At 38.1% G+C, this 115,343-nt stretch carries 99 protein-coding genes, 1 tRNA gene and 1 pseudogene (2 of these 101 running past the window's edge); 57 read left to right on the top strand and 44 right to left on the bottom strand.

Going from position 1 to position 115,343, the window contains the following annotated elements:
* On the top strand, nt 1-770 hold the 3' portion of the coding sequence (locus ACJVDH_RS13380; protein ID WP_443943910.1) for an HAD-IIA family hydrolase. Its footprint begins 7 nt before the window's first position; the window shows 770 of its 777 coding nt (coding positions 8-777); its start codon lies off the left edge, out of view; its stop codon occupies nt 768-770.
* Between the two features lie 49 nt (nt 771-819).
* Here the strand turns inward: ACJVDH_RS13380 and ACJVDH_RS13385 are convergent, their stop codons facing one another.
* Genes ACJVDH_RS13385 through ACJVDH_RS13405 form a run of 5 tightly spaced genes read right to left on the bottom strand, consistent with a single transcriptional unit; the run spans nt 820 to nt 8,008 of the window.
* Nucleotides 820-1,824: a metallophosphoesterase gene (locus tag ACJVDH_RS13385; protein WP_443943911.1), complete on the bottom strand. Its 1,005-nt coding sequence runs from the start codon at nt 1,822-1,824 to the stop codon at nt 820-822.
* Between the two features lie 3 nt (nt 1,825-1,827).
* On the bottom strand, nt 1,828-3,348 hold the full coding sequence (locus tag ACJVDH_RS13390; RefSeq protein WP_443943912.1) for a RagB/SusD family nutrient uptake outer membrane protein: 1,521 nt from the start codon (nt 3,346-3,348) through the stop codon (nt 1,828-1,830).
* An 18-nt stretch (nt 3,349-3,366) separates the two neighbouring features.
* Nucleotides 3,367-6,360 (bottom strand): SusC/RagA family TonB-linked outer membrane protein, encoded by a 2,994-nt coding sequence (locus ACJVDH_RS13395; protein WP_443943913.1) that lies wholly within the window; start codon nt 6,358-6,360, stop codon nt 3,367-3,369.
* A 24-nt stretch (nt 6,361-6,384) separates the two neighbouring features.
* Nucleotides 6,385-7,419: a FecR family protein gene (locus ACJVDH_RS13400; RefSeq protein ID WP_443943914.1), complete on the bottom strand. Its 1,035-nt coding sequence runs from the start codon at nt 7,417-7,419 to the stop codon at nt 6,385-6,387.
* 58 nt (nt 7,420-7,477) lie between these two features.
* A complete protein-coding gene (locus tag ACJVDH_RS13405; protein ID WP_443943915.1) occupies nt 7,478-8,008 on the bottom strand; it encodes an RNA polymerase sigma factor in 531 nt (176 codons plus the stop codon).
* Between the two features lie 522 nt (nt 8,009-8,530).
* Here ACJVDH_RS13405 and ACJVDH_RS13410 point away from each other — a divergent pair.
* On the top strand, nt 8,531-8,878 hold the full coding sequence (locus ACJVDH_RS13410; RefSeq protein WP_443943916.1) for a hypothetical protein: 348 nt from the start codon (nt 8,531-8,533) through the stop codon (nt 8,876-8,878).
* Nucleotides 8,879-9,016: 138 nt separating this feature from the next.
* Entirely contained in the window at nt 9,017-9,850 is an 834-nt protein-coding gene (locus ACJVDH_RS13415) for an alpha/beta fold hydrolase (protein ID WP_443943917.1), read from the top strand.
* A gap of 13 nt (nt 9,851-9,863) precedes the next feature.
* On the opposite strand, the gene ACJVDH_RS13420 is transcribed toward ACJVDH_RS13415, so the two are convergent.
* Nucleotides 9,864-10,262 (bottom strand): response regulator, encoded by a 399-nt coding sequence (locus ACJVDH_RS13420; RefSeq protein ID WP_443943918.1) that lies wholly within the window; start codon nt 10,260-10,262, stop codon nt 9,864-9,866.
* 417 nt (nt 10,263-10,679) lie between these two features.
* On the opposite strand from ACJVDH_RS13420, the gene ACJVDH_RS13425 reads away from it, so the two are divergent.
* The 4 genes from ACJVDH_RS13425 to ACJVDH_RS13440 all read left to right on the top strand — a co-directional run bounded on the left by ACJVDH_RS13425 (nt 10,680) and on the right by ACJVDH_RS13440 (nt 14,815).
* Nucleotides 10,680-11,306 carry an insulinase family protein gene (locus ACJVDH_RS13425; RefSeq protein ID WP_443943919.1) on the top strand — a complete coding sequence of 209 codons (627 nt, stop codon included), beginning with the start codon at nt 10,680-10,682 and terminating at the stop codon, nt 11,304-11,306.
* A 159-nt stretch (nt 11,307-11,465) separates the two neighbouring features.
* The gene (locus tag ACJVDH_RS13430; protein WP_443943920.1) at nt 11,466-11,939 is read left to right on the top strand and encodes a TspO/MBR family protein; all 474 of its coding nucleotides are present in this window, start codon (nt 11,466-11,468) and stop codon (nt 11,937-11,939) included.
* A 51-nt stretch (nt 11,940-11,990) separates the two neighbouring features.
* Nucleotides 11,991-14,288, top strand: coding sequence for a patatin-like phospholipase family protein (locus ACJVDH_RS13435; RefSeq protein ID WP_443943921.1), 2,298 nt, complete (start codon nt 11,991-11,993; stop codon nt 14,286-14,288).
* Complete coding sequence (locus tag ACJVDH_RS13440; protein ID WP_443943922.1) at nt 14,285-14,815, top strand: hypothetical protein; 531 nt, start codon at nt 14,285-14,287, stop codon at nt 14,813-14,815. Before ACJVDH_RS13435 ends, ACJVDH_RS13440 begins: the two co-directional genes overlap by 4 nt.
* Before the next feature lie 33 nt (nt 14,816-14,848).
* Here the strand turns inward: ACJVDH_RS13440 and tamL are convergent, their stop codons facing one another.
* Nucleotides 14,849-17,278 (bottom strand): translocation and assembly module lipoprotein TamL, encoded by a 2,430-nt coding sequence (gene tamL / locus ACJVDH_RS13445; protein ID WP_443943923.1) that lies wholly within the window; start codon nt 17,276-17,278, stop codon nt 14,849-14,851.
* Between tamL and ACJVDH_RS13450 the strand changes: the two genes are divergently transcribed.
* From ACJVDH_RS13450 to ACJVDH_RS13465, 4 genes are all read left to right on the top strand, one after another.
* A complete protein-coding gene (locus ACJVDH_RS13450) occupies nt 17,269-18,015 on the top strand; it encodes a TrmH family RNA methyltransferase (RefSeq protein ID WP_443943924.1) in 747 nt (248 codons plus the stop codon). The two genes, tamL and ACJVDH_RS13450, sit on opposite strands and share 10 nt — an antisense overlap.
* A 68-nt stretch (nt 18,016-18,083) precedes the next feature.
* Nucleotides 18,084-18,157 (top strand) — tRNA-Cys (locus ACJVDH_RS13455).
* 33 nt (nt 18,158-18,190) lie between these two features.
* Entirely contained in the window at nt 18,191-18,361 is a 171-nt protein-coding gene (locus ACJVDH_RS13460; RefSeq protein WP_443943925.1) for a spore protein, read from the top strand.
* Between the two features lie 291 nt (nt 18,362-18,652).
* Nucleotides 18,653-19,969: a serine hydrolase domain-containing protein gene (locus ACJVDH_RS13465; protein ID WP_443943926.1), complete on the top strand. Its 1,317-nt coding sequence runs from the start codon at nt 18,653-18,655 to the stop codon at nt 19,967-19,969.
* On the opposite strand, the gene ACJVDH_RS13470 is transcribed toward ACJVDH_RS13465, so the two are convergent.
* From ACJVDH_RS13470 to ACJVDH_RS13485, 4 genes are all read right to left on the bottom strand, one after another.
* Nucleotides 19,966-21,003 carry a quinone-dependent dihydroorotate dehydrogenase gene (locus ACJVDH_RS13470; RefSeq protein WP_443943927.1) on the bottom strand — a complete coding sequence of 346 codons (1,038 nt, stop codon included), beginning with the start codon at nt 21,001-21,003 and terminating at the stop codon, nt 19,966-19,968. The genes ACJVDH_RS13465 and ACJVDH_RS13470 overlap by 4 nt on opposite strands.
* 123 nt (nt 21,004-21,126) lie before the next feature.
* Nucleotides 21,127-21,777 carry an NAD(P)-dependent oxidoreductase gene (locus tag ACJVDH_RS13475; protein ID WP_443943928.1) on the bottom strand — a complete coding sequence of 217 codons (651 nt, stop codon included), beginning with the start codon at nt 21,775-21,777 and terminating at the stop codon, nt 21,127-21,129.
* Between the two features lie 42 nt (nt 21,778-21,819).
* The gene (locus tag ACJVDH_RS13480; RefSeq protein ID WP_443943929.1) at nt 21,820-22,704 is read right to left on the bottom strand and encodes an MBL fold metallo-hydrolase; all 885 of its coding nucleotides are present in this window, start codon (nt 22,702-22,704) and stop codon (nt 21,820-21,822) included.
* Between the two features lie 51 nt (nt 22,705-22,755).
* On the bottom strand, nt 22,756-23,166 hold the full coding sequence (locus ACJVDH_RS13485; RefSeq protein WP_443943930.1) for an Rrf2 family transcriptional regulator: 411 nt from the start codon (nt 23,164-23,166) through the stop codon (nt 22,756-22,758).
* A gap of 888 nt (nt 23,167-24,054) precedes the next feature.
* Here ACJVDH_RS13485 and ACJVDH_RS13490 point away from each other — a divergent pair.
* Nucleotides 24,055-25,962, top strand: coding sequence for an ABC-F family ATP-binding cassette domain-containing protein (locus ACJVDH_RS13490; protein ID WP_443943931.1), 1,908 nt, complete (start codon nt 24,055-24,057; stop codon nt 25,960-25,962).
* 1,633 nt (nt 25,963-27,595) lie between these two features.
* Nucleotides 27,596-28,867, top strand: coding sequence for a type IX secretion system plug protein (locus tag ACJVDH_RS13495; protein ID WP_443943932.1), 1,272 nt, complete (start codon nt 27,596-27,598; stop codon nt 28,865-28,867).
* On the opposite strand, the gene amyA is transcribed toward ACJVDH_RS13495, so the two are convergent.
* A complete protein-coding gene (gene amyA, locus ACJVDH_RS13500) occupies nt 28,868-30,352 on the bottom strand; it encodes an alpha-amylase (RefSeq protein ID WP_443943933.1) in 1,485 nt (494 codons plus the stop codon).
* A gap of 168 nt (nt 30,353-30,520) precedes the next feature.
* Between amyA and ACJVDH_RS13505 the strand changes: the two genes are divergently transcribed.
* Together ACJVDH_RS13505 and ACJVDH_RS13510 are read left to right on the top strand one after the other, a co-directional pair.
* Nucleotides 30,521-31,042, top strand: a complete 522-nt coding sequence (locus ACJVDH_RS13505) for an acyl-CoA thioesterase (protein WP_443943934.1) — start codon at nt 30,521-30,523, stop codon at nt 31,040-31,042.
* 68 nt (nt 31,043-31,110) lie between these two features.
* Nucleotides 31,111-32,298, top strand: a complete 1,188-nt coding sequence (locus tag ACJVDH_RS13510) for a sodium:proton antiporter (RefSeq protein ID WP_443943935.1) — start codon at nt 31,111-31,113, stop codon at nt 32,296-32,298.
* On the opposite strand, the gene ACJVDH_RS13515 is transcribed toward ACJVDH_RS13510, so the two are convergent.
* A complete protein-coding gene (locus ACJVDH_RS13515) occupies nt 32,279-32,845 on the bottom strand; it encodes a hypothetical protein (protein ID WP_443943936.1) in 567 nt (188 codons plus the stop codon). The two genes, ACJVDH_RS13510 and ACJVDH_RS13515, sit on opposite strands and share 20 nt — an antisense overlap.
* Before the next feature lie 442 nt (nt 32,846-33,287).
* Nucleotides 33,288-33,692 carry an EVE domain-containing protein gene (locus tag ACJVDH_RS13520; protein ID WP_443943937.1) on the bottom strand — a complete coding sequence of 135 codons (405 nt, stop codon included), beginning with the start codon at nt 33,690-33,692 and terminating at the stop codon, nt 33,288-33,290.
* Between the two features lie 289 nt (nt 33,693-33,981).
* Here ACJVDH_RS13520 and ACJVDH_RS13525 point away from each other — a divergent pair, with 289 nt between their 5' ends.
* The 3 genes from ACJVDH_RS13525 (at nt 33,982) to ACJVDH_RS13535 (ending at nt 36,353) form a co-directional block, all read left to right on the top strand.
* Entirely contained in the window at nt 33,982-35,082 is a 1,101-nt protein-coding gene (locus ACJVDH_RS13525) for a nuclease-related domain-containing protein (RefSeq protein WP_443943938.1), read from the top strand.
* A gap of 139 nt (nt 35,083-35,221) precedes the next feature.
* Complete coding sequence (locus ACJVDH_RS13530) at nt 35,222-35,593, top strand: ribonuclease E inhibitor RraB (protein WP_443943939.1); 372 nt, start codon at nt 35,222-35,224, stop codon at nt 35,591-35,593.
* 13 nt (nt 35,594-35,606) lie between these two features.
* A complete protein-coding gene (locus tag ACJVDH_RS13535) occupies nt 35,607-36,353 on the top strand; it encodes a metallophosphoesterase (RefSeq protein WP_443943940.1) in 747 nt (248 codons plus the stop codon).
* A 411-nt stretch (nt 36,354-36,764) separates the two neighbouring features.
* On the opposite strand, the gene ACJVDH_RS13540 is transcribed toward ACJVDH_RS13535, so the two are convergent.
* Together ACJVDH_RS13540 and holA are read right to left on the bottom strand one after the other, a co-directional pair.
* Nucleotides 36,765-39,329, bottom strand: a complete 2,565-nt coding sequence (locus ACJVDH_RS13540) for a zinc-dependent metalloprotease (protein ID WP_443943941.1) — start codon at nt 39,327-39,329, stop codon at nt 36,765-36,767.
* Between the two features lie 174 nt (nt 39,330-39,503).
* Complete coding sequence (gene holA / locus ACJVDH_RS13545; RefSeq protein ID WP_443943942.1) at nt 39,504-40,523, bottom strand: DNA polymerase III subunit delta; 1,020 nt, start codon at nt 40,521-40,523, stop codon at nt 39,504-39,506.
* Between the two features lie 109 nt (nt 40,524-40,632).
* Between holA and ACJVDH_RS13550 the strand changes: the two genes are divergently transcribed.
* The gene (locus ACJVDH_RS13550; RefSeq protein ID WP_443943943.1) at nt 40,633-41,091 is read left to right on the top strand and encodes a type I restriction enzyme HsdR N-terminal domain-containing protein; all 459 of its coding nucleotides are present in this window, start codon (nt 40,633-40,635) and stop codon (nt 41,089-41,091) included.
* 322 nt (nt 41,092-41,413) lie between these two features.
* On the opposite strand, the gene ACJVDH_RS13555 is transcribed toward ACJVDH_RS13550, so the two are convergent.
* The 4 genes from ACJVDH_RS13555 to ACJVDH_RS13570 all read right to left on the bottom strand — a co-directional run bounded on the left by ACJVDH_RS13555 (nt 41,414) and on the right by ACJVDH_RS13570 (nt 48,926).
* A complete protein-coding gene (locus ACJVDH_RS13555; RefSeq protein ID WP_443943944.1) occupies nt 41,414-42,610 on the bottom strand; it encodes a Gfo/Idh/MocA family protein in 1,197 nt (398 codons plus the stop codon).
* The gene (locus ACJVDH_RS13560) at nt 42,610-43,974 is read right to left on the bottom strand and encodes a 3-keto-disaccharide hydrolase (protein WP_443943945.1); all 1,365 of its coding nucleotides are present in this window, start codon (nt 43,972-43,974) and stop codon (nt 42,610-42,612) included. Before ACJVDH_RS13560 ends, ACJVDH_RS13555 begins: the two co-directional genes overlap by 1 nt.
* A 120-nt stretch (nt 43,975-44,094) precedes the next feature.
* Nucleotides 44,095-45,450 (bottom strand): Gfo/Idh/MocA family protein, encoded by a 1,356-nt coding sequence (locus ACJVDH_RS13565; protein WP_443943946.1) that lies wholly within the window; start codon nt 45,448-45,450, stop codon nt 44,095-44,097.
* Between the two features lie 755 nt (nt 45,451-46,205).
* Entirely contained in the window at nt 46,206-48,926 is a 2,721-nt protein-coding gene (locus ACJVDH_RS13570; protein WP_443943947.1) for a valine--tRNA ligase, read from the bottom strand.
* Between the two features lie 300 nt (nt 48,927-49,226).
* On the opposite strand from ACJVDH_RS13570, the pseudogene ACJVDH_RS13575 reads away from it, so the two are divergent.
* Nucleotides 49,227-49,376 (top strand): annotated as a pseudogene (locus tag ACJVDH_RS13575) (DUF6434 domain-containing protein); the annotation flags it as partial.
* Here the strand turns inward: ACJVDH_RS13575 and ACJVDH_RS13580 are convergent.
* A complete protein-coding gene (locus ACJVDH_RS13580) occupies nt 49,358-49,996 on the bottom strand; it encodes a Uma2 family endonuclease (RefSeq protein WP_443943948.1) in 639 nt (212 codons plus the stop codon). The pseudogene ACJVDH_RS13575 and the gene ACJVDH_RS13580 sit on opposite strands and share 19 nt — an antisense overlap.
* A 1,365-nt stretch (nt 49,997-51,361) precedes the next feature.
* Nucleotides 51,362-53,347 (bottom strand): heavy metal translocating P-type ATPase, encoded by a 1,986-nt coding sequence (locus tag ACJVDH_RS13585; RefSeq protein ID WP_443943949.1) that lies wholly within the window; start codon nt 53,345-53,347, stop codon nt 51,362-51,364.
* 289 nt (nt 53,348-53,636) lie between these two features.
* Between ACJVDH_RS13585 and ACJVDH_RS13590 the strand changes: the two genes are divergently transcribed.
* The 3 genes from ACJVDH_RS13590 to ACJVDH_RS13600 all read left to right on the top strand — a co-directional run bounded on the left by ACJVDH_RS13590 (nt 53,637) and on the right by ACJVDH_RS13600 (nt 57,011).
* Entirely contained in the window at nt 53,637-55,673 is a 2,037-nt protein-coding gene (locus ACJVDH_RS13590) for a M13 family metallopeptidase (RefSeq protein WP_443943950.1), read from the top strand.
* Between the two features lie 111 nt (nt 55,674-55,784).
* Nucleotides 55,785-56,546, top strand: a complete 762-nt coding sequence (locus tag ACJVDH_RS13595; RefSeq protein ID WP_443943951.1) for a DUF2625 domain-containing protein — start codon at nt 55,785-55,787, stop codon at nt 56,544-56,546.
* Nucleotides 56,547-56,549: 3 nt separating this feature from the next.
* Nucleotides 56,550-57,011 (top strand): DinB family protein, encoded by a 462-nt coding sequence (locus tag ACJVDH_RS13600; protein WP_443943952.1) that lies wholly within the window; start codon nt 56,550-56,552, stop codon nt 57,009-57,011.
* On the opposite strand, the gene ACJVDH_RS13605 is transcribed toward ACJVDH_RS13600, so the two are convergent.
* Nucleotides 57,008-57,346, bottom strand: a complete 339-nt coding sequence (locus ACJVDH_RS13605; RefSeq protein ID WP_443943953.1) for an MmcQ/YjbR family DNA-binding protein — start codon at nt 57,344-57,346, stop codon at nt 57,008-57,010. The genes ACJVDH_RS13600 and ACJVDH_RS13605 overlap by 4 nt on opposite strands.
* A gap of 128 nt (nt 57,347-57,474) precedes the next feature.
* Between ACJVDH_RS13605 and mnmD the strand changes: the two genes are divergently transcribed.
* From mnmD to ACJVDH_RS13670, 13 genes are all read left to right on the top strand, one after another.
* Nucleotides 57,475-58,137, top strand: a complete 663-nt coding sequence (gene mnmD / locus ACJVDH_RS13610) for a tRNA (5-methylaminomethyl-2-thiouridine)(34)-methyltransferase MnmD (protein ID WP_443943954.1) — start codon at nt 57,475-57,477, stop codon at nt 58,135-58,137.
* Between the two features lie 65 nt (nt 58,138-58,202).
* A complete protein-coding gene (locus tag ACJVDH_RS13615; protein WP_443943955.1) occupies nt 58,203-59,846 on the top strand; it encodes a glycine--tRNA ligase in 1,644 nt (547 codons plus the stop codon).
* A 110-nt stretch (nt 59,847-59,956) separates the two neighbouring features.
* Entirely contained in the window at nt 59,957-60,652 is a 696-nt protein-coding gene (locus ACJVDH_RS13620; protein WP_443943956.1) for a 2'-5' RNA ligase family protein, read from the top strand.
* Nucleotides 60,653-60,863: 211 nt separating this feature from the next.
* The gene (locus tag ACJVDH_RS13625) at nt 60,864-61,340 is read left to right on the top strand and encodes a DUF6252 family protein (RefSeq protein ID WP_443943957.1); all 477 of its coding nucleotides are present in this window, start codon (nt 60,864-60,866) and stop codon (nt 61,338-61,340) included.
* A 109-nt stretch (nt 61,341-61,449) separates the two neighbouring features.
* Nucleotides 61,450-61,857 (top strand): helix-turn-helix domain-containing protein, encoded by a 408-nt coding sequence (locus ACJVDH_RS13630; RefSeq protein WP_443943958.1) that lies wholly within the window; start codon nt 61,450-61,452, stop codon nt 61,855-61,857.
* 88 nt (nt 61,858-61,945) lie between these two features.
* A complete protein-coding gene (locus ACJVDH_RS13635) occupies nt 61,946-62,710 on the top strand; it encodes an SDR family NAD(P)-dependent oxidoreductase (protein ID WP_443943959.1) in 765 nt (254 codons plus the stop codon).
* Nucleotides 62,711-62,827: 117 nt separating this feature from the next.
* Nucleotides 62,828-63,517: a CAP domain-containing protein gene (locus ACJVDH_RS13640; protein WP_443943960.1), complete on the top strand. Its 690-nt coding sequence runs from the start codon at nt 62,828-62,830 to the stop codon at nt 63,515-63,517.
* A gap of 112 nt (nt 63,518-63,629) precedes the next feature.
* Nucleotides 63,630-65,135 (top strand): catalase, encoded by a 1,506-nt coding sequence (locus tag ACJVDH_RS13645; RefSeq protein ID WP_443943961.1) that lies wholly within the window; start codon nt 63,630-63,632, stop codon nt 65,133-65,135.
* A gap of 114 nt (nt 65,136-65,249) precedes the next feature.
* Nucleotides 65,250-65,753: a GtrA family protein gene (locus tag ACJVDH_RS13650; protein ID WP_443943962.1), complete on the top strand. Its 504-nt coding sequence runs from the start codon at nt 65,250-65,252 to the stop codon at nt 65,751-65,753.
* A gap of 132 nt (nt 65,754-65,885) precedes the next feature.
* Entirely contained in the window at nt 65,886-67,664 is a 1,779-nt protein-coding gene (locus tag ACJVDH_RS13655; protein ID WP_443943963.1) for an aromatic amino acid hydroxylase, read from the top strand.
* Nucleotides 67,665-67,816: 152 nt separating this feature from the next.
* Nucleotides 67,817-68,518 carry an SDR family oxidoreductase gene (locus tag ACJVDH_RS13660; protein ID WP_443943964.1) on the top strand — a complete coding sequence of 234 codons (702 nt, stop codon included), beginning with the start codon at nt 67,817-67,819 and terminating at the stop codon, nt 68,516-68,518.
* Between the two features lie 75 nt (nt 68,519-68,593).
* Nucleotides 68,594-68,953 carry a DUF4870 domain-containing protein gene (locus ACJVDH_RS13665; RefSeq protein ID WP_443943965.1) on the top strand — a complete coding sequence of 120 codons (360 nt, stop codon included), beginning with the start codon at nt 68,594-68,596 and terminating at the stop codon, nt 68,951-68,953.
* Nucleotides 68,954-69,246: 293 nt separating this feature from the next.
* Nucleotides 69,247-69,792, top strand: coding sequence for a C40 family peptidase (locus ACJVDH_RS13670; protein WP_443943966.1), 546 nt, complete (start codon nt 69,247-69,249; stop codon nt 69,790-69,792).
* Nucleotides 69,793-69,794: 2 nt separating this feature from the next.
* Here ACJVDH_RS13670 and ACJVDH_RS13675 read toward each other — a convergent pair whose 3' ends face one another.
* The 3 genes from ACJVDH_RS13675 to ACJVDH_RS13685 are packed head-to-tail and all read right to left on the bottom strand — an operon-like array spanning nt 69,795 to nt 72,352.
* A complete protein-coding gene (locus ACJVDH_RS13675; RefSeq protein WP_443943967.1) occupies nt 69,795-70,400 on the bottom strand; it encodes a YdeI/OmpD-associated family protein in 606 nt (201 codons plus the stop codon).
* 31 nt (nt 70,401-70,431) lie between these two features.
* Nucleotides 70,432-71,319, bottom strand: coding sequence for a flavin reductase family protein (locus ACJVDH_RS13680; RefSeq protein ID WP_443943968.1), 888 nt, complete (start codon nt 71,317-71,319; stop codon nt 70,432-70,434).
* Between the two features lie 37 nt (nt 71,320-71,356).
* Nucleotides 71,357-72,352, bottom strand: a complete 996-nt coding sequence (locus ACJVDH_RS13685; RefSeq protein WP_443943969.1) for a fumarylacetoacetate hydrolase family protein — start codon at nt 72,350-72,352, stop codon at nt 71,357-71,359.
* A 307-nt stretch (nt 72,353-72,659) separates the two neighbouring features.
* Between ACJVDH_RS13685 and ACJVDH_RS13690 the strand changes: the two genes are divergently transcribed.
* Both ACJVDH_RS13690 and hppD read left to right on the top strand, forming a co-directional pair.
* Nucleotides 72,660-73,826, top strand: coding sequence for a homogentisate 1,2-dioxygenase (locus ACJVDH_RS13690; RefSeq protein ID WP_443943970.1), 1,167 nt, complete (start codon nt 72,660-72,662; stop codon nt 73,824-73,826).
* A gap of 74 nt (nt 73,827-73,900) precedes the next feature.
* Nucleotides 73,901-75,031: a 4-hydroxyphenylpyruvate dioxygenase gene (gene hppD, locus ACJVDH_RS13695; protein WP_443943971.1), complete on the top strand. Its 1,131-nt coding sequence runs from the start codon at nt 73,901-73,903 to the stop codon at nt 75,029-75,031.
* Between the two features lie 58 nt (nt 75,032-75,089).
* Here hppD and ACJVDH_RS13700 read toward each other — a convergent pair whose 3' ends face one another.
* The 4 genes from ACJVDH_RS13700 to ACJVDH_RS13715 form a co-directional block, all read right to left on the bottom strand.
* On the bottom strand, nt 75,090-76,826 hold the full coding sequence (locus tag ACJVDH_RS13700; RefSeq protein ID WP_443943972.1) for a thiamine pyrophosphate-dependent enzyme: 1,737 nt from the start codon (nt 76,824-76,826) through the stop codon (nt 75,090-75,092).
* Between the two features lie 404 nt (nt 76,827-77,230).
* Complete coding sequence (locus ACJVDH_RS13705) at nt 77,231-77,752, bottom strand: DsbA family protein (RefSeq protein ID WP_443943973.1); 522 nt, start codon at nt 77,750-77,752, stop codon at nt 77,231-77,233.
* Nucleotide 77,753: 1 nt separating this feature from the next.
* Nucleotides 77,754-78,215: a redoxin domain-containing protein gene (locus ACJVDH_RS13710; protein WP_443943974.1), complete on the bottom strand. Its 462-nt coding sequence runs from the start codon at nt 78,213-78,215 to the stop codon at nt 77,754-77,756.
* 90 nt (nt 78,216-78,305) lie between these two features.
* Nucleotides 78,306-79,223: a DUF58 domain-containing protein gene (locus ACJVDH_RS13715; RefSeq protein ID WP_443943975.1), complete on the bottom strand. Its 918-nt coding sequence runs from the start codon at nt 79,221-79,223 to the stop codon at nt 78,306-78,308.
* A gap of 60 nt (nt 79,224-79,283) precedes the next feature.
* Here ACJVDH_RS13715 and ACJVDH_RS13720 point away from each other — a divergent pair, with 60 nt between their 5' ends.
* Complete coding sequence (locus tag ACJVDH_RS13720) at nt 79,284-80,219, top strand: DUF3078 domain-containing protein (RefSeq protein ID WP_443943976.1); 936 nt, start codon at nt 79,284-79,286, stop codon at nt 80,217-80,219.
* A 124-nt stretch (nt 80,220-80,343) separates the two neighbouring features.
* Nucleotides 80,344-80,847 carry a hypothetical protein gene (locus ACJVDH_RS13725; protein WP_443943977.1) on the top strand — a complete coding sequence of 168 codons (504 nt, stop codon included), beginning with the start codon at nt 80,344-80,346 and terminating at the stop codon, nt 80,845-80,847.
* 63 nt (nt 80,848-80,910) lie between these two features.
* On the opposite strand, the gene ACJVDH_RS13730 is transcribed toward ACJVDH_RS13725, so the two are convergent.
* The 3 genes from ACJVDH_RS13730 to dnaE form a co-directional block, all read right to left on the bottom strand.
* A complete protein-coding gene (locus ACJVDH_RS13730) occupies nt 80,911-82,116 on the bottom strand; it encodes a PQQ-dependent sugar dehydrogenase (protein ID WP_443943978.1) in 1,206 nt (401 codons plus the stop codon).
* A gap of 126 nt (nt 82,117-82,242) precedes the next feature.
* Nucleotides 82,243-82,563 (bottom strand): thioredoxin, encoded by a 321-nt coding sequence (gene trxA, locus ACJVDH_RS13735; protein ID WP_443943979.1) that lies wholly within the window; start codon nt 82,561-82,563, stop codon nt 82,243-82,245.
* 154 nt (nt 82,564-82,717) lie between these two features.
* Nucleotides 82,718-87,151, bottom strand: a complete 4,434-nt coding sequence (gene dnaE / locus ACJVDH_RS13740) for a DNA polymerase III subunit alpha (RefSeq protein WP_443943980.1) — start codon at nt 87,149-87,151, stop codon at nt 82,718-82,720.
* A gap of 172 nt (nt 87,152-87,323) precedes the next feature.
* Between dnaE and ACJVDH_RS13745 the strand changes: the two genes are divergently transcribed.
* Nucleotides 87,324-87,482 carry a hypothetical protein gene (locus ACJVDH_RS13745; protein ID WP_443943981.1) on the top strand — a complete coding sequence of 53 codons (159 nt, stop codon included), beginning with the start codon at nt 87,324-87,326 and terminating at the stop codon, nt 87,480-87,482.
* A 411-nt stretch (nt 87,483-87,893) separates the two neighbouring features.
* Here ACJVDH_RS13745 and ACJVDH_RS13750 read toward each other — a convergent pair whose 3' ends face one another.
* Nucleotides 87,894-88,346: a lipocalin family protein gene (locus ACJVDH_RS13750; protein ID WP_443943982.1), complete on the bottom strand. Its 453-nt coding sequence runs from the start codon at nt 88,344-88,346 to the stop codon at nt 87,894-87,896.
* Between the two features lie 36 nt (nt 88,347-88,382).
* Nucleotides 88,383-90,992 (bottom strand): DUF5686 family protein, encoded by a 2,610-nt coding sequence (locus ACJVDH_RS13755; protein WP_443943983.1) that lies wholly within the window; start codon nt 90,990-90,992, stop codon nt 88,383-88,385.
* A 191-nt stretch (nt 90,993-91,183) separates the two neighbouring features.
* On the opposite strand from ACJVDH_RS13755, the gene ACJVDH_RS13760 reads away from it, so the two are divergent.
* From ACJVDH_RS13760 to ACJVDH_RS13805, 10 genes are all read left to right on the top strand, one after another.
* Nucleotides 91,184-91,633 carry an aspartyl protease family protein gene (locus ACJVDH_RS13760; protein WP_443943984.1) on the top strand — a complete coding sequence of 150 codons (450 nt, stop codon included), beginning with the start codon at nt 91,184-91,186 and terminating at the stop codon, nt 91,631-91,633.
* A 44-nt stretch (nt 91,634-91,677) separates the two neighbouring features.
* Nucleotides 91,678-92,118 (top strand): hypothetical protein, encoded by a 441-nt coding sequence (locus ACJVDH_RS13765; protein WP_443943985.1) that lies wholly within the window; start codon nt 91,678-91,680, stop codon nt 92,116-92,118.
* The gene (locus ACJVDH_RS13770) at nt 92,102-92,497 is read left to right on the top strand and encodes a group III truncated hemoglobin (protein ID WP_443943986.1); all 396 of its coding nucleotides are present in this window, start codon (nt 92,102-92,104) and stop codon (nt 92,495-92,497) included. The genes ACJVDH_RS13765 and ACJVDH_RS13770 overlap by 17 nt, the downstream gene beginning before the upstream one ends.
* A 56-nt stretch (nt 92,498-92,553) precedes the next feature.
* Nucleotides 92,554-93,090 (top strand): SRPBCC family protein, encoded by a 537-nt coding sequence (locus tag ACJVDH_RS13775; protein WP_443943987.1) that lies wholly within the window; start codon nt 92,554-92,556, stop codon nt 93,088-93,090.
* A 138-nt stretch (nt 93,091-93,228) separates the two neighbouring features.
* Nucleotides 93,229-93,906 carry a response regulator transcription factor gene (locus ACJVDH_RS13780; RefSeq protein WP_443943988.1) on the top strand — a complete coding sequence of 226 codons (678 nt, stop codon included), beginning with the start codon at nt 93,229-93,231 and terminating at the stop codon, nt 93,904-93,906.
* Nucleotides 93,906-95,255: a sensor histidine kinase gene (locus ACJVDH_RS13785; protein ID WP_443943989.1), complete on the top strand. Its 1,350-nt coding sequence runs from the start codon at nt 93,906-93,908 to the stop codon at nt 95,253-95,255. Before ACJVDH_RS13780 ends, ACJVDH_RS13785 begins: the two co-directional genes overlap by 1 nt.
* Nucleotides 95,256-95,560: 305 nt before the next feature.
* On the top strand, nt 95,561-96,058 hold the full coding sequence (locus ACJVDH_RS13790; protein WP_443943990.1) for a hypothetical protein: 498 nt from the start codon (nt 95,561-95,563) through the stop codon (nt 96,056-96,058).
* Between the two features lie 22 nt (nt 96,059-96,080).
* Entirely contained in the window at nt 96,081-97,007 is a 927-nt protein-coding gene (locus ACJVDH_RS13795) for a bestrophin family protein (protein ID WP_443943991.1), read from the top strand.
* A 253-nt stretch (nt 97,008-97,260) separates the two neighbouring features.
* Nucleotides 97,261-98,103 (top strand): helix-turn-helix domain-containing protein, encoded by an 843-nt coding sequence (locus ACJVDH_RS13800; protein ID WP_443947626.1) that lies wholly within the window; start codon nt 97,261-97,263, stop codon nt 98,101-98,103.
* Nucleotides 98,104-98,189: 86 nt separating this feature from the next.
* Complete coding sequence (locus ACJVDH_RS13805) at nt 98,190-99,077, top strand: hypothetical protein (RefSeq protein WP_443943992.1); 888 nt, start codon at nt 98,190-98,192, stop codon at nt 99,075-99,077.
* Nucleotides 99,078-99,170: 93 nt separating this feature from the next.
* Here ACJVDH_RS13805 and gyrB read toward each other — a convergent pair whose 3' ends face one another.
* Nucleotides 99,171-101,129 (bottom strand): DNA topoisomerase (ATP-hydrolyzing) subunit B, encoded by a 1,959-nt coding sequence (gene gyrB, locus ACJVDH_RS13810; protein WP_443943993.1) that lies wholly within the window; start codon nt 101,127-101,129, stop codon nt 99,171-99,173.
* A gap of 329 nt (nt 101,130-101,458) precedes the next feature.
* On the opposite strand from gyrB, the gene ACJVDH_RS13815 reads away from it, so the two are divergent.
* Both ACJVDH_RS13815 and ACJVDH_RS13820 read left to right on the top strand, forming a co-directional pair.
* A complete protein-coding gene (locus ACJVDH_RS13815; RefSeq protein WP_443943994.1) occupies nt 101,459-102,055 on the top strand; it encodes an OmpH family outer membrane protein in 597 nt (198 codons plus the stop codon).
* Between the two features lie 64 nt (nt 102,056-102,119).
* The gene (locus tag ACJVDH_RS13820) at nt 102,120-102,596 is read left to right on the top strand and encodes a nucleoside deaminase (RefSeq protein WP_443943995.1); all 477 of its coding nucleotides are present in this window, start codon (nt 102,120-102,122) and stop codon (nt 102,594-102,596) included.
* Between the two features lie 146 nt (nt 102,597-102,742).
* Here ACJVDH_RS13820 and ACJVDH_RS13825 read toward each other — a convergent pair whose 3' ends face one another.
* Both ACJVDH_RS13825 and ACJVDH_RS13830 read right to left on the bottom strand, forming a co-directional pair.
* Nucleotides 102,743-102,973 carry a hypothetical protein gene (locus ACJVDH_RS13825; protein ID WP_443943996.1) on the bottom strand — a complete coding sequence of 77 codons (231 nt, stop codon included), beginning with the start codon at nt 102,971-102,973 and terminating at the stop codon, nt 102,743-102,745.
* Entirely contained in the window at nt 102,970-103,323 is a 354-nt protein-coding gene (locus ACJVDH_RS13830) for a hypothetical protein (protein ID WP_443943997.1), read from the bottom strand. Before ACJVDH_RS13830 ends, ACJVDH_RS13825 begins: the two co-directional genes overlap by 4 nt.
* A gap of 111 nt (nt 103,324-103,434) precedes the next feature.
* On the opposite strand from ACJVDH_RS13830, the gene ACJVDH_RS13835 reads away from it, so the two are divergent.
* Nucleotides 103,435-104,184, top strand: a complete 750-nt coding sequence (locus ACJVDH_RS13835; RefSeq protein WP_443943998.1) for an EcsC family protein — start codon at nt 103,435-103,437, stop codon at nt 104,182-104,184.
* Between the two features lie 217 nt (nt 104,185-104,401).
* Here the strand turns inward: ACJVDH_RS13835 and ACJVDH_RS13840 are convergent, their stop codons facing one another.
* The 5 genes from ACJVDH_RS13840 to ACJVDH_RS13860 form a co-directional block, all read right to left on the bottom strand.
* Nucleotides 104,402-106,174 (bottom strand): serine hydrolase domain-containing protein, encoded by a 1,773-nt coding sequence (locus ACJVDH_RS13840; RefSeq protein ID WP_443943999.1) that lies wholly within the window; start codon nt 106,172-106,174, stop codon nt 104,402-104,404.
* Nucleotides 106,175-106,223: 49 nt separating this feature from the next.
* Complete coding sequence (locus tag ACJVDH_RS13845) at nt 106,224-107,543, bottom strand: RagB/SusD family nutrient uptake outer membrane protein (RefSeq protein WP_443944000.1); 1,320 nt, start codon at nt 107,541-107,543, stop codon at nt 106,224-106,226.
* A gap of 20 nt (nt 107,544-107,563) precedes the next feature.
* Nucleotides 107,564-110,542 (bottom strand): SusC/RagA family TonB-linked outer membrane protein, encoded by a 2,979-nt coding sequence (locus ACJVDH_RS13850; protein WP_443944001.1) that lies wholly within the window; start codon nt 110,540-110,542, stop codon nt 107,564-107,566.
* 37 nt (nt 110,543-110,579) lie between these two features.
* A complete protein-coding gene (locus tag ACJVDH_RS13855; protein ID WP_443944002.1) occupies nt 110,580-111,773 on the bottom strand; it encodes an anhydro-N-acetylmuramic acid kinase in 1,194 nt (397 codons plus the stop codon).
* Between the two features lie 214 nt (nt 111,774-111,987).
* Nucleotides 111,988-112,398 (bottom strand): RNA-binding S4 domain-containing protein, encoded by a 411-nt coding sequence (locus tag ACJVDH_RS13860; RefSeq protein ID WP_443944003.1) that lies wholly within the window; start codon nt 112,396-112,398, stop codon nt 111,988-111,990.
* A gap of 156 nt (nt 112,399-112,554) precedes the next feature.
* On the opposite strand from ACJVDH_RS13860, the gene ACJVDH_RS13865 reads away from it, so the two are divergent.
* Both ACJVDH_RS13865 and ACJVDH_RS13870 read left to right on the top strand, forming a co-directional pair.
* Entirely contained in the window at nt 112,555-113,373 is an 819-nt protein-coding gene (locus ACJVDH_RS13865; protein ID WP_443944004.1) for a 2,3,4,5-tetrahydropyridine-2,6-dicarboxylate N-succinyltransferase, read from the top strand.
* Nucleotides 113,374-113,388: 15 nt separating this feature from the next.
* Nucleotides 113,389-114,588, top strand: a complete 1,200-nt coding sequence (locus ACJVDH_RS13870; RefSeq protein WP_443944005.1) for a glycosyltransferase family 4 protein — start codon at nt 113,389-113,391, stop codon at nt 114,586-114,588.
* A gap of 7 nt (nt 114,589-114,595) precedes the next feature.
* On the opposite strand, the gene ACJVDH_RS13875 is transcribed toward ACJVDH_RS13870, so the two are convergent.
* Complete coding sequence (locus tag ACJVDH_RS13875; protein WP_443944006.1) at nt 114,596-115,138, bottom strand: DUF4136 domain-containing protein; 543 nt, start codon at nt 115,136-115,138, stop codon at nt 114,596-114,598.
* Nucleotides 115,139-115,334: 196 nt separating this feature from the next.
* Here ACJVDH_RS13875 and ACJVDH_RS13880 point away from each other — a divergent pair, with 196 nt between their 5' ends.
* Nucleotides 115,335-115,343, top strand: the 5' portion of a protein-coding gene (locus tag ACJVDH_RS13880) for an L-threonylcarbamoyladenylate synthase (RefSeq protein ID WP_443944007.1). 558 nt of this gene lie beyond the right edge of the window; the window shows 9 of its 567 coding nt (coding positions 1-9); it begins with the start codon at nt 115,335-115,337; its stop codon lies beyond the right edge, outside the window.

Raw genomic sequence — 115,343 nt, forward strand, 5'->3', positions numbered from 1 at the left:
AAGGATTGTTAATTGATATGGATGGCGTGATTTACAGCGGCGAAGCCCTGATTTTTGGCGCGGATAAATTTATAAAACATCTTTTAGATGAAGGTATTCCCTTTACTTTTATGACCAATAACAGCCAAAGAACTGCACTTGAGGTGATCCGGAAACTGAAAGGTTTGGGCATTAATGTTGCCGAAAGCCACGTTTACACCAGCGCAATGGCTACTGGAAAATTCCTTTCAGATCAAAGTCCGCAGGGAACCGCTTATGTTCTTGGCGAAGGCGGATTGATCAGCAGTTTACATGAACATGGAATTACATTGGTCAATACAGATCCTGAGTTTGTGGTACTTGGCGAAGGCCGGAATTTTACGTTAGAAATGGTTCAGCGTGCGGTGGATATGATTCTTGCAGGTGCAAAATTTATCACTACAAACCGTGATCCTTCACCTAAAAAACCCGGATGGAATAATCTCGGCATTGCCGCAACCACTGCAATGATTGAAGAAGCAACCGGACGTAAAGCTTTCGTAACCGGAAAACCAAGTCCGGTGATGATGCGCTCTGCGCGAAAGTTTCTTGGTTTAGAAACCAGCGAAACAACTGTAATTGGTGATACCATGGAAACCGATATTCAAGGCGGGGTACAAATGGGTTATAAAACCATTTTGGTACTATCGGGCATTGCCACAAAAGACACTTTAGGGCATTATGCATTTAAACCCGATATGATTGCCAGCTCTGTAGACGAAATTAAATTTCCGCTTACCTGGTGGAGCTAACAAAAAAACCGTTGCTCGATACAAATTGAGCAACGGTTTTAAATGTGAATTAAGCTTTTTTAAGTGTTGTTTCATAGATTACTTTGCCTGTGTAATCGATAATTTTACTATTCAGCCGATTTGCATCAATAGAAAAATACATGAAACCATATTCTGCCGCTTCAAATTTACTGTAAGGTATGCCGGCGGTTACGGGCGTAACTTCAGAACCTCCGCCAGAAATAAATTGTTGCGTATGGCCGGGCATTAATAAATGTTGCATAGAATGATCGTGGCCGGATAAATAAACATCTACTTTGTTTCTTTCAAAAATATCAGACAAAGCTTTGCGAATGGCAAGCGTATCATAGTTTTTAATTCTCGGCCCAACGGTATACATCGGATGATGACCAACAACCATTTTCCAGCGTACATCAGAGCCTGCGTTTTTTAAGGTTTCATCAATCCATTGCAATTGCTTTTCGGGGTGCTGATCTTTTACAAATGGCGCATATTGTTCGCTGGCATGAAATTCTGGAATTAGCGGACAGGTATCGATAAAAAGCATCAATACTTTTCCTTCTCCTTTAATATTAATTTCTTTGGAGTAATAGCGCGAAGGCATTTTCCATCTCCTGCTGATTTTGCTGTAGCGTACCTGTGCATCCGGATCTGAAATATAATCATGATTGCCTAAAATCGGGTACCAATCCCATTGCAGAGAGAAATCTGTATACACGTTTTCGAAAGAATAATGCCACAACGGATCATGTTCGCTGGTTACGCCTTTCGGATAAAAATTATCGCCCAACGAAAGAATAAAATCATTCGGATTTTCTGTAGTCCATTTTCCCATTTGTTTGGCCACGTGCAGCTGATGGTCTGCTCCATTACGGCCCCAATCGCCAATGGCAACGAAATGAATCGGGTAATCGTCCTTCAGTCCACTGCGTACAGAAAGATCGTCGCTTTCCAAATGCGTTTCTGCACCTTCGGCTAAAGATTGCAATGGAGCAAGCATACTTGCTCCAATTGCTGTAAAAGCCGTATTTTTAACAAAATCTCTTCTCTTCATTATTTAGTAGCTTGGATTTTGTTTCAGATTTTTGTTGAGTACCAGTTCTGTTGCCGGTATCGGAAAAATATCTTTACTGGCGCCTTCGTTTCCGTTTTTAAAACCCCATTTTCCCTGGTATTTTCCAAAACGAATTAAATCGTTTCTTCTCCAACCTTCCCAAGCCAGTTCCCGGCCACGTTCTGCCAAAATTTCGTCTAAAGTAATACTGGTTACTTGTGGTGCTTTGGCACGTGTACGGATCAGATTGACCAAACGTACAGCTTCGGCGGTAGAACCACCGGTGCGCAATAAAGCTTCAGCTTTGCTTAAATACACGTCTGCAAGTCTAAAAATTGGCATATCATTGTTTTGGAAACGTGTACTGCTATTGGTATTTGGATCTGGATAAAACTTGATGGAACGGATTCCGCGGGAGATGCCGTTTACTTCTGGTCCAACATCCATTGTTTCTGTATTGGTTAGCACAATTTCAGGTGTAAAATCCAATTGCGCAGTTCCGTTTAGAATAGGCGTTGTACCATTTGCTAAAAATTGTTTACCCACAAGCCAGTTGGTATTGCGCACATCACCATTTAAATTAAACGTGTCGTAGAATTCTTTCAATGTACATTGTGCATTACTCGGACTAAATGGCAAATTGTATTTTGCGCGTAAGGTACTGTGCAAAGTAAAGCGTGTCATTGCATTTCCGCCAGAATAATTGGCGTCATAAATCGCTGCAAAAATGGTTTCAGAGTTTGCGCCATTGTTTACAGCAAACAAACTATTGTAATCGCTTACTAAAGCCATTGATGAACCAGTGATAATTTTATCTGCATAAATGATTGATTCTGCATACATCGGCTTGCCAATATAATGTTCGGCATTTAAATACATTTTTTGAAGAAGTGCATAGGCCATCCATTTTGTAGGGCGACCGTAATAGGCATCTGTAACAGTTGCAGGTGCAGAAAGCGCATCAACAGAAGCCAAAATCTCTTTCTCGATGTAACTGAAAACTTCTGCTGGTGTAGATTGTTTAGGGCTTTCTGCTGTACCGAATGTCGTAATCGGAACATTCCCAAACATATCCATTGCATAGAAATAATACAACGCACGCATAGTGCGGATTTCATTAATGAATTGTGTTTTGGTTGGACTATCTGCCGATTTCTCCAGTAAATTTAACACTCGATTACAATCGCTAACGCCTGCGTAACACCACTCCCACGCGCTTTGAATAATTGGATGATCTGCAGCCCAATTGTGTTTGTGCAAGGTTTGATATCTTCCTTGATCATAGTATCCACCATTTCTGGCGGTAATAATAGCTTCTTCGCTCGTCAACTCATACATTCTCCAGATATCTACACCAAATTTGGCATTAAATTTTTGGTAAACTGTTCCGGTAGCGGCTACAAAAGCATCTGGCGTAACCGGAAAATTATCACTGGTTAACTGAGATTCTACAGGTACATCGAGTTTTGTGCAGCTTCCTAAAGTTAGGGCAGCCAATGCGGCAACTGTTATATATTTTTTCATCTTAATTGGCTTTAAGGTTTATAGCGTAAAGTTTAGCCCGAAAATTGCCGAGCGTGTTTTTGGATAAAAATTGCGGTAATCAATACCTGGTGTTTGTCCAGCCATATTGATTTCTGGATCTACACCTTTGTATTTCGTGATGATGAACAGATTGTTTCCGGCAGCATAAATGCGCAGGTTTTTATTGCCTTTCAGTTTAAAAGTGTAACCTAAAGTTGCATTATCCAGGCGCAGATATGAACCGCTTTCCAGATAACGATCAGATACAAACTGAGCTTTATCATCATTAATTGATTCTGTTAAAGTAACCTTGGCAATATTAGTTTGAAGGGCATAAATTGGCGCATTCATATCGGCAAGTGTAGCATTCAGGATTTTGTTTCCATATACACCGCGGATGAAGAAATTAAAATCAAATTGTTTGTATCTGAAGGTGTTGTTCCAACCGTACAAAAGTTTCGGCTGTGCCGATCCGGTTACATCAAAATTTTCAAAACCTGTATTTGCGGTAGATGCATTTCCGTTTTTATCGTAAAACATAGATTTTCCGGCAGCATCTTTTCCGGCATATTTAAGCGTATAAAATGTTCCTAAAGGCAAACCTTCTCTGATAATCTGATAACCCAAAGCACCAGACTGGCCTCTTCCGCCTACGTTTGCAGTATAAAACTCGCTGGCCTGAAAAAGATCGTTAGATATTGAAATGATTTCGTTTTTATTGTGCGATAAATTGATCGCTGTATTCCAGCTAAAATCTTTTGATTTTATTGGCGTGGTGTTTAAAGTGAACTCGATACCTTTGTTAGACATTGCACCTACGTTTGCAGTAAGTACGTTGAAAGGATATTGCGTTGTAGATACAGAATATGGTGCAATCAGATCAGTCGTTTTTTTGTTGTACACATCGATTGATCCGGATACTTTGTTCTTAAACAAACTGAAATCTAAACCAAGATTTGTTGTAGCTGTACGCTCCCACTTTAAATTCGGATTGTCATTCTGTGTTGGGCCGATTGCCGTAAGCCATTTCCCATTAGAATAGAAGTATGATCCGGCTTGTGCGCCATAAACCAATCTGGCTGTATAGGCATCAAAACCTACTGAGTTACCAGAAACGCCATAACCTGCGCGCAGCTTCAATTGATCTACAAAAGATACATTTTCCATAAAATCTTCGCGATCGATATTCCATCCGGCAGAAACCGACGGAAACATTCCCCATCTGTTATTTACGCCAAAGGCGGATGATCCATCGCGGCGCAAAGTAGCCTGAAGAATATATTTGCCTTTGAAATCATAAATCGCTCTGCCATAAAACGAGATTAAACGTAAAGTAGAAATGTAGTTTGTCCCATAATTTACAACAGTAGTGCCATTGCCATTGCTCAAACCAATGTTGTTCCATAAAAGATCATCAGATACGAAATTCTGCCCCGATGTTTGGAACCCATCACCATTCCGGTTCTCTTGCCATGAATATCCAGCAAGTAATTTCATTGAATGATCGCCAAAGGTTTTATCGTAATTAAAATATCCTTCAAAAACCTTTTGGGTGTTTTTAACTGACGAACGTTCTGCATAACCGTTAAAACCTTGTTTAAGCATAGAATATCTGTTGTTGTACAGATTTTCATTAATCTGCTCATTTTGCATAGACACCATAGCATTAAAATCCAGGCCATTTAAAATGTTTACTTTAGCACCTCCATTTACAAGATAAACATTGGTTTTACCCTGAAAAGTGTTGTTTTGCAACAAAGCTACCGGATTGTAGTAACCACCAGTTCCGGTTGTACGGGTCGGATCTTCATAAAAAGTTCCATCAGCATTTTGTACCCCAACGGTTGGCAAATAAGTAAACATGTTGTTGTACACCTGACTGGCAATTCTATCGTTGGTGGTATTACTATTGGTCAGGTTTAAATTTAATTTCAGGCGATTGTTTAACAAACGTTGCTCCATATTGGCACGTGCAATAAAGCGCTCCATACCAGAAGTTTTAATGATCCCCTGGTTGTTAAAATAATTGACACTTGCACCATAAGATGAGTTTTCTCCACCGCCATTAAAACTCAAATTATGATTGTGTGAAATACCTGTACGGGTAACTTCATCCAACCAATTTGTACTGGCACCGTTGTCGCTTATTTTATCTAAAGTTTTTCCATTGGCGGATAAATAACCGCGCAATTCATCTGCTGAGGCCATTTCTATAGAATTTGAAATCGTTTCTGATGCGGCATAAGCACTGTAAGAAAGTCGACCGTCTCCTTTTCCGGCATTTCTGGTATTGACCATAATTACACCATTTGCAGCGCGTGAACCGTAAATTGCTGTAGACGATGCATCTTTAAGTACTTCCATGCTAATGATATCATCTGGTGCAACCAGGTCTATAGAAGCGCCAGGTACACCGTCAATTACATAAAAAGGTTCTTGTGCACCTTCTCTAAAGCTAGAAGGACCGCGCAAAATTACCGCAGGTTTATCTGTCGGATCACCACTTCTGGTGATATTTAAACCTGCAACTTTACCTTGCAACAACTGCCCTGGCGAGCTTACTACACCGCGGTTAAAATCTTCCGGACGTACAGAACTCACGCTTCCTGTAATTTCATTTCTTCTGCTTTTGCCATAACCAATTACAACTTCTTGCAATGCATTAGATTGCTCTTTCAGCTTGATGTTTAGGGCAATTTCTTGTCCGCTGCGCAGAGTATAACCAGACAAAGTATCGGTTTCATAACCAATTGAACTGAAAATAAAGCGATACGGGCCACCGGTTGCGATGGTTTTAAAATTGAACAATCCGTTTGAAGAGGTTGTAGTTACGGTATATTTTTTTGTGCCTTCGTGCTCGGCCTTTACCGTAACACCAGGTAATGGCTGCCCGGATTGGTCTTGCACCAATCCCTTCACAGGAGATTCCTGGGCAAAAGCAGGTGCTGCCAAAAGTACTGCACCGAAGCACAGCATACGTTTTAGCGCTCTTAATGTTGTAGAATACATCATAATTTGTGTGGAATGATATGGGTTTTATTTGTTTGATTTTTGAATAATGAATAGTTCTGGAGTCTCTTTATGGAAGGTTAGATTGTTGATCAGGCAGATTACCTGAAGCACTTGCTCTACTGTTTCCTTCTCTATATTAACCGTACCTGTATAGCTAATCTGATCGATATCGGCATCGCGTACGTGTACCTGTACATGGTAGTTTTCTTTCAACAATTCCATCACTTTGCCCAACGGGATATTGCGCATTTCAATGCTGTTGCCATTTCTAATCAGCTCTTGTTGTGCAGCTTTGAATGGTATATTTATTTTGCTTACGGCGGCTAGCCGCGTTTCGGGGTTGTAGATTAAAACCGTACCAACGGTAGAAATGTAGGTTGGTGGTTGAGGATAATTCGTGTTTTTAACTACAATTTTACCGGTATGCAGTTTAACAGAAACCCGTTTTTGCGGGGCATTTGTATTTATGGTAAAAGATGTACCCAATGCAGTGGTTTTTAAATCGCCTGCAAAAACGCTAAAGGGTCTTTTGCGATTATGGCTAACTTTGAATTTTGCCTTTCCGTCCAGATAAACATCCCGAAACTTTCCATTAAACTTTCGGTTAAATTTTATACTTGATGATGGATATAAAGAAACAACAGATAAATCCGGCAACTGTATCTCGCGAATTGATGCAGAAGAATTATTAACTTCTTGCCAGATTGCTTCTATTTGGGTTGCAGGTTTTGTTTTTGGCAAACTACTGGCCGATGGATTGCTCAGTTCTTGCGCAGAGTGGTTAAAGCCAAACCAAATGGCAATGCCAATAGCCAAGGCAATACAAGCGGCAGAAAGATATGGCCCAAAGCGGGCAAGTATTAAACGACGTTGTTGTTTGCCATCCGCAAGCTCAGCTATCCTATCGTGGATAAATTGTTGCATTTGGTTGCTGCGTTCTGCGCTGGGTTCATTTTCTGCTCCCGTTTTAAACGTTGCCCATTCCGCATCTGTAAAGTGCTTACCAATAATTTTTTTCCCGTCCCGGAGTGTTTCTTTGCCCGGTTTTCTAGCTTTCATACTGGTATTACGTGCACCAGCAGCTCAGCCCTTACGGCTTAACAATTATTTAATATGACTAAAGAAGAATAGTGTACATATACTGTTTTAAGCGCGACAGTACTTTGCCAATATGGCTTTCAACAGTTTTGGTAGAAATACCCAAAATATCGCCAATTTCGGCATATGAAAGACCGTTTTTCCTGCTCAGATCAAAAACCATTTTCCGCATGCGTGGCATTGCCTCCAACTCTCGCTCAAAATGTTGTAGCATATCGCGGCTTTCAATCATCTTCATCAGATTATCTGTAAAAGGATGTTGCTCGTACTGGTTGTTGTACTTAAAACGTGTGGCTTCCTTCCGCAATTCATCAATCATCACCTGGCGTGCCATTCCGAAAAGCTGAATATCAAGTGTAACGTCTTCTTTTAGTGCCGATCTTTTTTCCCACAAGCGAATGAAACAGAGTTGTACCACTTCAGAAGCAACAAAATCAGATTGGGTTTTATGGAAAATAAACCCATAAATCTGTTTATGAAAATCGCGGTATGCATTGTTGTACACAACCATATCGCCTGCTTTTATACCCAGTATGATTTCGTTATTCATTAGTTGCGCAAAAATATCATGCGCCGAAGATGTTGGCTTTAATTCTATATTATCAATGTGTAAACAATTTAAGTTCTTCCACACGCAGCGGTTTGAAAAAAAGAATCTGGCTGACTTTAAAGCACTTTCGCATTTGAGGCGCAAATTTGAAAACAAAACCACAATAAACTATGTATTAACTGCACAATAACCTCGCGCACCATTCTTAAAATGAAAGATTACCATTCTAAAAAATGCAACCTAAGCATGTCTGTCAGCTTAATTCTGCTTTGCGTTTTTTTAACCTTCGGATTTGTCGCAACTCAATTTAAAAACCCAGAAAAGTTTGGTTTTAAAAAATGGGATGACAAACGTGCTGCAAAAAAAACCTTCGCAAAGCGATTTGATGGTATATCACCTAAAAACTTAAACTAAGGTTGGTTTGGCAAAACTGTTGAAAAGCCCATAAAAGCATTAAAAATGTTGAAAATGAAATCGAAAAACCTTTGTTAAGGTTTCACAGAAGTTTATATTTTTGCCGCCATGTCGTCTATTTACGAAATACTTTATCTTTTTGAAAGCCCTAACTTGGCCATTACCGAAATTAAACGCCTCGATTTAGCGGCAGATGCGGATATTTCTGATGTTTACCACTGGCTATATCTCGATAAAAAAACCGGCGAGTTGCTTAAACTTTGGTTCAGATCTATGGATTCATCCATGGAAATTGAGGAGCGATATTTTGAACAGGGTTATCTAAAATTTAACCACAACAAAGCAACATTTATTGAAAAATACAACTCTGCACAACACAATTTGGATAAACGCGAAAACAACGATGCGAGTGCTGCGATTTTAGCTTCAATACACCACTATCTCGGCTTAAGTTAAGTCCGACTTCAAACTGCTAACAACAGTAAATGAGTTCATTTTCTGTTCATTCTTTTATTTATTTGCGGCAAAGCCCAACATTTTATACATTGACGGCTTCAAACAAACAAATCTTCCCACGCATTTAATTGCAGCCATATGAATCCCCAATTGATTAGAAATAATGTTAACATTATTGGCGAAGGTAGCCAGGTAATTGTTTTCGCACACGGCTTTGGCTGCGCACAAAGTTCATGGAAATTTATTATAGATGCCTTTGTTAAAGACTATCGGTTGGTTTTGTTTGATTATGTGGGTTCTGGAAATTCCGACATCAGCCAGTATGATTACCACAAATACGCTACTTTGGAAGGTTATGCCTGCGATGTTATTGATATTGTAGAAGCTCTGGAACTTACCGATATTATTTTTGTTGGCCACTCGGTAAGCAGTATGATTGGAACAATTGCTGCACTTCAAAAACCGGAAGTATTTAAGAAACTGGTATTTATTGGCCCATCTCCACGGTACTTAAATGACAATGAATATATTGGCGGTTTTGAACGCGATGATATTGAAGGTGTTTTTAAACAAATTGCGACCGATTATGTAAGTTGGGCAAAAGCAATTTCTCCTGCTGTTTTAGGCGATAATTTCCAACCGGAAATGGCAGAATTTCTTCAGGAATGTTTCGAAGCAACCGATCCGAGTATCGCATTGGCCTTCGCCATGACGACCTTTAAATCAGACACCAGGGCACAACTAAAACAACTTACCGTACCCAGTTTAACGCTGCAATGCAGAAATGACATTATGGTACCGCTTTCTGCCGGAGACTATATTCAAAAACATACGCCAGAAAATTTTATGGTTGTAATGCAGGCAACGGGCCATTATCCCCAAATCAGCGCACCGGAAGAAACCATCAGAGAAATCAAAAAATTTATTGCACAAGAAACAAATATTCCGGAGGAAGCTGTTCTTATCCATTAAGAATTTCCAAAAATCAAGCGGGTATAAAAATGGTTATTATTCCCGCCAACTCTACTTTCTTTACCGGTTTAGACAAAATGGCGTCTACACCAGCTTCAAAACAATTATACTGAACAGCTTCAACATCACCGGCAGTTAAGGCAACTAATGGAATGGAATGTTTACCGTCTTCTGCACGAAACAAACGAACAAAATCGCGGATGTGAATTCCAGGCATATCCAGATCAAATAAAATGAGACGGGGTTTAGCCCTAATAAAAACGTCTTTCAATTGGTTTACATCTTTCATAAAGGCAAAACTGAGGTCTGCCTGCTGAAGAAAATCGGATAATAAATCCTGTCCAATTTGCGAATTTTCTAATATGAGAACGCTCGCATCCTCACGGAATGGCAATGGAGAATTGGTATTCATAAAGCTTATAATTTAGATTAAGCTTGAATCTATCCAAGCTTTCCTTTCTAATGTAATTTGTAGTTTTTTGTTTTAATGATTTATTGTGTTTCATACTGAACAATGGGCCAAATGGATAATTTCTGTCATTATTGGTCCATCCCCTAGAGTCACTGCAACCTTAAAACATTGTATTAACACCTCATCTAGACCACATTAACCTAATCTGTGTCATATTCAAAATCATTTGAGAATATTTTCAAAAAAATATAATGAACAAAATGAATAAAATCTACATTTGTAGAAAACCAGTCAGTACAAATACCCGTATATAGCCGCGTAGTTCCGTATCAGACCCTCCTACATCGTATTGAAACAAGGTTTTTTATGTATTCACAAAATTAAAACAGAGATTATTCAAAAATTTTATTCACAAAAATGAACACCATCAAAACAATTTTACTGTCATCTCTAACGCTCCTCTCTCTCTACAACGCCAACGCACAATCTATGAAAGAACCTGTTGCCTTCAAGCTAAAAAATGGCATGAATGTAATTGTTTCTGAAAACAGTCAATCGGCAAAGGCATATTCAAGTTTTACAATTGATAGAAGCGCTTTTGACACTAAAAAGGATGGCGTTCTTGAATTGTTTATTGCCGTTTTAAACGAATCTGTTGACGAAAAAAACAGTATTCAATTTACAGCCAGAAGCGGCAGATTAAATACCACAAACAGCAACCTTGATGCAGATTTAACAGAAATGTCGAAAAGTATTAAGGCACCAAAAATTGACGAGTCCGTATTCGAAGCTGCTAAAACCAGCTTATTGGCTAAAGTTAAAGCCAACAAATCTGATTACGATCAAAGCGTAAATACACAATCTGTTTCGGCTTTAAGTCTGTCAGATGTAACTGATTTTTATAACCAGATTACACCAGAAAATACGTATTTGACCATTGCTGGCAATGTAGAATTGGCTACAGCAAAAGATGCTGCAAAAAAAGCGTTCGGAAACTGGGTAAAAACACCAAGCCGGGAAAGCAATACGGTAGTAAGCAAATAGTTCTACCTTTATATTAAACAGCCCTTCGATATAGATTGAAGGGCTGTTTCTATCCATTTTTTTTACAAGGATTAGGAAAAATAATTGTCGTCGAAAAGTTTAATACCATTTGCAGAAAAATTTTAACTGTGTAAAAAGTTTATTCGATACTTTAGCAGAATGAAATTCAATCCCATCGCTTTCATCATCAATATCGCCATTACACTTAGCGTGGGCGCGCTTGGTGGCTGGGCAACTGCCCAATCGGTTAAAACCTGGTATCCAACGTTGGCAAAACCGAGCTTTAATCCACCAAATTGGTTGTTTGCACCTGTATGGACAAGCCTTTATATTTTAATTGGTATTGCAGCTTATTTGGTGTGGATGCGCCGCGCTACGATCGCCCACTTTCCAAGAACAGTAGCCATATATTTTATTCAACTTATTTTGAATCTTGCCTGGTCGTTTTTGTTTTTCTACCTGCATGAAATCGGCTTTGCCCTTTTTGAAATTCTGTTGTTGTGGCTATTCATCATCATCAACGGATTGCGGTTTTACAAAATCAATAAATGGGCGGGTTTAATTTTTATCCCCTATTTAATTTGGGTAAGTTTTGCAACGCTTTTAACATACAACATCTTTATTTTAAATTAATCTTTTAAAAGAAAAGCTTATTTTTAGAGAGTGGTAACTCATAAAAATTTTTTGCTGATATTCTTGATGCTGTGTGCTACCCAGACTTATGCGCAGAAAGTAGGCTTGGTTTTTAGTGGGGGCGGCGCCAAAGGTTTAGCACATATTGGTACACTGAAAGCGCTGGAAGAAAATCACATTCCTATTGACTACATTACAGGCACTTCAATGGGCGGAATTGTTGGCGCCATGTATGCAGCAGGTTATGCGCCAGCAGAAATAGAAAAAATTGCCACCAGTACTGATTTCCAGAATTGGGTAAACGGACGGTATACCAGTGATTATACTTTCTTTTTTCAGAAAAACACTCCCAATGCATCCATGCTAAGTGCTAAAGTTGCAATTGATACGGGTTTTCACTTCTCCTTCCGTTCTAATATCATCAATGATATTCCACTTAATTTCGCTTTTTTAGAACTTTTTTCTCAAGCTTCGGCGGTGTCTAAAGGCAATTTCGACAATTTATTTGTTCCTTTCAGATGTATGGTTGCAGATGTACTTTCGCAAGAAAGCATTACGGTGGCCAAAGGCGATTTGGCTGAAGCTGTACGCGCAACGATGACCGTTCCTATTGTTTACCGTCCAATTAAATTAGATGGAAAATACGTTTTTGACGGCGGACTTTACAACAACTTTCCGGTAGATGTGATGAAAAAAGATTTCAAACCAGACTATATCATCGGCACAAATGTTTCTTCTAAAATCTACAATGAATATCCAAAAAATATAGATGACAGGTTGATGAACCGTTTTTTGGTCTACATGTTTCTTTCTAAAACCGACTCTACCTTAATTGGAAAAAACGGCGTTTATATCCAACCAGATGTTGGTGATTACAGTGCTACCAATTTTACACCAGTAGAAGAATTGATCCGTAAAGGTTATGAAGCAACACTTGCAGACATGCCGCGGATTAAGGAATTGATTAAAAACAGAACAGATTCTGCTACTTTGGCCGCGAAACGGAAAAAATTTAACGCTAAAAAACCCGATTTTAAATTCAGCAATATTGTAGTGAGCGGGGTAAACGATCAACAGAAAAAATATGTAGAACGTTTATTCAAAAGCGATAAAAAGACTTTTGATCTTGCTGATATCAAAAGAGGATACTACAAACTTGTTGCCGACCAGACTTTCGAGGCCATTTACCCCAAAATTACCTATCAGCCTTTAACCGACAGTTATACATTTGAAGTAGTTGCCCAGCCCAAAAAAAGTTTTAAAATTGCACTCGGCGGAAACATTTCTACACGCCCGATCAGCAATGTATTTCTGGGTGCAGAATACAATTACCTGAACCGCAAATCTTATACTTTTGGCACCAGCTTCTACTCCGGCCGTTTTTATGAATCTGTACAGGTAAACGGAAGGATTGATTATCCAACAAAACTACCGCTATTTGTGGCCGCAGAACTGACTTATAATCACTGGAATTATTACAATACCAGCCAGATTTTTATCGAAAATCCACAACCAACCTACATCGAACAATCTGACCGGAAAATAGACCTGATGATTGGAATGCCTTTAAACTACAATACAAAAATTGTACTGCATTCCTCTTTTATCAACAACAATGACCGCTACAGCCCCAATAATACTTTCGCTTTAGGCGATATATTGGACCAGACCATTTTCAATGGATACAAAGGTGCTGTTAACTTTGAAAAAAACTCGCTAAACAGAAAACAGTATGCCACCAGCGGACAAAGTTTTTCATTAAGTGTAGGTTATATTACAGGTCGTGAGAATTACAATCCAGGCAATATATTCAGAAATTCGCCCGGTTTTGCAGAGATCAAAGGTGTAAGCACATTGCGCCATTGGGCTACTATCAAACTAACACAGGAAAATTATTTCCTGCACCTAAATAAATACACTTTTGGCTATTTGGTAGAAGGTGTAATTTCTAATCAACCTTTGTTTAGCAACTATTATTCTACACTTTTGTTTGCTCCGGCTTTTTATCCACTTCAGGATAGCCGCTCTTTATTTTTAGACCGTTTCAGGGCTGCGACATATGCTGCAGGTGGCATCAAAAACATATACTCGCTACGTAAAAACCTAGATATCAGGGCAGAAGCTCATTTATTTCTTCCGCACAAAGAATTTGAATTAAGCAATTTTCAAGATGTTGCCTACGCCAGAGCAATTACAAAATTGCGTTATGCCGGCACCGCTGGCTTGGTTTACCACTCACCTTTAGGTCCCGTAAGCCTAAGTTATAATTTATACAATGATGCAATTAAAAGAAATGGCGTATTATTGCACATTGGATTCTTAATTTACAACAAACGTTCTATAGAATGAAAAGGATAATTTTACTATGTCTTTTATGCTTCGGCTATTTTTTCGCTCACGCACAGAAAGCGTCAATCAATAATTTTCTGGTAAAAGAAAACCTGTTAAAAAACAACAAACTTGCAATTATTGCTGCAGATTCTCTTGGTGTACCCAATGAAAATATTAGCGGTGTATACACTTTTAGCGTAAGCGGTTTTACACAAATTTTGAAATTTAATGATGGCATTGCTGTTCTGCCTTTGCCAATTGATAAATCTACCTTTGTATACATCAAACACCAAAATGATTTTGGAACCCACAGCAAACTTGTATATGTGTACAAAAAAGATTCTGACTTAACACCCTACAGCATCAACAGTTTATGGTTATTTATCATTCCGGTTGTGCTGATTATTACGGCGTTCGCTTTTCGTAAACTGATTATTTTTGTGGTGATCATCTTCCTGATTTTCGTTTATTTTAACCACAGCAATGGATTAAACCTATCTACTTTTTTTGAAAGTGTTTTCGACGGACTTAAAAATCTCATTTGATAAAATATAATTTTCTCAGGCATATCCGAGTTGTTAAAAAGGCATACCAATACCGAAATTATATTGTAAGAAACGATACGTATCTGGCCCGTGCGTAGCATTATATGTATCGCGGAAAGATTTGCCTCCAGAAACAAATTTCTGAATAACCCATTGATCAGATCCGCTAAATTGCGGATCTTTTATTTTCAATCCGATATCAAAGCGGAAAACAAAGTACTGCACATCATACCGCAAACCCATACCTGCGCCAATTGCAGCCTGCTGGGCAAGTCTGCTAAATTTAAACATTTTGATTTCTGCCTGCGCATCGTCTGCATCTCTGGCAAGTGTCCACACATTACCCATATCTATAAATGCCGCACCTTTTAAAGATGCACCAAAGAATTTTCGGGTAATTAGGTAACGGTACTCCAAATTGGCTTCGAGGCGCAAATCTCCAATTTGATCAAGACCAAAAAGCGCTTGCCGCACAGCATCAGAAGCCAGCACATCCCGGTTATAACTTCCCGGCCCTAAAGTCCGTGCCTGCCAGGCGCGGATTCCACTAGAACCACCCGCAAAGAATTTTTTCTCAAAAGGTATAGAAACCGAGTTTCCGTAAGCATAACCAATACCGCTATTTAAACGCGCAACAAACTGGCGGTTACCGCCCAAATGTTTGTACCAGCGGATATCAATTTCCGGGCGTACATACTGGTTATATGGCAAACCCGCAATCTGGCCGTAATCCCTCTGCGTAGAATCTGCATCCAAAAAATTGGTCGGATTGTGTTTCGATCCTGTAAGACGGGAAACCGCCCAAATGCTGTTTCCGGCAACGTCAATATTTCCGCGGAAATAAACAAAACTGCGCAACTGCAATAATTTATCGGCGTTTAAAGAGTACGTGTATTTAGAACCAAAAGTGATGTCTTTCCTTCCAAGCAGATCTACATAATACTGATTATTAAAAAGCGTATTAAAATCGATATTCTGCGTTTCCAGATTACCAAAACGATACTCAAAATTTAATGGGGTTAGCGAGTGGAGTTTTGATTTTGTTTCTACCCAATCATACGTTACCGAATTGATTAAAATCCGACGTGTTAAGATATCTTTTTGCAGCGCATAAATATAACTGGATGAAAATGTGGTATGCGGCATTCCGTTTCCGCCCAATGTTGGGTTGTAAAACGGAATAAGTAACCTGGGTACACTTATACTTGCACTGATCGAAAAATCGCGTTGATAGATATCTTTAAATGGAGATTGACCATTCCCGATCCGTGATTGCAAACCTCCTTTTACCTGAAGTTCAAACCGTTCTGCACCACGAAAAAGGTTATTGTTTGTATACGTATTACTCAAATTGAAACCAACCGTACCGCCATTAAACGGTACTTCTCCTTCTATCCGGTTGCTCATCACTTTTTGCGGCGTAAGCTGAATTACTGCATTGACTTTATTTGACGTGCTATCTCTGTTGAAATAGTCAATTTTTACGTTTTTAAAAATATTTAACTGATATAAACGATCATAAGTGAGGTTTTCATTCCGAATATCAAACAGTTCGCCTTCTTTGAGAAAATCGTATCGTACAATAGGATTCCGTCTGTACCGCTTGGAAAAATCGGTATAAATAATCCCATTTAGTGTATCCTTACTCAGTTTATAGCGAACAGAATCCGGGAAACCATCGGGATTAGGCGCAATTAACATATGCGTATAACCAATCGCATATTGTCTGTGCTCCCCTTTTTCTGGATTGATTACATTTAACCGAACGTCTACTTTATGGTCTTTAGAACTGGCATCGGCGCCAATAACGTCAAAACTGATATATGGGCGCAGAAAATAGAAATATCCATTCTCTTTCATTAACTGATAAATCTGCTCGCGCTCATAAGTTAAGGAATCAGAATCGTATTGCATACCTGCATGCAAATGTGAAACTCTTGCCTTATTGCCAGAATAAATAGATTTTATGGTTCCATTCGGGATAGAATCTTTCAATCTTCCGATAAAATACGCAGGCCCTGGTGTGGCTTTGAAATGGATATCTGCCTTTTTATTTTTGACCTGAATATCGGACGTGACCTTAGCCTGGAAATATCCTTTTCCATTCAGAAATTTCTCTATTTGCGTGCGCGATATTTCTACAAGCGTACTGTCCAGAATGGCTGGTGGCGTACCGAAAGGCTTAATGTTATTGGTTTTGTAACGGCCATCTTGCGTGTTAAAGAGATTGTACAGCGGAACATTTATACTAAAGGTTGATGCCGGACGAATGTCTTTCTGAACATAATTATACGCTTCTTCAGAAAACTTGGAATCTACACTATCAATGCTTACATTCTTAACGATAGCCTGATAATCTGCAATATATTTGGTTGATGAACAGGCCTGCATTAAAACAATAATTAATAGTAATATTGCAGGGTTTTTCAGTTTAATATTTATAAGGTATTGGTATGCTTTCAAAATCTCAGATTAGTTTTGTTAAATCGTTACATCAAAAAAAATATCGCAAAGAACATGGCTTGTTCCTGGTTGAAGGGATAAAATCCATCCAGGAATTTCTGGATTCAAATTACCAGATTCAGGCCATATTTTACAACAAAGAGTTCGCCCATTTGTTACCCAAACTGCCAACAAATATAAACTTATTTGAAGTAAACAACGCTGAATTGGATAAGATTAGTACACTGCAAACGCCACAGGGTTTTCTGGCATTGGTTAACTTGCCTAAAAACATGCCTATCCAACCGAAAGACTTACAAAAACAGTTTACTTTGGTTTTAGATGGCGTGCAAGATCCGGGCAACCTCGGCACAATTATCCGAACGGCAGATTGGTTTGGCTTTAAACGTGTAATCTGTTCTGAAGATACAGTAGAAGCCTACAATCCAAAAACCGTTCAGGCTACAATGGGCTCACTTGCCAGAGTAGAAATGTATTATCAAAACTTAGAAAATCTAGTAAACGAAGTCAAAATTCCGCTTTTTGGTGCTTTGCTGGATGGGAAATCTATCTATAAAATGGACTGGGGAAACGAAGGTTTAATTGTTCTTGGAAACGAAGGAAAAGGGATCTCTCCCGCTTTGGTATCCAAAGTCAATCAACCAGTTACCATCCCAAGAGTGGGCGCAGCAGAATCTTTAAACGTAGCAGTAAGTGCAGCAATATTTTGCTCAGAACTAATTAGATGGCAAAAGTAAATTCAATTTTATTGAAATTTTATTTGCGTAGTAACTATAAATCACTATTTTTGCAGCCTTGAATTTAAGGTCGAGTGGCCGAGTGGCTAGGCAGAGGTCTGCAAAACCTTCTACAGCGGTTCGAATCCGCTCTCGACCTCCATTTGTACAAATAAAATAATAAAAGGTTAATACCATGGCAGTTACCAGATTAAAAAGAAAAGACAGAAGAAATAAAAACTTTGCAAAACAAGAAGTTGATTTTTTGAAAAGAGCAACCAACATCGAGTTGGGAAGTCGTTCAGCTCAACCTAAAAATGATCAATTGGCTAAAAACAACGCTGTTTTAGCTGCATTGGCAAAATAGTTTAGCATTCTTCTATAAAGATTTTAAAGCATCCTTCTGATCAAAGGATGCTTTTTTTATGCCTCAAAATTTATTCTCTTTCTTGCCATAATTGAAGGCTGCACAACATAAGTTGTGTTTTTCGAAAATCAGATCACAATAAGGTTATTGTTTTTTCCGTGATAATCAACGCCCGGATTTTGATTTAAAAGCAAACGCATCTCGGCCTCATCGTTAGTAAAACCGACCCCATAAATCTATTCGGCTTATCTGGATTCTTTTGATTATCTTCAAAAAAATTACGACTCACAGATGAAAAATTGCTTTCTCACCGCTCTACTCCTTATTCTTCCTTGTTTTTCTTTTGCTCAACAGCTAAATGTCAAAGGCTTAGATAGTCTTTTTACTGCTTTAAAAAGTAACGACAAGTTTATGGGTACTTTTGCAATCGCCATAAACGGGAAAAGTGTTTTTAGTCGGGCAATCGGCTTTCGCGATATAGAAACCAAACAAATTGCTTCAATAGAATCAAAATATAGAATCGGGTCTATCTCAAAAATTTTCACAGCCACACTGGTGATGAAAGCGATTGAAGAGCATAAAATCAAATTAGACCAAACCCTCGATACATTTTTCCCATCGGTTAAAAACAACGAAAAGATAACTATAACCAACTTACTCAGCCATAGAAGCGGCATACACAATTTGACCAGTTTGCCCGACTTTATGCAATGGAATACGCAGAAAAAGAGCCGTGAAGAATTGGTAAAAATTATTGCCGATGGCGGAACCGACTTTGAGCCCGGCACGAAATACGCTTACAGCAACTCCAATTATATATTACTTACATTCATTCTGGAAACAGTATATAAAAAATCTTTCTCGGAGCTCTTAAACGCAAAAATTATTAAACCACTAAAACTTACGAATACCTACGTTGGCTCTAAAATTAGCTTGAACGCCAATGAAGCCAATTCTTATGGATTTGATAATGGATGGAAAAAGGAAACAGAAACCGACATGTCTATCCCACTGGGCGCTGGTGCAATAGTTTCAAATGTGATGGATTTAAACACGTTTATGTTCGCGCTAATGGAAAATAAAATTGTTTCTGATACTAGTCTAAAACAAATGGAAATGATGACTGACGGATATGGTTTAGGAATTAAATCTTTTTATTACCATGATAAATTCGGTTTTGGCCACACTGGCGGCATTGATGGATTTTCATCCATTTTGGGTTACTTCCCTGCAGACAAAATCTCTATTGCCGTATTATCTAACGGAAATGAATATTCAAACATGAAGCTTATGCTTTCTGGATTAGATGCTGTTTATGGCAAAACAATATCCATCCCAAACTTTAAGACAATTGATTTAAAACCCGAAGATCTCGAACCTTATCTCGGTGTATATGCCGCAGAAAATTTTCCTTTTAAAATTACCGTAAGTAAAAAAGATAATAAATTGTTTACCCAGGCAAGCGGACAAACGGAAATACAAATGGCGGCTACCGCGAAAGATCGTTTTGAATTTTCTGCTTCTGGTATTGTTCTTGAGTTTAAACCAAACGAGAAAACGATGATTTTAAATCAATCCGGCAAAAGCTTTACACTCAAAAAACTTTAAGGTGCAGAAACCAGTGCTTTACAGATACTTTTGATTAATCCAGGTCCTTCATAAATAAAACCCGTATACAATTGTACCAGAGAAGCGCCAGCATCTAATTTTTCTTGTGCGTCCTCAGCAGAGTGGATACCACCAACACCAATGATGGGGAAAGCTTTATTTGATTTTTCTGAAAGATAACGGATTACTTCTGTAGAGCGTTCTTTAACCGGTTTACCACTTAATCCACCGGTTTCTCCGGTTAATATTTTCTCGGTATTCAGATTATCGCGACTGATGGTTGTGTTGGTTGCAATAATGCCAGCAATTTTAGTTTCGGCAACAATTTCAATAATATCATCTAATTGTGCATCTGTTAAATCGGGCGCTATTTTAAGCAAGATCGGCCGATTCACTACATTTTTCAAATTACGCTCCTGCAAGGTATTCAGGATTTTTTTCAAAGGTTCCTTTTCCTGAAGTTCGCGCAAACCAGGCGTATTTGGAGAGCTTACGTTAACCACAAAATAATCTACAACATCAAAAAGACGATCAAAACACTTAATATAATCGTCTACCGCATTTTCATTTGGCGTGGCTTTGTTTTTCCCGATGTTACCGCCTACAACAATATCAGGATGTTTATCTTTTAGAATACGCAAACGTTCTGCCATTACATCTACACCCTTATTGTTAAAACCCATTCTGTTAATCAAGGCTTTATCATTCGGCAAGCGAAACATTCTTGGCTTATCGTTTCCGGGTTGTGGCATCGGCGTAACGGTTCCAACTTCTATAAAACCAAAACCCAGGTTGCTTAACGCTTCTACATATTCGCCGTTTTTATCAAAACCTGCAGCAAGACCAACGGGATTTCGGAACTTAATTCCGAAAACTTCTCGTTCCAAACCTTTAATGTGTACGTCAAAACTACTTCTGATGATGGTTTTTCCGAGCGGAAATTTATCATTAAACCACTTTAATCTCTTAACAACGAAATAGTGAACGTTTTCAGGATCAAATTTGAAAAATATAGGCTTAATTATTCGATACATGCCACGAAGATAAATAAAATATAGAAAAAATGTAAGGTGGGAAATGTAAGACAGATAATAATATATCATCTATCTTACATCTTCTTTTGGCCTACACTGCTGTTTCCACCTTACCCACTACTTTTAATATGCGGCTGTAAATTGTTCCTGATAATGAACATTATTCTCCAATTCATCTACAATTACGACAGATAAATCTTCAACTGATAAAATTGAGCGCCCATCTTCATTAAAAACCGGACTGGTTTTACCTAAACGATATTTACCTGTTTTACCGATGGTGATCCCTTGATGCATTTCAATTGCCGGAGAAAAAAACAACCAGTTAAATCCGGTTTCTTTTTTAAGAATGTTGAAATAATCACGTACAGCAGAGGCTCCCGGTTTAATTTCTGCCGGAAAATCTGGTCCGTCTACCAGTTGTTGTCCGTCAATTTGTAAGGTGCCAGCGCCACCAATGAAAATATAACGTTCTACTCCGGATTTCTTCACAGCCGTTTGAATGGCTTCTGCCCCTTTCATAATATCGTCATAAATGTTTGGATTCGTCCATCCCGCGTTAAATGCGCTTACCACCGCATCTGCACCAGCCAAAATACCAGCCAGTTTTTCTACGTCCAATACATCTACAGACGCTTTGGTCAATTGATCATTTACGGTATCAATTGCATCCGTATTGCGTGCAATGGCAAGCACTTGGTGCCCGCGTTCCAATAATTCTGTTAAAAGGGCTTTGCCTACAAAGCCGGTTGCGCCAATTAATGCTACTTTCATAATTTTTGATTTTATATTGTTTTTTAATAATTAATTATTTTTCTACCATTTCATTTCGCCGGTATTCACTTTAGCGCCAAGCTCCAAACTGGTTTTGCCTTCAAGATTCGGATATCTGGCGTCCATCACTTTGATCAGATCAGCCGATTTTTTATATTTTGCCAATTCTACATCGAAATCTTGAAGGTATTTTTGTGTAAACAGAATCGCAGATGTATCACAAGCTGCATTTGCAGTCATATGACCTGGAATAACAATCTGCGGTTTTAATTTTAACATATCTTCCAGAATGGCAATTCGTTTTTCCCTTTTTTCTTTAGTCTGGTCATCAGCCGTAAATACATGTTTATGTCCAACTATAGCATTGCCGCCAAACAAAACTTTAGAAGATGGAATCCAGATGTAAGTTCCTTTTTTGGTATCGGCTGTGGTGTTCTTAATAAGCATTGGCGTATTCTCTACCCAGAGCGTATCGCTTTTTTGTACTTGAGGAAGAATTACATTTGTCGGCATCTGATCTTTAAATATGGCACCCCAAGTATCTAATTTATTTTGTTGAGTGGCTTTTATATGTTCGATAATTGAAGGTTTTGCGGTGACTAAAACATCTGGAAAAGCACTTTTTATCCACGCCAATCCAAAATAATAATCCGGATCTTCATAACTAATATAAATCTGTTTTAATGTTTTGCCACTTGCTTTCAACACCTCTACAACTTTCAGCGCGTTGCTTTTCGTGAATTGAGCATTTACCAGAATCGCATCAGTTTTGCCCGATACTAAAATTGAGTTGACGCCGAAACCCGAATCTGGAGCATTAATAACCGTTAAAGTTAAAGGACGCGCATCAAAAACCCTGAGCGTTTGTGCGTGTATTCCATTCGCCAACATGGTGATGGCCAGAATAAAAAATAGCATTTGTTTCATAAGTAAAATTTATTGTAACATTTTTTGTTACAGTTATTATGATTTTTTTTATTAGGTAAATTTTTTACAAAAATTTTCAAGCGTCTGTGTAGACAATTGGTCAATCAAAGCTTTTTCAGCATCAGCATACAGGTCATCGAGATTTTGGTTGATTTGTCTTCCAACCGGGCATTTTGGATTTGGATCATTTTTGTTTTGCCCCAGAATTGCATTTTGACGAACGGCCTTGTAAATATCGCCAAGATAAATCTGGCTTGCTGCTTTCGCCAGCGTAGTACCCCCGCCTTTACCCTCTTTACTTTCTACAAAACCATGTTTACGCAAATTAATGATCTCTTTCCTAACGATTACTGGATTTACATTGATACTGCCTGCAAGGTAATCGGAACTCACCAAACGCCCATTGTTTTTCGCCAATAAAACGAGAACATGCAGAGAGATCGGGAACCGATTGTTATTCATACTGTAGTTATTTTTAGTACAGTACAAAGTTAGTCATAAAAAAATTTGGCTTCAAAAAAATGTTAAATTAATATTCCTATGGGTTTTAAGCTTTACCTTTGCAAAAAAATAAAAGCCTGAAATTTAAAAAAACCGTTCAAAATCACCGGAGTATATTTCGCCATTTTCTTTGCGTTATTGTTCTAATGCCTTACCTGATTCCACAAACGCTTACTACAGAAATCACCAAAGTGATTAACAAAAACATTGAGGGGGAAGTTCGTTTCCAAAGCCCAATATTTCCTTTTTTAGCCATTTCCAGCCGCTTACTATAAATCTGAATACATTTTTAATAAAAGGTGGTGCTCCGTTTCGGCAAGATACTTTGCTTTACGCTGATCGGATAGCACTCGAAATAAAATACCTGTGAATATTTTATTGAAAGCTGATGTAGATTTGCCAATATTAAAAGTTATATCCTTTTAAACGTTTAGAACTTGGCGGAAAAATGAACAAAAACCTGCAAACCAAAGGGGTTTACAATAAAAAAAATCATTTCCGGTGACCAAAGCAATAGTTAAACTCAACGGCGGCCGATTTAAAATATCCTCCTTTCAACAGGCGCATAAAATACTGTGATTGACGCCGGTTTGTTTAGTACATACCACAATTTAAAAATACGAAACTGAATATCAGGACGGATTCCTTTTCTATGGCTGCAAGCTTTTACCTTACAGGCAAAAGTTAACAATTCCGAAAATGAAGCGTATGTTATACGTTGGAAAAAGCAGCATTTTTTGAAGCGATATTTTTATAGATTTTAATTTTATAAACCCATAACAAGCAAGAATTGACACATCTGATTTAGCGCGCAAAAAGACCTTTAAATTTCGTACTTTTGCAGCCGAAATGATTTCAATAAATAATTTAACTTTTCTTATTGGCTCAAGGGCTTTATACGATGATGCAAACTGGCACATTAAACCCGGCGATCGCGCTGGTTTAATTGGTGCAAATGGTACCGGAAAATCTACACTTTTAAAACTGATTGTTGGCGAATATGCACCCAGTTCTGGCACTATCTCCATGTCTAAAGATCTGAAAATCGGTTACTTAAACCAGGATTTACTTTCTTACGAATCACACAATAGCATTTTGCATGTTGCCATGGAGGCTTTTGAACGCCAAAACAGGCTTCATGACGAAATTGAAGAACTATTAAAGAAAATAGAAACCGATTATAGCGAAGAGGTTTTATATAAACTGAGTGATAAACAACAGGAGTTTGAAGCGCTTGATGGCTACAATATTGAATACCGCGCCAACGAAATTCTGGCAGGTTTAGGTTTTAGCACTTCAGATCAGCAAAGAGCCTTAAATACCTTTTCTGGAGGTTGGCGCATGCGGGTAATGCTGGCTAAAATTCTTCTTCAGAATCCGGATATTCTTTTGCTCGATGAGCCAACCAATCACATGGATTTACCTTCCATTAAATGGCTGGAAACTTATTTGGCAGGCTTTGAAGGTGCAATTGTAATCGTATCGCACGATAGGTATTTTCTGGATAAAATTGTAAACAGAACAGTAGAATCCCGTAAGGGCAAACTCACTATCTACGCCGGAAATTATAGTTTCTATCTGGAAGAAAAATCATTAAGATCTGAAATTCAGAAAGGCGAATTTAAAAACCAACAGGCTAAAATTAAGCAAGAAGAACGTTTGATTGAACGTTTTAAAGCAAAAGCGAGTAAAGCCAAAATGGCCCAATCGAGGATGAAAGCCTTGGATAAAATGGAACGTGTTGAAGATGTAGATGATGACAACCCGACGGTAAATTTCAGTTTCAAATTTACCAAACCATCCGGTCGCCATGTAGTCCGCATTGAGCATGCAACCAAACGTTATCCAAATGTTCACATTCTGGACGATGCAGAAGCCGTAATTGAAAAAGGCGATAAAATTGCTTTGATTGGCGCCAATGGTAAAGGTAAATCTACGCTACTCAGAATCATTGCCGGCACTGAAGGATTTGACGGAATGTGCGAAACCGGTCACAATGTAACCACAACATTCTTTGCGCAGCATCAGCTGGAATCTTTGCACTTAGACAATTCTATTTTGGAGGAACTTCAGGCTTTTGCCCCAAAACATTCAGATACTGAAATTAGAGGTATTTTGGGCTGTTTCCTGTTTACTGGCGATGATGTATTCAAAAAAATCAAAGTACTTTCCGGAGGAGAAAAATCTCGTGTAGCGCTGGCAAAATCACTGACTACAGATTCCAACTTCCTTATTCTGGATGAGCCTACCAATCACTTGGATATTCAATCGGTAAATATCTTGATTCAAGCTTTACAACAATTTGAAGGAACCTTTATTTCGGTTTCTCACGATAGATATTTTCTGGATAATGTAGCCAATAAAATCTGGTTTATTGAGGAAGAAAAAATTAAACAATATCCGGGTACTTATGCCGAATATGAAGAGTGGAACAGCAAACGCATAGTTCCCATCTCTAAACCAATTCCGGTTAAAATGCCTGAAAAGGAAAAACCAGCACCTAAACCTGTTACTCCAAATACGGCAAATCAGTTAAAAAAACTGAACGACGAGTTGCAAAAAATAGAAAAACAGATTGCAGACCTGGAAGAAAATGTGAAAGCAATTGAAGCAGAACTGGCAGATGAATCTGTATACAGCAAAGTGGATAAACTTGCAGAAACAAATACACGCTACCAAAATACCAAATCGGAATTGGATGCCCTTCAGAATAAATGGGAGACGCTTGCATCTGAGATTATGGAATTGGGGGGATAAAAAAGTTTTTTTTCCGCAATCACACCGAATTAGACGCCCCGTCATTGCGAGGCACGAAGCAATCTTTATGCTATGGGTTTAAAATACTACAAGTAGTAGCCTTGCGTCGTGCCTCGCAAATACGATTTGAGCGATTAGTAATCATCCATACAGTTTCCCTAATTCCGTGTTTCCGTGGCAAATAAAACTGCGAATTATAGCCGCAATACATTCTTTCTAAACAAAAAAGTTGCCACGGAAACACGGAAGGCACTGAAGCCCTTGTTACTAAGATAAACTGCAACCTGCCGCGCCTTATTCCCTGAAAAGATTGCTTCACCCTACAAACAACTTCCAACGCTTCTGTTCGCAATGACGATGATTAAAAACCCGTAATTCAGAGTATAAATGGTAGCCTGCCCCTACTTTTTGGGTAAGCAAACAGGAAAGTTCTAAATAACAACCAACCAGTTTCCCAAATTCTATGCTTCCGTGGCAAATAAAACTGCGAATTATAGTCGCAATACATTCTTTCTAAACTAAAACAGTTGCCACTGAAACATGGAAGGCACAGAAGCCACCGTTACTAAGAGAAACTGCAACCTGCCGCGCCTTATTCCCTGAAAAGATTGCTTCACCCTACAAACAACTTCGAACGCTTCTGTTCGCAATGACGATGATTAATAACCCGTAATTCAGAGGATAAATGGTAGCCTGCCCCTACTTTTGGGTAAGCAAACAGGAAAGTTCTAAATAACAACCAACCAGTTTCCCAAATTCGGTGTTTCCGTGGCAAATAAAACTGCGATTTATAGCCGCAATACATACTTTCTAAACTAAAACAGTTGCCCCTGAAACACGGAAGGCACGGAAGTCATTGTTACTAAGAGAAACTGCAACCTGCCGCGCCTTATTCCCTGAAAAGATTGCTTCACCCTACAAACAACTTCCAACGCTTCTGTTCGCAATGACGATGATTAAAAACTCGTAATTCAGAGGATAAATGGTAGCCTGCCCCTACTTTTTGGGTAAGCAAACAGGAAAGTTCTAAATAACAACCAACCAGTTTCCCTAATTCCGTGTTTCCGTGGCAAATAAAACTGCGAATTATAGCCACAATACATTCTTTCTAAACTAAAACAGTTGCCACGGAAACACGGAACGCACAGAAGCCATTGTTGCTAAGAGAAACTGCAACCTGCCGCGCCTTATTCCCTGAAAAAATTGCTTCGCCCTACAAACAACTTCCAACGCTTCTGTTCGCAATGACGATGATTAAAAACCCATAATTCAGAGGATAAATGGTAGCCTGCCCCTACTTTTGGGTAAGCAAACAGAGAAGTTCTAAATAACAACCAACCAGTTTCCCTAATTCCGTGTTTACGTGGCAAACAAAATTGCGAATTATAGCCACAATGCATTCTTTCTAAACTAAAAAAAGTTGCCACGGAAACACGGAAGGCACAGAAGCCATTGTTGCTAAGAAAAACTGCAACCTGCCGCGCCTTATTCCCTGAAAAGATTGCTTCACCCTACAAACTAACTTCCAACGCTTCTGTTCGCAATGACGATGAAGTAAAAGTTCCAAGAGGACAAAGCGATCGCTTTCCTCAACCATTTTGCACCTTCGGGTTAAAATTTTACTTTTATAACCATGCAAAAGATACTCATCATCCTTTTCCTATTTTGTTTTAACGAAAGCCTTGCGCAAAGCAACAGCTTTAGCAACGAGAACCGCATTTATCTTCCGAATATTAAAACGGCACTCTGTTACAACACGAACAAAGAACAAAGTATCCCGCTAATTACTTTACGCTCTGGCGAAACAATTACTTTCTCATTCGATGATCTTTTAGGCGGCACGCAAAACTATTGGTACACCATTGAACATTGCACCTCAGATTGGCAAACCTCAAAAATTTTAAATCTCGATTATCTTGAAGGCTTTGGAGAAGATCGGCTTAATACATATCGCTATTCTTCGAACACAGCGCGTAAATACACACATTACGAACTCATTTTACCCAACAGCCAGGTTTCGCCCAAAATTGCAGGGAACTATATTTTAAAAATTTACCTTGATGGAGATAAAAACAAACCCGCAGTTTCACAACGGTTTTATGTTCTGGAAAGTCAGGTTGGTGTTGGCGGAGAAGTGGGAAATCCAATTCAGGTTGAAGGAAAAAATGCCAGACAGAAAATCAATTTCATTATCAATTATCAAATGGCGATCGCAAATCCTTATCAGGATATTAAAGCAATTGTGATGCAAAATTTTAATCCAAACACAGCTCAAATAAACACGAAACCAGCATTTGTGAAACCGGGACAACTTATTTACAATGATGTTGCCACCAACACTTTTTACGGTGGAAATGAATTTAGACGGTTTGACACGCGCAGTATCAGAAGTAAGGGCGCGAATGTTAGGGAAATTTATCGCGACAGCAAATCTGTTGATGTATTTCTTTTTGCTGATGCTTCCAGAAATACGGCAAATTACTCTAATGAAGTAGATGAAGGCGGCAATTTTCTCGTACGCAATACAGATGGGAGAGACAACAATACAGAAGCCGAATATATGGGCGTTTTGTTTACCCTGAATGCGACGCCACCCAGCGATAATGGCGATGCTTACGTTATTGGCAGATTTAACAATTATGCTTTAACAGATCAGAATAAAATGATTTATGACCCTGCAAAAAAACAATTCTATTGCAACCTGATGCTAAAACAAGGCCTCTATGATTATGAATATATTTGGGTTAATAAAATGACAAAAACCTCCGAAACCAATGATTTCGAAGGTTCTTTCTTCCAGACCGAAAATTCTTATCAGATATTTGTGTATTACAAAAAACCAGGAATGCGCTGGGAAACTTTAGTCGGTTTTAGCAATTTGAGTAATAGAATAACCAGCCAGTAATTAAGGCTGAGCAATCCATACGGAGACGCTTTTACTCTGACAATGAAATTCTGCGAAACCATTTTCGTCGATAACAATTTCTTCATCATGATGGCCTAAAGCATCTTTGAAGCTTTTGCCTGCATGTTTTTGTCCAACTTCCATAGTTTTGAAACCTTCATCGCCATTGCTTAGGATTACAGCTAGTCCGCTATTTTCATGTTCATCATCGCCTTCACGCGTCCAACCTACACAACTGCCGTGATCAAAATATTCGCGTTGCAAACCATAGGCAAAATCTCTACGAATTTTTGTCAGTTCAGCCATTTCAGGCAAAATGGCGAGTTCAATATGCGCGTCTTCGCCGTCGGCAGTTTTATCATCATAAATTCCGCCATGTAAATCGGGAAAAAACAAACAAGGTATTCCCTGTTCGCGCAACAAAATAATCGCATAAGCCAAAGGCCTAAACCAAAATTCTACATACGCTTCTAATGCCTGCAAAGGCTGGGTATCATGATTGTCCACAAAAGTAACAGCCAATTCTGGATGAATCTGAACCAACGTATTGTCAAATATCGTTTGCATATCGTAGCCTTCTTCCCTACTGGCCATAAAAAAATTGTGATGCAATAAGGAATCAAAAATCTGTGTTCTACCTTCAGTAAGCTTGATATAATCTTCTTGTTCTGTGGTATTAATTACGTCCCAGTTTTCGGCCACTACAAAAAACTTCCGATTAAATTTAGTATTCAAATGGTCAATCCATTCGATGATAAAATGCGGATTTATATGTTTTACTGCATCCAAACGAAAACCATCTACACCTGCAGTCTCCACAATCCATTCGCCCCAATATTTCAATTCTTCAATAACATACCGGTTTCTGAAATCAATGTCGTTAAACATTAAATAATCGTAATTGCCATTTTCGGTAGATGGAACATCTTCAAACCCTTCTCCAGCATGGTTCTGAATAGAAAAAATTGCCGTTTCTTTCAAATCTTCGGCCCAATCCACACCGCTAAAACATTCCTGATTCCATACAAAACCAGAATATTTCCCGTTTCGATTCGGAAAGGTAAACTTCGTCCACGCATCAATTTCAAAAACGTCGCTGGTAAACTCATTTCGGTTATCTTCATTTACACGCCGAACCTGAACACGTTCTAATTCATCGCCTCCGGCTTTATGGTTAAAAACAACATCGGCAACAACTTCAATTCCTTGTTCATGCAATGCGTTTATGGCCTGCAAATATTCCTCTTTAGATCCGTATTTGGTATTTACACTTCCTTTCTGATCAAATTCGCCCAGATCAAAAAGATCATATACATCATAACCAACAGAATAACCGCCGTTACTGGCTTTATACGCCGGCGGCATCCAGACAGATGTTACACCAATATTCTTTAAATTTTCTGCTTCTTTGGCTATTTTTAGCCACAAATTTTGTTCTTCATTATAATACCAATGAAAGTATTGAATAAGAGTTAGGTTCTGCATGGAGTTGAGTTTAGCATGGATAACATGTTTGGAAAAAATTTGTTTCGGAAAAGCCAACTGAAGAGCCTTTTTATTCAGACAACCGAACAAAAAATTGACTTTATCCCGATTTAACGCCCTGCTTTTCTAAAAATATTAAATCGGTTTTATGTACTTTTGCGCTCAATTATGAGCTTAAAAAAGAAATTTGCAAGAGAAAGTTTTACAGTGATGAATGAATTGGTGCTGCCAAACGATACCAACACTTTGAACAATTTGATGGGTGGACGGTTGTTGCACTGGATGGATATTGCCGCAGCAATTTCTGCTCAAAAACATTGCAACCGCATTGTTGTAACGGCATCTGTTGATAATGTTTCTTTTAAGCAACCTATTAAACTGGGCGATGTAATTACCATTGAGGCTAAAGTTACACGTGCATTTAATACATCTGTTGAAGTTAGATTAGATGTTTGGTCTGAAAATATTCCGAGTGGCGCACGCCAAAAAAGTAACGAAGCATATTATACTTTTGTTGCCGTAGATCAAAGTGCCAGAACCATTCCGATAGCAGAAGTTATTCCGGAAACTGATGATGAAATTGAACTTTTTCAAGGTGCCTTACGTCGCCGCCAATTGCGTTTGGTTTTAGGCGGGAAAATGGATCCTGATGATGCCAGCGAACTTAAAGCACTCTTCTTTAAAGCCTAATTTTAGTTAAAAAACACATTTTCTTAATTTGATTGTCTTATTTTAGCGACTTAACACTTGTTTAAAATATGACGACCTATACGATCCTTATTATTTTAAGCGGATTGGTAATTTTTTCCTATCTGTTTGATTTAGTGGCTAATAAAACAAAAATACCTTCTGTTTTATTGCTACTGATGCTCGGCATTGGCCTGCGTTTTCTGGTAGATTACCTTCAGGTTAAAACATTTAACTTTTTAACTATTTTGCCCACATTAGGCACAGTTGGTTTAATTCTGATTGTTTTTGAAGGTTCTCTGGAACTGAAGTATGATAAACACAAAAACAAAGTGATTAAAAGTGCTTTTCTCTCGGCATTTACCATTTTATTAATTACGGTTACCATAATTACGTTGATTATTTACCAGATCACACATAAAGACCTATACACTTGTATTGCCAACGCAGTGCCGTTTAGTGTAATCAGTTCGGCAATTGCCATTCCTTCTGCCGCAGCTTTGGGGAATAAAGACAAAGAGTTCGTCATTTACGAATCTTCTTTCTCGGACATTCTGGGCATTATCATATTCAACTTTGTCATCAGCAATCCATCCGTTTCTACTTCTTCATTTATTGGCCTCGGATTAAGTACTTTTCTGATTATTTTGCTTTCCGCAATTGCTTGCGTCGTTTTGCTCTATATTATGGGGAAATTGGTGCACCACATTAAGTTCTTTTTAATAATCTCGATCCTGATTTTGGTTTACGCCATCGGGCAATCTCACCATTTATCTTCACTCGTTTTAATTCTGAGTACAGGACTATTTCTGAATAATGCAGACACTATTCAACATGCCTGGTTCAGGGGAATTTTTCTGTATAAAAACCTAAACAATGATTTATCTCAATTGTACCAACTATCTGCCGAGAGTGCCTTTATTCTGCGTACGTTTTTCTTCGTTATTTTTGGTTTTACAATGAATGTTTCTGAACTGAATAATACGGCTGTATTGGCGAATGGTTTTTTTATTCTGGCAACCATTTATGCAATTCGGTTCTTTTGTCTGAAAGTTTTCAAAAAAGGAAATCAGGTGCCAATTCTATATATTGCACCTAGAGGTTTGATAAGTATTTTGTTGTATTTTAATTTACCAGAATCATTAAAAATCCCTCAAGTCGGGACCTCATTTTTATTTTTAGTGGTTTTGGGAACAAGTATTGTAATGACTTTAGGATTGATGTTCAGCAAACGCGAGCCTAATGAAATTGCGGTTTAACCACACTTGTTAGGGTTTTAATATCATTTATTTTACCAGTGGCATCTGAATTTGCCTGATAGTAAATGGAATATGCCGTAAGTTCCTGCATTTTGCTTTTATCTTTCTCCAGATCGAATGTTGCAAGATTTGGATTGATGGCGTGCAGGGGCATAGATACAACATTGGCTAAGCCAGATACGAGAACCGAAGCAACTGATGCTGCAAACTCATCTTGCAGGCTTGGCGCTTCTTTACCCCATTTGTCGACCATTTTACCTTGGGCATTCAAGCTGTACGGACCTCCTTCAGAACCAGACTTCGTTAAAGACAAACCTTTATACCCTTTTTTTACAGTTCGAATCTGCACATGCTGAATCTCATTTATATCGAGCTGATTGAAACCAGTATCGTTTTTAAGTACAATTTTGTCTGAATCTACACGGTATAGAATTCCCTTATATTTTCCGGAATTGGTTTTCAATATAGCGAAATATGGTTTCACTTCTTGCGCACGGGCCATTAATGCTGCAAAGCAAAACACTAAAGACAAATAAATCACTCTCATACAACTCGATTAGGTTTCTCAATATCAAAAAAAATTTCGATACATTCAAATGACAAACCCAATTAAATTGAAATCTGTTTGAAATATTTTTTCGTTTACAGACCACGGAGTGCTAAATACCTGTCATGTAAATCATTATGACAAAAAAAATTTAACACTTTATTATTATACTGGGCTGCTCAGGATTACCTTAATCAGGAATATTGCTTCGTTGTGTTTCCTCGCAAGGATAAAACCAAGATGTCTTAAGTGCCAACTGAAGCACGAAAAATATACAGTGGCGTGAAGCAATCAGCTGAAAATAATTTGTAATAGAAACGCCTAATTAAGGGAAAAGTTATTTGAGAAAGATGGCTTCCCCGAATAGTCGGGGTTAGTTGTCGTGGTTCCTTACTACGATTCCATGTTTTCTGTGGTTCAGTGGCAAAAATATAAATGCCATTTAACTGCCCATTTCCAAAATTTTATCAAATTCCTCTGCTTTCAAAGGCATTACTGAAAGGCGGCCCTGGCGCACTAACGAAATATCTTGCAGACTTTCTTCGGCTTTGATCTGCTCTAAAGAAACCGGGTTTTTCAAACTTTCAACCGGCGATAAATCTACTACAACCCAATTGGTATCATCTGTTGTTGGATCTTGATAAAACTCTTTCACAACTTTTGCAATACCAACAACGTTTTTACCTTCATTGCTGTGGTAAAAAAGTACTAAATCACCTTCTTTCATTGCTTTCAGATTGTTACGCGCCTGATAATTGCGCACGCCATCCCAAAATGTACGGCCATCTTCATTAAATTTTTCCCAACTGTATTTAAAAGGTTCTGATTTTACTAACCAATGATTCATTGTATTACTTTGTTTAAAGTGGCTGATGCCTTATTAAGTATTCGATTTCCAACTGGCGGATTGTTGCATTTTTTTTCTCCGCCTGAATAATTCTTTTTGTTCTCTAGAGTTCAAAACTAAGAAAAGGGAATGGATTAGGAAATAGATAAAAAAGAATGTTATTTGGTTTTCAGATAAGTTATAGACATATTTATCAAACTATTTTAACATACCAATTTACGCTTCAATATAATAGACCTAACAAAAGGCCTGCTTAGTTTTTAACGCTCATCATCAACAATCGGCAGAAATGTGCAGAACATATAACGCGATCGGTTCACTCACGACCTTAAAATTACTTTTAGAAGAAAATAATATCCGTGACTTCAAATCTTTAAAAGAAGTCATGAATTTCCAAAGTGCCTACCCCACTATCCGGCAAAAGATAGTTGCCGATCATGAAAAACTTATCGAAAATGAGAGAGAGGTACTCCATGTGGAACTAAAACAGTTAGACACCACCATAGAAATACAAAAACAAGAAGCAGAGCAAAAATTAATCAATGAAATCGACTGTCTGAAAAAGCAGTTAAAAAGTCTAGCAGATGATCAATCGACAACGCTATATCAAAAACTAAAGATGCCCATTGTTCAGTTTGTCAGCAAAAGAAAAATCAGTCATAAAGAACGAGATTTCGAGATAAGGGTTAAGGAATCAATTATTGATTTAATTGAAGAGCAGCACATTAAGAAAAAACGCTATGAATTCATTTCAACGCAATTTGAAAAGGCTGTTGAACAAAGTGCCGGAACAGATTTATTAGATATTGAAAAAAAGAAGACATTAATTGATAAATCAAACAACTACATTTATGGCGCATTGGGGGAACAAAAAGTTGTTAAGACTTTAGAAGCCCTTTCAGACGATTACTTTCTAATAAATGATTTCGATATCACCTTTTCAACAGCATTCTATAACAGACAACAAAATGACTACATAAAATCCATTCAGATTGATCATTTGCTGGTAGCACCCTCAGGGATATTTTTAATCGAAACGAAAAACTGGAGTGAAAAATCGTTAAAGGATTTAAGCCTGCGTTCACCAGTACAGCAAATCAGAAGAACAAGCTTCGCTTTATTCAAATTGCTTAACAATGAGATTGCTGATTATCATTTCCGTTTAGCGAATCATCATTGGGGCGAAAGAAAAATATCAATTAAAAATTTAGTTGTTCTAACGAATATCAAACCAAAAGAGGAGTTTCAATACGTAAAGGTTTTAATGTTAAACGAGCTCATTAACTATGTGAACTATTTTAAACCTATTTTTTCGAGCGCTGAAACAAAATGCATTGCAGATTTTCTGCTAAAAATTAATGCGAAAAAGGGAATACATAAACCTTATTAACAATAAAAATTAGTCTTTTATACTATAAAGCCATCTCCATTTTAATTCAAAGAAAAAGCAATTTATTACTAAATCTATAATAACAATTATGCTCAATCCATTTTATTCTTATCCAGAAATATTATAAATATTAAATTCGATGATGAAAAATCAAGTAAACACGTTTTTCGATAAAGAAACCTACGATAACGATATCGCACTGGAAATTAATGAAGATGTTTTAAATCGAATTTACGACGATGGTATTAGCCAAAACGATAAGCTACCAGTGGAATTTGTTTTCATTACCGACACAAAAGAAAAAGCTTTAAAACTAAAAGAATCTCTGCAATCTGATTATCCGGATTATACAGCAATCAAAATTGAAGAAACAGAAGACTGTTGGGAAATTCATGGCATTACCTCCGAAATTGAAATGTCGATAAATGCAATAAATAACTGGAACCAACATTTATGGGATTTGGGCTACCAATTTGATTGTCAACTTGATGGATGGCATGTAGCAACGTAAAAAGCTATTGTAAATGAGAATACAAATTATCAGCGATTTACACCAAGAGTTTGGAATTACGAATCTTAATTTTGAAAATGCCGATTTGATTATACTTGCAGGCGACGTAAATCTTGGCACTACAGGCATTAAATGGATAAAAGACTATATCGCTGACAAACCTGTTATCTATGTTTTGGGCAATCACGAATATTATAAAGGAACTTACCCAAAGACACTACATAAAATAATATCGGCATCCAGAAATTCGAATGTAATCGTTTTGGAAAACAGTCGATTTAATTTTGGAGGAGTTAGATTTCATGGTGCCACCATGTGGACAGATTTTTCGTTGTTCGGAAACCCTATTCAATATGGTATGATTTGTCAGGACAAAATGAATGATTATCGCAAAATCCGCCGAGATCCTTCCTATTCCAAGTTACGGACAATTGACACCTATAAAATACATCAAATATCTAAATTGTGGTTGCAAGAAAGTTTGGCAGAATCTACAGGTTACCACAACATCGTAATCACACATCATGCGCCGAGTATCAAATCTGTACCAGATGTTTATAAAACTGATCCGGTAACCTCTGCGTATGCTTCCAATCTTGAAGAAATAATATATAAATATAAACCACAGTATTGGATACATGGTCACATACATACACCTTGCAGATACAACCTCGGAGAGACAGAAATCATTTGCAATCCGCACGGTTATATCAACGAAAAATACAATGGTTATAACAAAAACCTAATTATTGAAATATAGTAGAAAACAGAAACGGAGAGCGCACTCAGCTACTTCTTATTAAGAAATTAGTAAAAACTCGTTCATTCATATTTATTACGGAAAACCGTAAATTTTCCTCCTTTCTCCCGAATACTTTTGTGACATGAAAAATCTAATGTACGCCTTCAGTATTTGTTTGCTCATTTTATCCTGCAGTAAAAATGACTCCGGACTAGACTCAGAAACCTTTTCGCCATGTGGCAAACACACGTCCGGACAACAACTCTATCGCGGCAGCAAAGGTGGTTGTTACTATTTAAATAGCAATGGAAACAAAACCTATGTAGACAGAAGTGAATGCAAATGTTGATGCATTAACCGATTTGCAAAACAGTAAAATAAGGCAGCCCTTTTTATGGAGCTGCCTTTTTTATAAAATCAAAATGCCAATTATTTCTTAATATCCAGCGCCGTTTCAATTCGGTCTGAAAGATCCTGTAAATGATATTGTGTTAAAGCTGATGCAGCATTTGCATTACTTTTAATGCGTGCATCTAAGCTTTTCAGCTCGCCTTTTACAACTGAAATCACATCAGATTGATTTAGGTTTATCGCATCTCTTTCATTTCCTGGTCTTCTTACAGCAGCCGTTGCAGCCGGGGTAATTACCGGAGCAGGTTTCAAAATAGAAATTAATTTATCGACGTACATTTTTTGCAAGTTGCGTCTGTAAACATCAATTGGCTGATTTGTTTTCAGTTCAGAGAAAAGTGATGCATTCAAATCGTCAAACAAATCAGTAATTTTATAAGCAGTAGAACCATCAATCGCTTCGGCAGAAATTAATTTACCTAAAGTGCTGTTGCTCAGCAAACGGTTTAGGGTTGTCGATTGTAATTTCCCTACAACGATCAGTCCATCCTGACTGATATTATCCAGAATTGGCTTATCAATCAACCACATTGGAGTTTTAAATAGCTGAACATCCAGAAAAGCCATTGCTTCTTTTTGCGTTGACGCTGGTGTGCGTTCATACACAAAACCTGCTTGTTCTACTGTTTTCGGATTCTCGTAAATACCCCCAATGTTTTTCGCTACGTGTCCCATATAACGCCCAAATTGAGCCGTTAACTGCCCATACATGTTTTCCAGGTTGTCATAGCCATCGGCAGGTTCTTTTGTCCATTCTGGCAATCCTTTTAAAATCACTTTTAGATTTTTGATTCCATATGTACTGGCCAACATGGCATTGTCTGAGAGATCTTCGTTTTGGGAATGCGGATCATCCGGATTGGTTTCTGTTCCGAACCATAATCTTCGGTTTTTTGCAGATTCGATGGTCATTTTATTTAAAATCGGAACTTCCTGCTGAGCTGTTTTTGTATCCGGAAAATATTTATATCCCCATTCAATCGCCCATTTATCATAGTCTCCGATACGCGGATACAAGCCTTTTGAGGAAATGTTGTCTTCTGGCTGTGCCACATAGTTAAAGCGCGCATAATCCATTATTGACGGTGTATGGCCGTTCGCTTCCACAAATTTCTTATTCCTGAGTAATTCTGTTGGTACGGTAGAACTTGAACCATAATTGTGGCGTAAACCCAAAGTATGTCCCACTTCATGTGAAGAAACAAAACGAATTAAATCGCCCATTAATTCATCGCTGAAAGTCATTTTTCGTGCGCGTGGATCCACTGCAGCAGTTTGGATCATATACCAATCGTGCACCAGTTTTTGAACGTTATGAAACCAGTTGATGTGGCTTTCCATAATCTCTCCACTACGCGGATCTGAGATACTCGGACCACTTGCGTTTGCAATTTCAGAAGGTTTATACACAATTGCAGAATGACTCGCATCATCAATACTCCAGGTAGAATCCTGAGCATAACTTGGCGCTTCTTTAGCCATAACCGCATTTTTAAAACCTGCTTTTTCAAAAGCTTTTGCCCAATCATCTACACCAGCTTTCAGATATGGAATCCATTTTTTAGGCGTTGCCGGATCAATGTAAAATACAATTGGTTTTGCGGGTTCCACCAATTCACCACGTTTATATTTCGCCAAATCTGCAGGTTTAGGCTCCAGGCGCCATCTTTTAATCAGCTGAATTTCTTTTACACCCTGAGGATTCAAGTCAAAATCTGTATAACCTACAGCGAAATAACCTACGCGCGGATCAAAATATCGGGCTTTCATAGGCACTTTTGGTAAAATGACCAAAGAAGTATTCAGTTCAATGGTAGCTGAGCCCGTATTTGCATCACGGCCACCGCCACCAGGTGCCGCACCTCCACCCATCGCTCCGGCGGTTAAACTATAGGTTTTAACGGTGCTGATCTCCACATTTTTAGGAAAACTGCGAATGCCCTGAATATAACTTCTGTCTGTCTGCTGGGCGCCCAAACGGAAACGGGTTTTTGCTGCTGGCGAACTAAAGTAAAAGATGTCATTATCGCTGTTGATATAATCTGTAATATCAATTACACTTCCTTTTTTATCCGGCGCAAAAGCAGCAATATTGAATGAGGCTGCAATTGCCTGAATATTTGAATTTTTTAACGACTGATACATAGCAGTTGTGCTATCCGGACCGTATGTACGGTAACTGATTTTACGCATAAAAATGCGGTTATTCGGACCTTTTTCGAAACGGATTACTGCACTTCCAATCTGATCGCCTGCGTAACCTTGTGCTGCGCGCACCTCTGCGCCAGACTTAGATATTCTGCTTACAACCAGAATATCTCTTCCTAGCGTAGAATCGGCAATTTCGAAATAGTATTTGTCCTCAATTTTATGTGTGGTAATCATCCCTTTACGGCTGACTGCCTTTCCTGTAATCACTTGATCATAAGGTTTGGGCTGTGCACGAATGCCCGACCCCAAAGCTGCTCCCGGTGTTCTTCGTGTCGAATCGGTAGCCGCGGGCGGGCCGCCTGGCCGACCCTGAGCCTGTGCCATAGTTATTGCACCAACAGCCAGAAGCATGCTGATTATCTCTCTTTTCATAATAAGTTAATTGATTTGAAGCGTAAATATATAACGCGACATTCCGATATTCCGGAACGGAGAAATAACTTTTAAGTTACAATGGCTTATTTAACCTTTTTATTACGTCTTTTCACCATTTCAAGGGTTTTCAAACCACCACAGTCCGCTACACTGATGGCTAAGCTGTAGATATTAGTGAATAATTTTAAACACGAGTTCTTTGAGCAGTTCACCATCATCTACGTTTCCGCTGCTGTCTAAACCTTTACTTTTTAAATCGTACTCACGCAGCAAACTCACCACCTGAAATACTTTTCCGGTATTGTAATTTCTGGCAGCTGTTTCGTAATCTTTGATAAAAAATGGCGGCACACCTAAAGCTGAAGCGGCATCTGCCTTATTCGGAATATAATGGTACTTGAGCAGTTTGGTAAAATATCCACCGAGGTTGGCCAGGACCATTACCATTGGATTGGCTTTTGGGTTGCTGGCAAAATAATTAATGATGCGATTGCATTTTAAAACATCACGAATGGCGAGTGCTTTTTGCAACTCAAATACATTATATTCTTTACTGATACCGATGTTTTTCTGAACGTGATCTGTATTGATGACCTGATCTTTAGGAACATTGAGCATCAGTTTCTCAATTTCATTCGCAATTTTTGACAAATCTGTGCCAAGATACTCTGACATCAATGCCGAAGCTTGCTGATCTACTTTATAGCCTTTTTGCTTGATGAAATCTTCAATCCAGGCTACAATTTTATAATCGCGAACGGCATCAGACTGAAAAATCAATCCGCTTTTTGAAATGGCTTTGTAAATCTTTTTTCGCTTGTCAAAATTCGCATATTTAAAAGCCAAAACCAATATGGTGCTTGGCAAAGGCTTTTCAAAGTAATTCAGGATAAACTCACCTTCTTTTGTAGAATCTTCCTTACCCCATTTTAAATCCTGCGCCTCTTTCACAATAACAACCTGATAATCAGACATCATTGGATAGCGTTTTGCTGCACCAATAATAGTGGTCATATCGGTATCTTTTCCATACAAAACCGTTTGATTAAAGCCCTTTTCCGCATCGTTCAATAATTCATCTTCGATATAATCGACAACCTGATCAATGTAATAAGATTCTTCTCCATGCAGAAGATACACAGGTTTGAACTTTCGGGCTTTAATGTCCTTGATAATTTCGGCAGCAGTCATGAGCCGTAAAATTACGATTTAGCGCGATAGCATTTTATATTTTTGCTATTTGTTTATACACAAATATTAACTTTGAAGCCGATTATTAGCGGGCAATCCATCCAATATTATGTTTAAACCAACGCCACTGAACCTTCCTCCCTACCCTTTTAAACTTACCCAAAAAGATGATGTGGTATATATCTTCGATGAATTGCGAAAAAAACACCTGGTTTTGACACCCGAAGAATGGGTGCGCCAGCATTTTATTCAAAGCCTGATCCTGGAAAAAAAATTTCCTCGTACGCTAATTCAGATTGAAGGCGGCTTGGTTCTAAACCAACTTCAAAAACGAAGCGACATTTTAGTTTACACTACCGCCGGAGAAAAGCTCATGCTGATTGAATGTAAGGCGCCAAAAGTGAAAATTACACAATCGGTTTTTGATCAGGCAATACGTTACAATTCTATCCACCAAGCTAAATGGATTGTACTCACAAATGGTTTAGAGCACGTTTATGCAAAAATGGATCTTGAAAATGCGAGTTTCAAATTTTCTCCTGAAATACCTGATTATGTTGAGTTATAGATTTAGCGGGGAAACCGAAAGTCAAAGGTATTGGTATAAATAACCACAGAAAACACAGAGTTCTCACAGAGCAACACAAAGTTGGAAGTTGGAAGATTGAGCGTAAAAACCAAAATAATAACAGATGGTTACTTCGGTTTTTTAACAAATGAACTAATGAACCAATTTCCCAATGACTAACAAAGTTGGGAAATAACCACAGAAAACGCAGAGTTCTCACAGAGCAACACAAAGTTGGAAGTCGGAAGATTGGGCGTAGAAACCCAAATAATAACGGATGATTGCTTCGTCTTGTTAGCAAATGAACCGATTTCCCAATGAACTAATCAAACCTCTTTTCCCAAATTTGTTTCTCGCCAGTATAAATCGCTTCATTGCACATAGAAACACAAATTGCGGCTTGTGTGCCTGTATGTATATTTGATGCTGGTTTTTTTCCGGATACGATAGAGGTATGAAATTCGTCCATTGCATAAGTCGTTCCATCTTGTGTAGGTTTATCCAAAATCGGGATTCCCCCATCCGCTTGCAGAACAATTTTTGAGGCTCCGGTTACGCCATCAACAATCCCCAGCTCTTTAGTGGTTTGGGGTTCAGGATAAAATATCCCTGTATTCATCAGCAATGAAACAGATCCTTTTGTTCCTTTAATTTTAAAAAGATAACCATCATGTGCATTTCCGCAGGTTGCGCCGAAATTGCCAATCATTCCGGCATTTTTATATCGAAGTGTTGCCTGTATATTGTCGTAGGTTTCTCTACCGTCTTTAAAAACATCAATTCCTCCCGTGCCTATAATTTCATCGGGATGAGTTTCAAAAGCCCAGTTGATAAAATCGATTTGATGCGAAAGCAATTCGGCAGCTAATCCGCCAGAATATTCTTTATACATCCGCCAGTTTACCTGTCTTTCCAATTTCGGATCAGGTACTGCTCTACGCCAGTTTCCATTGCGATCCCATCGGCAATCTACCTGCGATACTTTTCCTAAATAACCGCTCCGAATCATATCTTTTACCCTAAAATATAGAGGAGAATAACGGTATTGATAACCAACCTGAAAAATCTGACGGGGATATCTCAACACCAGATTTCGCAGTTCCATTGCTTCAGCAGTGTTGTAGGTCATCGTTTTCTCTACATAAACATGTTTGCCCGCAAGTACAGCATCTTTAGCAATGCCGAAGTGAACATTCAAAGGCGTAGCGATAAAAACTGCATCAATACGTTTATCGTCCAATATCCTTCTAAAATCTTTAACCGCTTTCGCGCTAGCGGGAACAAAGGCTTCTGTTTCTTTTAAACGAAAATCCAACACATCGCAATACGCAACAATATTGTATTTCTGAGGCATGGAACGAATTACAGACAAAACGCCTTTGCCTCTGTCTCCGCAGCCAATCATGGCGATGTTGAGTATTTGATTGTCAGCTTGGCTAAGCTGTGCCGATAATGAAGAGGGCAACAGCATTCCCAAACCAAGTAAAGAAGATGATTCCAAAAATGACCGCCGATCCATTAAAGCTTCTTAATCTTTATCGTTCTAAAATCTACTTTGTTTCCATGATCCTGAAGCAGAATATGTCCTTTCGGGGCTTGTCCAAAATCTTTCCAATCTTTGTATTTGCTGATGGCTACCAATTCTTTAAATTTCTCAGAACCGCGTTCGTATTCCAGAACTTTAACTCCATTCAAATAGTGTTCTACTTTATTGTTTGGATATACAATTACGCGGGCATTGTTCCAGCTTCCAATTGGACGCAAAAAACGTGGTTCTTTTTTTGCCGTGATCAAATCGTAAAGAGAAGCTAAAGTTCGGTTTCCATCACGCCCAAGTTTGGCATCGGGATGCAATACATCATCTAAAACCTGATATTCTAAACCTATGGCCGAGCCTGAATTGTTTTCGCTCAAGGTTACAAAATACTTTAATCCGCTGTTGGCACCCGGAGTAAGTTTAAATTCGAAAGACAAATCAAAAGCAGAAAATTCTTCTTTGGTTACGATATCTCCACCATTAGTAGATTCAGATCCGTTAGCAGGTTCAACACTGATTACACCATTTTCTATCTTCCATCCTTTTGTGGGAAATGTATTTTTGTATGCACCAATCCAACCGGCATTGCTTTTTCCATCAAAGAGTAAATCGTATCCGTTAGATTTTTCATATGCAGACAATTGGTTTGGCACTAAATTCACTGTGTAAATTCCTTGTGGAAAAGCTTTCGCCTTTAAATTTTCTGTTTGAATCTGGATATTTTTAAAATATACTTTTTTGCCGGCATTTTCCAGATTGGTCCCAATGCCGTGTACCTGTAAGCCAATAAAACCACTTTTATCCAGCGTATCAATTACATAAGAAACTGGCACTCCATTTACCCAGGTTTTCATTTCGGCACCAATACATTCTATACGATAATGATTAAATTCTTCCTTTTTATAAGCCGTTTTTGCAGCCGGATTTAATTCTAGCGGATAAAGCCACAATCTTCTCGCTTCATCATAAACGCCGCCTGTCCACGCTCTGGATGTTGGATCTATTTCCATCTGCCGACCGAAAACCAAACCTTTTCCGCTATTGCCTTCTGGTTTTAAATGGCTTCTGGTTTGTACGCCAGAATTGGTGGTTTCGCCATCTAGTTTAATATCTAATTCTAAAATAAAATCGCCATATTCTTTTTCGGTGATCAGAAATGAATTTGGTGCGTCTTTAATCATCGTTCCTACAATCATTCCGTTTTCTACAGAATAAGGCGCAGTTCCGGCAACGGTTTTCCAGCCATTTAAAGTTTTTCCGTCAAAAAGTGGCTTTGATTTCTGGGCAAAGCCCGATATACTGATGAGCGAAAGCGCTAGAATTGTATATTTTTCGATGTATCTCATAATAGGTTTAAGGGTTTTGTATTTTTAAGTATGGCAATGCGCATTGTATACTATCTCTAATTAAGAACTTATTAAATAATTAGATTGCTTCGTCATTCTTCCTCGCAATGAGGAAGTAATCTAGTATTTAAAAACTTTTCCGTTTGCCATTACTTCTTGCTTGCCTTCGTCAAATACGGCTTTGGCACCCGTTCTAACTGCAGCGTTGGTCATAATATTTGCAATAGAATGCGAGTAACCCGCTTCTACCGGTGCATTTGGTGTATTGCGGCTCCGCACGCATTCCATCCAGTTTCTCATGTGACCAGAAGTTAATGCATCGCCACCCATATTTGCACCTGTAGCGGCTTTGATTTCGGTTTTACTCAAATCAAATTCAGGTAATAGATTCGCTTTCATTCCCATTGCTGCCGCTTCTTGGGGTCTTAATCCGCCTTTTGGAGAAACTTTATTGGTAATCAGATTCAGTTCACCACCATTGGCGTAATACACTTCGCCGACATCGCCAACGCTGTTCTGCATACGCGAAGTGAAAGTTACCTGAAAACCGTCTTCGGATTTTGGCTGACCGTAATCAAACACAGCAACCATAGAATCCCAATTTCTGCGGCCATCTTTCCAGGTATAAATCCCGCCGTTTGCCACAACGCTACGCGGATGTTTTAAACCCGTAAACCAATGTACCGTATCAATTTGGTGTGACATCCATTGGCCGGGCATACCAGATGAATAAGGCCAGAACAAACGATATTCCAGATACTTTCTTGGATCGAAGGTTTCTTTCGGGCGATTCAATAAAAAACGTTGCCAGTCTATATCTTCTTCTTTTAGTTTTGCCACCAACTCTGGGCGCCGCCATCGACCAGGTTGATTTACATTCCAAACTAAATCTACTGCGGTAATTGGACCAAATTTCCCTTCTTTTATAAACTGAGCTGCATTTTTATAATTTTCGCCACTGCGCCTTTGCGATCCGATTTGCACAATACATTTGCTTTCCTGCACGGCTTTTAAAGCGGCTTTCGCATCTTCCATTGTTTCTGCAAATGGTTTTTCCACATATGCATCACAATTGGCTTTTACAGCTTCGATGGTGTGTAATGCATGTTGAAAATCTGCAGTGCTGATAATTACTGCGTCCAAATCTTTCATGGCATACAACTCATCGTTATTTCTGCACGACTGAATATTGTGGTTAAATCTTTCTTTGAGGTGTGCAATTCCTAAATCCCGTCTATACGTCCAGAGATCTGAAAGGCCAACAACATCAAAATTGAGTTCTTTAGAGTGGTTTAGAAAACAAGGCAAAAGGGTATCTTTAAATCGGTCTGAAAAACCGACTATACCCACACGCACCCGATCATTTGCGCCTATAATCCGACCATAACTTTTCGCACTTAAACCCAACGTACCTGCGTAGGTTGCGGCAGCGAGTACCGCAGATTGCTTGATAAATGTTCTTCTGGAATTTTCCATTGTAGGAATTTGCTTAGATGTTCGCTAATGACGAGTTAAACGACATTACCTAAACCAAAATAGCGTTTTTAAGATGGAAGGGAACAGATGGTTATGTAACATTTTAGAAACCCGCTTAGATAAAAGTTGCTACATCTTTACAGAAATGATTTTAATGCGTTTTCTCCAACTTTACAGGTATTAAGGAAAACGTTTGAAATAATTTTTCGGGGTTTCGATGCGAAGGGAAAATATAATTATTAATTGTATGTTGAAGATTTTACAACCATTCATTAACCTCACCCTGTGAAAGCAACAAGTAGTTTTTAATTCTATGTATCCCTCTCCTTGAAGATAGGGAAATGAAAGTAAGTGGTTTGAACCTCTAGCCAAAAGCACAGTCCGAGAAATGCCTCTCTTCAAGAAGAGGGAAAGTACAAGCGGTACATAAACCACTAACATTGATAGGGAGAGGTACCTCACGCTGTGAAAGTAACAAGGAATTCGGAATTTTATGCGTCCCTCTCCTTGAAGAGAGGGAAACGAACGTAAGTGGTTTGAACCCAAATTGGCACCAGTGGGCAATAAGTCCTTTTCTCTAAGAAATTTTAGTCGTTTGAACCTCTAGCCAAAAGCACAGTCCGAGAAATCCTTCTCTTCAAGAAGAGGGAAAGTACAAGCGGTACATAAACCACTAACATTGATAGGGAGAGGTAATAAAAAGAGCCTTTCAAAAATTAATCTGAAAGGTCCTTATAATCCTAAATATGATATGCTTATCCCAAAGCGGTTAAGCTTTCTTCAATAATTTTGATTTTAGCTTCAGCATCTGCTTTTTTATTGCGCTCATTATCTACAATTTCCTGCTTGGCATTTTGCACAAAACGTTCGTTGCTGAGTTTCGCATCTACAGATTTAAGGAAACCTTGTAAGTAGCTTAATTCAGTTCTTAAACGCGCGCGCTCTTCTTCAACATCAACTGTGATTGCCAGCGGAACAAAAAATTCATCTTTTCCGGCTATAAATGCAATTGCACCTGTTACCTTATCAATCACGAATTCTACCTCTGCAACATTGCCCAATTTATAAATTACGTTTAACCACTTTGAATAGTCCAGTTCTGAATTTACTTTAATAGATAGTGGCAATACTTCTTTAGGAGAAATTTGTTTCTGATTTCTGATGTTTCGGATCTCCGCAACAACTGCTTTTATCGTTTCTGCATCTTTAAGCAAAGCGCTATCAATAATTCCGGCTTGCGGATATTCCGCAACAATACAACAATCCATTTCATCGCGACTACCAAACAAATCATCGTGCCACAGTTCTTCTGTTAAGAATGGCATGTTTGGATGCAAAAGTTTAATAATCTGCTCAAAAAAACCAACTGTTGCTTTAAAACTTTCGGCATCAATTGGTTGCTGATACGCTGGTTTAACCATTTCCAGGTACCAGGCACAGAAATCGTCCCAAACCAACTTATAGGTCGTCATCAACGCTTCAGATAATCTATATTGCTTAAAGTTATACTCAATTTCAATCAATGCTTCGCTAAAACGGTTCTCAAACCAAGAAATTGCTTGTTGATTTGGGTTTTCAAGATTTTCATCCACTTCCCACCCTTTTACCAAACGAAATGCATTCCAGATTTTGCTGGCGAAATTACGGCCTTGTTCGCAATAACTTTCGTCAAACATCAGGTCATTTCCTGCCGGAGACGACATTAGCATTCCTACACGAACTGCATCAGCACCATATTTTTCGATCAAACCAATTGGATCTGGCGAATTGCCTAAAGATTTAGACATTTTACGGCCTAATTTGTCGCGTACAATTCCGGTTAAATACACATTCGTAAATGGCTTTTTACCCATAAACTCGTGCCCGGCCATGATCATTCGCGCTACCCAGAAAAATAAAATTTCTGGTGCAGTTACCAAATCATTGGTTGGATAGTAATAGTTAATGTCTTTATTGTCTGGATTTTTAAACCCATCAAAAACCGAAATTGGCCATAACCAAGATGAAAACCAAGTATCCATTACATCTTCATCCTGACGTAAAAATGGCTCAAGTTGATATTTGAAACCTGCTTTTTCGGTATCTGAACAGCTTTCATCCAAATGTTTTTTCTTCCAAAATTCTTCTAAAGCTTCGTCTTTAGTTTTTGCTACAACCCAATTGCCTTTATCATCATACCAAGCCGGAATGCGTTGCCCCCACCAAAGTTGACGGGAAATGTTCCAATCACGAACGTTTTCCATCCAGTGGCGATAGGTATTTTCAAATTTATTCGGAATTAAGTTTACCTCGCCATTTAACACATCGTCCAAAGCCGGCTGCGCCATTTCTTTCATCTTCACAAACCATTGCATAGACAATTTCGGTTCAATAGCTGCATCTGTGCGTTCGGAGAATCCAACCTGCGATTTGTAATCTTCAACTTTTTCCAGATGTCCGGCTTCATCCAACATCTTTGCAATTTTTTTTCGCGCAATGAAACGATCTTCGCCAACCAAAATCACCGCCAGTTCATTTAAAGTTCCATCGTCATTTAAAATATCTGTAACCGGCAAGTTGTGTTTTACGCCCAGTTCATAATCGTTCAAATCATGCGCCGGAGTAACCTTCAAACAGCCTGTTCCAAATTCAATATCTACATATTCGTCTTCAATTACCGGAATTTCATGATTCACTAAAGGCACAAAAACTTTCTTGCCTTTTAAGTGTGTAAAACGTTCATCATTCGGGTTAATACAAATTGCCGCATCAGCCATAATGGTTTCTGGTCGTGTTGTTGCAACAATAAGGTAGTTGGGAGTCTGAAGTCCGTCGTCCGATGATTTCACACCTGGATCATCCGACTTTCCGACTTCCGGACTAACAATATTATACTTAATATAATATAACTTTTGATTGACTTCTTTACGGATTACTTCTTCATCAGAAACTGCAGTTTTTCCGGCCGGATCCCAGTTAATCATTCGGATACCGCGGTAAATCCAGCCTTTTTTGTACAAATGAATAAAAGAATCTATTACCGCTTCAGAAAGGTCTTCCTCCATTGTAAATCGCGTACGATCCCAATCACAACTGGCGCCAAGTTTTTTTAATTGCTCCAGAATAATGCCACCATACTTTTCTTTCCATTCCCACGCATACTTCAAAAATTCTTCTCTGGAAAGGTCTTTTTTATCAATTCCTTGCTCCTTTAGCATCGCTACAACTTTTGCTTCGGTTGCGATAGACGCATGATCCGTTCCCGGAACCCAGCAAGCATTTTTGCCCTGCATGCGCGCTTTACGAATCAATACATCCTGAATGGTATTGTTCAACATATGGCCCATATGTAGTACTCCCGTAACATTTGGCGGCGGAATTACGATGGTATAAGGCTCGCGCTCATCGGGTTCGGAATGAAAAAACTTTTTCGATAGCCAATAGCTATACCATTTATCTTCTGTTTCTGCAGGATTGTACTTGGTGGATATACTCATGAAAAATTATTCAGTTGTCAAATTGAAGGGCAAAAATACATTTTTAGGCACAAAATCTAAAGTTTAAAAGCTTTGAAAAGCAAAGCCTGTATTTCAACTTAAAAGGCAGTCCGGCTTTACGTTACAAGTCCTCGCTGCGCTGCGGGCTTTTCACTACAATCCGGTTTAAATGGGTAAATACAGTTACAGAACGAACAGTTTGTACGTTGCCAAAATAATTTCCATTTTTATGTATGGAAAAATGTGATTGGCATTATAATCCATATCTGGTGAAACGGTGATTATTAAAATTATAAAAACACGCAAAACGTCAGGCGATATTTTAAAACATACTTTGGCGATAACCTCAAAATGAATGTCACCTTTGGCTTGGTTAAAACCAATACCGGAAAAACATTATTAGATGCAGTTCAGGAATTTCGCAATAATCATCAGAAATTAGAAGGCTGATCGAACACATCATTGAGCTCAAGTTCAAAACCTACAAGTACAGACGAAGAGACTTTTTCGCCCAGGGTAAATAGTTTAGAAGGCTGGTATTTTCCTTGCTTATTTAAAGTATAAATCAATATGGTTTGATCGGATTGGCTTACTACCCAGTATTCCTTAACACCAAATTCTTCATAAACTTCATATTTATAAAACAGTTCTGTTTTGGTATTGCCCGGCGATAGAATTTCTATAACCAAGTCTGGTGCACCAATGCAACCTCGGTCATCAAGCTTCAAGGCATCACAAACGACACAAATATCTGGCTGAAGTACCGTGAAAATATCTTTATCTTTTTTGCTGCCACGAGGAAAACGAACATCAAAAGGTGCTGCATAAACTTTGCAAATTTTATGCTCTAAAAACGTGGCCATTCTTAAGAAAACACGACCGAAAATTTCCTGATGCAAACGCGACGGCGCTGGGCTCATTTTGAAGACTTTACCCTTAATGAGTTCTACGCGATCATCAAAAAGCCAGTTTAAATAGTGCGCATAACTGTAGGTTAAAGATAGATCTACATCGCTTAGAATTTGAATTGGTTCGTTTTCTACATCAATATAAGGTTTCGGTTTAGGCATAATCAAATATAATAATTCCAGACTAAATTAATTACACAAGCAACTACCTAACAGCATTTTATGCAAAAGACAAAATGTTAACAGAAAAACTAATTTCAAAAAAGATTGCTTCATGCTGTTACACACAACCCACGCTTCGGTTCGGTTCGCAATGGATGGTTTATGCAAAAAAAAGCTACATTATGCTTTGCATTTCCTACAGCCTAACCACAGTTTCTACGTTCCAATTTTACCGGCATAGGTATTTTTTGGAAACTACTGTCAAAGCCTTACTATTAACTTTCATAAAAAAATACCAGACGGCAGTTTTTGGTTCTTTTTGCTGTCAAAAAGAACGAGCCTCAGCGGCGGTGAGCTGAAAAAAATTAATTATAAAGATTTGCCACGGGAACACAGAATACACGGAAAAATAATTTAAAAAGCTCCCTTCGCGCCGTTACGCCCAACCTAAGCTTCGGTTCGCAATGGCGAATTGAAACAAGGTAAATTTTACGAATGCTTGCGGATTTTCTAAAGCCCAACCACAGTTTCTCCGTTCTACTTTTTACCGGCCTAGGTATTTTTTGGAAACTACTGTTAAAGCCTTACTACTAACTTTCATAAAAAAATACCAGATGGCAGTTTTTGGTTCTTTTTGCTGTCAAAAAGAACGAGCCTCAGCGGCGGTGAGCTGAAAAAAATTAATTATAAAGATTTGCCACGGAAACACAGAATACACGGAAAAATTATTTAAAAAGATTGCTTCGCGCCGTTACGCCCAACCTAAGCTTCGGTTCGCAATGGCGAATTGAAACAAGGTAAATTTTACGAATGCTTGCGGATTTCCTACAGCCTAACCACAGTTTCTCCGTTCTACTTTTTACCGGCATAGGTATTTTTTGGAAATTACTGTTAAAGCCTTACTACTAACTTTCATAAAAAAATACCAGACGGCAGTTTTTGGTTCTTTTTGCTGTCAAAAAGAACGAGCCTCAGCGGCGGTGAGCTGAAAAAAAATAATTTAAAAAGATTCCTTCGCGCCGTTACGCCCAACCTAAGCTTCGGTTCGCAATGGCGAATTGAAACAAGGTAAATTTTACGAATGCTTGCGGATTTCCTACAGCCTAACCACAGTTTCTCCGTTCTACTTTTTACCGGCATAGGTATTTTTGGAAATTACTGTTAAAGCCTTACTACTAACTTTCATAAAAAAATACCAGATGGCAGTTTTTGGTTCTTTTTGCTGTCAAAAAGAACGAGCCTCAGCGGCGGTGAGCTGAAAAAAATTAATTATAAAGATTGCTTCGCGCCGTTACGCCCAACCTAAGCTTCGGTTCGCAAAGTTAATTTTGCGAATAAACGCGCATTCAACTTTAACTTCAAAACCTAAAACTTCATTTTCTGTATCCTTACGGCATTCAAAATTGCAAGCAATGCAACTCCAACATCAGCAAAAACCGCTTCCCACATAGTGGCAATTCCGCCGGCGCCCAAAATTAACACCAGCGCTTTTACAGCGAAAGCCAGGAATATATTTTGAAGCACCACATTTTTTGTAGCTTTGCCAATTTTAATAGCCGTTGCAATTTTAGAAGGTTGATCGGTTTGAATAACCACATCGGCAGTTTCAATAGCTGCATCACTTCCCATTGCACCCATCGCAATTCCAATATCGCTAAGCGCCAAAACGGGAGTATCGTTAATTCCATCGCCTACAAAAGCTACAACTTTCCCTGGATTGTTTTTAATCTTTTCAAAACGGGTAACTTTATCTTCGGGGAGTAAATCGCCAAAAAAAGTATCGATCCCTATTGCATTGGCTACTTTTTTTACGATAGCGGTTTTATCGCCGCTCAGCATCACCACTTGCGAAACGCCGTTTTCATGCAAAGCTTTTATGGCATCTGCAGCATCTTCTTTAATTTCATCGGCAATGAGTACATATCCGGTGTATTTCCCGTCGACGGCTACAACGACAATACTCTCTTCAAAATCCCTGAGTTTTTGTTCAACTTCGATATTGAATTTGGACATTAGTTTCAGATTCCCGGCCAATACTGCGTGTGCCCCAACAGTTCCTTTCAAACCCATTCCGGCAATTTCTTCAACATCTTTAGCAGAATGTTCTACAGATTTCTCGTGATATTCTACAATTGCTTTTGCTATCGGATGTGTAGATTTTGATTCCAGCGCAACAAGAAAATCTAAAAAATCAGTTTGATCTATAATTGATTCTACTTGTTGAACCTTAAAAATACCTTTAGTAAGTGTACCGGTTTTATCCAGCACAACGGTATTTAGTTTTGTGATTAATTCTAAAAAATTCGATCCTTTAAACAATATTCCGTTTGCGGAAGCTGCACCAATACCGCCGAAATAACCTAATGGAATTGAAATAACCAAAGCACAGGGGCAAGAAATAACCAGAAATACGAGCGAACGGTACAACCAGGTTTTAAAATTATAATCTGCACCCAAAACAGCAATTGGAATGACTAAAAGTGCCACTGCCAGAAAAAATACAATAGGCGTATAAATTTTAGCAAACTTGCGGATAAAGAGTTCTGTTTTAGCTTTTTTTGTTGTTGCATTTTGGACCATTTCTAAAATTCGCGACAAGGCACTATCCGAAAACAATTTAGTGGTTTCAAGTTCAATTACGCGATCCAGATTCAACATTCCGGCCAAAACCGGTTCTCCCATATGAATCGTTTTCGGTTTACTTTCTCCCGTTAAAGCAGAAGTATTAAAACTTGCGGTTTCAGAAATAAGCACCCCATCGAGAGGAACTTTTTCGCCCGCTTTAATTTGAATATGTGCACCAATTTCAATTTCTTCTGGCGATGCCGAAATGTATTGGCCATTGCGCTTTACATGAGAAACTTCTACCCGCACATCTAAAAGAGCTGTAATATTGCTTTTCGCCCGCTTTACGGCAGCCATTTGAAAAAGCTCGCCGATAGTATAAAACAACATTACGGTAACACCTTCAGGATATTGACCAATTGCAAAAGCCCCAAGAGTTGCGATAGACATTAGAGAAAATTCAGTAAAAAAATCTTTGGCTTTAAAGGTTTCCCAAACTTCTCTTAATACCGGAAAACCTACGGGCAAATAAGCCAAAATATACCAATACGGGCGAATCAGTTCAAAAGCCTTCAGATTGAAAAAATTATCAAAAGCAATACCAATAAGCAGCATTACTAAGGAAACTATCGCTGGCAAATACGCGTTTACGGATGAAGGATTGCCCCCGTGATTGTGATCATGTTCGTCTCCATCGCCGTGTGTATGGTCTGCGTGCTCTTTATGCGTATGTGTTTTGCTGCTACAGCAGCTATCCGGGATATCGTGCTGGTGTGAATGACTCATTTTGAAGTATTAGATAACAAAATTAGTTAAAAAATTTCCGCTATTAGAATCATTCTTGATAGGAAAAACTTTTCGTAACACGCAATAAAAAGTGTTAAAAAATGTTAATAGTACATAAGATTTGAATAATATGAAATCGATCAAAACATTTTTTTCACCAGCCGATGTCCTAAGAAAATTAGGATTAGATAAGCTCTATTACTGGTTTTACAAGTAATATTTCTAATATAAAAGCAAAGTATTAGCAATCATTTCATAAATTTCGCTTTATAATTAACTTATTAAGCGAATGAAATACCAAAATTTGAAAAGATACTTTGCGGCCCTAGGCATTGTAGCGGCAGGCTTTTCAGCTAGTGCTCAGGCACCCAAAAAATTTATCGATCCAGCGAATATGGATCTTTCTGTCAAACCAGGCGATGATTTTTACCAGTATGCCAGTGGCAATTGGATAAAAAACAATCCTGTTCCAGCCAAAGAAACCCGTTGGGGAAGTTTTAACGAGTTGCGCGATTTTAACATCAACGCTGTAAGAACATTGGTAGAAGATGCTGCCGCAGATAAATCTGCACCGGCAGGTTCTGTAAAACGCCGCGTGGGCGATTTCTATACCGCAGCGATGGATAGTGCAACTATTGAAAAACTGGATTATACGCCAATCAAAGCAGATTTGGAAAAAGTAAAACAAATTAAGGACCTTCAGGGCGTATTGGATCAGGTTGCTTACATGAGAACCAATGGAATTGGTGGCGCAATGTTTGGCATTGGTGTTGGTCAGGATCGCAAAAATGTAACCAAATACATGGTTAACCTTGGTCAGGGTGGTACATCACTTCCAGATCGTGATTATTACTTAAAGGATGATGAGCGCAGCAAAAAAATCCGCGATGCGTACAATACCTATATGGTTACTTTGTTCACGCTAACTGGAAATACGCAACAGGTTGCAGAAGAAAAAGCAAAAACAATTTTAAAAATTGAAACAGCTTTAGCAGAAGCGCAAATGTCTCGCGTAGAAATGCGTAATCCACAAGCTACTTATAATAAATTCACTGTTGCAGATTTATCTAAATCTACGCCGAACATCAATTGGGCAGTTTATTTACCAAAGTTCAAAATTAACGGACAAGATACCGTTTTGGTTTCCTCACCAAAATTCTTCACCAGTTTAGACGGAATGTTAAAATCTGTTCCGGTTAACGATTGGAAAACCTATTTGGAATGGAACATTTTAAAAAGTTCTGCTTCTAGCCTAAGCTCGCCTTTTGTTAAAGCCAGTTTTGCTTTTAGTCAGGTACAAACCGGACAAAAAGTTCAAACACCACGTTGGCAACGCATGTCTCAACTGACAGACGGAACTTTAGGCGAATTGCTTGGACAGCTTTACGTTGCCAAATACTTCAAACCAGAAGCGATGGCTCGTATGAATGAAATGATTACGAATCTGCGCAAAGCATTTGAGATCAGAATTAATGGTTTAGAATGGATGAGTGCAGAAACCAAACAAAAAGCATTGGCAAAATTGCATGCCTTTACACCAAAAGTAGGTTATCCTGCAAAATGGAAAACCTACGATGGTTTAGTGGTAAATAAAGGAACTTATTTCCAAAATCTACGCAATGCAAGCGTTTGGGGTTATAAAGAAATGGTTGATCAATTGGGTAAACCTTTGGATCGTTCACGTTTCGGGATGACACCTCCAACAGTAAATGCGTATTACAGTCCAACTTTAAACGAAATTGTTTTCCCTGCCGGAATCCTTCAGTTCCCTTTCTTTGATCCAAATGCAGATGATGCAATCAATTACGGTGGTATTGGTGCCGTAATTGGCCATGAAATGAGCCACGGTTTTGACGATAGCGGAAGCCAGTATGACGCTGCCGGAAACTTGAAAAACTGGTGGACTGCAGAAGATCGCAAGAAGTTTGAAGAAAAAACAAAAGCTTTAGGCGAGCAATTTGACGGATACACCGTATTGGATACCGTTCACGTAATCGGAAAATTAACGATGGGTGAAAACATTGGCGATTTAGGCGGATTAAATGCTGCATACACAGCATTTAAAATGACGAAACAAGGCCAGAGCAACGAAAAAATTGATGGTTTTACACCAGACCAAAGATTTTTCTTATCGTGGGCACAGGTTTGGAGAGGAAATATTCTTCCTGAAACTGCGGCACAACTGATCAAAACAGATCCGCACTCACCTGGCCCCTACCGTACAATTGGCGCACCAGTGAATATGGATGCCTGGTATGAAGCTTTTGATGTTAAACCTGGAGATAAACTATACAAAAAACCTGAAGACAGGATTAGAATGTGGTAATTTATCTTAAATAACAAACATGCCCCGCCTTAAAAACGGGGCATGTTTTGTTTACAAGACTTTAGCAATTCATTTGATTTATCATTCTATATTTGAAAAAATTGAAACTGCATGAACAGGCTTTTTAAAAACCTTTTTTTTATTTTTTTATGTACAGCAAGTTTGTCTGCTTTTGCACAAAACAAAATGCTAAGTGTTGAGGAATTGATAAACAAATCCGATCCGGCATGGCCATTGGTAAAAAAATGGATTGACTCTGCAAAAAACAAAGTTGAAGTGCTGCCGGTAGATTCTGCCAGAGCAAAAAAAGCTTTATACAACAGCCAGCTTAACACCTATTCTACCCTAGGTTCTGTGGTATATAATACTGGTGGAATTATGGTAGATAATGGATGGATTAGAATTTTAGGATCAGGAAGTGCAAAACTTAATCGCTCAATTCCCGAATGGAATAAAGGAAAAACTTTGCAGGAATACGGTGAAAATCCGCCTTATTTATTAATTGCCGATGATGCTATCGGCGGTTTTTTTGCCATTAATTTTGGTGGATTGGGGAAAGATCTGAAAAACGTATATTATCTGGAACCAAATTCTCTTACCTGGCAACCACTTGGTGCAGGTTATGGAGAGTTTATGATTTTTTGTTTCGACAGCGATTTATCGAAATTTTATAAAGGATTGCGTTGGGATACCTGGGATAAATTTATCTCTAAATTAGACGGCAATAAAGTATACAATTTCTATCCCTATTTATTTTCCGCAGAAGGTAAAGACATCAATAAAGTATCGAAAAAACTTGTACCTGTAGAAGAACAGTTTAATTTCAATATCAAAATGATGAAAGAACTAAATGAAAAAGGCAAACCAGAATAAATCATGAATATCCGCAACTCAATAGAAAACATCAAAGGGACCAGAACTGCACTTCTGGAAAGCATCGCCGATTTAAGTATCGAGCAAATCAACAAAATTCCGGAAGGTTTCAACAACAATATCATCTGGAATGTCGCTCATCTTGCCGCAACTCAACAACGTTTACTGTATGTTTTGTCTGATTTAGATATTGTAATTGAAGATCGCTATTTCAGTCCATTCATTCGGGGTACCAAACCAGAAAAATTTATCGCCGAAGAAGAATTTGAACAGATTAAAACGGTTATGACCAGCAGTTTAGATCAATTGCTTTCAGATTATGAGCAGGGAATTTTCAAAACCTACCAAACATTTAAAACGCCTTACCACGTAGAAATCACAACGATAGAAGAAGCAATTCAATTTCTTCCATACCACGAAGGTATGCACAAAGGCTACATTTTGGCTTTATGCCATCTAGTTTAGAGGTATTTGGCTTGAATTTTCTTAGGTAATTTTGCCAGCACCAATGCGCGAGATTGTGCAACCAAACCTTTAAGTTCTGCATCTATTAACACATCTAGGCTTTCTACCTGAATCCATTGTCGTTTTGCCAAATGAAACGCTTGTTTAATGCCGTACCGCGAAGTAAGTGTGTCAAAATCGTCTGGGTTACATTTAATAGAAAAACGCGTGCCTTCTTCTATCGCAATAATGACGTAGATTTTTTCTTCGATCATAAAACACAAATGATCCCATTTCATACCTTCTGTGGTACCGGGCAGATTTAAACAATATTCTCGGAAAGATTCTATGTCCATTTTGGGATTTGGGTTTTATAACTTATTCTTTGCGTTTTTCGGCGTTTGCTTTTTAGCTTTCAGCTTCACAACGAAAGTAGTAATTTTGCACTTCATATAGCTTTGCTTTTCAAAAAGCACCCATTAAAATGAATACAATTACCCAAACCGCCGATGGCTCCAACACATTATATAATGAAACTATTGGCGAACATTACCACAGTAAACATGGTGCGGTGCAGGAAAGCAGACATGTTTTTATCGACGCCGGATTAAAATTTGCATCGTCAGGTTACGATAAAATATCGGTTTTGGAAGTTGGCTTTGGCACCGGACTTAACTTTATATTTAGCATGGATTTTTGCCAAGCAAACCAGATCAATCTTGATTACACAAGTATTGAAGCATATCCGTTAGAAAGAGAAACTATTGAAAATACTGGTTATTCAGAATATGTTCCTCAACAGATATGGCAAAATTATATATCGGCTTATGAAACAGCCTTAACGCATAAAACCAAAATTTCTGAATTATGCCATTTAGAAATTCCATATACGACACTTGCAGAATTTAATCGTGATCAAAAATTCGACATTATTTATTACGATGCATTTTCTGTACAACACCAACCAGAAATGTGGAGCGATGAAATTATTGCACATGTATGTACGTTCTTAAAACCCGGCGGAACATTTGTAACTTACGCCATAACCGGCAAGCTTAAAAGAGCATTAAAAGCAAACGGCTGCACCATAGAAAAATTGCCTGGTGCACCGGGAAAACGCGAAATGCTTAGAGCCACCAAGCTTTAAACGCCGTTAAAAACCATATTTTTCCAACTTTAAACCCTCCACCTTTTTATTATATTTGCTGCATTATGGCTCAAAAGAATAACGACGAACAATTTAAAAATGTAATATCACATGCCAAAGAATACGGTTTCGTATTTCAAAGCAGCGAAATATACGACGGTTTAAGCGCCGTTTACGATTACGGCCAATTGGGTGCCGAACTCAAAAACAACATCAAAACATACTGGTGGAAAGCCATGGTTCAGATGCATGAAAATATTGTAGGAATTGACTCTGCAATTTTTATGCACCCGAAAGTATGGAAAGCCAGTGGCCACGTTGACGGTTTTAACGATCCGATGATCGACAATAAAGATTCTAAAAAACGTTACCGCGCCGATCAGTTGTTGGAGAATAAAATTGATGAGTTGTATTCAGAACTGGCCACTTTCAGCGCAGAAAACAAAACTAAATTTGAAGAATTCCAGAACAGCATTTTGGCTAAAACTGATGAAGACCAGGCAAATTGGATCAGTGGCTTTAAAGCAGAAACTGAAACTCTGGCGCAATCTGATTATCCTTTTGTTGGTGAAGCCAGCTGGAGATTTATTAAAAAAGGTTTAACGCTTGAGGTTGAAATGAACCTTGCACTTAAATCAGAGAATTTAGCACAGCTAAAAGATTTAATTGTAGATTATAAAGTAATTTGCCCGATTTCAAAAACTTCAAACTGGACAGATGTTCGCCAGTTTAACCTGATGTTCAGCACGCAATTTGGTGCAATGGCAGAAGGAAGTGACGAGGTTTATCTTCGTCCGGAAACCGCACAGGGCATTTTTGTAAACTTCCTGAATGTTCAAAAATCCGGAAGAATGAAAATCCCTTTTGGAATTGCACAAATTGGAAAAGCATTTCGTAATGAAGTAATTGCACGTCAGTTTATTATGCGCATGCGCGAATTTGAACAAATGGAAATGCAATTTTTCGTTCGCCCTGGAGAAGATCAGAAATGGTTTGAATACTGGAAAGGTGCACGTTTAAAATGGCACCAGGCTTTGGGTACATCTCCAGAGAAATACCGATATCACGATCACGTAAAACTGGCACACTATGCAAATGCAGCAACTGATATTGAATTTGAATTTCCATTCGGATTTAAAGAAGTAGAGGGCATTCACAGTCGTACAGATTTCGATCTTTCACAACATCAGGAGTTTTCTGGCAAGAAAATGCAATACTTTGACAACGACCTGAATGAAGAAGGAAAACCTTACGGAAATTATGTTCCTTATGTAATTGAAACGTCTATCGGTTTAGACCGTATGTTCTTACTTACCATGATCAATGCATTTGAAGAGCAGGATTTAAGCACAGAAGAAAAACAAGACAGTCGTACTTTATTGCGTTTGCATCCGGCTTTGGCGCCATATAAAGTTGCGGTTTTCCCGTTAACTAAAAAGGATGGTTTACCAGAAAAAGCGCGCGAAATTATGGATACACTAAAATTTGATTTCAACTGTATTTATGAAGAAAAAGATGCAATTGGAAAACGTTATCGCCGTCAGGATGCAATTGGAACGCCTTTTTGCATTACAGTAGATCATCAAAGTTTGGAAGATAACACAGTAACCATTCGCCACCGCGACAGTATGGAACAGGAACGTGTTGCTATTGCCGATCTTCAAAACATCGTTAATAATGCAGTAAGCTGGAAAAATCTGCTTGCATAAAATACTCAAACGACGAAAAAGACCTTGCTGCGCAGTAAGGTCTTTTCGTTTTAAGGCCATTCTGTATATTCGCAACCAGGTTAAAAATTTTGTTAAATCATTAATTACCCATGCAAACCAGCGAAGAAAACCTTGCTTTACATTATAATAATCTTTATCAAAATGCGATAAATAAAATCGGCAACGCGGAGTACGAAATTGATTCATTAATTGATGATCCTAAAGATCACCGTTTTGGAATCACGCTGGTTATCCGGCCAGATGCCGATACGAAGCAAAACATCCAGCAGTTTTTATCCGAATTAAAAGCAATTGAACCCGATCAATATTACTATCAAAATTCGGATTTGCACGTTACTGTAATGTCTATCATTTCCTGTTATGAAGACTTCAGTCTGGATGATATTGTAGTTGAAGACTACGTAAATCTAATTGATGGAGTTTTGAAGGAATTTTCTCCATTCAATATTCAGTTTAAAGGCTTAACCGCTTCACCTTCCTGCATTCTTCTTCAGGGATTTCTGACCGATACCTTAAATGAAATTAGAGACGCACTTAGAAAAATATTTAAAGCGTCTGCGCTGCAACAGAGTATTGATAAACGATATGCCATTCAAACTGCTCACTCTACGGTTGTACGGTTTAGAAACCCTCTTGCCAAAATTAACGAATTGCTATCGTTGATTGAGCGGTATAGAAATTTTGATTTCGGCACTTTTGAGGTGAAACAAATAGAATTGGTATACAATGATTGGTACCAGAGAGAGAAATTTGTACGTACGCTACACACGTTCAACACAGATTAATTTAATCTTTGAACTTTAAGACAGCTAACCATAAAACAAAAATGAATGACTGATAGTTAAAGCTTTTAACATAACATACTGTTTTTAAACTACACAGCATCTGCATCAGTTTTTAACTTATAGCACTTAGAATTATTATATTAGCAGAAAATTTACCGCAGTTTTTGCCGAAAACATGCTTTAGATTGACACGTAAAAGCTACTCAAAACCATGAAGAAATCCATTCAAATTATCTGTGCAATTTTACTAATCGGTTTCAGTTCATGTAAAAAAACCATCAACTATCACCCAGAATGGGATGTTCCTTTACCAGAATCGGTAAGTGCCAAAGTAGACGGTAACGCATTTGAAAGTACGGCAACGAGCGCCGTTTTATACAGCGCAGCTGGTAATCTTTTACAAATTGTTGGCGAACGTTCTGGCGTGGTTTTTAATCTTTCATTAAGTGCGTATCACGGCGTTGGAGATTACGCGGTATCTACTACAGGCGCGTATCTTACGTATTCGGAAAATGCCTCTGGTCTGGCTTCATCTTGGGTTGCGCAAAGTGGAACCGTAAAAATTACTGCAGTAAATGAAAACCGGGTAACCGGAACTTTTTCTTTTACCGGAACAGATATTGCCGGAAATGGAACATCAAAGACGATAAGTGAAGGAAAATTTAGTGTAACTTTTACCAGTTTATAATAACGATCCTCAACAAACTGAGCCTTGATTTGGCGCGCAAAATGATAAAACCCGGACGATTCAAATCCCCAGTTCTAATATATTTGTATCAAAAATCAATCAAAGAGGCATGAAAATTCCCAATAAATATTTCGCACGTCAACATGAAATTGCTGCGGATTATCTGAAAGAATTGGACAAACATCTGGATGATATTGTTTCTGGCCGGGCAACAGAAATGTTTGAAATACGCGATTTTGCAGAGATTATACACATTCATCCAACTCATTTAAGCAATACCATTAAATCTGCTACAGGCCATTCTCCATGTTATTTTTTTGAAGAAAGATTGATGGATATCTCTCGAACTATGCTGGAGAAAAACAATATGCCAATTGCTGAAATTGCACGGATACTTACGTACGATCCATCTAACTTCACCAAATTTTTCAAACATTTTGCCAAACAAACGCCCAAACAGTATCGCGAAGCATATTTGCAAAGTTTGGCACAAAAACCGGAAATTCTCACCAGATAAAACTTAAACACTCACCATTTTATCTTAACCTGTCACCATTTTTTTTTCGATATTGCCTTTACCTTTGAATATCAAAAAACAAGAAAAAATGGGAACACAGAATAAAATTGCCTTGGTTACAGGCGGCAGCCGCGGACTAGGAAAAAATGCCGCATTAAAACTTGCCGAAAAAGGAATTGGCGTAATCTTAACCTATCAATCCAAAAAAGAAGAAGCAGAAGCTACTGTTGCCGAAATTAAGAATTTAGGCGTAGAAGCCGCTGCATTGCAGTTGGATGTTGCAAAAGCATCAACCTTTGATTCTTTTTTGAACGAAGTAAAGTCCGTTCTAAAATCGACTTTCCAAGCAGAAAAATTTGATTTCTTAATTAACAATGCAGGTATTGGCATTCATGCTGGTTTTGCAGAAACGTCAGAAGAGCAATTTGATACTTTGGTTAATATCCAATTTAAAGGGCCGTTTTTCTTAACTCAAAAAGCCCTAACTATTTTAAATGATGGCGGTGCAATTGTTAACATTTCTACAGGTTTGGCGCGTTTCTCACTTCCGGGATATGCAGCATACGCAGCGATGAAAGGCGGAATGGAAACCTTAACAAAATACCAGGCGAAAGAACTGGGTGCAAGAGGTATACGTGTTAATATTGTTGCTCCGGGCGCAATAGAAACCGATTTTGGCGGCGGAACGGTACGCGATAATGAACAAGTAAATGCGCACATTGCTGCACAAACAGCTTTAGGCCGCGTTGGTTTACCAGATGATATTGGCGGCGTTGTAGCCTTTTTATGTACCGATGATGCAAGATGGATTAATGCACAACGCATTGAAGCCTCTGGCGGTATGTTTTTATAATTTACACCATATTAAAATACGCCCTGAAATAATTTTCCGGGCGTATTTATTTGGGTATTCATCGCCCCTACATAAAAATAAATTCTGCTATTGGGCGTTATGCTTCATAATCGCCCAATGTATAAACAAACTTTACTCTTATTCCTATCCATTGTTTTTGTATTCAGCACAACACATGCGCAAAAATGGACGAACGCAGAATTTACAAAGGCAAACACCGCCGCCAACTCCGCTTTCCTCTCTAACGAAGAGAAAAACGTAATTATGTACATGAATCTCATCCGCCTTGATGGCGAAAAATTCTATTACACTTTTCTGGAAGATTATATCAATACCTACAATGCCAAAATGCGCCAGTATCGCAATTACAATGAACTGCGCATAACGCGAAACAATCCCTATTACATTTCTTTGCTTAAACACATGAAAAGCACCAAGAATTTACCAATGTTTTTCCCGAACGATAAATTGACAACCTTGAGTAAAAACCACGCGATAGATTTGGATAGAAACAATCTTGATACACATGAGAGCAGCAACGGCGATCATTTCAACGTACGTTTATCAAAATATTTCCCAAACCGATCTATGAGCGAAAACATAGATTTTGGATTTTCTAATAGCCTGGATATTGTGTGCCATTTGTTGCTGGATTGCGGCGTTCCGTCACTTGGACATCGTTTCAATATTATCGATCAGAAACGCAACATGAACCTTGTTGGTGTAAGCATTCAGCCACATCCATCTTATACCTGGTGCGCGGTAATAGATTTTGTTGCAGAACCAGGCTATTCTAAAAACGAGTAGATTTTCGTAGATTTAAAGACCTTAGAAAAAACGAAATTTTAACGCAGAAAAAATCGTTAAAGTGATCTCAGGAAAGTTAATTTCTTCGGCTAACAAAACATAAATTAAAACGATGAGCGATAAGAAAAAACTGACAAGCGCTTCTGGCATTCCTTATGCCAACAATGAAGACAGCATGACTGTTGGTCCGCGCGGGCCAATATTAATCCAGGATTTTATCCTTCACGAAAAGATGGCGCATTTTAACCGAGAGCGCATTCCAGAACGGGTTGTACATGCAAAAGGTTCTGGTGCTTATGGTACTTTTACGGTTACACAAGACATTACAAAATATACTAAAGCCAAACTCTTCTCAGAAATTGGCAAGAAAACGAAAGTATTTCTTCGCTTTTCTACAGTTGGCGGTGAAAAAGGATCGGCAGATACTGAGCGCGATCCGCGCGGTTTTGCTTTGAAATTTTATACTGAAGATGGAAATTGGGATTTGGTGGGCAATAATACACCGGTTTTCTTCGTAAAAGATCCAAAAAAGTTCGGCGATTTTATCCATACACAAAAACGCGATCCGCAAACAAATATGAAAAGCCCAACAATGATGTGGGATTTCTGGGGTTTGAATCCGGAAAGTTTGCATCAGGTTTTGATTTTGATGAGTGACCGCGGAACGCCATTTTCTTATCGCCACATGGATGGATTTGGCAGCCATACCTTTTCATTTTACAATGCGAAACAGGAAAGATTTTATGTGAAGTTTCATTTTAAAACCCAACAGGGAATAAAAAACTTTACCAATGATGAAGCGGTAAATATGAAAGCGCAAGATGCAGATCACGCACAAAGAGATCTTTTTGAATCTATCGAAAGCGGCAATTTCCCGAAATGGACTTTATCTGTTCAAATTATGCCTTTTGATCAGGCAAAAAATTACCACATCAATCCCTTTGATTTAACTAAAGTTTGGCCACATGGCGATTTTCCGTTAATTGAAGTTGGCGAGTTGGAATTAAATGAAAATCCGGATAATTATTTTGCCCACGTAGAACAGGCAGCTTTTGCGCCTGCACATGTTGTAGATGGAATTTATTATTCGCCAGATAAAATGTTGCAAGGCAGAATCCTCTCCTATCCAGATGCGCAACGCTACCGTTTGGGTGGAAACTACGAACAAATCCCAGTAAATCGCTGTCCGTTTCTGGTTAACAATTACCAGCGAGACGGTTTCATGCGCGTTGACGGAAATGGCGGTGGAAACCCAAATTATTTTCCAAATAGTTTTGACGACATAGAAGCCGATCAAAGTTATAAACAAACTGCATGGCCATTGGAATCCTTAATTGCAGATCATTATGACCGCAATGCGGAAGGGGAAAATGATCATTACACGCAACCCGGAAATCTTTATAGGTTGATGGATCCACAGGCGAAAAAAAATACGATTGCCAATATTGTAAGTGCGATGAGCGGAATTAACGGACCGAAAAAAGACGATATTATTAACCGCCAGCTTTGCCATTGGTTCCGTGCAGATATGAGTTTGGGCTTAGGCATTGCAAAAGGCTTGGAACTTAATCTTGAAACAGCAATGGAAAGCATGGTTCATGCCGATCCGAAAAAATAAAATATAATCACCTAAAGTAAAAGCATATTGCCCTTTTGCAAATGCTTTTACTTTACAATAGTTGATAGTTTACAGAAAAAATTAACTTTGCACGCTCAACATCCACAGAAATAAATGCGTCGACTGATTTTAGCTTGTATCGATTTTTTCCATCCGCCCTTCAAAAAGTTTATTTCGCTACACAATTTCCGTTATTTGGCAACTGGTGGAGGAACCCTTCTTTTAGGTATTGTAAGCTATTATTTTGCCTATTTTTTCATTTTCAAAACCAAAGAAATAAACTTTGGTTTCTTAGTGGTTCAAAGAGAAACGGCGTCACTTTTTTTCGACTATGCCATTGCCATCCCGACCAGTTTTTTGCTTAATAAATATATAATTTTTACGCATAGCGAGCTTAAAGGCAGAGTACAGCTTTTCCGTTTCCTGAACTTACAGCTTATTAATATTCTGGCCAATTACGTTTTACTCAAGTTCTTGTTAGAACTTTTTAGAGAATACCCAACATTGGCCATGTTATCCAGAATTGCAGTATCTGTGTTAATGGCTTTATTCAGCTATATATATCAGCACTATTTTACTTTTAGCGTAAAAAAACTCGGCAAAAAAGACCAAGCTTAGCATCGGCTCCGATCATCTATAGCCTTCATTTTTCTTTTATTTCAGTATACAGTAAAATAACTCCTGCCAATCTTGTAATGCTTGCTTCAAGATCATACCTTAGCAAGCAACCAACTTATATTCAAGATATCCATGAGCCACTTCAACGATTTTAATAATCCACAGGTAGCCAAGTTACCGCGGCACCTAAAGCAATTTATTGTTGCCCAGAACTACAAAAAATATACACCTATAGATCAGGCGGTTTGGCGTTATGTAATGCGCCAGAATTACAGCTATCTTAAAAATGTAGCGTACTATCCATACATAAAAGGTTTAGAACGCGCGGGTTTAAGTATAGAATACATTCCGGATCTACAAACCATGAATGATAATCTTGGCAAAATCGGCTGGGGCGCGGTAACGGTTGACGGATTTATTCCACCTGCGGCATTTATGGAATACCAAGCGTACCGCGTATTGGTTATTGCTGCAGACATCAGGCAGATTAATCATATCGAATACACGCCTGCGCCAGATATTATTCATGAAAGTGCTGGTCATGCGCCAATTATTGCCGATACTGATTACAACAATTATCTAAGTTATTTTGGATCTATCGGCGCAAAAGCGATGTTTTCTGAAAAAGATTTTGAACTGTATGAAGCCATTCGGAAACTTTCTATTTTGAAAGAATCTAAGGATGCAGATCAACAAGAAATTGCCCTTGCCGAGCGCAAGTTGAAATACATTAGCGAAAATATGGGCGATCCTTCAGAAATGGCGCTTTTAGGCCGTTTGCATTGGTGGACAGTAGAGTATGGTTTGATTGGCACGTTAGAAGATCCAAAAATTTACGGTGCAGGTTTGCTTTCCTCTATAGGAGAGAGCGCCTCGTGCATGACAAAGGAAGTAGAAAAATTGTGGTATAGCATTGATACTATTCATCATCAATACGATATTACTAAACCGCAACCTCAGTTGTTTGTAACGCCAACGTTTCAAAATCTGATTGATGTTCTTGAAACTTTTGCCAATACAATGGCGTTTCGGGTTGGCGGCGCCGAAGGAATTCTTAAAGCAATTGCCTGCAAAAATGTGGCTACGGCAGTATACAGTTCTGGTTTGCAGGTAAGCGGAATTTTTACAGATTTAGGATTGGCACCAGATGACGCGGTCAATTTTATAAAAACAACCGGCCCTACAGCGCTTGCCTATGACGGAAAACAATTAGAAGGACATGCAAAAACCTATCACAAATACGGATTTTCATCTCCGGTAGGAAAACTTGCAGGAATAGAAAAAGCTTTAGAAAACTTCGATGAGGCAGAGCTTAACACATCCGGAATTATTGTAGGCGAACAGGTGACGCTAAAATTTAGCAACGGGATTTCTGTAAAAGGACATATCATAAATATTGTAAAGCCTGCCGATAAGATTATTTTAATTGTTTTTGAAAACTGTACAGCTGTTGATGGAGAGGGAAATACCTTATTTCTTCCTGAATGGGGAACTTACGATATGGCGGTTGGTGAGAAAATTGTTTCCGTTTTTAATGGCGCTGCCGATAAAGATGCCTATGAAGAAATTGCATTAATCAGTGAGGAAAAAACACACGCGATTTTGTATGATGAAAAAACACAGTTGCTCCATCAATTATACAAACGCGTTCGCGAAGTGCGTGAGCGCGACGATGATTTTGAGGATGCTGCAGCAATATTTGAACAACTTAGAACGGTGCATCGACAGGATTGGTTGTGTGCTTTAGAAATACTGGAATTATTGATATTGAAAAAAACGAATCCAACTTTAGAAAAAGAGGTAAGGGTTTATTTGGAAATAAAAGCGGCAAAAGAAGCAGATCATAAAAAATTAATAAACGATGGATTGTATGTTATTGAACATCCGGTACGGCAAGATTTTGGCTTGTAGCTACTGTATTGCCTTTTTTGATCAGAAACAATTATTAATTAATTTTGAAGTTGAAAATTGAGTTTATGCTCAGATTTCAGTAGTTGTCAATACCGGATTACCAAAAAAGTTGTTCGGACTTTGGAACATTCAACAGTTTAAAACATCCTTAAATGAACATAATAATTACCGGCGCCAGCAGCGGAATAGGTTTTGAAACCGCTCTGGAATTTAGCCTTCAAAAAGAAAATAAAATTGTTGCCATTGCACGTTCTGCAGATAAACTGCGAAAACTGCTGGAAATTGCGCGCGGTATAAACCCCGATTGTACGTTGCTTCCCGTAGAATTTGACATTGTTAATGACGATTATGCTGCATTAATTCCTTTTTTACAAGAACGGCTAGGTTCTGTAGATATTCTTATCAATAATGCCGGGGCTTTAATCAATAAGCCTTTTTTAGAAACTACCGAAATGGATTTGGGCGAAATGTTGCAAAGTAACGTAATATCACATTTCAGGATGATTCAAAATGTTATTCCGCTTTTACACAATGGAAGTCATGTTGTGAATATTGGCAGTATGGGTGGTTTTCAGGGCAGTGTGAAATTCCCAGGTTTGTCTGCATATTCTGCAAGTAAAGCTGCACTGCATACTTTAACAGAATGTTTGGCTTTTGAACTTGCAGAAACCGGCATCAAAGTAAATTGCCTTGCTTTGGGTTCTGCACAGACAGAAATGCTGGAAGCTGCATTTCCAGGTTATCAAAGTCCGGTTATGGCGTTTGAAATGGGAAAATACATTGCAGATTTCGCCAAAACCGGTCATAAATTTTTTAATGGAAAAATTTTACCTGTTGCAGTAACTACTCCCTAATTATTTTTTGCATGGTTTTTGTTCATGGCTTTGTAATTTTTAATATAAATTTAAATTCATCTAAAATTACATCCCATGGAAACACAAAACTTTACCACAACTTCTGATGGAAAAACGGCAGGAATTGTTAGCTATTTTACAATTATTGGTTGGCTAATTGCCTATTTTGCTTTACACAAAGACAACAGAACAGCACTTGGTAGTTACCAATTAAGACAAACATTGATGTTTCACTTAACCAATATTGCGCTGAGTATTGTGGCCAGAATTTTAATTGCCGTAACCCTTTCTGCAACCATCGCTACAGTGTTCTGGATTGTATACATTGCTTTATTTGTGATTTGGGTTATTGGTTTAATTGGCGCCATTCAAGGACAAATGAAACCAATTCCGGTATTGGGTGTTCCGGCGCAAACTACTTTCTCAACAATCTAAGCAACCGCAAAGAAATTTAAAATTACACTACATCAGCTCAATTTTGTTGAAAATCCGCTAAAAGGATGACAACAAAATTGAGCTGATTTTTTAGCATATAGAATGTCGAAAGAATCTTTTCTCCCGGAAACGCGGAAAAGATGGAAAAAACGTTTGAAGCGGATGTCTTCAATCCTTCCCGCAAACCCCAACCCCTTCTGCCCGCCATACAGGTTAAACCTTCGGTAAAAAAAAAGCACACGCATTTTCAACATTTTAATACTTTAAACTTTTTTCTTCTATCTTTGAAAGCAATGAAGAAAATCATATTTCCAATTTTATTTTTCATTCTATCAGCAAGTGTTGGAAAAGCGCAAACAGTATTGCCTTCCGAATACCAGGAACTGATTAAAGTACTGACAGCAAAACTGCCAAAAGCAGTTAATGGTATAGAGAAAACCAATACAACACAACCAGAAAGTATTATCGACTTTGCAAAGAGCATGCTGGGAATTCCCTATCGTTATGCAACAAGCAATCCGAAAGTTGGTTTTGACTGTTCAGGTTTTGTGAGTTATGTATTCAGTAATTTTGGCTTCAAAGTTCCGCGTTCTTCACGTGAATTCAGTTTGGTTGGCAAAGAAACCAACCTTGAAAACGCCAAAGTTGGCGACATTTTGATTTTTACAGGCAGCAATTCTCGTGTACGCAGAATTGGCCATGTTGGTATTGTATATTCTATTGGCGATGAAGGTATTAAATTTATTCATGCATCGTCTGGAAAAGCGCACGGCGTAACCATTACCAGTTTAGAAGGCTATTATAAAACAAGGTTTATGAAAATCGTCAGTTTATTATAGTCCTATTTTTGATATTTCCACATTCGAACTTTTCCTTCACCAATCCATTCTACAGCGGTAGCTAAACGTTTCATTCTTGTTGCTTCAGTTTTAGCCTCCAAAAGCCATTGAATATAATCTTTTTTATTTGAGTAGCTGAAGTTCTGGAAAATATTCATTGCTTTCGCATCGGCTTCAAGGGCTTCTAAAAAATAATCGGGAATAATTAATTCTCTGAGCGCTGATGATTTTGGCTTCGGCGGAAGCTTAACTCCATCTTCATTTAATTTAATTGCAGCCTGAATATAGGCAATCAAAACTTCATCAGCGGGTAAATCACTAAAAGAACGAATTTGCCCCAACCAGCCCATCGCATCTTTTCGCTCTTTAAAAATCCCCATATCATCTTCCATCAATGAACCTTTCCAAAAACCAAATGCACAATGGTTTTTAAATGCCGCCATATGGCAAACGGTACCTTTCAGTTCAAAAAATGGCATTCCCCATTTTATAGTTTCTTGTATACGGGCATCTGCCTGATGCACAAGATAACGCAAATGTTCGAGTATGGGAATTGAAAATTCTGCCGACTTGGCGATATATTGATCTACCTGTACAATTGTATTCATGGTTTAATAAACTTAAGAAGATAAAATAAGTTTAAAGTAAAAGTATTTTCAAAGCAAAAAACACTTCATCTTTTTGAAGGTAGTGTTGTGCCAGTTCATGAAGTTCACGTTCGCGGTTTGTAGCATCTCCAATTGTAGCATCTAAAATTTCTTTTACTTCCGGATGATTAGCAACCAGATCAATTTCTTCAATTGAAGGCATTTGCTCAATATTGCCAAGTTTACCTAAATCATTACCCGTTAGAACCTTAGACAAACGCACAGGCGTAGGCAAGGCATCAACACCAACGCCTAACGTTGCTAAAGGTTTGGCCACTTTAAACAAATTATCTGCCGTAACGCGGCAATACCAATCTCCGCCTAAGCGGGCTACTAAATCTATTTTTTGTTGATCGATTTTACCATCATCATCCAGAATATCTTCTCTGATATGGATAAGATTTATTTCAGCAAAAATCAGATTGCCGGCACCATTTTTTTCGCCTAGCGGCATAACATCATTCACTGTACATTCAAACTGAACGGGCGCTTCTGCAACGCGTGGAGGTTTTACAAATTGTGAAGGCAGCATTGTAAAACCCGATTTCTCAAATTCATTTATACCTTTTGCATATTCTGTACTGGCTAAACTCATTTGTTGTACCATGTTGTAATTGACAATATTGATAACGCATTCTTTAACTTTTAGTACATTTTCAAGCGTATGTTTCGTGGTATTGTCTCGCACACGCCTTGCCGGAGAAAAAATGCAGATAGGCGGATTGCTGCTAAACATGTTGAAAAAACTAAAGGGACTCAGGTTTATCTCCCCATTTTCATCTACAGTAGATGCAAAACAAATTGGCCTTGGGGCAATGGCATATTGAAGATAATTCTGGAGCTGTGACGGAGAGAGATCGGCTGTTGATAAAGTTAGCATATAAAAAGGCAATTTATGACAAATTCAAACTGGTCTTCTATTTTTTTAGAGCGAGGATAGAAAAATCAGTCTCTACTTTAGTAATTGTATTGGTTAAAGCGCCCAAACCGGTTATTTCCATTTCTACAACATCATTAGGTTGTAACCATTGTGCAGTATAATCCGGATCGTTTAGTAAGCCTGTTCCATTCAGTTCCAGAAAACAACCTGTACCCACTGTTCCCGATCCAATTACATCTCCCGGCAAAATATCAACCCCATAAGCACAACGCTCAATAATCTCTGCAAAAGTCCAGTCCATATCTGCAACATTGCCGCGCGAAACCTCAATTCCATTTACTCTGCAAGTCATTGTAAGATTGTAACTATTGCCGGTATGACCATTTTTAGGCGCTACCTTGTAAGGGTCAAGTTCGTCTGGTGTTACCAACCATGGGCCAATAACTGTAGAAAAATCTTTCCCTTTCGCCGGACCTAAATTCAACAACATTTCTTCCATTTGCAATGTGCGGGCACTCATATCATTCATTATGGTATAACCTGCAATATATTCGTCTGCCTCTGCCGCTTTAATATTTCTACCTTTCTTACCAATAACAGCTGCAATTTCCAACTCAAAATCTAATTTGTCAAAATGATCTGGCATACATTCAATTTCTCCGGTCCCTTGTATTGCATTATGATTGGTGAAATAGAAAATCGGATATTCATCAAATTGAGAAATCATATCTACTTTGCGGTTTCGCCTCGCCGCTGCAACATGCTGCCTAAATGCGTAACCATCTCGGCAACTTGTTGGGTGTGGCACAGGAGCTAATATTTCATAAAAAATTTCTTCTTTGGCTTCGATTTTCTTTGTTTTCAAATCCTGATCAATCTTTTTAGCGCGGTCCATCAATTCCAATCCACCTTCAAGAAAAGCCTTCATATTGTCTGGAATCAGTTTATCACAGCTGTTTAAATTGTAGATATGGCCATCAATAAAAATGCCCAGATGCTCTAAATCTTCCGTTTTGTAGGATACTAATTTCATAAGAATTTGGTTAAAGTGTGCGGTAAATCTAGTCATTCAGAATACAATAAAAACTTTTATTTCATTTTTTAATTTTCATATTCCAGATTAATTTCCTTACCTTGGTTATCATTAAATACATGATCTTAAAAGCATTACATATCGACTTAGTTAACGGAGCCATTGCTGAACGCCGTTACAAAATGCTCTCTAAACTGATCATGGCTCAATTTTCTGCCTAATTTTTCTTCATCTCCAACTAAGATTTAACGCATTTGCGTTAAGCAATCTCACGTCAATATTTTTTTTAACCAAATACATTTTAACTATGCCAGTTTATCACAAATTGGGACAAATTCCTGCAAAACGACATACCGTTTTTCGCAAACCCGATGGAAAATTATATGCCGAAGAATTGGTATCTACCGAAGGTTTTTCCAGTCTGTATTCATTAGTTTATCACTGCCATCCACCAACAATTGTTAAGGCCCTCGGTGAATCGTATAGCGTAGAACCTAAAATTGCTATCGAGCGACATTTAAAACACACCAGTTTGCTCGGTTTTAATGTCAAACCTGAGGATGATTATTTGAAAAGCCGGAAACCTGTTTTGGTAAACAGCGATTTGCATATTGTACTTGCAGCGCCCAGAAAATCCATGACGGATTATTTTTATAAAAACAGTCAAGCTGATGAGATGATCTTTGTTCATGAAGGATCGGGAAAATTGAAAACTGGTTTTGGTGAAATCAAATTCGCTTACGGTGATTACCTAATTATACCCCGCGGAACCATCTATCAAATAGAATTTGATAATGAAAAAAACAGACTTTTTATTGTAGAAAGTTTTAGCCCGTTGCGTGCGCCGAAACGTTATTTAAACGAGTACGGACAATTGCTTGAGCATTCCCCTTATTGTGAACGTGATTTGAGACTGCCTGAAAACCTGCAAACTTTTGATGAGTATGGCGATTATAAAGTACTGATAAAAAAACAAGGGTTAATATATCCTTATGTTTATGGAACACACCCATTTGATTATATTGGTTGGGATGGATATCATTATCCCTACGCTTTTTCCATCCATGATTTCGAACCCATTACCGGCAGATTGCATCAGCCACCTCCAGTTCATCAGACATTTGAAGGCCACAATTTCGTAGTTTGTTCTTTTGTACCGCGTAAATACGATTATCATCCTGATTCGATTCCAGCGCCATATAACCATAGTAATGTAGATAGCGATGAAGTCCTATATTATGTAGATGGCGATTTTATGAGCAGAAAAAGCGTTGTAAAGGGGCAAATTACCTTACATCCCGGAGGTATTCCACATGGCCCGCATCCGGGAACGGTAGAAAAATCTATTGGGCAAGAGCAAACAAATGAACTTGCCGTAATGATTGATCCTTTTAAACCGCTGATGCTTACTCAGGATGCCTTAGATATCGAGGATGAAAACTACCACAAAAGCTGGCAAATCAATATCGAATAAAATAAACTCCCTTTTGTTTAAAACACATTTTAATGTAAACAACATTAAACAAAAAAATTTAACAAGACAACAATATGGAAACATTAACCTTCGCAGAAAAAATTGCGAAAGCAAAAGATTTTCTGCCAATTAACGGCACCGATTACATCGAATTTTATGTGGGCAATGCTAAACAAGCTGCACATTATTACAAAACAGCATTTGGCTTTCAGACATTGGCGTATGCCGGACCAGAAACAGGCGTGAGAGACCGCGCATCTTATGTTTTGCAACAAGGTAAAATCAGACTCGTACTAACTACGGCTTTACGCTCGGAAAGTCCAATTTCTGACCACGTAAAAAAACATGGTGACAGCGTAAAAGTATTGGCACTTTGGGTAGACGATGCTTTTAAAGCATATGAAGAAACAATGAGCCGGGGCGCAACAACTTATCTGGAACCCAAAGTGTTAACCGATGAGTTTGGCGAAGTGAGAACGAGCGGAATTTATACTTATGGCGAAACGGTACATATGTTTATTGAACGAAAAAACTATACCGGTGCATTTATGCCAGGCTATCAACCGCTGGAAAGTGCATACAACCCAGCCGATGCTGGCTTACTGTATATAGATCATTGCGTTGGAAATGTAGGTTGGAACCGAATGAATGAAGCAGTACAGTGGTATGAAGAAGTTATGGGATTTGTAAATATTCTTTCTTTTGACGATAAACAAATTAATACGGAGTACTCTGCTTTAATGAGTAAAGTAATGAGTAATGGTAATGGTTACTCCAAATTTCCGATCAATGAACCTGCAGAAGGTAAAAAGAAATCGCAGGTAGAAGAGTATCTTGAGTTTCATGAAGGCGAGGGTGTCCAGCACATTGCACTTGCCACCGCAGATATTGTAAAAACAGTTAAAGATTTAAAATCAAGAGGAGTAGAATTTTTGAGTCCGCCGCCAGAAGCTTACTACGAAATGATGCCAGAACGTGTTGGTGAAATTGAAGAAGAAATTGCCTTGCTGTCTGAACTTGGAATTTTGGTAGATTGTGATGAAGAAGGTTATTTATTGCAAATTTTTACCAAGCCGGTAGAAGACCGTCCTACGCTTTTCTACGAAATTATCCAACGCAGAGGTGCGCAAAGTTTTGGTGCAGGGAATTTCAAAGCTTTGTTTGAATCGCTTGAGCGCGAACAAGCATTACGCGGAAATCTATAGTTTTTTATAAATCACAAAAGCCTGCCGGAAGCAGGCTTTTGTGATTTATAAAGCTTTTTTAGATAATTTCGCCAAGGTGTTTATAATTCGATTTTATCGTATCAAAAACCTCGGTCATTTTTCCACCTAACATTAGTTTAGCCATAGATTCTGTCATACCTTTTATTTGTTTCCATTCAATTTTTGGTGGCATTGCCAAGGCATTTGGATTGGTCATAACATTTAGTAAAACCGGTCCGTTTTCTGCCAGAGCATGAGCGATCGATGTTTCTACCTCTGCTGGATTACTCACAGTAATCCCTTTAAAACCCATTGCTTGCGCTACCAAGGCAAAATCAGGATTAACCATATCGGTTTCATTATCTGGCAATCCATCAACTTCCATTTCCAATTTTACCATTCCTAAAGATCGGTTATTGAAAACGATTAATTTAACTGGCAAATTGTATTGCTTTATTGTGGCCAGATCTCCAAGTAACATAGACAAACCGCCATCTCCGCAAAGGGCAATAACCTGCCTTTCTGGCTGAGCAAGCGCTGCACCAATCGCCATAGGCATGGCGTTGGCCATAGAACCGTGATTAAAAGAGCCCAACATTTTTCGTTCTCCGGTTCCATCAATAAAACGCGCTCCCCAAACACAGCACATTCCGGTATCAACGGTAAAAATTGCATCTTTGTTCGCTAAGCGATTTAGGGTTTCTGCTACAAATTCTGGCTGAATATTATCTTCAAAGCCTTTCTGATTAACATATACCTGCTGATTTTCTTTTACTTTGCTGTAAAAATCCAACTGCGATTTCAAAAACTTGTTATCCGTTTTCTCTTCAAGAAAAGGAAGAATTGCACGGATCGTATCGCCGATATTTCCACATAAGCCCATTGTTAATTTCGCTCGTCTTCCAAGCCGTTCCGGACTTTCATCAATCTGCACGATTTTATTTTTTGTGGGCATAAAATTTACGTAAGGAAAATCTGTACCGAGTAAAATTACCACATCAGCCTCGTGCATAGCATGATATGCCGATGGTTGCCCAAGTAATCCGGTCATTCCAATTTCGTAGGGATTATTGTATTGGATACCCATTTTTCCTCTAAATGAAAATCCAACCGGAGCGTTCAATTTTTCGGCAAGTTGTACCACTTCATCATGTGCTTCTGCCGCGCCAATTCCACAATAAATCATAACCTTTTTCTCGTCATTAATTAATGCCGATAAATGCATAAGTTCAATATCTGCCGGACGGATAATTGGTTTGCTATGAAACAATTGCATTGCAGTCTCACTTTCTACTGCATCTTGCTGGGCAACATCTCCAGGTAAGCCAAAAACAGCTACGCCTTTTTTATGTACTGCGTGCTGAATTGCGGTTTGCAACATTCGTGGTGCCTGCTGAGCGGTTGTGGCTACTTGGTTGTAGTAACTGCAATCATCAAACAGTTTTATGGTATTGGTTTCCTGAAAAAAATCTGTTCCAAATTCATTCGTAGGAATGGTAGATGCAATAGCTATTACCGGAACATGAGAGCGATGGGCGTCATACAATCCATTAATAAGATGAACGTGCCCCGGTCCGCAACTGCCCGCACAACATGCAATTCCATCCAGCTCTGCTTCTGCAGCGGCGGCAAAGGCGCCTGCTTCTTCATTTCGTACATGTATCCATTTTATTTTGCCATTTTTCCGAACGGCATCATTAAAATAATTTAGGCTATCTCCGGTTACGGCGTAAATCCGTTTTACACCAGCTTCAACCAGCATCTCTACCAGTTGTTCTGAAACATTTTTGCTCATATTTTCTAATCTAGAAATGAATTAATTTGGGATGTTGTTCTATACAAATATCAATTGGCTATTGATTGTTTTATCAAAATCCCATTTCACATTAATTAAACAACAATCTGACTTTTATGTTGGCAGAAAGAAAAGACGTTCTGCGTATATGCGCGCAAAGTGAATGTTTCTTCACTAAAACTTCATAAATGAACCGCACCTTTGAGATAACAAAACACCAGAAGCGATTTCAGTTTTGTTAATTCTAAAAACTCATAATTAGTTTTTTAGTTTTCCGGTTACCCTTATCTGATATCTCATGTATTGCAAAATACATGAGGTTTTTTTATTTTCAGAAGTTTGCTTTAAACAAAAAATGACTGCAGAAGCAATCATTTATATTTTTTTTCAGGCTGAGTAATCCTTTAGCTCGTACTTTCTTTTAGCATCGCATAAAGATCTTCTACGCCGCCGTCAAATTTCTCTCCGTTAACATAAAAAGAAGGCGTTCCGTTTACGCCACTTCTCATCCCGCTCTCAAAATCTGCTTCAACTTTGTTTCTTACGGTATCCGATTCTCGGTCTGCATTAAATTGTTGCACATCAAGTCCGATAGATTTTGCAAGTTCATCGAAAATTTCAGTAGATAAGCGATGCTGGTTGTTGAACAAAGCATTATGCATTTCCCAAAATTTATTTTGTAAACCCGCTGCTTCAGCTGCAAATGCTGCCGGTATGGCGTATTGATGAGTATTTTGTAAGGGGAAGTTTCGGAAAACGAATGAGATTTGCTCACCAAATGTATCTTCAATTTCTTGTAGAATTGGATGTGCATCGCCGCAATATGGACATTGGTAATCGCCAAATTCTACTATCTCTACTTTCGCAGAATTTGTACCCTGTACATGATCTTGCTCATTTACCGCTGGTGTAAGTTTGCCTGCCATTTTATTTGCCCTCCAATTCTTCTAAAGCATTCAAAATACCGTCTGCACCAGGATTTACTGCTGTTGGTGATAAATAACTCCAGGCAATTTTTCCTGATTTATCAATTACAAAAAGTGCCCTTTTGCTTTCTCCAACTTCATCATCATACACACCATAATCTTTAGAAACTTTTCCTTTCGGCTCAAAATCTGCCAGCAATGGAAAGTGTAAATTTCGATCTTTTTCGAAGGCATTGTGGCACCAGACACTATCTACAGAAATGCCTAAAATCTGTGCGTCATATTTACTGAAAAATTTAAGCATTTCGTTATAAAGAGCCATTTGATCGCCACAAACCGGGCTCCAATCTGCCGGATAAAAAGCGATGATTACATTTTTCCCATGAAAATCAGAAAGTTTTACTTTTTGATCCGGTGTAGCATTCAATTCAAAATCTGGTGCTTTACTGCCTTTTTCTAACATATTGAAGATTTGTTTTGTATTCTTTATTTAACAGTTGCACCACGCGGTTGTTTGCACTTTAAAAAAATAGATTTTATGGTTGGGAAGGTCTTAGCCCATTTTTTGCCGTTTGATTAAATATGCTTGCAAAACGGGATAAAATCCGGCACTAATATCTGCATCTATAAGATCAATTTTATATTGTGCGCAACGCAGTTCAATTTGTTGCCGGTAATGCGCCATAGCTTCTACATAATTGTTTTTTACTAGATTAGATTGAACTTTGACACTTGCACCGGTTTCCATATCTACAAATTGATAAGGTCGGTTTTCAAACTCAAAGGCAACTTCTTTAGCCTGATCAACCACGTTAAAAACAACAACTTCATGTTTATTAAATTTTAAGTGCAGCAACGCATCAAAAAACGCATCGGTACTTTCGGTATTTAATCCATTACTCAATAAATCGCTAAATAGCACCACCAGCGATCTCTTATGGATTAGTTCTGCAACCTGATGAAGAGATTCACTTAAATTTGTTTTCGCCAAAATTTTAGGCTTCTGCAAGAGATCATCGAGCTGGTTAAACAAAAATTTCTGATGGGCAGTCGTAGATTTTGCCGGAGAATTGAGCAGGATTTCATCTGCGAATAAACTCAGGCCGAATGCATCTCTTTGTTTTTTAAGCAAATACATTAGCGATGCAATTGCCTCAATTGCAAAGGTGAGCTTATTTTTTTTTCCTTCCGGGAAATACATAGAAGAGGATATATCAAGCACGAATTGTGCACGCAGATTGGTTTCTTCTTCAAACCGTTTACTGTATAGCTTATCTGTCTTTGCAAATAGTTTCCAGTCTATATTTTTAACATTATCTCCGGCGTTATACTGCCTGTGTTCCGCAAATTCTACAGAAAAACCATGAAAAGGACTTTTGTGCAAACCAGTTATAAAACCTTCTACAACCTGCCGGGCCAAAAGCTCAAGATTGCCATAGCCTGTTGCGTCTTCGTAGTTCACATTTTGCATATAAGTAAATGTATAAAAAATATTTTTCTATCTTCGCTTTACAACTTTAAGGAATATTTTATGAAAAAACTTTTTTTACTCGCCCTATCCTCCCTCATTAGTTTGTACAGTTTTAGTCAGGTAGTTGCCGATGGTAAAGTCAATACCGAAAGCGGAAAACTTGTTAGTAAGCTTGATACCGCCAACAAGCAGGAAGGTTGGACCGTTAGAGGTACCAATACTTTATTGCTTAATCAGGCTGCATTTTCCAACTGGGTTGCCGGTGGTATAAACTCTGTTGCTTTAACGGCTCGTGCGGATTATGAATTTAATCTAAAACGCGGTAAAAACCTTTGGGAGAACCGGTTTTTGCTGGGCTACGGTTTGCGCTCTGAACAGGGAAGCTCAACTACAAAAGTAGAAGATGTAATAGACTTAACTTCTAAATACGGCTACCAGATTAAACAAAGCAATTGGTATACCGCAGCTGCGTTGAACATTAAATCGCAGTTTAGTAAAGGATATGATTACGGCAACCCACAGCAAGGTTACTTATCTAACTTTCTTGCACCTGCTTACCTAACTGTAGGATTTGGTTTTGATTATATACCGAATGATAACTTCCAGTTGAGTATTCATCCGCTAACATCCAGAATGACATTTGTAAACGACCAAGCTGTATTTGATCCAAACCGCGACGGTATCTTAACTCAAGCCTTTGGTATTGATCCAGCAAATAGCTTTCTGTATCAACTGGGTATATATGTTGGCGGCAGATATAAGGTTAAACTAATGGAAAATATTTTTCTCGACAATCGTTTTAGTGTGTTCAGCAACTATTTGCAAGATCCTCAAAACCTGGTAATGGCATACTCTGGCATTCTGGATATGAAAATAAATCGCTTTATTTCTACACAAGTTACCGCTGATTTATTTTATGACGACAACCAAATTGGAAAACTTCAGTTGAAAGAAACACTTGGTGTGGGAATTACCTACAAATTTGGCAAATATTAAAATTTTGAAGCCAGTCAATTCACGTAAGTTAAAATTCGACAAAATAGTTTTTTTTTAAAACTATAAGAATGTCATTTTTTTTGTAATACTTTTGGTCCGTCTAGTTAATAACAAACAATTTTAAATGAAGAAAATCTTTTTAAACGCACTCCTGGCTACAGTTACAGCCTCAACGGTGTTGACAACAGGTTGCGCAACTATTTTTGGGCGATCGAACTACAATGTAACGATAAATAGTAATCCAAGTGGATCAAATTTATCGATAGTAAACAAAAAAGGAGTCGAAATCTATAAAGGAACCACTCCGGCTACAATTAAATTAAAATCGAGTTCAGGATATTTTTCAAAGGAAGAATATCAATTAAAATTCAGCCTAACAGGCCATGAGGAACGCATTGTACCGCTTACTGCGAAATTAAATGGATGGTATTTCGGCAATCTCTTACTAGGAGGAGTTATTGGAATGTTAATCATCGATCCAGCAAGTGGAGCAATGTACAAACTTCCGGACACGGCCATTACAGAAAATTTAAGTAAAACTGCAAGCGCGCAAGCGAATGAATTAAAGGTTATCGATATCAACTCCCTGTCGACAACAGAAACTGCAAACCTGATTAGAATTAATTAATAAAAAACAAAAATCTAGACATGTAAAGCCCATTTGAAAAAATCAAATGGGCTTTGTCTTTGCTTATTTTTTCGCAATACGATATAAATTTCCATTATCGGTAACGGCATACAAAGCACCATCTTTTCCTTCCATCAAATCTCTGAAACGTTCGCCTTTACCTTCAAGCAAACGTTCTTCGCCTACAATTTTATTGTCTTTGATAACCAAACGGATAATATGCGATCCGCTTAAAGCACCTACAAACAAATTCCCTTTCCACTCAGCTATGCTGTTGCTGTTGTAAAAAGCAATTGTTCCTGGTGAAATACTTGGATTCCAATAATAAACCGGCTGCTCCATTCCTTCTTTCTGCTGAATGCCATCGCCAACCTTTTTACCACTATATTCAATTCCATAAGTGATTACCGGCCAGCCATAATTTTTACCGGGTTTTATAATATTGACTTCGTCTCCGCCACGCGGACCAAATTCGGCTTCCCACAAATCTCCTGTTTGTGGATTTATAGCCAAACCATCAGGATTCCGCAAACCATACGCGTAAATTTCTGGTCGGGCATCACCTTTTCCTGCAAAAGGACCGTTTGCAACTGCTTTACCTTCTGGTGTTAAATGAAGAATTTTCCCCAACGAAGAATTAAGATACTGCGCTTGCATGCGGATATCATTTCCAGAACGTTCTCCTGTACTTACAAAAAGATTTCCATTTTTGTCGAAAACAATTCGTGAACCGTATTGTAGCTTTCCTGAATAAGCCGGCGTTGCGCGGTAAATTACCTTAACATTTTCTATCGAAGTTTCATTTGCGGATAGTTTTCCTTTCGCAATTGCAAGCAAAACACCTTTGGCCTGTGGCTCAGAATATGCCCAATAGATCATTTTACTAGCCGCAAAATCTGGAGCGAGTGTTACATCAAGCAAACCTCCCTGACCAGAAGGATCAACCTCAGCAAGTCCTTTAATTATTTTCTGCGATTTACCATCGGCAGTAAGAATTACCATTGTTCCCTGTTTCTGCGTAATGAGGAAACGGCCATCTGGCATTTGCGAAATCCCCCAGGGATTTTCCAACTTACTGTTTAGAATAGAAATATCTAAAGGAGTATTTGTTTTTACTACTGCTGCACGGGTTTGACCGCTAAAAGCAGGTTTAAAATCTGCAGTAGGTTGCTGTTTTTCTACCTGTGCATTTACACTTGCGGGGGCAATGCCGAGTACCAGCAAACCAGCGGTAACCAGAACTACAGTATTCTTTTTTTGGGATCTCATGTTTAGATTAGTTTATAATAAAAAAACGAATTTATATGCAAATAAAAAACCCGAAAGACAAAATTGTTTTCGGGTTTTAAATATGTTACAAGCCTTTGGGCTTCTTTACTTTAGATGCTTTAAAAATTAAGCCAATTGCTTGTTTAATTTATCTGCAAGAATAGATTTTGGAACTGCACCAACTTGTTTGTCTACAACCTGACCGTCTTTGAAATATAACAAAGCCGGAATGTTCCGGATACCAAACTGCATCGAAATCTGTGGGTTATTATCAACATTTACCTTTCCTACAATAGCTTTACCATCATATTCTTTTGCGATTTCTTCAACAACTGGACCAACCATGCGACATGGGCCACACCATTCTGCCCAAAAATCTACCAACACGGGTTTATCTGATTTTAATACAACTTCCTCGAAGTTTGCATCTGTGATTTCTAATGCCATAATTAATTTTTTATGTTCAAATATATGTATTCAATTGTAATGCCAAGCAAACTCTAATGCCAATTTGACATTATCTTGAGCAACTGGCAACTGCGTTTTACAGCAAACATTCTGTGCTTAACATATATAATGCATGCACAGCAAGGCAACATGCTTAATTAAGCTTGTAGTTTACAACATTCAATCCAACCAATTGTTCCAAAAACTTGTTGTTAGGGTTTATTTTTAAATTTTTAGAAGACAAATCCAGTACAATTTGTTTTTCGCTATCAAAAACAGCAAAATTAAGTTGGCAGTTTTGTTGTTCGGAATTGGCTTTATTGTCTGCTAAAATGGCTTCAATTTCGCGCATCAGTTCTTCATTAACTCTTTCTATCGGTACTTGAATGGTTATGCTTTTGGCCAATTTATCGCGCAGTTCAGACATTAGATTTATCGCGGTGATTTTAAACTCCCAGTCTCCTGCTTTGCCAAAACGCTCACCAACCCGACCTCTAATTTGCAAGAAATAACCTTCTGTTAAAAATGATTTGAATTTTAAGAAATCTTCTCCAAATAACGCCATTTCACAGGCATCATCATAATCTTCAAAAACAAAAGTTCCAAAAGGCTTTCCGGTTTTGGTGATCCGCTGGGATGCCGTAACCACTAAACCGCCCACACAAAGTTCGCGATTTTTCAGTTTGTCGAACTCTGCAAGTACATCCTCATTTGTATCGCCCATGCGCACTTTATTGATAATGCTCAGTTGTTTTACATTATGTGTACAAAAGCGATCAAGCTCTAATTTGTAATTGTCTAACGGATGACCGGATAGAAAAATTCCGATGGCATCTTTTTCATATTTTAATCGATCAATCAACGCCCATTCTGGTGAAACCGGCAAAGATGGTTCAAGAATTAATTCCGCTTTAGATCCGCCAAACAACGAAGCTTGAGCTGTATTTTCATTATTCTGGAAATCATTGGCATATTTAATAATCTTTTCTATGCCATTCATTTTATCATTAGGCCCAATATAAAAATACTGTGCACGGTGGTTACCAAAAGCATCAAAAGCGCCGCTATACACAAAACTCTCGTACGCTTTTTTGTTAACCGTACGTGTATTTGATCGCTTTGCGAAATCATAAATACCTTTATATGGGCCTTTTTCCAAACGTTCTTCGATAATACTTTCTACCGCTTTTTCACCCACACCTTTAACCGCCGACATGCCGAAACGCACCTCGCCTTTGCTATTAACAGAGAATTTAATATCAGATTCATTCACATCTGGCCCAAGGACCACTACGCCCATTTGGCGGCATTCTTCCATAAAAAATGCAACCTGCTTAATATCGCTCATATTATTGGATAATACCGCAGCCATATACTCTGCCGGATAGTGCGCTTTTAGGTAGGCCGTTTGATAAGCAATCCAGGCATAGCAAGTGGAGTGAGATTTGTTGAATGCATAAGATGCAAAAGCTTCCCAATCTTTCCAAATTTTCTCTAACGTTGCTGGTGCGTGGCCTTTTTCTGCAGCTTGCGCTACAAACTTCGGCTTCATTTTATCCAGAACGTCTTTTTGTTTTTTACCCATCGCCTTACGCAAAACATCAGCCTCACCTTTGGTAAATCCGGCAAGTTTCTGCGACAAAAGCATTACCTGTTCCTGATAAACCGTAATACCGTAGGTTTCTTTCAAATATTCTTCGCAGGCATCCAAATCATATTGAATTTCTTCTTCACCGTTTTTACGGCGAACGAAACTGGGAATATATTCCATTGGTCCGGGTCTATACAAGGCATTCATAGCAATTAAGTCGTCAAAAACCGTAGGTTTTAATTCTTTCATGTATTTCTGCATTCCCGGACTTTCATACTGGAAAATCCCGATGGTTTCACCACGCTGGAACAACTCGTAAGTCATTACATCATCAATAGGAATGTTATCTGGATCTAAGTCAATATTGTGCCGTTTTTTTACCAGTTTAACGGTGTCTTTAATTAGCGTAAGGGTTTTTAAACCCAAAAAATCCATTTTAAGTAATCCGGCGCTTTCAACAACAGAGTTATCAAACTGCGTAACATACAAATCAGAATCTTTGGCTACAGAAACCGGAACGAAATTGGTAATGTCATCTGGTGTAATAATTACGCCGCAGGCATGAATACCGGTATTCCGTACAGATCCTTCAAGAACCTGTGCCTGTTGAATGGTTTCTGCACTTAAATCTTTTGCACCGCCAAGTGCTTTCAATTCAAGCACACGCTCATATTCATCTGGCCTTAGTGCATCTTTCAGACTTTTTTCATCAAGGTTGAAGATTTTGGCCAGCTTCATATTTGGGATCAGCTTCGCGATTTTATCTGCCTCAAAAAGTGGCAAATCCAACACGCGGGCAGTATCTCTGATAGATGATTTTGCGGCCATTGTACCGTAGGTGATGATTTGCGCCACCTGATTGGAACCGTATTTATTGATTACGTAATCCATTACACGGCTGCGGCCCTCATCATCAAAATCTATATCAATATCAGGCATAGAAACCCGATCCGGATTTAGGAAACGCTCAAAAAGTAAATCATACTTAATAGGGTCAATATTGGTAATGCCTAAACAATACGCAACGGCCGAACCGGCGGCAGATCCCCTTCCGGGACCAACAGATACATCGAGATTTCTGGCTTCGGCTATAAAATCCTGTACGATAAGAAAGTATCCCGGATAACCGGTTTTTTCAATTGTGGCCAGCTCAAAATCCAATCGCTCGCGGATGCTGTCTGTAATTTCCGGGTAGCGTTTTTCTGCGCCCTTATAAGTTAAATGGGCTAAAAATTTATTTTCTCCACGTTTTCCTCCGTCAACTAAATCTTCTTCTACCTGAAATTCTTCAGGGATATCGAATTTAGGTAAAAGTACTTCGCGGGCAAGTTTATAAATTTCTACTTTATCTATAACTTCCTGAATATTTAAAATCGCTTCGGGCAAATCCGTAAACAGCGATTTCATTTCTTCGGCATTTTTAAAATAATATTCCTGATTGGGCAAACCATACCGGTAACCGCGGCCACGGCCAATTGGCGTGGCTTGTTTTTCTCCATCTTTAACACAAAGCAAAATATCGTGTGCATTTGCGTCTTTTTTATTGATGTAATAGGTATTATTTGTGGCAATTAATTTTACCTGATGTTTTCTGGCCAGACTGATTAACGATGTATTTACACGGTTCTCATCTTCCTGATTGTGGCGCATAACCTCCACGTAAAAATCATCACCAAACATTTCTTTCCACCAAATGAGTGCTTCTTCTGCCTGGTTCTCGCCCATATTCAGCAATTTATTGGCAACTTCGCCCTGCAAATTACCAGATAGCACCATAATGTCTTCTTTGTATTGTTCGATTACATTTTTATCTATACGCGGCACATAATAAAAGCCTTTCGTATATGCAATTGAAGACATTTTAGCCAGATTATGGTAGCCTTTTTTGTTTTTCGCCAACAAAACCATTTGATAACCATTATCCTGGCGGGTTTTATCCAGGTGGTTTTCACAAACGAAAAATTCGCAACCAACTATAGGTTTCATGACAATTTCTGTCGGTCTTTCGCCCGCTTCAATTGCTGCTGCATTTTTTGCTTCGGCGGCTTTATTGTGATTGAGTACGTGGTTTACGAAATGGAAAGCGCCCATCATATTGGCATGATCTGTCATGGCTACTGCAGGCATTTTTTGTCCTGCTGCCGCTTTTACCAAATCCGGAATGCTAATGGTACTTTGAAGAACCGAAAATTGCGTGTGGTTGTGTAAATGTACAAACGTTGCGGCTGCAAGTTCCTGCCTGTTTTCTGCAAGCTCTTGTTTGGAAACGCCTCCACCTTCGGTTTTTTGTATTCTTTTGCGGATTTCATCAGATGCCGCTTTAAGATTGATGTGCTGAATACCAAAACTACCAATGGCATCAGGATTTACTTCTCTGAAACGCGGAAAATATTCTACGTCTACAAGAAGTTCTTCCTTTTTGAAAACTTCTCTTTTTATCAGTTCAAGGAAGCAACGCGTTGTGGCTTCCACATCGGCAGTTGCATTGTGTGCTTCGCTAAAGGGTACGCCGAAAAGATAAGAGTGCAATTCGGTTAATGTGGGCAACTTAAATCGTCCGCCTCTACCTCCGGGCAATTGCAGCAGGTTTGCTGTAACTTCTGTACAAGTATCTAAAACCGGTAAATCTGCAAGGTTGTTCGCTACACCAAAACGGTGAAACTCACAACCCATAATATTTACATCGAAGCCCACATTCTGGCCTACAACAAACTTGGATTTAGACAGCGCAACATTAAATTTTTCTAATGCTTCTGCAAGGCTTATCCCTTGCTCGTCTGCAAGTTCTGTAGAAATACCATGGATACGTTCTGCATCATAAGGAATATTAAAACCCTCTGGTTTAACCAGATAATCCTGATGTTCGATCATCCTTCCCATCTCATCGTGAAGTTGCCATGCAATTTGTATACAACGCGGCCAGTTATCGGTATCGGTAATTGGAGCATTGTAATTACGAGGCAAACCCGTCGTTTCCGTATCAAAAATCAAGTACATAAGCTGCTGTAAAGAATTAGCCGTTTCAGAATATAAACGGTTCTTCAAAAATAGGAATTTTGAACTTTGCAGTTGTCAGTATTTTATCAACAAAAACATAAAGCAATAAACCAAACCAGTTCAAAAATCAGAACGGTTAAAAAAGAAATTTTTATGTTTATTCTCAAAAAAAATGAAAATTCTATTGGAAGTACAGGAGAGCAAAGCTGATTTTATAATTGAATTGCTAAACAATCTTTCGTGTGTAAAAGTTGAGCATTCAACCTTAAAGAAAGCACAACTTATAAGTGAATTAAAATCTGCGGTGGAAGAAGTTGAGCTTGCAAAATAAGGAAAAATTAAGCTAAAATCAGCCGAGGATTTATTCAATGAGCTATAGTATTGAGGTTACACTTTTTTTGAAAAAAAACTGAAGTGGTTGTCAAAAAAATTTCAATCTCTAAAAAGTGAATTTTTAATTTTGATAAAATCTTGACAAGAGAAACCTGAGCAAGGAAAATCACTTGGAAATAACTGTTATAAAATTCGCATTTCTATCGCGTCCAAATAAAAGGAAAATCGGGCGGTGCCAGAATTATTACACATCTTCAAATTGTAGAACATAAAATATTTCTGTTGCCAATTTATGATAAAGCAGAACAATCTGATATAAGCGACAAGGAACTGGCTGAATGGATAAAAAACATGGTATTTAATTTATTTAACCAATCCAGTTCAAAAACCAGATTGGTTAAAAAGAAATCTAAAAGTGTTCCTGGCTTACAAGCTTTTCTACCTCATATCCTTTTTCTCTACAATTTTCTATAATCGTAACCAATAATTCAGGATCAATTTTAGGTTCTTTGGCCATAATGAAAAGATATTTTTCATCCGGGTGCCCAACAACTACATAACTATAATCTTCTGCCAGTTCAATGATCCAATAACCAATTTTAAAAGGCCAGAAAAACTGAGCTTTCATATCGCCATCGGCTTTTTCATCGTCAAAAAACAATTTTGATGTAATGGATTTTTCTTCCATTTTACCGTCTTTGTGGTATGTGGTAAGCACGTCAAAATGATCTTCATCTTTTAAGATGTAGGTTTCTGTAGTTTGTTTCCAATGTTTATCCATCAACGTTGGGATAGAATACAAAGAATACCATTTGCCTTCAAAGGCTTTATAGTCGATCTGATCAAGAGGTTTGTTTTCCATAAAAAGTAAACCCAAAAAAATTAGAGATTGTTTCGATCAAAAATCGAAGACAAAAGATGCGCGGATTCCATATCTGGAAACGTCTGGATTTTCGAGATAATTTAATCGTCTTACGACATCCACCCTGATAACTTTAAAAATATTGCTGATGCCCACACCCACTTCCATGTAGGGCATTTTTTGAAGTGCGTAGGTATATGGTACGCCATTGCGATTTAATGGAAACTGATACAAATCTGAATTTTGTGCCGGATTATTTTCTGGACGCAAACCGCCTGAAATCATTTTAAACGATATTGATTCCCGCCATTTTAATTTCCGAATCAATGGAATTTTGTTTAGGAAAAACCCATAAAATGAATGATCAAAAAATAAACTAACGGAGTGATCGCTTACAAACTCACTAAAATTCATCAGGTTAAATGCGTAATATTGATAAGAATAGGTCTGGTTGGCCGGTGCAGTACTGAGCAAGGGAAAAGGAATTTGTCCAAAAGTATAGCGGCCTTGCACCATTAAATCTGTAAATCCAAGCGTAGACATGTAAAAACGTTTACTGATGCCGAGGTATATTTTCTGATAATTGTAAGCCGCATTAAACAAATCTTTCACTCCGAGATTAAAACCCAAACTGATAATCGGATATTTATTTATAATTGGTGTGCGGTAAGATTTCCCCTGAATAAATTGCTCATGTGGTGCCCAACGCAACAATAAAGAGGCTTCTGACGATGTTAAATCTGGTATTGTTTTCACGCCGTTGTTCGTTACCACATTATACACCAAAGCCATTGCCGGCGTTTGTGTCCAGTTTTTGAGTGTCAATTGGTAGGAGAAATGATTTTCAAATTCATGTAGGTATGTTACATTATAGGTATCGGTGTACAACCATTTGTCGTCTTCGCCACGTTTAAAAGAAAGTAAGAAGCTGTTCTCTTGTGAAAATTCAAGTTCTTGACCAGGTATTTTGGTATCTCGCTGAAAACTGGCACTAATATATTGATTGGGAAAAGCATAAATACTTTTATGGTTTAAAGAATACGTTGCGCGGGCTTCATATTTCCATCGCTGATCTGTAAAACCATAAGCACCATAACCCTGAAAATACCATGTTTTATTAAACTCTGGCAAAGTTCTGCCACCAAAACGAAGCCGCAAACCTTCTAATGCACTAAAACTTACAAATGTACTGGCCGGCCCCAATTCTACCGCACCGATTTTTTTATAACCGGTTGCAAGCAAATTAAGTGTATTGGTAGCTTTTTTGAACGATGGCATATTTTGCAGACTATCCAGATTGTGGTAAACCAGACTTTCAGATCGTGAAAGGGTATCGCCGCGGTTATCTGCCCAGTATTGATTTCCTTGTTGTTTGGCATTGACCAAAATCACAACAGAATCTGGATTTTTGTAGGTTTCTGCCGGGCGTAGCTGGTTTACTTTAAAATTACTGAAAGTGATATTTCTTTCTCCAAAAACACCAAGTTTACCATTTTTAAAAATACCGAAATCAACCATCATATTGCTTTTAGACAAATAAAAATGACCCACTTCATCCTGTTCAAAATTTTGCTTTATATTCAGTGTTCTAATCCAATTCAGATTAATTTCTTTGTTTAATCCAAATTCTGTACGTTGCACGGCAAATTTCCCATCAAGCGTTATAAACAATTTTCCTTCAAAAAGAAGATCGCCTTTCACCCTTGGTGTAAAACTCAATTCAATTAATTTCTTGCCCGTATCAGAAACTGTATCAGTAATAAAAAATTTGTAATAATTACGGGCGTTATCTGCAATCGGACTTAAAAACTGATTGGTAACAATAAATATGTTGTTGCTGTAAATATCAATATCCTGATACATTCTGGTCAGGTAAATATCCAAACCTTTCTGATCTACGAATGCACTGAGGTTTACATTCTGCTGTGCTTTAATAACTGTTTTTGTTCTACCTACATCTTTACTGTAAAAATTATCGGAAACCTTCTCATCCATATACATTGGATACAACATTTTGCCTTTAACTTTTGTAGAATCTTTTGCATCAAACACAAAACGGTATTGTTTTAAAAATTTTTTATCGAGCAACTTTTTCGGAATATCTGTGAGCGAAAATACCATCTTTTCATATTTCTGATATTCTGTAAAATTGTAGTTTTTAGTCTGATTAATGGGCTTGTTATCAATTACCTTTTGAATCAATTCTACTGCCGGATTGTCTTTGTTCCGGTATTTCATGCGCTTTTTAGAGTTAACGTTAACATCATTTAAAGTTGCATGTTCTGGCTGTAAATCAATCTTTAATAGCTGGTTGCCAACGGCTTTCAAATCAACTATTCTTTTTTTGTAGCCCACGAAAGAAAATTGAATCTGGCTTGCGTTTTCCGGAATTAGAATCCGAAACGTTCCATTAGTAGACGTAAGTGTTTTGACTGTAGAATTTACGATAGAAACGGTAACAGCGGGCAGTGGAATATGATCTACCGCATCATTTACCACACCGGAAATGTACTGTTGCGCCCTGACTTCCTTAGGTTCGGAAACAAAAAAGAATAAAATTGAAAAAAGAGTTAAATATTTTGAGGGTTTAACCTTTAATACATTGGCTAAACTGTATAAAATCCGCCCATTGTTAAATTTCACCATTATCTATAACTGTAAATATAGGTACAAAGGCCTTCTGGGGGATGTAAATGCCTGTTAAATAACAAATTTTAACATTTACGTTGGGATATGCAACTATGCACAGTAAACCCACGTCTGTTTAAATAGTTTGCGGATTAAGATAAAAGAAATAAAAAAACCGGGATTCTGCTATATTCGCTTATATTTCCCAAATGGCAACAATTAGAAAAATCATTACAATTCCGTTGAAATTAATTAGTCTTCAAGACGATGGATATCATCTTCTACTGGAAGTTAAGCTTTTTAAGCATAAACATTTTGTTGTTCTGGATACAGGCGCATCAAGAAGTGTTTTTGACAAGTCGCTTATAGAGCAACATTTGCCCACACATACAGAACATTCTGAAGAAATTAATGCAGCAACGCTTTTTACAACCACAACAACTATTCAGGCGACAATTCCTTCGCTAAAAATTGGTCGCTTAGAAATTCAGGATTATGAAACTGTTGCTTTTGATCTTCAATCGGTTAGCGATACGTACAAGCAATTTGGCCACCCACCAATTGCCGGAATTATTGGCGGCGATATTCTGATGCAATATAACGCAGTAATCCATTACGAGAAGTTAACTCTTAAATTATACCAGCAAAAGGATTTCTGATACCAGTCACTTTTCTTTATTCTTTTCTGCGATATTTGTGAAGGATGAAAAAATATTTGCCCGTTTTTTGCGCCATATTTTGGGCCGGATTAATTACCGGAATTAGTTTTTTGGAAGCACCTTTAAAATTTCAGGCACCCGGAATAACGCTGAGGTTGGGTTTAGGAATTGGCAAGCTGGTTTTTCAGTCCCTAAATAAAATTGAAATCATTTTAATGATACTGATTTTAATCGGCACAATTAAAACGAAAATAAAAACTATAAACCTAATATTTCTCGTCTTAATCGTTATAATCTTAATTGCTGATACTTTTTGGCTTCTGCCCTATTTAGATCAAAGAGCAACTGCAGTTTTACAAGGTGCAGAACCATCGCCATCGCTACTTCACATTGTTTATATCATCCTTGAAATACTCAAATTTATCTGCCTGGTGAGTTTTGGTTTTGAGAGTTTAAAAGACATTAAAAATGAAAACAGATATTGAAAGCCGAACAGATATTATCACTTTGGTGGATGCTTTTTATAAAAAGGTAGAAAAGAATGCATGGATTGGACCCATTTTTACTGATGTTGCCGCAATAAACTGGGCACATCATCTCCCAAAAATGTATGATTTTTGGGAAAGTATTCTCTTCGGAAAAGCAACTTACAAAGGTAATCCGATGTTGGTTCATTTCAGTCTGAGTGCAAAAACACCCATGCAAAAACAACAATTTGACATTTGGAAAAGTATTTTTTTTGAAACGGTAGATGAACTTTATGAAGGAAAAAATGCAGATCTGATTAAACAGAAAGCCCAATCTATAGCTGATTTGATGGCGTTTAAACTGAATTCACCAAAATCCAAACTCAATATCTTGTAATTCTGCTATGTATTTCTTTGGTTTTATCTAAATTTAATAACCAAATAAACCCAAGTATGAAATTCTTAAAAACCCTGTTGATCGTTATCGCCGTTCTGGCGGTCATCATTATCCTTGGCGGATTATTCCTGCCAAAAACCTATTCTGTAAGCAGAACCGTAGAAATCCGGGCAACTGACAGTGTTATCTACAGAAACATTGCCGATTTTAATGAATTTGCCAAGTGGAATCCATGGGCAAAAATGGAGCCATCAGCAAAAATTAAAATATCTGGCCCTGTAAGACAAACCGGCCAACTGTATGAATGGGAAGGCGACAAAACCGGTAGCGGTTATATGAAAATTATATCGGCTTTGCCCAATAAAATAGTAGATATTGAACTGAAATTTATAAAACCTTTTGAAAGTCTGGCCGATACTAAATTTGAAATTGTTCCGCAATCTGGTGTAAATAAAGTAACCTGGACAATGAGCGGAAACAATAACCTTATAAGCAAATGGATGTGTGTTTTTGTAAGCATGGACAAAATGATCGGGAAAGATTTCGAAAGTGGTTTACAGTCACTAAAAGAAAAATCGGAAGCCGGAAAATAATTTTATGATAAAAAAGGCCATCAATACCTCAAATTGATGGCCTTTTTTGTGTAGTTTCGATGCTACAACAGATACCAAAACCGAAAGTATATGTAATAAGATTTTGTTATCTGCGCATTTTTAGACTAATTGCAACTGATGAATTTACTGCTTGTTGAAGACGAACCTAATGTTGTTTCTGTAATTTCCAGGGGATTAACCGAGGAAGGATTTACCGTGAGCGTAGCTCCTGATGGCCTGATTGGAAAAAACATGGCACTCGAAAATAACTTTGACCTCATTATTATGGACATTATGCTGCCTGGTATTAATGGCCTCGAATTGTGCAAAATCGTGAAAGAACAAAAAGCACATATCCCAATTATTATGTTAACTGCTCTTGGAACAACAGAAAACGTAGTAAGCGGATTGGATAATGGCGCAGATGATTACCTCATTAAACCTTTTAAATTTCCCGAGCTTTTTGCACGTATCAGAATGCTCATCAGGCGCTACAAAGGTTCTGCACCTTCTGACAATATTATCAGAGTTGCTGACCTGGAAGTAAATGTGAGTGCCAGAACCGTAAAACGCAACAATATGGATGTATCCCTTACGGCTACTGAATATCGTCTTCTCGAATATATGGCGAAGAATAAAACTAAAATTTTAAGCCGGATAGACATTTTGGAAAGCGTGTGGGACATAGACTTTAACCTAGGCACCAATGTTGTGGACGTCTATGTCAATTATCTCCGAAAAAAAATTGATAAAAACACAGAGCAGAAACTCATTCACACAGCTGTAGGTTTGGGCTATGTTTTGAGAGAAAAATAATGGAAATTGCCAAAAAAATCACCATACTTTTCGCCATACTTTCGGCCGTAATTATAACTTTATTGAGTGGTTTTGTGTGGTATTTTGCAAATGAATTTGCTTTTGAAGACTTTTACAAACGCTTAGAAGCAAGAGTAAACATTACCGCGCAGCTGAAGCTTTTTGAAGACGAAAACAATACCGCTTATGCAGAAATGCGTAACCGATATCTGGAACGGTTGCCTTCAGAAAATGAATACATTATTGGCAATGGCAAACAAATCAAACTTGCAGACCAACTTCCGAAATCTTTTTTTAATCAAATAAATGCAGGGCAAACGGCTCGTTACAGAGTAGAAAATCATTTTTATGCCGGCAAATTTTTCAAGTCTAAAAACAAAGGATATATTGTAATTATTTCTGCAAATGATCCGTTTGGTTTTCGCGAACTTAAAAGCCTTCAAAAAATCCTTTTTATAGGGTTTTTCCTTTCCATTTTACTTTCATTTGTGGTGGGCTGGCGTTTTTCCAACTATATGCTGATGCCGTTGCGTAATGTAATCAGAAGTGTAAAAAGGATCAAGGCTGAAAATCTGCATATGCGTCTTGATGTTAAACAGGGAAGTGATGAAATGTCTCAGCTTGCGGAAACATTTAATAATATGTTAAATCGGCTGGAAACAGCTTTTGAAACGCAAAACAATTTTATCAGCAACGCTTCTCATGAGTTGAGAACACCACTAACAATTATAAGTGCAGAGGTGGAATTGGCGATAAAATCTGAAGGCGACATTGAAGCAAAGCAAAAAGCACTTGCAAAAATTAAAAATGAATCAGACAGACTGGAACATATCCTGACCAGTTTACTTGGTTTAGCACAATCGGGCTTCAACGGCAAAAACCAACCCTGGGAAGAAGTCAGAATGGATGAATTACTTTGGGAAATTAAAGCATCTGTAAATCAGGTTCATCCAAATAGTAAAATTGAAATCGATTTCAGCAAACTTCCGGAGGATGAATCACTGCTTACTTTAAGAGCAAACAAAAACCTGATCAAGCTCGCACTCAGCAATATCGTAAGCAATGCATGTAAGTATTCAGATCATAAAGTAGTTTACGTTTTATTGGAAAGTAAAAACAGTACACTTTATACCACTGTAATTGATCAGGGAATTGGCATTCCGGAAACTGATGTTCAGCATATTTTCGAACCTTTTTACCGCGCTTCAAATACAAATGACTATAAAGGTTATGGAGTAGGATTACCTTTATCCCTAAATATTATTCGCTTACATCGCGGCAGTATTGCCATAAAATCTCAGGAAGGTATAGGTACAGAAATTAAGGTAATTTTGCCAACAAATAGTTGATTGATTTATTGGTTAACGTACTTCATTATTTCAATTGTGCAAGAATTTATTGGCTAAAGGATTTGTATTTTTCTGCAGGATTTTCTCCAATCCGAGCCCAAAATTTGCACTAAAAGCTCATATACAACTCTTATACTAAAGCCATAAACCCGAAGAAAATCGGATCACATCCCTTAACTCCAAGTGAACCAATGAACTCGACACTGCAAGAAATTCTAATCTCGTTTTAACACCGCTCTTATTCTACTGCAATAACATCCGGCTAAACTTGTATCAATCAATTATCTAACTAAATACAAGAAGCGATGAAAACAATATTGGTTCCTACAGATTTCAATATAGAAAGCACAAAAATAGTTGATGCTCTTCTTCACGATCTACCAGATGAACAGCTGAACATCATTTTTCTTCATGCCTTTAAATTGTCTGATTCCATTACAGATATGTTAATGTTGAGTAGAAGAAGTAGAGATTATAATAATGTTAGCGATGATTTTTACAATACACTGAGCCGGTACAAAGAAAATTATTCTCGACAGATTGCAGCAATTGGCATCGAGTATTTTTACGGAAGTACTGTAGCGGCATTCAAAAATTTCATAGAAAACTTTGAAGTTGAGTACATCGCTTATCCCACTGACTATAATTTCAAATCGATCAATAAATACAGTATCGATCCTAAAATTTTAATTGAACGCTCAGGAAGGAAAATCATGTACCTGGACATTCACGCACAGGCGCAAAACGAAAATCTGATACTCACTAAAATTAAAGACTCTACTTTGCAGACCGCCCATTCTTAATTCATCCTTAACATTCAGAATTATGCTACTAAGAAACAATATCCCACTCACATATATTTTCGGCAAAATCAAAAATGAGCTGTTATTTGTTATCGGCTATTCTGTTGGTATTGTTGTTCTATATCAAAATTTTCATGTCACAAGAATTTCTATTCCCGTGGCTGTTCCTGCTTTGTTAGGAACGATAATATCTCTACTATTGGCTTTCAGATCCAACCAGGCATATGACCGCTGGTGGGAAGCACGAACACTTTGGGGTGCAATTGTAAATGATTCAAGATCCGTCTCACGCCAGGTTTTAACCTTTGTTGAAAGTCCTTATCCAAATGAAAACCTTGATCGTTTCAAAAAACGCTTCATTACCCGGCAGATTGCATGGTGTTATGCTGTAAGCCAGGCATTACGTGGCTTTTCTGCAACAAAAGGTCTTGAAAGATTTTTGGATCCTGAAGAGATGGAATTTCTGAAGAAACGCAAAAATACAACTGCTTCTATTCTGGAACTACATGGAATGGATTTGAAACGCGCTTTGACTGAAGGCTGGATTAATAAGTATCAGCAGATAGAAATGGATAAAACGCTTACTTTTCTTTGTAACCATATGGGTGGATGTGAACGGATTAAAAATACTGTATTTCCCGTTACCTACAGCAAATACATTAACATGTCTATCCATTTGTTTATCGTATTATTACCCTTCGGACTGATTGAGTATTTCGGTTACATTGAGGTTCCATTGGTTGTAGCCATTGCCGCATTTTTTTTATTGGTTGAGAAAATGGCCGTTCATTTACAAGATCCCTTTGAAAACAGACCTACCGATACTCCTACAACAACAATTTGTAGAAACATAGAAAGAGATCTTTGCCAGATGCTGGATGACAGTAAAATTTATGAAGATAAACCACAGACGGAAATGGCACAGGTTGGCTCATATTACATACTTTAATACAGGCAGTGTATTCCTGCAACCATAGTAGATGTTTTATAAAATCAGGTATGCAAGAAAACTTATGACCGCAAGTTAAACCTTTCAATTTGTGGTCGTTTTTAATTAAATAAAAAGTCTTTTGATTGATAAATAAAACTAATTCCTATATTTAAGCCCATCCCTGTTGTATTCGACATACATTCAAAAAAAGTAACTTAATATTTACACTACTTTGAAAAAGAAAAGGGAAGAAATTCAAAGGTATCCGTTCTTGTTTACCTTTAACCGAGATCAGGAAATTAATACAACCACGATTAGGGAGCGATTAAGTAGAATTCCTCATCGTTTATATTCGCCTCACAGAACGGATTTTTATATGATCTTTCTTTTTACCGAAGGATCCGGGCAGTACATGGTAGATTTTAATAGAATACCGATAGAAAAGGGACACATGTTGTTTGTCTCGAAAGATCAGGTTCATGCGTTCGATCCTGGTGGCAATTATGATGGCTTGTCTATCATCTTTACAGAATCATTTTATTATAAATCTACCCGAGATCAGTTGTACCTGCAACAATCACAATTATTTAATGGTCAGCATGGAGTAGCATACATTAATGTTCTGCCTGACTATGAAAAGATAAAAGAGTATTTTAACGAAGTTGCGAAAGAACTGCACAAACCTTTGGATGAATTTCAGGGCGAGCTTTTGCATAACTATTTACACAATATCTTACTGACAGCTGAAAGACATGAAAGAAACCGGTTTGAATTGATTCGTGGAAATGCAAAATCAAGACAGCTGGTTGTCGATTTCAAAAAGCTCATAGAAAAAAATTTCAAAAAAACACATTCTGTAAATTTTTACGCGCAACTGCTGAATATTTCTATCCGGAGCCTGCAAAACGCTACAGCAGAACTCATTGGCAAAACACCGAAGCAAGTTATCAATGACAGAATTTTGCTCGAAGCCAAACGCATGCTGGCATACAACAGTCATACAGTTAAAGAAATAGCTTTCCTACTCGGCTTCGACGAGGTCACAAATTTCATTAAGTTTTTCAAATCAAAATCCGGGCTAACGCCAATTTTGTTTAGAAATTCAATTTTTTAAATTTCGTTTTTTTACCATTATAAGCAATCTTATCACCTTTTTCAAGCCGTGTTTTAGGTATAACTTTGGTTTAAAACTACCATAAAATGAAATATTTAAAAAACCATCAGCAGTACACATTTAATCATTTAATTTTTCTTCCCATATATTTGGTACTAATCCTGGTAAGCCTTGTCAATGGTTTTAATTTAATCTCCTCAGACTCGGTTACGCAGCTTGCTTATATCAACATTTATGGCTTCAAACCCGCAATACCAATAGTAAGTTCACTTTTTAAAATATTATTATATAGTGTCGGCGGCTTTCAGCTTTTAGCTGTGCTGATCCTATTTTATTCTCTAATAACTGGAGAATTTAAACTCAATAAACCAAAAACTTTTTTAAAATGGGGGTTGCTCACTGTAATCATTTCAGTTCTCATTCATGGTTATATTGTACGTGTCATTTCCAATCACCCCGCTTCAGCAGGTTTATATTTTCACCTTGTAATCTTATATATTGTATTGGCTTATACTGAATTTATTGAAAATAAGGCATCGAAAGATACTTTTTACGATAAAATAAAACTGTTACCAATTTACATTGGCGTTTTCTATACAATGGGTTTTCCTGGCTGGCAAAAAATTGTAAATGGAGACGTTGTTGTAGGTAAATATATAATAATGTTTAAAGACAGCTTTTTAGCTCAGTTACCTGGCGGAATAAAACCATTTATTTATTTTCTAGGAATTTTAGAGCTGACGGCAACAATCATGTTGCTGATCAGTTTCGTACGAGGTGAATTTTTGCTTAAACGACCAGCCATTTGGCTTAAAGGCGCTTTGTTTCTATCTGTGCTTACGTTTATTTTCCTATGTTTTGGTTTAAGTGTCCTGATTGTTTATCAGGGCGCTACCAATTTATTATTCTACAGTCTGTTCACGCTTGTACTTTATATTTATGTAGACCGGAATAGCCTGAAAAGTAAATTGTGACTTAAAGACAAAAAAGGCGAACTACTACTACAAAAAAAGCCTCTTTAGCTTATGCTAAAGAGGCTTAAAAATATTTGATACGAGGTTTATTTCCTAAGCATCAATTTTGGCATATTTAGCATTACGTTCAATAAATTCTCTACGTGGAGCAACTTCATCGCCCATTAACATAGAGAAAGTATGGTCACATTCTGCAGCGCTTTCAATAGTAGCCTGCATAAGTGTACGCGTAGCGGGATTTAAAGTCGTATCCCACAATTGTTCTGCGTTCATCTCTCCCAAACCTTTATAGCGCTGAATATGAACACTATCTTCTTTACCTGCACCTTTTAAACGTTGTACTGCTGCATCACGCTGAATATCATTCCAGCAGTATTCAAAGTCTTTGCCTTTTTTAACTTGATACAAAGGTGGAGAAGCGATGTAAACATAACCAGCCTCAACCAAAGAACGCATGTAACGATAGAAGAAAGTAAGAATCAAAGTTGTAATGTGTGAACCGTCGATATCCGCATCGGTCATGATTACAATTTTGTGGTAGCGAAGTTTGGTCATGTTTAATGCCTTATCATCTTCAGGAGTACCAATGCTTACACCGATTGCTGTAAACATATTTTTAATCTCGTCGTTCTCGTAAATTTTATGCTCCATTGCTTTTTCCACGTTCAGGATTTTACCTTTCAATGGAAGAATAGCCTGGTAGTTACGATCCCGGCCTTGTTTAGCCGTTCCACCTGCAGAATCTCCCTCTACAAGGAAAATCTCACATTTTTCAGGATCGCTATCAGAACAATCGGCTAATTTCCCTGGCAAGCCAGAACCGCCCATTACACTTTTGCGCTGAACCATTTCTCGTGCCTTACGTGCTGCTGCACGTGCAGTTGCGGCTAAAATTACCTTATTTATAATCAATTTGGCCTCTTTAGGATTTTCCTCTAGATAATATCCTAAAGCTTCGCCAACCGCAACATCTACTGCGCCCATTACCTCGCTGTTACCCAGTTTGGTTTTGGTTTGACCTTCAAATTGAGGTTCAGCAACTTTAACAGAAACTACAGCAGTTAAACCTTCTCTAAAGTCATCACCGGTAATTTCCATTTTAAGGTTTTTCAATAAACCAGATTTATCCGCATAGGCTTTAAGCGTACGTGTTAAACCACGACGGAAACCAGCAATATGCGTTCCGCCTTCATGTGTATTGATATTATTTACATAAGAATGGACATTCTCAGAATAACTGTCATTGTACTGGAAAGCCAATTCAACCGGAATACCATTTTTAATTCCTTCGATATAAACGGGCTCTGGTAAAAATGAAGCACGTGTTCCATCTAGAAAAGCAACAAATTCCTTTAAACCACCATCAGAATGAAAAGTTTCTGAAAGGAAAGAGCCATCTTCAACTGTTTCGCGTTCATCTGTTAGCGTTAATTTGATCCCTTTATTCAAAAATGCAAGTTCACGCAAACGGCCTGCTAATGTATCGTATTTGTATTCAAGTGTTTGCGTAAAAATTTCCGGATCTGGCTGAAAAGTCTGAATGGTACCTGTACGGTCAGACACGCCAATTTCCTTAACATCAAACATAGGTTTACCGCGTTCATATTCCTGCGTAAAGATTTTTCCTTCGCGGTGAACAACCGTTTTTACGTGTGTAGAAAGTGCATTAACACAACTTACACCCACACCGTGCAAACCACCAGAAACCTTGTAAGTATCTTTATCAAATTTACCACCGGCGTGTAACACGGTCATTACGATCTCTAAGGCAGATTTACCTTCCTTTTTATTGATTCCAGTTGGGATACCACGTCCGTTGTCTTCTACGGTTACAGAGTTTCCTTCATGAATGGTAACCAAAATATCGGTACAATACCCGGCAAGTGCCTCATCAATAGAGTTATCTACAACTTCATAAACCAAATGGTGCAAACCTTTAACGCCGGTATCGCCTATATACATTGAAGGGCGCTTACGCACCGCTTCTAAACCTTCTAAAACTTGAATATTATCGGCCGAATAATTCGACTTATCTTCTAATTCTTCGCTCATAAATAATTATAAAACTATAAGTATCAAAAATACGAAATTTTAGCCATATAGCCCAATATGTGGATAAGTTTTAAGTGATAAAAACGCTGCAAAATGCCTGTTAATGAACCCGCAAGCCTGCATAAAAATCTTCAGAATAAACGGTGTGATTTCTTATAAAAAAAAGTTTTATTATTCTTTAAACATTTGGCCTGGCACTAAAAAAATGTGCAAAATTGTAAGCACAATTGCCGCGAAGTATTCATTTTTAAGACTAAATCTTTAACATTTTTATAAAATTGCGATTAATATCAATTTTATATAAGTTTGCTAAAATTTATTAAACAATAATGGAAAGAAGAAATTTGAAAACCTTTGGTTTATTTGCATCCGCTGCTTTGATTACAGCTTTTTCTGCATGCCAAAACAAAGAAACTAAACCTGAGACAACAAAAACAGATAGTGCCGCTGTTGCTGCTTCTGCCAGCGAAAAAATCGTATTTGTAAATCAAGATTCACTTTTGACCAAATATGAATATTATAAAGACTTGAAAGTTAAATTTGAAGGCAAAACAAAAAGTGCCCAAAGTGATATTCAATCAAAAGGACAGGCATTTCAAAGAGAGGTAGCCGAATACCAAAAAAATGCAGGTACACTATCTGCAGATCAACGTAAAGCTACCGAAGAACGTTTGGGCCGTAAGCAACAGGAATTGCAAACGTATCAGCAAAATGCTGGTGGTGCTTTACAAAATGAACAAGCTACAGAAACCGAAAAGCTATATGATAAAGTTGCAGATTACTTAAAAACATATGCTAAAGGAAAAGGATATAAAATGGTTTTAACTTATTCTAAAGGCAACAGCGCAATTTTATTTGCTGATGAAAGTCTTGATGTTACAAACGAGGTAATTAAAGGTTTGAATGCTGAATACAGCAAAAAATAATCTGATTTTAATAATTTTCTAAATGCCCCGATTCGGGGCATTTTTTTTGTGCAATAGATTTATTATGGAAAACAATCACGAAGAATTTATGCGCATGGCGATTGAGCTATCCATAAATAATGTTAACAACAATACTGGTGGCCCTTTTGGCGCTGTAGTGGTAAAAGATGGTAAACTTGTAGCAAAATCTGCAAATCTGGTTACCACAACAAATGATCCTACGGCACATGCAGAAGTATCGGCCATTAGGTTGGCTTGTAAAGAATTGAATACCTTTGATTTAAGTGGATGTGTTATTTACACCAGTTGCGAACCTTGCCCAATGTGTTTGGGTGCCATTTACTGGGCGCGTATTGGAAAAATCTTCTATGCCAACACCAAAGTAGATGCGGATGAAATTGGATTTAGCGATAAGTTTATTTACGATGAACTGGATTTACCGCAGCAAGACAGAAATTTGCCAGTAGAGCAATTGATGCGAGAAGATGCACTTGCTGCTTTTAACCTGTGGACAAAAAACGAAACCAAAAAACATTATTAAAATAAAGATCGGCTGATCAAAAATGATGAGCCGATCTTTTTACCTGAATTTTGCCAAACCTGATGTTTCGTTTGCTAAACTGATCATCATCTCCAATTTCAGCGATACCGACTGATCTGAACCAGAATACCCAACAAACTTGAATATTATATTTCCATCAGGCCCGGATTAGATTTTGTAGGAATTTCGGTTACGTTATATGCAGTGCCCACATCAAAAACAGTTTCATCTTCTTTATTTTTGGTGTCGTAGAAGACGTTAAGCGGATATTTTCCATTCTGCAGAAACTTGTTTACAACCTCGCCCCTGTTTTTTTCCCGTTGAAAAGTATTTAAGAACAGAAAAATGATGTTCCGATTGTCTTTATACTTGATCATAGCCAAGTGAATTCCAGGAAATGATGTAACCCAAGGCCCGCACCAGGATGCCCAATATTCCAGAATGACAGTTTTACATTTAAAGCACTGAGTTGCACAGTTTCGCCATTTAAATTAAAAAATGGAAAATCGGGGGCAGCATCGTTAATCATTCTTTTCGCCCAAACAGCCTTATCATTTTCATGAGCAACTTTTAGTAATCCAGCATAATAGCCTTCAAAATCTCCAGTCTTCTTTAATCCTATAAACAGGGTTTTAAGTTTTGATTTTGTGGGATCAGAACCTTTCCCGGTTTTAATAAATTCTTTGGCTGTTTTAAACGCTTTTTCATTATCGCCATTTTTTAACAAATAAGTTTTGTAACGCTCTGTCATATCTGCTAAAATATTAAGGCGATAGGTATTTGATTTTTAATGATTTAAGCACTTCCTTTTAGGAATGATTATTGCCACTAAGTAATTATGACATACCAAGAAAAAACCAAAAGCGAGTTAGATTTCTGGATATTCAAATTATTGAAAAAACCATCATTTGCCAGCAAAGCAACAGATAAAATTCAGAAGAAGATTAATAGTTATATCCCGGACAAAATACATAACGCTATCACCGTTGCAATTAAACAGATGGTTAAAGCAGTGCTTTTTGGATCAAAATATACAACAGCATTGCCTGCAAATAATTTATCTCTACTCCACACCGAGGCTTTAGTTAAACAAAAAATAGAAGCTTATAAAAAGACGGGGGCTGCAGAAGGCGGAATAACAGGGGCGGGTGGTTTTCTGATGAGCCTGGCAGATTTCCCGATTTTACTGGGAATTAAAATGAAATTGCTCTTTGATATCGCCGCTTTATATGGTTACGATGTTAAAGATTACCGCGAGCGTTTATTTATCCTGAATATCTTCCAGCTTGCATTTTCCAGCAAAGAAGAAAGTCAGAAAGTTTTTCACAAAATCCAGAATTGGGATCAGCAGGCACATGCTTTACCAAATAACGTTGATGATTTTGATTGGCTTACTTTTCAGCAACAATACCGCGATTATATTGATTTGGCTAAGTTGGCTCAACTTCTCCCATTTGTTGGCGCTGCCGTTGGTGCAATTGCAAATTATAAATTAATAGAAAAACTTGGCGAGACTGCAATGATGTGTTACCGTATGCGAATGTTTGAACGCAGCCTGATTGAATATGCGCAAAACAACTCAAAATAGTCAGGCAATTCTATCTTCCTAATCTCAGCAATATGTATTAAAAAACTTGCAGTACTCTTGTTTTTTATCTGACCTTGTCTTTAAACTAACATATGGAAAAAGGGAGAATTTTGACAAAATTTGCAGGCACAATGTCGAAATCGTTCCATCATCCTTTTGGCTTTATATAATTTATTTCCTTGATGCAAAAAAAGAAAAGCCGCTTAACCGCTGTCCTTTAGTTTTCTTGTTTCTTAGCATTTAAAATTGCACGGTATATTACATCCTGAATACGGCCTCTAATATTCAAGGTATTTAAACTTTTATTTTTATCGTCCGGATACACGCGGTTTGATAAAAACACATAAACGAGATTGTATCTAGGATCTACCCAAATAGCTGTTCCGGTATAACCCGTGTGACCAAAAACTTCAGCTGAAGCCAATTTAGAAGGATATGCTTTCGTTGGATCGGGATCTTTACGATCAAAACCCAAACCTCTCCGACTTACTGTTGATTGATTGGAAGTAAAATACATGATGGTTTCGGGCTTAATATAATTTGCACCTCCGTATGTCCCTTTATTTAACCACATCTGACCCAGAATCGCCATATCATTTGCGCTTGCAAAGAAACCCGCATGACCGCTCACTCCGCCTAACATCGCTGCACCCGGATCATTTACGAAACCCTGAACGCGCATTTTGCGCAGCCAGCCATCGTTTTCTGTAGTCGGTATAAGTTGTTCTTTCAAAAATCTTTTCCGCGGCAGAAAGCCGGCAGTTTTCATTCCTAAAGGCTTATAGAAATTTCTGAAAGTATAATGATCAAGCGTTTCTTCAGAAATTTTTTCTACAATTTCTTTCATATAATACATACTCAAATCGCTATAAACGTATTTCCCTCTGGTTAATAATTTATCGCTGAGCATTTCTGGCCACATTACATCTTGAAAATAATTGGCTTTCAGATAATAGTTGTCTGCCAGTTGCGTTGGGTATTTTTTTGAAAATGTGGTATCGGTGTCTCCAGGTTTTAATCGTTCATAAAATTTTATATACGGATAAAAACCCGCTTGATGGAGCAAAATTTCTTTGACTTTCAAGTTTTGCTTTTCTGGCATTTGCCGCGTCCTGGCGATGTATTTTGTAACCAGACTATCTACAGAAAGTTTTCCTTCGTCATACAACTTCATGCTCATCATCGTTGTGGCAGCGAGTTTGGTAACCGAAGCCATGTCGAAAATATCATCGATAGTTGTTTTGCGTTGTTTGCTGTATGTTGGCGAACCAAATGCTTTGTTGTAAATCATATTTCCGTCTTTTATCACGGCTATTACTGCGCCAGGTGTGCCTTTACTTGCAATTGCCTGCTGGATGATTATCGGAATGCTATCCAGATCAGACTCGTTTATGCCAACAAATTCAGGAATTGTATAATGCAAACGCGTGGCCTGCTTTCCTTCTGCCAAACCGCCGAAAATAAGTTGTGGTATAATTGTGGCGGTAATCGGCGTATTGTAAATACTTTGGATGCAAACAGATTGGAAACCATTTACCTCCACAGAATCTTTGCTGGTGCCAACCTGCACCACAACAACTTGTTTTTGCTTTTCAAGTTCAGATATAAATTGAGTTAGTTGTTTTGTAATTCCTTCAGACGTTTTAAGGATGATCACATTGAACAATTTTAAATCATCGTTCAATAGGTTTAAATCTTGTTGATTTTGGGTGTAGATTTTTGGCAACCGCGTCAAATCCGCGTATTTACTCGCTAAACTATCAAAAATGGTGTTGTTGGTAAAACTAAGATTAACACTAGCTATCTGTGCATCTTCGAGTGCCAAAAGCGGGATCTTCCCATTCGCGTTGTGTATTAAATCAATTGCATTCCACTCCTTTTTTTCCTGAAGGAGATATTTCAAGTTCTCGGTATGTTTTTGTGCCGAAGACATTAAAAAACTAAACTGAAACATTAGAAAAATGATACTTACTGATGCACGAAAATTCATATCAGAAAAATTAAATAAAGAGAGGATACCTTTCGGTATCCTCTGAAAATTATATTGCCGGATCTGCCGGAGTATTTGGATTGGTGAGTCTTTCCTGATCTGGATAAGGATAGAAATTACGATTGCGTTCAGTTATATCTGCTGGTGGCGCCGGACGGCCAAACCTGCGACTGTCTTCCAATCGTTGTCCGCTCAAATACAGCTCTGCACAACGCTGTTTATATACTTCCAGTAGCAGCGCATCTTTAGAAACTGTTCCGTTATAGGCTGCCAAACCTGGATAAATACCAAAAACATCTCCACTGGTTTGTGTTCTGATTTCATTAATCAACGCCAATGCATCAGCCAATGTTCCATTGTTTCTTAAAATCGCTTCTGCACGGATAAGTTTCATCTCATCTGGAATATACACGGGCACTTCTCCAATCTGATTGGTTGCAAAAGCATTCAGCTTTCTGGTTGTTGTAGTTGTTGTACCGGTTGTTGTTGTGGTGGTGGTAATATAAAAAGCTTCACGTTTATCTCCACTTTCAAATAAAGCAGTAGGCAAACCCAGGTTGGCTTGTGGCGTATAATATTGCAGTGTAACAGCAGTATTCCAGATTGGATTTACGGTTGTAGTGCTGTACGTAAATACACTTTTACTGGTTAAATCTACTGCCGAGGCATTTGTAATAGCGGCAGCATAATTTCCGGCCATCAAATTATACCGCGCATTAAATGCGTATAAAGCATTTTTTAAATTGAAGTTTGTGCCCGAAACATTTGTTGTAAATTCTGCAGAAACCGGCGTAGCATTAATTTGTGCAATGGCTTCATTTAACAACCGGATTGCTTCAGTTAAAACCGCCTGGCGTGCATAAAATGGCGCATTTCCAGCCTTACTGGTATTGATATTACTTTGTTCAAACGAAACCGCCAAAGTGCCCAACGCAATGGCTTTATACAGTTTTGCATGCGCAAGTATACCAGACAAAGTGCCACCAGTAATTGTGCTGATATTTCCTGCATTGTTGATAACATCTTCGCTCATACTCATCAATTTCTGCATATTGGACCACAATGCAAGTACATTTCCATTTGCGGTTGGCAAGGCGGTACCACCAGCTTCAAGTTCTAAAGTATTGGTAAAAGTTGCCGTTCCTTTAAGTTCTCTGGCGGTAACCGCCGGATAAAAATAGGAAGCAGCAATACCGCTGGTTGAGTAATATTGACGCAAGCCAACACTCAGCCCAATTATACCTTCGCGCGTTGTAAGCACATCTGCTTCTGTTGGTGCATTGGGATTTAATACATCTAACTTACAACTGCCGCCTAAAATTAAAATCAGACTCAGTAAAGTAAGTTTCAGTTTATATATCTTTTTCATTTTTGATTTCTTTAAGGTTTTTAAAAGGTCATACTTAATCCAACAATAATTTGTCTCGGTATTGGAACTTCAACAAAGTCGAATCCGCGTACAGCAGTACTTTGTCCGGCCGAGTTAATTTCGGGATCATAACCACTATAATTATCAATAGAAAATAAATTCCTTCCGGCAACGCTGAACTTCATACTGCCATTTTTCAAAAATTTAGGTTTAAAATCATAAGAAGCGGAAACTTCGCGAAGTTTAACGTAAGAGCCGTCTTCTATCCAGTTTTCGAAAATGGAAAATAAAGCAGCAGAAGTTCCTTTTGGTACTTCGCCTCTTAGTTCTGCTTCATAACCTTTTAATCCACCATATAAATCGCGATCTCCTACTCGGCGCGTAAAGTTGAATACATCGGCACCGATAGAGGCATCTATCTGCGCACGGAAAGAAAAATGCTTGCCAACACTAACTTCATTAATTAATGATCCTGTCCAATCCGGATTTGGATCGCCAATTACTTTGCGCAAATTGCTGCCGTTTGCACCACGTGCAGGTTGTGGCAATCCATTTACTGTTACAATAGATCCATCCGCATTGCGGGCGAAATATGTCGAATAGAAAGCGCCGATTGGATAACCATTCACCGCAGCTACCTGACTAAAACCACCTGCGAAAGAAAGTACACCGCCCGGAATGTTGTCAACCACGTTTTTATTCCGTGAATAAATGGCTACAATGTTCCATTTTACTTTATCGGTAAGTACCGGAACACCTCTAAGCATAATCTCCAAACCGCGATTGGTCATTGTACCGATATTCAAATATTCGCTACTGAAACCTGTGCTTGGCGTTAAATTCACCAAATTAAGCAGGTCGCTCACATTTTTGCGGTAGTATGAAAATTCCAATCCAATGCGTTCATTAAAGAAACTGATATCCGTACCCACCTCAAATTCTTCTTGTCGTTCGGGCTTAATTGAACTGTTCCCCAACAAAGTTGAAGAATATACACTTGGCAGACCGCCAGAATTTGCAGGTAGATAATTGGTATATTGGTCAAATGCACCTAAAGCAGTTAAATTTCCGGATTCACCGTAAGAAGCACGAATTTTCAGACTAGAAATCACATTTTTAATTTTAGATTCCTGCCAGAATTTCTCGTTAGATAAAACATAACTTCCGCTAAATTTTTTATAAAACTGAGAACGGTTATCTCGCCCAAAAACAGAAGAAACATCGTTTCTTAAAGCTGCAGTAAGGTAAAGTTTATCCCACAAACCAAAAGTTTGCTGTAGATAAGCGCCCATTACATTAATGGTAGAACGCGCTTCTGTTCCGATAACAACCCCATTATTTACTGTTTGACCAACCAATCCAAGTTGCGTAGCTGTTAAACCGGTTTGATAAACTTTTTCATTTTGTGCAGTAGCGCCAATACCGGAAGTTGATTCTAGCCAATCGGTAATTTTTGTTTGATAAGATGCCGTAATGTCATTATTGACCATAAAAGTTGTACGGTCTGCACGTTTAGAATATCCGGTATTGTAGGTTGGTGTTGTATTTCCTACCGGAATGTATCCTGTTCCAATTTGTGTTGCGTTATCATATCCCAAAGTGTAGTTAATGGTTAGGCCTTTAACAGGTGTTGCGGTTGCCTGAAAGTTACCAATAAAACGACTTGTACGTTGTTGAAAATCAAATCGGTTAATTGCCTCAAGCGGATTTGTACGCGGAACCGCAACGGGAGATGTAGAAGGATAAACGCCGTTAACCGGATTTGGATTGATATAATTATTGGCAAAAATAAATCCCGTTAATGCTCCGTACGCTTCATTTAAACCACCATTTGGAATCTCATGGCTGGAACTGATCACGTAATTTGCACCAGCAGAAATTTTCAACCAATTGGTAATCGTTTGATCTACGCGCACTTTTGCACCGCCTCTGCTAAAATCAGAATTATCTATAATCCCTTGGTTAAACAGATAATTTCCACTTACATAATATTGAGTTCCATTGCTTCCTCCAGAAACCGAAACGTTATTTTCTGAACCATAAGCTGTCCGAAAAATATCATCCTGATAATCATATCGCTGTACCGCGGTTTGTGTCAAATCTGTTGCTGTTGTATTGTTAAAGCGAAATGGATACGTATTTACATCCAGAGTTTTACGTACCTCACTTACTTTAAAATTTGTAGACGCAGTAATTACCGGTTTGCCTTCCTTACCTTTTTTCGTAAAAATCTGCACTACCCCATTACTGGCACGCGAGCCGTAAATGGCTGCCGCAGCTGCACCTTTTATAATTTCTATGCGGTCTATATCATTTGGGTTAATATCTACCAAACGATTTTGTGCATATCCGCCCAAATCCAGCAACTCTGCCGAATTGTTATTAACAATTACACCATCTACAATATACAGTGGATCGCCACCGCCAACAATTGTACTTGAACCGCGCAAACGAATACTGATCCCTCCTGCCGGATTACCAGAATTTTGAGAAATCTGAGCACCTGCAACTTTACCGGCCAAAGCCTGATCTATTGAGGTTGCATTACTATTGACGAGATCTTTTGAACTTACGGTAGAAATGGCGTTGCCTAAAGTTTTACGACTTGTTGCCACCGAATTTCCGGTTACCACAACCTCATTTAGCCGAACCAAATCTTCATTAATTGTAGCATTTATGGTTATTGTTTTTTCATCTCCAAGAATTAAAACCTGGTTTTTCGGACTGTAGCCAAGAAAACTAAAGCCCAATTGATATTTCCCAGCACCTAATTTTGCTGAAAACTGAAAGTTTCCACTTCCATCTGTTGCGCCACCAATTGTTGTATTTTCTATCTTGATACTCACGCCGGGTAGGGCTTCTCCGGTTCTTGCATCTTTAACGCTTCCTTTGATTAAGTAGGGCCCGCTTTGCGCGTAAATTGTTCCAAACAGTACCAAAGAAAAAAGGACGATCAGAAGACTGGGCCTGACCAGCCTGGTTAGTAAATTTTTATTCATATTTTAAGTTTTATGGTTGTTTAGGGTTGATAATTCTTTATCCCGGCAAACTAATTTTGCCCATTGCTACTGCCGGCATCTCCGGCCTGTTAGCGTAGCTATATTCTTCTGCGGCAACACATTCATTGGCCAAAAGCGCAAATAAAACAGCTTCTTTTGCATCCGGATTAATGCCCAGCTCGTTTGTGTCTTTCATTTCGCAATTTAAGTACGCAGATAATTTTTCGCGAACAAGTGGATTGTGCATGCCTCCGCCACTCATGTACACTACAAAATTTTCTTGGTTTGTTAATGATTTTGCAATTGCATCGGCAATAGTTTTTGCGGTAAACTCTGCCAGCGTGGCTAAAATATCTTCGTTAGCCGGAAAAACATTTAGCTTTTCCAAAGCACTGCTCAGATAGTTAAGGTTGAACAATTCTGGCCCCGTAGTTTTTGGAAAACTGAGGGTAAAAAAAGAATCAGACAAAAGTGCTTCAAGTAGTGGTTCATTTACTTTTCCGCTTTTTGCCAGTTTTGCACCATCATCAAAAAATTTACCTGGATAATTTCTTTGAACAAATTGATCCATCAATGTATTTCCGGGGCCGATATCTGTCGAGAAGATTTTATCAAAGCTGAAACCTGCCGGCAGGAAAGTAAAATTGGCAATACCACCAATGTTGAGCAGAATACGGTTTTCGGTTTCGCTGGAGAAAATTAAATAATCTCCATAAACAGCCAATGGCGCACCTTCTCCGCCTGCAGCAATATGTTTTTGCCGAAAGTCGCTTAACGTTATAATGCCGGTTTTAACAGCGATATGATCGGCATCGCCAATTTGTAATGTCGCATTTGGATAATTTGGCAGTTGGTGGATAGATTTCGGCGCGTGGTAGATTGTTTGTCCGTGACTGGCAATCAGATCAACCTGTTCTGGTGCAACATTCCATTCGGCGAGTGCCTGTAAAATAAGCGTTGCATGGAAATTGCCTATATAAGCATTCATCAATGTAACACTTTGTAAATCTACTTTGCGTTGAGAAGAAATTTTGCGGAGTTCTGTTTTAAATTCAGCAGAATAATCTACCGTCTTAAAATTTAATAGCCGGATAGTAGTATGAATACCGCTGCCAGAAAATTCGCAAAGTGCAATATCCAAACCATCTAAAGATGTACCGGACATTAATCCGATAATGATTCTCGATTCAGATTTACTAATATCATGGAGTTTTTGTAGAGATTTATTCATCTAAAGCCGAATTTACCATCAATAAACACGCATCAAAATGCAAAAAAGCCCCGCTCACTATTCGTTCTGGTAAATATATAGATTTTAGATCCTCATTTTGTGCATTTTTCCAAATAAAAAACGCACAAAAACGCATATCCCAATGTTTCGTAAAGCTAAATGCATTTAGATGGTATATCGCAGTCAATTTTTTTAAGAAGCCACAAAATTCAGCTTATTGCTCCTCTTTATCTTCTTCAAAAAAACCATCTATTAAACCATCGGTTTCGCGCCGGTCTTTTTTTGTCGGTCTTCCGCTTCCGCGATCTCTCCTTAAAACCGGCGCATGAAATACACTTTTAAAACTGTGTGTATCTTCAACCGGAGTTAAGTCCTTATATTTTGTTAAAGCTGTGGGAGAATCTGTCCTGTTATAAGAAAAATCAACAACTTCAATTATTTTTTTTTCAATTCCTTTGGAAACCTGGTAAACGTCGCCAATTTTCACAATTGCAGATGCCTTAATATTTTGGCCGTTTAACTTCACCCGCCCGGCTTTACAAGCATCGGTAGCCATACTGCGTGTTTTAAAAAGTCGTATCGCCCACAAATATTTATCTATCCGAAGTTTTTCCTGTTCTGTCATAGCACCCAAAAATACGCATCACCTTGTTATCTCTGAAATCCGCAAAGGATATTTTTGTTACGGGCGTAATTTATCACAATTGCATTGCATTTCTTACCAAGTTTTGGCCTGTAATAAGATAAAATTGATTTATTTTGCGTAAAATTTAAAAACATCATGTATTCAGATTTAAAGAAATTAATTGAAGCCGCCTGGGAAGACAGAACCCTGTTAAAGTATAGCAACTATTGTGAAGCCATTGAAACCGTTATTTTAGGTTTAGACAAAGGTGAAATTCGTGTTGCCGAACCTGTTTTAAACTCTTGGGGCATTAATGAGTGGGTTAAAAAAGCGGTTATTTTATATTTTCCGATCCGTGAGATGAAGGAAATTAAAAGCGGCCCTTTTGTTTACCACGACAAAATGGATTTAAAAACAGACTATAAAGCAACTGGTGTGCGCGTAGTGCCAATGGCAAGTGCGCGTTACGGATCTTTTTTGGCTAAAGGTGTAATCATGATGCCATCTTACGTAAATATTGGCGCTTATGTTGATGAAGGTACAATGGTAGATACCTGGGCAACTGTTGGTTCTTGTGCGCAAATTGGTAAACGCGTTCATTTAAGTGGTGGTGTTGGTATTGGCGGTGTTTTAGAACCTGTACAAGCTGCTCCGGTAATTATTGAAGATGATGCCTTTTTAGGATCGAGAGCTATTGTTGTAGAAGGTGTAAAAGTAGAACGCGAAGCAGTATTGGGTGCAAATGTTGTATTAACTGCATCTACAAAAATTATTGATGTTACCGGCCCTGAACCTGTAGAATACAAAGGTATTGTACCTGCCCGTTCAGTAGTTATTCCTGGAAGTTATACCAAAAAATTCCCTTCTGGCGAATATCAGGTTCCTTGTGCATTAATTATCGGAAAACGTAAAGAGAGCACAGATAAAAAAACTTCCCTTAATGATGCATTAAGAGAAAACAATGTAGCCGTTTAGGCAGAGCGCGAATAGGTGAAAGCTGAAAGCAATATACAAACCACTAAAGTCGAAAGCACCGAACTTGAGCAATCAAGCTTTGGGCTTTCAGCTTTTAGTCCTCGTCTCAAAATTGGCTACGATGGTAAACGCGCAGCAAACAATCTTACCGGATTAGGCAATTACAGCCGTTCTCTGATAGAGCAGCTCGCCAAGCAATTTCCAGAAAACGACTATCTGGTTTACACGCCAAAAATAAAATCTTCTAAACAGATTGATGCTTTTTTCGAAACCGAAAAAGTAAAACTGATACAACCCGTAAACAGCGCACTTCTTTGGCGTAGTTTAAATATTTTAAAAGATTTACTTCGCGATGGCGTTCAGATTTATCATGGCCTAAGTCATGAAATCCCTTTCGCAATTCACCACACCAAAATTAAATCTGTAGTAACCATTCACGATTTAATTTTTCTGCGTTATCCAGAATATTATAAATTTATAGACAGGAAGCTGTACGCGTTTAAAGCGAGGTATGCGTGCAAAAACGCCAACAGGATTATTGCAATCAGCGAAAAAACAAAATCAGATATTGTCGAATTTTTTAATGTCGATGCCGATAAAATCGATGTGGTGTATCAAAGCTGCGACGATTCTTTTAAAAGCGCTTTCCATCCAACAAGACTTAATGAAATTAGGAAAAAATATCAATTGCCAGAGCAGTTTATTCTAAATGTTGGTACAATAGAACCACGCAAAAACTTAAAACTTTTAATTCAGGCTTTAAGCAAGGTTCCTGCAACACACAAACTTATCGCCATTGGCAGACAAACGACCTATTTTAAAGAAGTTGAACAAGAGATTATTAAACTCGGCCTGCAAGATCGGGTGGTTTTTTTGAAAGATATTCCTTTTGGCGATTTGCCGGGAATTTACCAACTGGCGAGTATTTTTGTTTATCCGTCGTTTTACGAAGGCTTCGGAATCCCCATTATAGAAGCTTTGTACTCTTGTGTACCTGTTGTTGCAGCCACTGGCTCTTGCCTGGAAGAAGCAGGCGGCCCGGATAGCCTGTATGTTTCTCCTACAGATTCAGACGTGCTTGCACAAGCAATTAATAAAATTCTATCTTCTGAAGAACTTAAACTTAGGATGCAAAAAAAGGGCTACGAATTTGTTCAAAAATTCAATAGCCCGTTGATTAATCAGCAACTGATGGATATTTACCAGCAGCTTTAAAATTTTATTATTTAGGCGGATATTGTGCCAAAATTTCTTTTACACCAGTCTGGAACCTTTCTTCGCGTTTTTTGTAATTGTCCATATTCAAACCGCTACCCAAACCGTGCCAAAAGAGTTTCTTCTGTTGAGGATCTAAAAAATCGATAATAATTGTGCCTTCTGTAAATTGGTTTACATTATTGAAGCCACCGCCCCAAAATCCTCCGCGCCAGCCCCAACCCCAGCCCATGCCGTAATAACCCGGACCATAGTTATAAACTTCTGTACGCTCGCGAGACACCAAAACCAGGTTAACCAAAAAATCTGGTTTCCCTTCTGCTTTAACAAAACCTTTTGCGGCCATCTCTGCATCCAAAGCAGCCATTAAACGTCTCTTATCTAAATCATTCAGACGAAGACGGGCAAGGCCTTTATCATAAAAACTATAACTTTTATACGCACGAAAATCTACATTTTTATCATAATCTGAAGCAGTACGTAGAGAACTGCAGGATGATAATGCTACCACAACTGCTAGAAGCATTATAAGTTTAGCGAATATTTTCATTTCTAATGTGTTTTGTCTTTTAATAACCTCAATAAATATAACGATATAAACTGTAAAAAAGATTTCGTTAAAGTATAATTCTTGTAATATTTACGCGAAAATAACGGATGAAAATAATGATTGTTTTATCGTAATATGTTAAATTATATCATATTGACATTATTTAACATATCCATTTAAAAATTACCTTTGCATTATGCTAAAA

Origin of the sequence: Pedobacter terrestris (assembly GCF_052343045.1) — a bacterium.
GTDB lineage: Bacteria > Bacteroidota > Bacteroidia > Sphingobacteriales > Sphingobacteriaceae > Pedobacter.

Coding starts and splice junctions, on each gene's coding strand:
- ACJVDH_RS13385 (WP_443943911.1), bottom strand. CDS start 1,824: ATGAAGAGAAGAGATTTTGTTAAAAATACGGCTTTTACAGCAATTGGA.
- ACJVDH_RS13390 (WP_443943912.1), bottom strand. CDS start 3,348: ATGAAAAAATATATAACAGTTGCCGCATTGGCTGCCCTAACTTTAGGA.
- ACJVDH_RS13395 (WP_443943913.1), bottom strand. CDS start 6,360: ATGATGTATTCTACAACATTAAGAGCGCTAAAACGTATGCTGTGCTTC.
- ACJVDH_RS13400 (WP_443943914.1), bottom strand. CDS start 7,419: ATGAAAGCTAGAAAACCGGGCAAAGAAACACTCCGGGACGGGAAAAAA.
- ACJVDH_RS13405 (WP_443943915.1), bottom strand. CDS start 8,008: ATGAATAACGAAATCATACTGGGTATAAAAGCAGGCGATATGGTTGTG.
- ACJVDH_RS13410 (WP_443943916.1), top strand. CDS start 8,531: ATGTCGTCTATTTACGAAATACTTTATCTTTTTGAAAGCCCTAACTTG.
- ACJVDH_RS13415 (WP_443943917.1), top strand. CDS start 9,017: ATGAATCCCCAATTGATTAGAAATAATGTTAACATTATTGGCGAAGGT.
- ACJVDH_RS13420 (WP_443943918.1), bottom strand. CDS start 10,262: ATGAATACCAATTCTCCATTGCCATTCCGTGAGGATGCGAGCGTTCTC.
- ACJVDH_RS13425 (WP_443943919.1), top strand. CDS start 10,680: ATGAACACCATCAAAACAATTTTACTGTCATCTCTAACGCTCCTCTCT.
- ACJVDH_RS13430 (WP_443943920.1), top strand. CDS start 11,466: ATGAAATTCAATCCCATCGCTTTCATCATCAATATCGCCATTACACTT.
- ACJVDH_RS13440 (WP_443943922.1), top strand. CDS start 14,285: ATGAAAAGGATAATTTTACTATGTCTTTTATGCTTCGGCTATTTTTTC.
- ACJVDH_RS13450 (WP_443943924.1), top strand. CDS start 17,269: ATGCTTTCAAAATCTCAGATTAGTTTTGTTAAATCGTTACATCAAAAA.
- ACJVDH_RS13460 (WP_443943925.1), top strand. CDS start 18,191: ATGGCAGTTACCAGATTAAAAAGAAAAGACAGAAGAAATAAAAACTTT.
- ACJVDH_RS13465 (WP_443943926.1), top strand. CDS start 18,653: ATGAAAAATTGCTTTCTCACCGCTCTACTCCTTATTCTTCCTTGTTTT.
- ACJVDH_RS13470 (WP_443943927.1), bottom strand. CDS start 21,003: ATGTATCGAATAATTAAGCCTATATTTTTCAAATTTGATCCTGAAAAC.
- ACJVDH_RS13475 (WP_443943928.1), bottom strand. CDS start 21,777: ATGAAAGTAGCATTAATTGGCGCAACCGGCTTTGTAGGCAAAGCCCTT.
- ACJVDH_RS13480 (WP_443943929.1), bottom strand. CDS start 22,704: ATGAAACAAATGCTATTTTTTATTCTGGCCATCACCATGTTGGCGAAT.
- ACJVDH_RS13485 (WP_443943930.1), bottom strand. CDS start 23,166: ATGAATAACAATCGGTTCCCGATCTCTCTGCATGTTCTCGTTTTATTG.
- ACJVDH_RS13490 (WP_443943931.1), top strand. CDS start 24,055: ATGATTTCAATAAATAATTTAACTTTTCTTATTGGCTCAAGGGCTTTA.
- ACJVDH_RS13495 (WP_443943932.1), top strand. CDS start 27,596: ATGCAAAAGATACTCATCATCCTTTTCCTATTTTGTTTTAACGAAAGC.
- amyA (WP_443943933.1), bottom strand. CDS start 30,352: ATGCAGAACCTAACTCTTATTCAATACTTTCATTGGTATTATAATGAA.
- ACJVDH_RS13505 (WP_443943934.1), top strand. CDS start 30,521: ATGAGCTTAAAAAAGAAATTTGCAAGAGAAAGTTTTACAGTGATGAAT.
- ACJVDH_RS13510 (WP_443943935.1), top strand. CDS start 31,111: ATGACGACCTATACGATCCTTATTATTTTAAGCGGATTGGTAATTTTT.
- ACJVDH_RS13515 (WP_443943936.1), bottom strand. CDS start 32,845: ATGAGAGTGATTTATTTGTCTTTAGTGTTTTGCTTTGCAGCATTAATG.
- ACJVDH_RS13520 (WP_443943937.1), bottom strand. CDS start 33,692: ATGAATCATTGGTTAGTAAAATCAGAACCTTTTAAATACAGTTGGGAA.
- ACJVDH_RS13525 (WP_443943938.1), top strand. CDS start 33,982: ATGTGCAGAACATATAACGCGATCGGTTCACTCACGACCTTAAAATTA.
- ACJVDH_RS13530 (WP_443943939.1), top strand. CDS start 35,222: ATGATGAAAAATCAAGTAAACACGTTTTTCGATAAAGAAACCTACGAT.
- ACJVDH_RS13535 (WP_443943940.1), top strand. CDS start 35,607: ATGAGAATACAAATTATCAGCGATTTACACCAAGAGTTTGGAATTACG.
- ACJVDH_RS13540 (WP_443943941.1), bottom strand. CDS start 39,329: ATGAAAAGAGAGATAATCAGCATGCTTCTGGCTGTTGGTGCAATAACT.
- holA (WP_443943942.1), bottom strand. CDS start 40,523: ATGACTGCTGCCGAAATTATCAAGGACATTAAAGCCCGAAAGTTCAAA.
- ACJVDH_RS13550 (WP_443943943.1), top strand. CDS start 40,633: ATGTTTAAACCAACGCCACTGAACCTTCCTCCCTACCCTTTTAAACTT.
- ACJVDH_RS13555 (WP_443943944.1), bottom strand. CDS start 42,610: ATGGATCGGCGGTCATTTTTGGAATCATCTTCTTTACTTGGTTTGGGA.
- ACJVDH_RS13560 (WP_443943945.1), bottom strand. CDS start 43,974: ATGAGATACATCGAAAAATATACAATTCTAGCGCTTTCGCTCATCAGT.
- ACJVDH_RS13565 (WP_443943946.1), bottom strand. CDS start 45,450: ATGGAAAATTCCAGAAGAACATTTATCAAGCAATCTGCGGTACTCGCT.
- ACJVDH_RS13570 (WP_443943947.1), bottom strand. CDS start 48,926: ATGAGTATATCCACCAAGTACAATCCTGCAGAAACAGAAGATAAATGG.
- ACJVDH_RS13580 (WP_443943948.1), bottom strand. CDS start 49,996: ATGCCTAAACCGAAACCTTATATTGATGTAGAAAACGAACCAATTCAA.
- ACJVDH_RS13585 (WP_443943949.1), bottom strand. CDS start 53,347: ATGAGTCATTCACACCAGCACGATATCCCGGATAGCTGCTGTAGCAGC.
- ACJVDH_RS13590 (WP_443943950.1), top strand. CDS start 53,637: ATGAAATACCAAAATTTGAAAAGATACTTTGCGGCCCTAGGCATTGTA.
- ACJVDH_RS13595 (WP_443943951.1), top strand. CDS start 55,785: ATGAACAGGCTTTTTAAAAACCTTTTTTTTATTTTTTTATGTACAGCA.
- ACJVDH_RS13600 (WP_443943952.1), top strand. CDS start 56,550: ATGAATATCCGCAACTCAATAGAAAACATCAAAGGGACCAGAACTGCA.
- ACJVDH_RS13605 (WP_443943953.1), bottom strand. CDS start 57,346: ATGGACATAGAATCTTTCCGAGAATATTGTTTAAATCTGCCCGGTACC.
- mnmD (WP_443943954.1), top strand. CDS start 57,475: ATGAATACAATTACCCAAACCGCCGATGGCTCCAACACATTATATAAT.
- ACJVDH_RS13615 (WP_443943955.1), top strand. CDS start 58,203: ATGGCTCAAAAGAATAACGACGAACAATTTAAAAATGTAATATCACAT.
- ACJVDH_RS13620 (WP_443943956.1), top strand. CDS start 59,957: ATGCAAACCAGCGAAGAAAACCTTGCTTTACATTATAATAATCTTTAT.
- ACJVDH_RS13625 (WP_443943957.1), top strand. CDS start 60,864: ATGAAGAAATCCATTCAAATTATCTGTGCAATTTTACTAATCGGTTTC.
- ACJVDH_RS13630 (WP_443943958.1), top strand. CDS start 61,450: ATGAAAATTCCCAATAAATATTTCGCACGTCAACATGAAATTGCTGCG.
- ACJVDH_RS13635 (WP_443943959.1), top strand. CDS start 61,946: ATGGGAACACAGAATAAAATTGCCTTGGTTACAGGCGGCAGCCGCGGA.
- ACJVDH_RS13640 (WP_443943960.1), top strand. CDS start 62,828: ATGTATAAACAAACTTTACTCTTATTCCTATCCATTGTTTTTGTATTC.
- ACJVDH_RS13645 (WP_443943961.1), top strand. CDS start 63,630: ATGAGCGATAAGAAAAAACTGACAAGCGCTTCTGGCATTCCTTATGCC.
- ACJVDH_RS13650 (WP_443943962.1), top strand. CDS start 65,250: ATGCGTCGACTGATTTTAGCTTGTATCGATTTTTTCCATCCGCCCTTC.
- ACJVDH_RS13655 (WP_443943963.1), top strand. CDS start 65,886: ATGAGCCACTTCAACGATTTTAATAATCCACAGGTAGCCAAGTTACCG.
- ACJVDH_RS13660 (WP_443943964.1), top strand. CDS start 67,817: ATGAACATAATAATTACCGGCGCCAGCAGCGGAATAGGTTTTGAAACC.
- ACJVDH_RS13665 (WP_443943965.1), top strand. CDS start 68,594: ATGGAAACACAAAACTTTACCACAACTTCTGATGGAAAAACGGCAGGA.
- ACJVDH_RS13670 (WP_443943966.1), top strand. CDS start 69,247: ATGAAGAAAATCATATTTCCAATTTTATTTTTCATTCTATCAGCAAGT.
- ACJVDH_RS13675 (WP_443943967.1), bottom strand. CDS start 70,400: ATGAATACAATTGTACAGGTAGATCAATATATCGCCAAGTCGGCAGAA.
- ACJVDH_RS13680 (WP_443943968.1), bottom strand. CDS start 71,319: ATGCTAACTTTATCAACAGCCGATCTCTCTCCGTCACAGCTCCAGAAT.
- ACJVDH_RS13685 (WP_443943969.1), bottom strand. CDS start 72,352: ATGAAATTAGTATCCTACAAAACGGAAGATTTAGAGCATCTGGGCATT.
- ACJVDH_RS13690 (WP_443943970.1), top strand. CDS start 72,660: ATGCCAGTTTATCACAAATTGGGACAAATTCCTGCAAAACGACATACC.
- hppD (WP_443943971.1), top strand. CDS start 73,901: ATGGAAACATTAACCTTCGCAGAAAAAATTGCGAAAGCAAAAGATTTT.
- ACJVDH_RS13700 (WP_443943972.1), bottom strand. CDS start 76,826: ATGAGCAAAAATGTTTCAGAACAACTGGTAGAGATGCTGGTTGAAGCT.
- ACJVDH_RS13705 (WP_443943973.1), bottom strand. CDS start 77,752: ATGGCAGGCAAACTTACACCAGCGGTAAATGAGCAAGATCATGTACAG.
- ACJVDH_RS13710 (WP_443943974.1), bottom strand. CDS start 78,215: ATGTTAGAAAAAGGCAGTAAAGCACCAGATTTTGAATTGAATGCTACA.
- ACJVDH_RS13715 (WP_443943975.1), bottom strand. CDS start 79,223: ATGCAAAATGTGAACTACGAAGACGCAACAGGCTATGGCAATCTTGAG.
- ACJVDH_RS13720 (WP_443943976.1), top strand. CDS start 79,284: ATGAAAAAACTTTTTTTACTCGCCCTATCCTCCCTCATTAGTTTGTAC.
- ACJVDH_RS13725 (WP_443943977.1), top strand. CDS start 80,344: ATGAAGAAAATCTTTTTAAACGCACTCCTGGCTACAGTTACAGCCTCA.
- ACJVDH_RS13730 (WP_443943978.1), bottom strand. CDS start 82,116: ATGAGATCCCAAAAAAAGAATACTGTAGTTCTGGTTACCGCTGGTTTG.
- trxA (WP_443943979.1), bottom strand. CDS start 82,563: ATGGCATTAGAAATCACAGATGCAAACTTCGAGGAAGTTGTATTAAAA.
- dnaE (WP_443943980.1), bottom strand. CDS start 87,151: ATGTACTTGATTTTTGATACGGAAACGACGGGTTTGCCTCGTAATTAC.
- ACJVDH_RS13745 (WP_443943981.1), top strand. CDS start 87,324: ATGAAAATTCTATTGGAAGTACAGGAGAGCAAAGCTGATTTTATAATT.
- ACJVDH_RS13750 (WP_443943982.1), bottom strand. CDS start 88,346: ATGGAAAACAAACCTCTTGATCAGATCGACTATAAAGCCTTTGAAGGC.
- ACJVDH_RS13755 (WP_443943983.1), bottom strand. CDS start 90,992: ATGGTGAAATTTAACAATGGGCGGATTTTATACAGTTTAGCCAATGTA.
- ACJVDH_RS13760 (WP_443943984.1), top strand. CDS start 91,184: ATGGCAACAATTAGAAAAATCATTACAATTCCGTTGAAATTAATTAGT.
- ACJVDH_RS13765 (WP_443943985.1), top strand. CDS start 91,678: ATGAAAAAATATTTGCCCGTTTTTTGCGCCATATTTTGGGCCGGATTA.
- ACJVDH_RS13770 (WP_443943986.1), top strand. CDS start 92,102: ATGAAAACAGATATTGAAAGCCGAACAGATATTATCACTTTGGTGGAT.
- ACJVDH_RS13775 (WP_443943987.1), top strand. CDS start 92,554: ATGAAATTCTTAAAAACCCTGTTGATCGTTATCGCCGTTCTGGCGGTC.
- ACJVDH_RS13780 (WP_443943988.1), top strand. CDS start 93,229: ATGAATTTACTGCTTGTTGAAGACGAACCTAATGTTGTTTCTGTAATT.
- ACJVDH_RS13785 (WP_443943989.1), top strand. CDS start 93,906: ATGGAAATTGCCAAAAAAATCACCATACTTTTCGCCATACTTTCGGCC.
- ACJVDH_RS13790 (WP_443943990.1), top strand. CDS start 95,561: ATGAAAACAATATTGGTTCCTACAGATTTCAATATAGAAAGCACAAAA.
- ACJVDH_RS13795 (WP_443943991.1), top strand. CDS start 96,081: ATGCTACTAAGAAACAATATCCCACTCACATATATTTTCGGCAAAATC.
- ACJVDH_RS13805 (WP_443943992.1), top strand. CDS start 98,190: ATGAAATATTTAAAAAACCATCAGCAGTACACATTTAATCATTTAATT.
- gyrB (WP_443943993.1), bottom strand. CDS start 101,129: ATGAGCGAAGAATTAGAAGATAAGTCGAATTATTCGGCCGATAATATT.
- ACJVDH_RS13815 (WP_443943994.1), top strand. CDS start 101,459: ATGGAAAGAAGAAATTTGAAAACCTTTGGTTTATTTGCATCCGCTGCT.
- ACJVDH_RS13820 (WP_443943995.1), top strand. CDS start 102,120: ATGGAAAACAATCACGAAGAATTTATGCGCATGGCGATTGAGCTATCC.
- ACJVDH_RS13825 (WP_443943996.1), bottom strand. CDS start 102,973: ATGATCAAGTATAAAGACAATCGGAACATCATTTTTCTGTTCTTAAAT.
- ACJVDH_RS13835 (WP_443943998.1), top strand. CDS start 103,435: ATGACATACCAAGAAAAAACCAAAAGCGAGTTAGATTTCTGGATATTC.
- ACJVDH_RS13840 (WP_443943999.1), bottom strand. CDS start 106,174: ATGAATTTTCGTGCATCAGTAAGTATCATTTTTCTAATGTTTCAGTTT.
- ACJVDH_RS13845 (WP_443944000.1), bottom strand. CDS start 107,543: ATGAAAAAGATATATAAACTGAAACTTACTTTACTGAGTCTGATTTTA.
- ACJVDH_RS13850 (WP_443944001.1), bottom strand. CDS start 110,542: ATGAATAAAAATTTACTAACCAGGCTGGTCAGGCCCAGTCTTCTGATC.
- ACJVDH_RS13855 (WP_443944002.1), bottom strand. CDS start 111,773: ATGAATAAATCTCTACAAAAACTCCATGATATTAGTAAATCTGAATCG.
- ACJVDH_RS13860 (WP_443944003.1), bottom strand. CDS start 112,398: ATGACAGAACAGGAAAAACTTCGGATAGATAAATATTTGTGGGCGATA.
- ACJVDH_RS13865 (WP_443944004.1), top strand. CDS start 112,555: ATGTATTCAGATTTAAAGAAATTAATTGAAGCCGCCTGGGAAGACAGA.
- ACJVDH_RS13875 (WP_443944006.1), bottom strand. CDS start 115,138: ATGAAAATATTCGCTAAACTTATAATGCTTCTAGCAGTTGTGGTAGCA.